Below are 109,915 nucleotides of genomic sequence, written 5' to 3' on the forward strand. Positions count from 1 at the left end.
GTGTGGTTCCGGCCGCTGGCGGCGTCGGATTGGCCGCCTCGGTCGCCGGCGCCGCCGGCGTTGCGGCAGGCACCCCAGGCGTTTGCGTGGCCGCGGCAGGCGGAGTGCCGGTCGTGGCGGGCGCCGTTGCCGGCGCAGCCGGCGGCCGCGAGGTCAGCGCCGCGACGGATTCGCCTTCGCCGATCGTGGCCTGCCCGCCAGCCGGACCGGGATCGGTCTCCTTGCCCTCGGGTGTCAGGCGCTGCGTGAACTTGGTCGTGTCGGCTGGCTCGCTGGCGCTGGCGGGAGCCGGCGCGGCTGCCGTCTCGGTCGCCGGCTTGACCTGCGCCGGCTTGGCCGGAGCAGGCTTGACCAGCGGCTCGGTCGAGACCGTCTTATTACCGCTGCCGCCAAGGCCGAAAAGCGAGCCGAACGCATTCTTGTTCAGCCAGATGCCGTAGCCGCCGCCGGCCAGCACCAGCAGCGCGATGACGGCGGCGATCAGGCCGCCATAGCCGCGCTTGCGCGGCCGCGGCTGGGGCCGCAGACGCTGGAAGGTATCGGCCGCCGGTTGCTCGTCATTGGCAAAAACGTCGGTGCCGTCATCGGAATCGGCAGCGTCCATGCTGGCAAAGCCGACATCGTCCTCGCGCGGCGACGGCATCGGCGGCGTCGGCGCCTTCTGCCAGGCTGGCTCCGCCTTTGGCGCAGCCTGCCAACTTGGCTCCGTCCTTGCCGTGCTCTGCCATGCCGGCTCGGCTCTTGCAGGGTTTTGCGGCGCGGGTTCCGTCCTTGGCGTGCTTTGCCAGCCCGGTTCCGTCCTGGCGGGCCCGGGTGCCGGCTTGAACGGTTCGGATTTGAACGGATCCGGCTTGACGGGCTCTGGCGCCGCCGGCTGGCGGGCATGGCTCGGCTGGTTCTTGTTGCGGTCGATGGAGGAGAAAATATGCTCCAGCTCCGCCAGCGGATCCTCGGCCGGAACGCGTTTGACATATTCGCGCTCGACGCTGGAAATGGCATCTTCCAGCGAGCGCTTCTGCTTGCTGACGACATCGGGCGTCAGCGGCGGGGAATAGTCGGCGAGCTTCTTCGCCAGCACCGTGCGGGCGCCGTCGTATATCTGCTTGCGCAGCTCGAACGAAGGATCGCTCTTCTTGTCGAGCTGCTTTTTCAGAACACTAACGAAATCTGCCATGCGTCAGGTGACCTGCATTCTTTCCCGCCCGGCCGCAAATCAGCCGCGGCGCCGGGAAGGGCTGTGAAACTAGTCTTGAAACGGATCGGTCACAAGTATTGTGTCCTCCCGCTCGGGGCTGGTGGAGAGCAGCGCCACCGGGGCGCCGATCAGCTCCTCGATATAGCGGACATATTTGACGGCCTGCGCCGGCAAATCGTTCCAGCTCCTGGCGCCGGCCGTGGTTTCCTTCCAGCCTTCGAGCGTCTCGTAGACGGGCTCGACCCGCGCTTGCGCGCCCTGGCTGGCCGGCAGGTAATCGATCGTCTCGCCATCGAGCCTGTAGCCGGTGCAGACCTTGATCTCGTCCATCCCGTCGAGCACGTCGAGCTTGGTCAGCGCGATGCCTTTGATGCCGTTGACGGCGACCGCCTGCCGCACCAGCACGGCGTCGAACCAGCCGCAACGCCGCTTGCGGCCGGTGACGACGCCGAATTCGTGGCCGCGCGTGCCGAGGAACTCGCCGATCTCGTTCTTCTGCTCGGTCGGGAACGGCCCTTCGCCGACCCGCGTCGTATAGGCTTTGGTGATGCCGAGCACATAGCCGATGACGCCTGGGCCCACGCCCGAACCTGCAGCCGCCTGTCCAGCCACGGTATTGGACGAGGTGACGAAGGGATAGGTGCCGTGATCGATGTCGAGCAGCGTGCCTTGCGCGCCCTCGAACAGGATGCGTTCGCCGCCGCGACGTTTGTCGTCGAGCACTTTCCAGACCCGATCCATGTAAGGCAGGATCTCGCCGGCCACCGAGGTCAATTCCTGCATGATCGCCTCATGCGTCACTTCCGCATGGCCGAGCCCGCGGCGCAGCGCATTGTGGTGCGTCAGCAGCCTGTCGACCTTGAGGGGAAGCGTTTCCAAATCCGCCAAATCCATTACCCGCACCGCGCGCCGGCCCACCTTGTCCTCATAGGCGGGGCCGATGCCGCGGCGGGTCGTGCCAATCTTGGTTCCGGAATTCGAGGCGGCGTCTTCGCGATACCCGTCCAGCTCCCGGTGCAGCGACAGGATAAGCGCGGTGTTTTCGGCTATTTTCAGGCGCTCGGGCGTGACCTCTACACCCTGTTCCTCGAGCTTCTTGACCTCGGCGACGAAGGCATGCGGATCGAACACCACGCCATTGCCGATGATCGAAAGCTTGCCTTCGCGCACCACGCCTGAAGGCAGCAGCGACAGCTTGTAGACCTTGCCGTCGACGACCAGCGTATGGCCGGCATTATGGCCGCCCTGGAAGCGCACGACCACGTCGGCCCGTTCCGACAGCCAGTCGACGATCTTGCCCTTGCCTTCGTCGCCCCATTGCGAGCCGACGACCACCACATTGGCCATGTTCTTTTCCCTTGAAACGCCGCGCGGGCGGCCTGAAACGACAGGCCTCTATAGCGTCAAGCGCCGACCGGCGCGACCCTTTCTTTGCCGTCGAAATCCTGGAGCATGATTCCGAACGGAAGGACCGCGTAAGCGAAAAATGGGAACCGGTTTTCGCAACGGACCATGCTCCAACCAAGAGTTGGACCAGGATGGCGGTTCAACGAACGTCATCCTGATCCAGGCATAACAAAATCCGGCTTTCGCATCATTTACTTGCCGCCGCCGCCGCATTAGGCCGACCAGAACCCTCGAACATCCTGCAGGGCCGGATCTTCCATGCACCGAGCCGCCTATCTGTTCCTTCTGTCCACCATGCTCTTGTGGGGTGGCAACTCCGTGGCTGGCAAGCTGGCCGTCGGCCACGTCTCGCCCATGACATTGGTCTTCCTGCGCTGGGTGATGGCGGTGCTGATCCTGCTGCCGATCGGCTGGCGGCCGCTGCGCGAGGATTGGCCGCAGGCGCGCAAGCACTGGCGGTTGCTTGCCGGCCTCGGCGCCTGCGGTTTCACATTCTTCAACGTCATCTTCTACACCGCGCTCAACTACACGACCGCGATCAACGTTTCGATCGAGCAGGCAGCCATCCCGATCGTCATCATCCTTTCCAATTTCGTGCTGTTTCGCCTGCGTGTGCGCCCTCTGCAGATCGTCGGCGTCGTGCTCACTATCGTCGGCGTCGCGCTGACCGCAAGCCATGGCGACCTCGGCCAGCTGCTGAAGCTCGGCCTCAACTTCGGCGATGCCATCATGCTCGTCGCCGTGCTTTGCTACAGCCTCTATTCGGTCGGGCTGCGCCTCAAGCCTCAAATCCGCTGGCAGAGCCTGATGCTGGCGCTGTCGATCGCCGCCCTGCTGATCTCCGTGCCCTTCTTTCTCTGGGAGGTCGCATCTGGCCGCGTCGTCGTGCCGGACGCGCGTGGATGGGCGCTCACGCTCTACACGGCGCTTGGCGCCTCGGTCGTCTCGCAGGTCCTCTACATCAAGGGCAACGAGCTGATCGGCGCCAACCGCGCCGGCCTGTTCATCAATCTGGTGCCGATCTTCGGCACGCTGCTTTCGGTGCTGATCGTCGGCGAGCAGTTTCAACTCTATCAGGGGCTCGCGCTCGCGCTGGTGCTCGGCGGCATCGGGCTCGCCGAATACAGCGGCAGCCGGACGGTTACCGCCGCCCGGGCCAAGGCACGCGAGCAGGCTGATTGAGCTTGATCAGAACGCCTTCGGGAGACCTGCTTGCTTCAGAATAGCATTTGCCGTGTGGCGGGACTTTATGGCGCGATCCACGGTAACCTTTCGCCCGGAAATCGGATTGAGCCAAATTTCATGGTCGCCTTTACCCGAACGGAGAAATTGCCAACCGGCTGCGACGGGAGCCTTTTCGTTAACGGTGCGAAATTATTCACCGCGGACAACTCGACATTTGAAAATGATTCTAGTCACTTTATGCCGAAATTAATTAAAAAATCTTATAAATCAGTTAAATCGCAGCTGACGAAAGTTAATATCTAGGCGGCGACCGTTTGGTGACTCCGGGCAATCAACTCGATCTCGAACGGATCTTCGTGCTCGTCGCCGAGCAGATCAGGAACTAAAACCGCCAGCTTGTTCTGAAGCAGCTCTATCGTGTCGGCCTCTGTTGCGAGTCCGATCCCTTCACGTGACGAGGCTACCCAAACTTTCGCGTCGTCGTCCCAGAACGCGTCGACTACAATCTTCATGGCGAACTCCTTGACCACCATAGTATCGCATCAGATCGCAAACAGAAAGGCGCGGAACCGGCCCGCGCCTTTGGTGCCGATCTTCGGCACGCTGCTTTCGGTGCTGATCGTCGGCGAGCAGTTTCAACTCTATCAGGGGCTCGCGCTCGCGCTGGTGCTCGGCGGCATCGGGCTCGCCGAATACAGCGACAGCAAAGCAGCGCTGCAGATGCAATGACCTTTTTCGCGGCGTACGCCAGGCTGCCATCGGCAACGGCTATCCTATTAAGGATATTGATATTTTCGACATATGTGAGCCGGCGATGCGATTGACTCTCCCAACTTTCAGCGGACAGATATCGCGGCCGGGCTGCTGTTTTCATCAGAGAGGGAACTATGAATCTCCGCATGTTTTTGGCGCTGATCGCCGCCCTTGTCGGCCTCGCGGCCTTTTCCGCACCGGCGTCGGCGGCCACCCTCGCCCACACCCGACGTCGCTGAACGTCCGCAGCGGTCCGGGTGCGCATTGTGCCAGGATCGCAACCTTGCCGGCCGGCCAGAGGGTCGAGCTCTACCATTGCCAGGACAGCTGGTGCTCGATTGGCGCGGCCGGTATCCACGGTTGGGCAAGCTCGGGCTACCTTGAGCGTTCCCACGTGGTGCGGCCGGTCATCGTGCAGCCGCAAATCGTCATCCTTCCGCCGCATTATCGTCCGCACAGGCCGCATCGGCCGCACAAGCCGCAGCGGCCGCGCCCCCCGAAGCCTCACAAGCCGCAATGCAAGATCGCGCCCGGCTTCCCCTGCAAGTGAGGTCGATCAAGGCCTGACAAAATTGAAACGCCCCGCTGCTGTCGCAGGCGGGACGTTTCAGATTTCAATCGGCCGGCACGCTCACTCGCCGCCGACGTCGAAGCGCAGCCGCTTGGCCGAGTCGATCGATTTGTGCGCCCGCACCTGCTCCAGCACTTTTTCCGGGAATGGCGCGTCGAGATAAAGCAGCGCGATCGCATCGCCGCCCGGCCGATTGCGGCCGAGCTGGAAGTTGGCGATGTTGACGCCGTTCTCGCCGCACACGGTGCCGAGCAGGCCGATGATTCCGGGCGCGTCGGCATTGGTCGTGTAGAGCATGTGCTGGCCCACCTCGGCGTCGAGATTGATACCCTTGATCTGGATGAAGCGCGGCTTGCCGTCGGAAAAGCAGGTGCCGGCGATCGAGCGCGTCCTGTGCTCGGTCTTGACGGTGAGCTTGATATAGCCGTCGAACACGCCCGATTTGTCGCGCTTCACCTCGGCGACGATGATGCCCCGCTCCTTCACCATGATCGGCGCCGACACCATGTTGACGTCCGACACCTGCGGCCGGATCAGGCCGGCAAGGGCGGCGCTCACCAAGGCGCGCGTGTTCATCGACGCGGTCGAGCCGTCGAACAGGATCTCGACCTCCTTGATCGGATCCTCGGTGACCTGGCCGACAAAGGCGCCGAGCACTTCGGCGAGCTTGACGAAGGGTTTCAGTCGCGGCGCCTCCTCGGCGGTGATCGAAGGCATGTTGATCGCGTTGGAGACCGCGCCCTTGATCAGATAGTCGCTCATCTGCTCGGCGACATGCAGCGCGACATTCTCCTGCGCCTCCGTGGTCGAGGCGCCGAGATGCGGGGTGGCCACGACATTCTCCATGCCGAACAGCGGATTGTTCTCCGCCGGCTCGGCCTCGAACACATCAACACCGGCGCCCGCCACCTTGCCGCTTTTGAGCGCCGCGACCAGGTCGGCCTCGACGACCAGCCCGCCGCGCGCGCAATTGATGATGCGCACGCCGTCCTTCATCTTGGCGATCGCCGCCGCATCGATAATGTTGCGCGTCTTGTCGGTCAGCGGCGTGTGCAGCGTGATGAAGTCGGCACGGGCGAAGAGCTCGTCGAGTTCGACCTTCTGGACGCCGAGCTCCTCGGCGCGGCTGTCCGACAGGAACGGGTCGAAGGCAATCACATGCATCTTCAGCCCAACGCCGCGTGTGGCGACGATCGAGCCGATATTGCCGCAGCCGATCACGCCCAGCGTCTTGCTGGTGATCTCGATACCCATGAAGCGGTTCTTTTCCCACTTTCCGGCGTGCGTCGAGGCATTGGCTTCCGGTATCTGCCGCGCCAGCGCGAAGATCATGGCGACCGCATGCTCGGCCGTGGTGATCGAGTTGCCGAAGGGCGTGTTCATCACGATGATACCCTTGCGGCTGGCAGCCGGGATATCGACATTGTCGACGCCGATACCGGCGCGGCCGACGACCTTGAGCTTCGTCGCGGCATTGATCAGCTTCTCGGTGACCTTGGTCGCCGAGCGGATAGCGAGACCGTCATACCGATCGATCACCTCGAGCAGTTTTTCCTTGTCCTTGCCGAGATCGGGCAAGTAGTCGACATCGATGCCGCGATCCTTGAAGATCTGCACGGCGGTGGTGGAAAGCTTATCCGAAACGAGAACGCGGGGCGCCATTGCGGCCTCCTTGAGGGGGGATTGAGTGTCGGAAAATGGTGGCTGCCGGGAGCCGCCACGAATTTCAGGCCGCGGCCTTGAGCGACGCCTTCTGCGTGGCGAAGGCCCAGTCGAGCCACGGCAGCAACGCTTCGAGATCGGCGGTCTCGACGGTGGCGCCGCACCAGATGCGCAGGCCGGGCGGCGCATCGCGATAGGAGCCGATGTCGTAGGCGATGCCTTCCCTGTCGAGCAAAGACACGATGCCTTTGGCGAAGGCCGCCTGCCCGTCGGCATCGAGCGCCGTCACGTCAGGATCGGTGAAGGAGAGACACACGGACGTGTTCGAGCGCGTCGCCGGATCGACGGCGAGGTGGCCGAGCCACGGAGACTTGTCGGCGAACCGGTCGAGCACCGCGGCATTGGCGTCCGCGCGGGCAATCAGCGCCTCGAGCCCACCGATCGACGTCGCCCAGTGGAGCGCATCGAGATAATCCTCGACGCACAGCATCGACGGCGTGTTGATGGTTTCGCCCTTGAAGATGCCCTCGATCAGCTTGCCGCCCGAGGTCAGGCGGAAGATTTTCGGCAGCGGCCAGGCCGGCTTGTAGGTCTCCAGCCGGGCGACGGCGCGCGGGCTTAGGATCAGCATGCCGTGCGCGCCCTCGCCGCCCAGCACCTTCTGCCAGGAGAAGGTGACGACATCGAGCTTTTCGAAATCGAGCCGCTGGGCGAAAGCGGCCGACGTCGCGTCGCAAATGGTCAGGCCCTTGCGGTTCGTGGGAATGAAATCGCCGTTCGCCACGCGCACGCCCGAGGTCGTGCCGTTCCAGGTGAAGACCACGTCGCGGTCGAAATCGACCTGCGTCAGGTCTGGCAGCTTGCCGTAACCGGCCTCGAACTTGCGCGCGTCGGCAAGCTTGAGCTGCTTGACGACATCCGTGACCCAGCCGGAGCCGAAGCTTTCCCAGGCGACCATGTCGACGCCGCGCTCGCCGAGCAGCGACCACAGCGCCATCTCGACCGCGCCGGTGTCCGACGCCGGCACGATGCCGATGCGATAGTCCGCGGGAACCTTGAGTATTTCGCGCGTCAGCTCGATCGCCTGCTCGAGCTTGCTCTTGCCGATCTTGGCGCGATGGGAGCGCCCGAGCGCGGCCTTCGACAGCGCCTCGACCGACCAGCCGGGGCGTTTCGCGCAGGGACCTGAGGAGAAATTGGGGTTCGCCGGACGGAGTCCGGGCTTGGTAGGTGTCGTCATCGTGGTCTATCCTTCCAGATAGTGGCCCCTCGTTGGGGAGGGGTGGCCCACGGACGGCGATATGCGCTCACGCCCTCGGCGTCAAGAGCAAAATTTTTGTCGCTGGCGGGATATTCGCTCCGACTGGTGCGAGATCCGAAATGAAAACGGCGGGCCTTCAGGACCCGCCGTCGAAACCTCTCCGCCTGCGTGGCTCACCAGAGATCGTAACGCAGCCCAAGCTTGACCTGATGGTTGCTGATGCCTTTGTGGATAGGGAAGGAATTCAGGCTTGCGGCCGTAACATATTCAGCATCGGGCGCGGAGAAATACTGATAGCCAAGATCGATCAGAACGTTCTTCGAGACCTGGTAGGCAAGACCCGCGTTCAATGTATATGCCAAGGAATATTTTGTTTTGCTGCTGCGCAGAGAGAAGTCATCGCTTGCATCGCCGTTGTCGGTAAAATAGTTCGCCGAAAGGCTGTATCTGCTTTGAACGATGCCGATGCCTGCGCCAATATAGGGCGTGACGCCGACATATGTTCCAAGGTCGACATAGCCGTTCAATATGCCTGAGATGGCATAGTTCTTGAGGCTTCCGTCTCCTACTGTCGCCGTTGCCGGCGCTACCACGGCGGCTGAATCATCATAGCTGAAGCTGGCTTTGTTGCCGGGCAGGTAGCCGAGGTTGAGATCGGCGCGGAGATAGTCGTTGAAATGATAGCCGAAGCCGACGCTCGCGAAATAGGCGTCCTCGCTCTCACTGAAGCTTTCGCTGGCGATCGCTGACGGGAAGGTGAAATCCCCGTTGTCGAAGCTCTTTTCCGGCAGATAGGAGACATCGCCACGCAGGTACCAGCCCGAGCCGACCTCGACCGGCTGGTAGTCCGGCGCCTGGTCGGCATAGATCGGCGGATCGTAGTCGGCCGCGAGCGCCGGTGTCATCGGCAACAGGATGGCGGCGGCAAGCGCTGACGCGATACGCGATCTGGATATCATGGTCCCCGGCTCCCGAGATTGGCGCCAGCCGCGAACGCGGGCGCCGTTTTCAAGAGGCCATTGTTAACCATAGTGGTTAAGTGCCGGTTAAGGATAACCCTCCGTTACCGAATTGATTTTGATCGTATTTTACGGATGGCGCAGAAAGCGAAAGCCGCCCGGCTGATGCCGGGCGGCTGACGAATTTCGGGGATACTGGAAGCGATTTACTTGGTGTAGATCGGTTCCGGCTCCGGCTGGTAAGGCTCTGGCGGCGGAGCGCAATCGGACTGACCGCCGAACTGGTAGCGGAGACCGCCACGCACTTCGTGCACGTTGATGCCACGATCGTAGCCCGGACCGACATTGCTGTCCGAAGCATAGTCGAACATCTTGCCGCCGTTGATGTGGCTGTATCGGTAGCCGACATCAAGCTTGACGCGGTCGGTCAGGCAGTAGGAAGCGCCGGCCATGAGGGCATAGGCGAAGCGCCAGCCCTTGCCGCCTCGATGGAAGAAGTCGCCGTCCAGGTCGCTGTTGTGCAGCGTATCCCACTTGACCCAGGCGCCGCCGATGCCCGCGCCGACATAAGGGGTAACGCCATGCCAGGTGCCGATGTCGACATAGGCGTTGGCCAGCAGAAGCAGCGCCGAATAGGACGATGTGTCGGAAGAAACGCAAGCCACCTGCGGAGCGGGGCCGCAAAAGCCGTTGGTCGAGCCATGGAACTTCGAGCCAAACATATAGTCGCCCGTCAGATCCGTGCGGAAGTGGTCGTCGATCTGGTAACCGATACCGGCGCCAGCGGAGAAGGCGCCCTTCAGGCTACCGGTGGCGAAGCTGCCCTGGATCTGGGGCGGCGCGGCGCTGTAGGTGGTATAGTCGCCACCGCCAAAGCGTGACCAGTGATAGTCAATATCGCCACGGATGTACCAGCCGCCGACGCTCACAGGCTGCGCTTCCACAACGGGCGGCGGCGCCTCTTCGACCGGCTGCGGAAGGTCGGCCGCGATTGCGTGGCCGGCAAACCCCGCAAACAGCCCGGCAAGCAATGCCATTCTCGCTGTATTGAACATTCTGTCACCCCTAAGAAGCCTCGGGACGACATCGCCCGAAGATGATTGACCTCGGGTTTGGATAATGAATTGCAAAGGTTAAAAGCCGTTTAACCGTACCGATTAACCACGAATCTATACAATCTTAGCTAGAAGCCAGGTGCGACACCTCGCTGGAGCGCAAACGGAAAGCCCGCCGAAAAGGCGGGCTCGCATGTCGCGGATGGCTGCTACCGCTCAGGCGGCGCTGCGGGTTTCCTGGATGATGCCGACGATGTCGTTGACGACCGCCTCGACCAGTTGCGGGTCGTCGCCCTCGGCCATGACGCGGATGAGCGGTTCGGTGCCCGAGGGCCGGATAACAAGGCGGCCGGACTTGCCGAGCCGGTTGCGCCCTTCTTCGATCGCCGCCTTGACCGGCGCCTCCTCCAGCGGCTTGCCGCCGGAGATGCGGACATTCTTCAAGAGCTGCGGCACCGGCTCGAACTTCTTCGACAGTTCGCTGACCGGGCGGTTCTGCCGCTTGATGCAGGCCAGCACCTGCAGCGCCGAGACCAGGCCGTCGCCGGTGGTCGAGAAATCGGAAAGCACGATATGGCCGGACTGCTCGCCGCCGACATTCAAGCCGTGCGCGCGCATATGCTCGACGACATAACGGTCGCCGACCTTGGTGCGGTGCAGCTGCAGCTTCATGTCGCCGAGGAAACGCTCGAGGCCGAGATTGGACATCACGGTGGAGACGACGCCGCCGCCAGCCAGCCGTCCGCTCTGGTGCCAGGATTCCGCTATCAGCGCCATGATCTGGTCGCCGTCGACGATCGCCCCGTTTTCGTCGACGATGACGACGCGGTCGGCGTCGCCGTCGAGCGCGATGCCGATATCGGCGCGCACTTCGTGCACCTTCTTCTGCAGGCCGGCCGGATGGGTCGAGCCGCATTCCTTGTTGATGTTGAAGCCGTTCGGCTCGACATTAATTGCCACCACCTCGGCGCCGAGTTCCCACAGCGCCTCGGGCGCCACCTTGTAGGAGGCGCCGTTCGCGCAATCGACGACGATCCTCAGGCCCGAAAGCGACATCGAGCGCGGCAGCGTACGCTTGGCGAATTCGATATAGCGGTCATGCACGCCGTCGACGCGCTTGGCGCGGCCGAGCCCGTCGGAATCGGCGAGCGCCAGCTCGATGTCCTTGTCGAGCATGCCCTCGATGCGCTCCTCGATCTCATCGGAGAGCTTGTAGCCGTCAGGCCCGAACAGCTTGATGCCGTTGTCGTAATAAGGATTGTGCGAGGCCGAGATCATCACGCCGATGTCGGCGCGCAGCGAGCGCACCAGCATCGCGACGGCCGGCGTCGGTATAGGTCCGAGCAGGAAGACGTCCATGCCGGCGGCGCACAGGCCAGCCACCATGGCATTTTCGATCATGTAGCCGGAAAGCCGCGTGTCCTTGCCGAGCACGACGCGGTGACGATGATTGCCGCGCTGGAAGGAAAGCCCGGCGGCCATGCCGACGCGCATGGCGATCTCGGCCGTCATCGGAAATTTGTTGGCGCGTCCGCGGATACCGTCCGTGCCGAAATACTGACCTGCCATATCCCTTACAGTCCCCGTCGGTTTTTCAGCCGCCCGTAATGCCACAATTGGGCCGCATCCGATCATCAAATTTCGTGATTGTATATTACCAATCCTTAGAAAATCATTGTCGCAGGCGGTGCAAGTGATTCGATGGCCTATCCACCACCTTTGACTTTGCGGCGCTAGACCTGCCCGTGCCAGGCTTTTCGGTGCCTTATCCGCCGGCAAAGCTTGGCTGCTGGCGAATCCGCAAGCAATTCATCACCTTGTCGGGAGCAACACACTTTGTGAGGACATCAGCGTTGGAAGCATCTGGCGCAACCGCACATTGAGAGCTATTGATTTGGCATAGGGACACTTATTGGCGGCATCAAGGGAGAAAACGCCATGCTTATTCATAGACTTGCAGCTTTGACGGGGATCGCCGTCGCAACCTTGTTCCTGGCGGCGCCGGCCAACGCGCTGACCATGGCCGAGTGCAGCACCAAGTATAACGCGGCCAAGGACGCAGGAACGCTCGCCGGCCAGACTTGGAACCAGTTCCGCAAGGCGCAGTGCGGCAGCGACGCCTCCGCCGCGACCGACACCAAGGCGGCAACCGATACCAAGGCGGCGACCGACACCAAGGCCGCCGACACCAAGCCTGCCAAGAAGGCAAAGGCGGCCGCCGCTGCCGACGACACCGCCAAGGGCCTGAGCTCCAAGGAATGCAGCGCCAAGTACCAGGCTGCAAAATCCGGCGGCACGCTCAACGGCATGAAGTGGAATGACTTCCGCAAGGCCGAGTGCGGCCCCGGCGCAACCGCCGCGGCCGCCACCGCGCCGGCCGCCGACACCAAGCCTGCCAAGACGACGAAGACCTCGACCGCGGCGGCTGCCGACGGCGGCAAAGGTCTGAGCATGGCTGAATGCAGCACCAAGTACCAGGCTGCGAAGACGGCAAACACGCTCAAGGGTATGAAGTGGAACGACTTCCGCAAGGCCGAGTGCGGCGCCAGTGCCGCCGACGACGACACCGTGCCGGCCCCGACGGAAGCGACCTACACCAGCGAGCCTGAGAAGCCGACGGCGGTCGCGCCGAAGGGCGTGAGCTTCCCGAAGGCGATCTCGCCGAAATTCGCCACCGAGACCCCGGCCAAGGGCCGCATGCACACCTGCCTCGAGCAGTACTACGCCAACAAGGATGCCAACACGCTGAACGGCCTGAAGTGGATCCAGAAGGGCGGCGGCTTCTACAGCCTCTGCAATGCCAAGCTGAAGAGCTGATTTCGCTTAGTCTCTTTCCAGAAAAAGGCCCGCGCATCGCAAGATGCGCGGGTTTTTTGTTGGGGTTCGAAGCCATGTCCACACTGCACGGAGGCGCCAGCGGCGACGCTGCCAATCTCTTTCACGTGGGGAAATGTCCGGTCCACCCTCCGCAACTGCAGCGCTGCAGCTGCGGAGGACGGGCAGGAACAGAGGGGGAGCGAAGGAACGCTACTTTGCGGTCGTCATTCTAGGGCGGAGCAAGGAGCGGAGCGACGCGCGCAGACCCTAGAATCCATGCCGTGACGTTAAGGCGTTGCAGCGGTTACAGAATTCAGCGCCGTTGCGCCCCCCGGCAGGAGTCACGGCATGGATACTCGGGTCAAGCCCGAGTATGACGAAGAGAGGTCGGCGGGACAGCGCCTCCCTTGCCCTGCCCGTCCTCCGCAGCAGCTGCGGAGGGTGGACCGGGTATCTCCCCACGTGAAAGAGATTGGCTATCGCTCCGGCTTTCGCCAACCACCACCTGCAGGCTTGGTCCCCCAAACCAAAACGCCGCGGTTCGATCCGCGGCGTTTCACTTGTAGAGATGCCAGTCCTCAGCCCTGCGGCTGCGGCTCCATGCCGCCTTCGGGCTCAGGGCCCTTCTTGCGGCGGCCGCCGGACTTCGGCACCGCCGAGCCACGGCTGGGCGGGGTATCGTCGCCAAGATCGCGAGCGGGCTTCTGCCCGGCGATCAGCTGCTTGATCTCCTCGCCGGACAGCGTCTCGTATTCGAGCAGCCCCTCGGCGAGCGCGATCCATTCCTTCTTCTTCTTGGTCAGGATGGTCCTTGCCGTCGAATAGGCCTCGTCGATCAGCCGCCGCACTTCCGCGTCGATGATCTGCGCCGTCTCTTCCGAGATGTTTTGCGTACGGGCCACCGAATGGCCAAGGAAGACCTCTTCCTGGTTGTCGCCATAGGCAACATGGCCGAGCTTGTCGGAGAAGCCCCAGCGCGTGACCATGGCGCGCGCCAGCTTGGTCGCCTGCTCGATGTCGGAGGAGGCGCCCGACGTGATGTTCTCCTTGCCGAACTTGAACTCCTCGGCGACGCGGCCGCCCATCATGATCGCGAGCCGCGAGATCATGTATTTGTAGCTCATCGAATAGCGGTCGCCTTCGGGCAGCTGCATGACCATGCCGAGCGCGCGGCCGCGCGGAATGATGGTGGCCTTGTGCAGCGGATCGGCCGACGGCACGTTGAGCGCCAGGATGGCGTGGCCGGCCTCGTGATAGGCGGTCAGCTCCTTCTCGGCCTGGGTCATGGCCGACGAGCGGCGCTCCGCGCCCATCATGATCTTGTCCTTGGCGTCCTCGAACTCAGCCATGGTGACGAGGCGCTTGTTGCGGCGCGCCGCCATGAGCGCGGATTCGTTGACGAGGTTCATCAGGTCGGCGCCGGAGAAGCCCGGCGTGCCCCGGGCGACGACCTTGAGGTCGACATTGGGGGCCAGCGGCACATTGCGCACATGCACCTTGAGGATCTTCTCGCGGCCGACGATGTCGGGATTCGGCACCACCACCTGGCGGTCGAAACGGCCCGGACGCAACAGCGCGGGATCGAGCACGTCGGGGCGGTTGGTGGCGGCGATCAGGATGATGCTTTCGTTGGACTCGAAGCCGTCCATCTCGACCAGCAACTGGTTCAGCGTCTGCTCGCGCTCGTCATTGCCGCCGCCGAGGCCGGCGCCGCGATGGCGGCCGACGGCGTCGATTTCATCGATGAAGATGATGCAAGGCGCGTTCTTCTTGGCCTGGTCGAACATGTCGCGCACACGGGATGCGCCGACGCCGACGAACATCTCGACGAAGTCCGAACCCGAAATGGTGAAGAACGGCACGTTGGCTTCGCCGGCGACCGAACGGGCAAGCAGCGTCTTGCCGGTTCCCGGGGGGCCGACGAGCAGCACGCCGCGCGGGATCTTGCCGCCCAGGCGCTGGAACTTCTGCGGATCGCGCAGGAATTCGACGATCTCCTCTAGGTCTTCCTTGGCCTCGTCGACGCCGGCGACGTCCTGGAAGGTGACGCGGCCATGCGCCTCGGTCAGGAGCTTGGCCTTCGACTTGCCGAAGCCCATCGCGCGGCCCGAACCGGATTGCATCTGGCGCATGAAGAATATCCATACGCCGAGGATCAGGATCATCGGCAGCCACGAGATCAGATAGCCGAACAGCGAATTGGAGCCGTCGGTTTCAGGCTTGGCGGTGATGGTGACGTTCTTGTCCTGCAGCCTGGAGACCAGCGACGGATCGCCGGGCGAATAGGTCTGGAAGCCGTTGGCGTTGTCCGTGTAGGTGCCGAAGATGCGGGCGCCGGCGATGGTCACGGTCTTGACCCGGCCGGAGCCGACATCCTGCAGGAACTGCGAATAGGCAATCTCGCTGGTAGCGCCGCGGGTCTGCGGCGTCTGGAAAAGGTTGAACAAGGCTATGAGCAGGACCGCTATGATCGCCCAAAGCGCGAGGTTGCGATAATTCGGATTCATCTATTGTCCCGTTGGGGTCCGCGTACGGACCCGCGATGGTGGAGAAGCTAGGCCTAACATAGGGAGAGCGCCCCCCCTTGCCAAGCAGAACAGCACGTATCGGTTAAGCTTTCGCCCACCCTCGACCGACATCATGGCCGCGGAATGGCGACGCCGGCAGCGGCGGCGCGCCGACAAGCACCGCAACGGCAGCCGCGGGCTCGAGGTCGAAGGACGGCAGGAAGCGCTGGAAAGGGGCCACCACCGGAACGATCGAGACCGATTGCAGGCTGGCATTACCGCCAGCAAAATCAAGGCATTCGCCTCCGGCCCACAGCGAGGGCTCCGCGGCAAGTGCTGCGCGTGAAAGGCTTGCTGGGATATCCTCGCTCAAAAATGCTCGCTTGGCGGCGGCGGACCCCAGCGGCGCGATCACCAAGTCGCCCGGCCTGTCGTTCAAAGTGATGCGTCCGTGCAAAGTGATGCGTCGCCGGTTGTCCCAAAGCCCGTTGTCAACCGGTGGAGCGGGAGCGGGCAGGGTGCGGTTCTCACGGCGAAGGAAAATCCCGGTCTTGCGCGCGTCCACCACCGTCCGCGACAATGTGGCACGAAGCGGCGCGGACCGCAGGCGGGAAAACAGCGCGGCGCAACGCGCCTCATCGGCCAGAAACGACACCCCGCCGACGGTGGCCAGCAGAATGCGCAGCGCATAGACGGCGGCCCGGTCGTCCTCATGCCCTGCAAAATCGCGATCGAGGCGGATGAGACCCGGAACCGGCCTGCTGGCACAGGCGTCGATCAAGAGAGCTGCGCGATGACCAACGCCCTCGCGTTCGCCGACCGCCTGGCCGGCCCGTGCCAGCGCTTCCGCAATGCGCTGTTCGCCCTCGCCCTGCGCGAGTGCGGCACGCACGCGCGGCCGCTCGAAGCGGGCGTCGACATTGGTCGGGTCCTCGATCCAGCCGATGTGGCGACGCCGCAGCATCGCGCGCAGTGCCGCGCGCCGGATGCCGAGCAGCGGCCGGACGATCCATGTCCGCCAGTCATGAAGCGTGGCGGGCGCCATGCCGGCGAGACCGCGACCTTCCGCGTCGCGTGCCTGCCGCATCAGCACCGTCTCCGCCTGGTCGTCGGCGGTATGGCCGGTCAGGATCAGCTTGATACCTTCGGCTTCGGCTGCCGTCGCAAGCAAATTGTAGCGCGCCTCGCGCGCTGCGGCCGGCAACCCGCTCGCAGGCTTGTCGCCGCTCCAGGCGAGGATGCGATGCGCAATGCCGCGCTCGGCGCAGAAGCCGGCAACGAGCCGCGCCTCGGTGGCCGAGTCCGGCCTCAGGCCATGATCGACCGTCACCGCGAGCAGCCTGGCGGCCGATGCGGTCCGGTCGAGGTGATCTTTGAGGAGGAGGAGAAGGGCGGTCGAGTCGCTGCCGCCGGACACGGCTGCAACGGCGCCGGTCGAAAAGTCTAGGTCGGAGAAAAGGCTGTTAGAAAGGTCAGGTTTGGTATCGAGCGTCAGCACGACGCCAGCGCCTTCTCCTGCTTGATGCGCTCCTTGAGCGCGCCGGAGACATCGGGATAGCGCTTGCCGATTTCGTTGAAAGTGGCGCAGGCGACATCGTTCTGCTTCAGGCCGACCAGCGAAACGCCGAGCTTGAGCAGCATGTCGGGCGCCTTCTTGGCCTTCGGATACTCCTTACTGGCGGCGAGAAAGACTTCGGCCGCGTCACGGTATTTCTGCTCACCGAGCAGCGACTCGCCCAGCCAGTAATGCGCGTCCGCCGCCTTGGCGTCCTTGGGGAAGCGGGAAATATGATCGCGAAAACCCTGCTCGGCGGTCGGATAATCGCCCGACAGGATGAACTGGTAGGAGTTGCGGTAGAGCTCGTCAGGATCGTTGGTCGACGGCAGGGCCGCGACTTCGGTGCCGCCGGACTTGCCCTTCTTGGCCGGTGTTTCGGCGGAAGGCGCGTTTGCCGTGGCCGTGGGAGCTTCAGCCGGCGCGCTGGCCTGCGGTCCGGTCTCGGCATTGACCACATTGCCGTTCTTGTCGACGGTGATGGTGCCGAAATTCTTCGGCGGCGCGCCGGTGATCAGCTTGCCGGGATCGCCGGTCTGCGATTCCACGATGACGTCGCCGACACTCTTGCCGCCGCCATCTTGCGCGCCGGTGTCGGCCGGCGCCTGCGTCGCCGGGGCCTGGGCAACGCTGTTATCGGTTCCGGTGCCGCCGGTGCCGGATTGACCTGCACCGGCATTGCCGAGATTGGCGTTGCCGACGTCGGTGTTGCCGTTCAGAGGCGCGGCCTCCGATTTCTTCTGCCCGGCCGGCTTGGCGCCGCCTTGGGTACCGCCCTCGAGCTGCTGGAAGCGGAACTCGTTGTCTTCCTGCTGCTTGCGCATCTGCTCCTGCATCTGCAGAATCTGGAAATTGAGCTCCTCGATCTTGCCGTTCATCTGGCGAAGCTGGTCTTCCAGGCCGGTCATGCCGGCGCCGTCCTGTTGCGCGATCTGCGCCGGTTCCGGCTTCTTCTTGTCGCCAAAGATGCCGAGCGTCGGCAGATGGAAGCTGAATCCACTGTCGGAAGCCTGCCCGGCGCTGTCGGCCGAAGCGGCAAGGCTTGGGAGGCTTGATACGAGCAGCAGCGCAAGCGTGCCGCTCAGGACCGTTCTGAAATGCATTCTGTCTCTCGCGGTGGAATGTGTTGGCCTGATGCGCCTTTCCAAATCAAAACAGTGGGAGGAAGCGCCCTCGCGCTCATAGCAGGACGCGAGACTTCGGCCAAATTTTGTTTCGGTTTTGTTGCATGTGAAAAAGGCGGCCCTGCGGCCGCCTTTCATTTCCAACTGTTGTATTTTTGCCGCCTGCAGCGTCGCGCCCGAACGGACGCCGCGGCGTCCGGTTCTTAGGAACCAGCGCCCGACAGCGTGGTGACGGCGCGACGGTTCTGCGACCAGCAGGAGATGTCGTCGCAGACCGCGACCGGACGTTCCTTGCCGTAGGAAATGGTTTTCAGGCGGCTGCCGGAGACGCCCTTAGAAACCAGGAAGTCGCGGGTGGCGGCGGCGCGGCGGGCGCCGAGCGCCAGATTGTACTCACGCGTACCGCGCTCATCGGCATGGCCTTCGATGACGATCGCGTATTGGCGGTACTGGTTCAGCCACTGCGCCTGGCGCCCCAGCGTGGTCTGCGCATCGGCGCGGATCGACGCGGAATCGGTGTCGAAGAAGATGCGGTCGCCGATATTGACGGTGAAGTCCTGCGCGGAGCCCGGCGTAGCGGCGCCGGCGCCGTTGAGGCCGAGATCGGCCGCGCTGTTCGGGGTCTTCTTCGAGGCGCAGCCGGTGATGGCGAGCGCTGCCACCAGGGCGATCATCGCCGGATTTCGGGTAAGTGCTGCGATACGGCGCATGCCGCCTCTCCTTCGCATTCGAGTGATTTCGTTGATCACCCAGTAACCACGTTTGGGTTAACCGGCATTCAAGAAACACGGTTAATGATTGGTTTCGAGCCGCCGTCCGCGGCCGTTTTTGCCCGTCTCACATTGCGTGCGGACCGTAGGCGGAAATGCGGCCAAAACATGAAAAAACGGGGAATTGGGGAACTGATGAACTGGAGAATTGGAGAAAGAGGTCACTTGAGCGACCCTCTGAGATTCACCAGCATTCCGTAGATCTGGTTGTAGGATTGTAACCACTCGTCAAGCTATGTCTTCGAGATGTACTCGAGATCGAACGCGTAGGAGATCCATGTCTCGACTTCGCTGCACGACCCCATAGCCATTGAAATGAAACGAGCGAATTCAGCTTTGGAATGAGGCTGCTTGGCAAAGCCCTCAGCCAAATTAGCGCAGATGGCCTTGCTGGAGCGACGCAACTGATCGGCTAGCGCGTATTGTTCGATCTTCGGAAAGGCCAGCGTGGCTTTGTGAATTTCAAGAGAAACTACATAGGCCCGCTTATAGACCTCCAGCTCCCTTGCACGTCCAACGAAGCGTCCCTGCCTCTCCATTTCTTCAATTCCCCAATTCTCCAGTTCTTCAATTCCCCAGTTCCTGCTACTCGAGAAGCGGCGACCACGCCGGATCCGACGCATAGTTCGCGGTCGGAATCTGCTGCTCGTTGCGGCCGGTGAGATCGACCGAGACCAGCTTGGGTCCGCCGGAAGAGTCGCGGAAGAACATCAGCACGCGACCGTTCGGCGCCCAGGTCGGGCCCTCTTGCTGGAAGCCGGAGGATAGGATGCGCTCGCCCGAGCCGTCGGTCTTCATGACGCCGATCTGGAACTCGCCGCCGCTCTGCTTGGTGAAGGCGATCAAATCGCCGCGCGGCGACCAGACCGGCGTCGAATAGACGCCGTCGCCGAAGGAGATGCGGTGCGGGTTCGAGCCGTCCCCGCCCATGACGTAGATCTGTGAGCGGCCGCTGCCTCCGCCACGGTCGGAGGTGAAGACGACCTGCGAGCCGTCCGGCGAATAGGACGGCGAGGTGTCGATGGCGGTCGAATCGGTGAGCCGTGTCGTCGAACGGCTTCTCAGGTCCATGGCGAAGATGTTGGAGTTGCCGTCGTCGCGCAGCAGGCTCATGATCACCTTCTGGCCGTCCGGCGAAAAGCGCGGCGCGAACGTCATGCCGGGGAAGTTGCCCACCAGCTCGCGCTGTCCGGTTTCGATCTGCAGCAGATAGACCTTCGGCTGTCCGCTCTCATAGGACATGTAGGTGATTTCCTGCCGATTCGGCGAAAACCGGGGCGTCAGCACGATCGCGCGGCCGTCGGACAGATAGCGCACATTGGCGCCGTCCTGGTCCATGATGGCCAGCCGCTTCTTGCGCGCGTTCTTGGCGCCGGATTCGTCGACGAAGACGACGCGGGTATCGAAATAACCCTTCTCGCCGGTGATGCGCTCATAGATGGCATCGGCGATGATATGGGCGACGCGCCGCGTGTTGGCGTCGTTGGCGAAGAACTGCTCGCCGGCCATCTGCTGGCCCGCGAACGTATCCCACAGCCGGTACTGGGCGCGGATGCGGCCGTCGGCTTCCTTGCCGACGCTGCCGGTGACCAGCGCCTGCGCATTGATCACCTTCCAGTCGTCGAAGCGCGGCGTGGCGTCGGGACCGGAAATCTTTTCGATGAAAGCGCTCTTGTCGATCGGCGCGAACAGGCCGGAGCGCTTCAGGTCGGCCGTCACGATCTCGGTGATCTGGGCGCCCAGCGCATCGTTTGATTGGAAATCCGTGATGGCGATCGGCAGCGGTTCGACATTGCCCTTGTTGACGTTGATCTCGACGAGAGCCCATGCCGGCGCGGCGGCGCCGACCATGGAACCCAGCGCTATTGTCGCGACCATCAGGAGCGGCTTGAGGATGAATTTCATGTCTTCTCGCTTCTTCTCTTCGCTGATTTTTGCGGAGGGCAGGCCTTAGAGGCCAAGCATTTCCCTCGGATCGAAAGTGACCTTTATCTGTCCCCAGATGTCCTGCTTTCCGGCGGGAACCTGCAGGCCGGCCATGTTGCATTTCTGAATAGCGCGCACCGCGCTTTCGTCGACCTGGCGGTTTCCGCTCGATTTTTCGACGACCGGCCGACCGTCCAGCTTGCCCGAAGCGTCGAGGTTGAACGAGATCACGGCTATCAGGTCGTCCGTGGCCTCCATGCCCGAGGGAAAGGTCCAACACCCTGCAAGCTGATCCCTCAGGGCCCCTTCCTCGGATTTCGACAGCTTCTGGCCCTGATCCTTTTCGCCGCCGAGCGAGGCCTGCTGGGTCGAGCGCTTGGCGCCGCCGCCGGACGGCTTCTGCTTGTCGAGCAGCGCGGAAATCTCGTCGGCGTTGAACTGCTTATCATCCGACTTCGGCTTGGAAGAGGCTTCCTTGACCGGCTTGTCGGCGTCCTTGCGATCCGGCGCCTTGGCGCTCTCGGCCTGGGCCGGCTGTGGCTTCGGCCGCGATTCCGGCGCGGGAGCGGAGTCTGGAAGCTTCGCCTCGTCAGTCGGCTGATCCTGGGAAATTGCCTGGGCGACGGCGTCCGGCTTCACCTCTTCCTTCGGGATAGCGGCGGTCGTGTCTTTAGGCAGGGTCGGCGTCGGTTCCTTGGCCGGCGTCGGCTTGGGGTCCGTCTGTTTGACCGGCTCGGGCTTGACCTCTTCCTTCGGCGTCGGGGTCGGCGCGACCTCCGTCGCAGGGATGGGCTTGGGCTTTTCCTGTGGCTTCGGCACGTCCTCGACCGCCGGCTTCTCCTTCGGTGTCGGCGCGGGCGGCGGCGCCGCCGTCTTTTCGACCGGCTTCGGCTTGGCTTCGTCGGTCACCGGCTTGTCGGTGTCGACGGTGTTTTCGCCGACCTTCTGGGCGTTGGGCACGACATCCGGCCGCTTGGTGGGCAGCGGCGCGGGCTTCTCATGCATCACCGACTTCTTGTCGCCCTGCAGCGTCTGCGGCACGGCTTCCATCGGCACGATGTCGACCGCCACCGACTCCACGTCGGCGGCCGGCATGGCCGGCGGCGACGACAGCGTGAACAGCCCTAAGGCCAACGCCACCGTATGCAAGATCACCGATGAGGTGAGGCCGGTCCGCATTTGGCGTCTACTGATCCTGTTCCTGCAGCGAGACCAGGCCGATATTCTTGTAGCCGGCCGCTGAAATGCGGGCCATGACCTTCATCGCCGTACCGTAATCGGTCAATTTGTCGCCGCGGATGAAGATACGCTCGTCATAGCCGGTCTTGGAAATCGCCTGCAGCTTGGCCACCAGTTCGTCGATCGGGATTTCGGTTTCCTGCAGATAGATCTGGCCGGCGGCGTTGATCGACACGGTGATCGGCTGCGTGTCGACATTCATCGCCTTGGCCTGCGTGTCCGGCAGGTCGATCGGCACGCCGACGGTGAGCAACGGCGCCGCGACCATGAAGATGATCAACAGCACCAGCATCACGTCGACCATCGGCGTGACGTTGATTTCCGATATCAGGGCATGGTGGCGGCCACGCCGCCTGTGGCCGCGTCCGCCTCGACCCATGCCACCTGCGCCTGCAGACATCCCCATGATCGTTCCTCAGGCCTTCTGCGCTACTTTTTCATCGATTTGGCGCGAGAGTATGGCGGAGAACTCATCCGCGAACCCTTCCATGCGCATGCCGAGTTTGTTCGCGTCCGATGACAGTTTGTTGTAGGCGATGACGGCCGGAATAGCCGCGAGCAGGCCGATCGCGGTCGCCAGCAGCGCCTCGGCGATGCCGGGCGCCACCACCGAAAGGCTGGTGTTCTTCGACGCGGCGATCGCCTGGAACGACGTCATGATGCCGATGACGGTGCCGAACAGGCCGATGAAGGGCGCGGCCGAGCCGGTGGTGGCGAGGAAGCCGAGGCGTCCCTCCAGCTTCTCCATCTCGCGTGTCAGCGCCAGGTCCATCGCCTTGTCGATGCGCGTCTGCAGCGCCAGCGCCGATTTCGCACCCTTCTCGAAACTCTTCTTCCACTCGCGCATGGCGGCAACGAAGATCGCCCCCATGCCCGTGGTCTTGCGGTCGGCGAGCGTCCGGTAGAGATCCTCCAGCGACTGCCCCGACCAGAAAATCTGCTCGAAGCGGTTGAGCGCCAGCCGCATGCGGCCATAGGCGACAAGCTTGTCGATGATGATCGCCCAGGTCCAGATCGAGGCGCAGAGCAGGCCGATCATGACCAGCTTGACCACCCAGCCGGCCTGCATGAACAAGGCCCAGATCGACAGATGCGCGCCCGGGTCGGCGAGTGCGATGTTTTCCATGACTTACGTCCTTAAGAATTTTCCGGGCATCGCTGGCGGCTGGCCCATGGGCATCCCTTTGGTCCGATCGCGCGAAGCGTGAAGCTTGCGGGACAAGCCCCGAATGCACCGTTCCGCGGCCTTTTCGAGGCAAATATTGGTGAAAGGAAGGCGCGCGAATTGCGCCAATCTTCGCCAATTCCTTCATGAACCGTTATGGTTAAGGATGGGTTAGGACGTAAGGCGCGGCGCATTGCCGCGCTTGGCCGGCCCGGCCCGGCGATTGGATCCGCCTGGTTGATGCCTTCGAGATGGTAGGTTCAGGCCCTTGCCTTCGGCATAAAAGCCGCGATCCACTCTTTCGGGAAGCGTTTTGGCCGGCCGCTTTCGCCGACGATCGCCGCTTCGACCTTGGCTTCGACCAGCACATCGCCGCCGCGCTTCAATTGCTGACCCATGAAGATGCGGGCGCCGGAAATGTCGTCGGTGCGGGTGTCGATGGTGAGGATATCGTCCATGCGCGCCGGCGAACGGAAGTCGATCTCCATGCGCCGCACCACCCAGACAATGCGCTCGCCATGCTTGCCGTCCAAAAGTTCGGTGTGATGGACGCCGGCCAATCTCAGATAGTCGGAGCGGCCGCGTTCGAGGAACTCGAGATAGCGGGCGTGATAGACGACGCCGGAAAAATCGGTGTCGGCATAGTAGACCCTGGCCATCAGCCGGTGGCCGAAATCCGTCAGGGCTCCGGAAAGCCCGGCGCTGAGCGCCGCCGATTCACCATGATCGTCCATCGCGCTTTCCTTTTCTGGCCTGAACGGGCACCTAAAGCGGGCCGGGCTTCAGGTTTTTCCGTGCGTGTCATTGACCCAAAACCGCTCCACACTTTTGGGCGACACGCAAAGCCGCGCGGGAACGGGATGGCACTCTTGGGCACGATGATCAAGACCCTGGTGGCGGCGCTGCTTGCGCTTGGCTCGCTGGCATTGCCGGTCGAGGCGGCGACGTTCTCCATGAAACGCGGCCTCAATCTCGACCAGTGGGTCACATGGCCGAGCGAGGACAAATGGGGCGACCGCCGGGCGATCCTGCCTTATCCGGAGTGGCGCAAATTCCTCAAGGATGACGACCTCAAGGCGCTCAAGGATGCGGGCCTGGACTTCCTGCGCATGCCGGTCGATCCCTCGCCCTTTCTTTCGGACCAGACGACGGCTCTCCGCGACGACCTCTATGCCAGCGTCCTGGACTCGGTACGCATGATCAACCGCGCCGGTCTGAAGGTGATCGTCGACCTGCATCTGATCCCTGCCGGCGGCAATCGTAAGATCGGCATGAGCGAGGTGATGGATAGCCCCGTGACGTTCGACGCCTATGTCGAAATCGTGCGCGAGATGGCGAAGACGATCGCCGGGCAAGACCCGCAGCTCGTCGCGCTGGAACTGATGAACGAACCGATCGTCGATTGCGACGAGAACGGCACCAATCTCTGGCCCGAGCGGCAGATGCAGTTGTTCGCGGCCGCGCGCGCTTCCGCCACCAGGCTGACGCTTGTGCTCACCGGCGGCTGCTACTCGAACGCGGCCTCGTTGGCGAGGGTCGACCCGAAAGCGGTTCCCGACGACAACATCATCTGGGCCTTCCATTCCTACGATCCGTTCCTTTTGACCCATCAGGGCGCGACCTGGGCCGGCGATTTCATCCAATATGTCACCGGCCTGCCCTACCCGCTGACGGCCATTCCGAAGACGCAGTTGGACATGACGCTGGACACGATTCGCGACCGGATCAGGGCCGAGGCGCCCTGGGCGCGGCAAAGCGGCCTGCTCGGCTATCTCGACGCGCAGGTGGCGGCGATGGACAGCCCCGAGAAGCTGATCGGCGTGATGGATCAACCGTTCAAGACCGTCGACGCCTGGGCGAAGGCAAATGGCGTCAAGCCGCGCGATATCACGCTTGGCGAATTCGGCATGATCCGCAAGGAATACGGCAACGGCTTTGTCATGCCGGCCGGATACCGCGCGGCTTATGTGCGCGATATGATCGCCCGCGCCGAGGCGCATGGCTTTTCCTGGTCGGTGTGGAGCTATGGCGGCGCCTTCGGCATCGTCGATGCGTTCGACGGCGAGAAGGCCGAGCCGGACGTGATGGATATGATCAGGTCGCTTCGGCAAGGCAGCGAACCGAGGCCTCACCTGAATACCGACACGCCTTAAAGCGCGTCGCGATGAAACGGATTCAGTCGACGCGCTTTAAGTCTTTGTTTTGATGCATGTCGTTATCCCAAAACCGCTGCGCACTTTTGGGCGACATGCATTAGCCGAGATCGATCTGCAGGATCTCCGGCCGCACCCCGAAACGCACCGGGATGATGCTGAAGCCGAGCCCGCCGGAAACGATCAGGTTGCGGTCGTTTTCCACGACATGGCCATAGGCGAAGCGGTTGCCATAGTCCGAAGGCACCACTGGCGAATAGCCAAACAGTCGTACCTGCCCGCCATGCGTGTGCCCAGACAAGGTCAACGAAACCCGCCAGGGCACTTTTGGAAAAATGTCGGGCTCATGGGCGAGCAGGATGATCGGCTCGCTTCCTTGGATCTTGGCCAAGGTGCCGGGGAGATCGTCGAAGCCCTGGAAGCTGTCGCGTCCCTTGGCCTTGTTCGGCAGCAGCGCCAGCTGATCGGCGAGCCCGGCGATCCAGAGACCATGCCCGTCCTTTTCCAGCCGCACGACGTCGTTTTCCAGCACCGGAATGCCGACATGCTCGAGCGCCTTGCGCGACTGGGTCGGGCCGGCCTCCGCGCGCTGCGCAAGAAAATCCGTCCACCAGTCGTGATTGCCGAGGATCGAGAACACGCCGAGCGGCGCCTTCAGCCCCGACAGCGCCTCGGCCCATTCCGCCACGCGAACCCAGCCCGTCACCAGCTTGGTGCCGGCGGTGTAGTCACCCAGCAGGACGATGACGTCAGGCTCCAGCGCATTGGCTTCCGCGGCAAGTGCTGCGATCCGTTCCGGCGTCATCCAGGGCCGGCAGGCGTGGATGTCGGCAAGCGCCACGACGCGGAGCTTGAGCCCGGCTGGCCAATGCGGCGGCGTCAGCGTGTAGCGCTTCACATGGGTCAGCAGCATCGGCTCGATGCCGACCGCATAGGCCCCAAGCGACACAAGCGAGAAGGCCGAGCCGCCGATAAGGCGCAGAAAGCCACGTCTGGTGATCATGGATCGGCCCAAGCCCCTTGGGATTGCATCCGGTAAGCCTGCCTTAAAGACGGCAAATGCGCCCTCAGCTGGGCCGAGGCACGCAGATTCTGCGCAGACGGGCCGTTGCGCGGCCAAACGGCGAACAAATCTGCGTTACTCTTCCTGGAACAGGCTGATCTGCTGCTGGGCGATATCCTTCGGCGGGTCGAGCCCGAGATGGCGCCAGGCATTGGCGGTCAGCACGCGGCCGCGCGGCGTGCGCTGGATGAAGCCCTGCTGGATAAGATACGGCTCGATGATGTCCTCGATCGCGTCGCGCGGCTCGGAGAGCCCGGCCGCGATCGTCTCGATGCCGACCGGTCCGCCGCCGAAATTGCGCGCGATCATCGACAGATAGCGGCGGTCGAGCGCGTCGAGGCCGAGCGCGTCCACCTCCAGCCTGGTCAGCGCCTCGTCGGCGATCCTCTTGTCGACATGACCGTCCCCGGCAACGGAAGCAAAATCGCGCACCCGGCGGAGCAGCCTGCCGGCAATGCGCGGCGTGCCGCGGGCGCGCCGAGCTATCTCCAGCGCGCCGTCGTCGCCGAGCGGCATCGAGAGGATGCGGGCACCGCGCCGCACGATCTGCTCCAACTCCTCGACCGTATAGAAATTGAGCCGGACCGGAATGCCGAAACGGTCGCGCAGCGGATTGGTCAACAGCCCGAGCCGGGTCGTCGCCGCGACGAGGGTAAACCGGGCAAGGTCGATCTTGACGGAGCGCGCAGCCGGCCCCTCGCCGATGATCAGATCAAGCTGGAAATCCTCCATCGCCGGATAGAGGATTTCCTCGACCGCCGGATTGAGGCGGTGGATCTCGTCGATGAACAGGACGTCGCGCTCCTCGAGGTTGGTGAGCAGCGCCGCGAGATCGCCGGCCTTGGCTATGACCGGGCCGGAAGTGGAGCGGAAATTGACTCCGAGCTCGCGCGCCATGATCTGCGCCAGCGTCGTCTTGCCGAGCCCTGGCGGGCCGACGAACAGGACATGGTCGAGCGCTTCGCCGCGCCCCCTGGCGGCATCGACGAAGACCTTGAGATTGGCGCGCACCGCCGCCTGGCCGACGAACTCGTCGAGCGACTGCGGCCGCAACGTCTGGTCGGCATCCTCGCCGCGCTTGTCCGGGGCAATGAGGCGGGGCGAAAGGTTCATGCCAGCAGCTCCATGCCCGCGATTGATTTAGCGGCACGCTGATCGAACGTAACCGTATACGAACAACCCAGATTTCGATTGTGCTCCGCAATCAATGCATCGCCAAAATCGACCTGTGGCGAGCTTGACCGTTCGAGCGCCACAACAATGGCATCGAAATCTTCGAACATGAGCGTCTTGATTTTGAGCAATCTTTGGATTGCCGCCTGCACCTGCTCCTTCGGCAGCCTGTAACGCGAGATAAGCGACCAGCTGAATTCGACTAACACCACCAGGCTGACAAACCCGAGTTTGTCTTCATTGAGGCTCTCGCCAAAGGCAAGGGCCTTTGTCCGCTGTTCAGCATCGTCGTTCAGCACCATTCGAAGCAGGACGTTCGTGTCGATGCCGACCGATGTCACGCGCCGCCCTCTCGTCCATCGCTCGACTTGTCTCCTGCCACGTGCCTGCCCACGGCATCTCGAACAGCAGCATCAATTTCTTCCAGAGAAGCAGGACCGCCGGGAGGATCTCCCAGAAAACCGGCGAGGTCAGCGAAATCGAGATTGCGCGGTGTTCCAACGAGATAGCCATCCACGACCGTCCAAGCAATCATATCTCCGGCCTTTAGCGACAGCGCATCCCGCACGTCTTTGGGAATGGTAAGCTGTCCCTTCGAGGTTAGATTGGCATACGCAGTCATTTTCCTACTTTCTAAGAAATTTCCTACTTTTTATATGGTAGTCGGAAATTTTATTTCCAGCAATCATCTCACCGCGCCAGTTCCTTCAGCCCGAAACGTATCAGCTTGGAGGCGTCCGCGCCTTCGCCTGCCGATTTCAGCGCGGCCGCAACGGCGTTCGCGGCGATGTCGCGCGAATAGCCGAGATTGACCAGGGCGGAGACGGCATCGGTGATGGGCGCTGCGGCGACGCCTTCGCCGAGTTCCTGCTTGAGGCCGATCGTGCCGGTGGCCGCGCCCGCATAGGCTGGCGCCTTGGTGCGCAATTCGGTGACGATGCGCTCGGCCACCTTCTTGCCGACGCCGGGTGCACGGGAAACCATGGCGATGTCGCGCAGCGCGATTGCGTTGGCGAGATCGGCCGGCGCCAGCGTCGACAGCACCGCCAGCGCCACTTTGGCGCCGACGCCCTGCACATTGCTCATCAACAGCCGAAACCACTCGCGTTCCAGCCCGGTCTGGAAGCCGTAGAGCCGGATCATGTCCTCGCGCACATAGGTCTCGATGAACAACATCACCGCCTCGCCGGGCGACGGCAGCGATGCCAGCGTGCGCGTCGAGCAATGAGCGACATAGCCGACGCCATGCACGTCGACGACACAGGTGTCCTCGTCGATCTCGTCCAGCGTGCCCTTGAGCTTGCCGATCATGTTCTGGCCTTCATGGATGCGTTTCCGGAGAGATCATTTCGAGTTTGGGGAAGTAGCTGCGATAGCGAGCTGCGTCGCGTGTCAAGAGACGGTGTCCGGCAATGGCGGCATGGGCGCCAATGAAAAAATCCGGCAAGGTACGCTCTCGAACGCCGCCGGCCCGGCGATATTGAGAGTGCGCGACACCGGCCAGGAATGCAGCCTCCAAAGGCAAGGACTCACGATCGATCTCCAGCATGTCGGTCGCTCTTTTGAGCTGTGCCTCCGTGGCGATCAGCGGCGCCAGTTCGGCCCAGATGACCGGGTTGACGACCAATGCACCTTCACGGCGGCAGGAAGCGATGGCGTTTGCCGACCATTGCGTCGAAGGCCCGCTTGGCCCCCAGACGTCGATCAGCACTTTCGTGTCAATCAACGTCGAGCTGTTCACGCGGCCCCCGCAGCCAGTCGACATACTCGTCGGCACTCATGCCATTAAGATCCAGGGTTCCCGCCATGCTGGCCAGAGTTTTCCTGAACTTGTGAGACGCCTCTTCCTCGGAGAGATTTTCGTTGACGGCGACAAGCCGCGCACCCTCGTCGGTCGCCAGGAATTCGACCTCGGAGCCCGGACCGATACCCAGATGATCCCTGATTTGCTTCGGGATTGTGACTTGTCCCTTGGTGGTCACACGCATGGTAATACCTCCAAGGTATTACTTACTGTACAAATGAGAACAAGTCAAGAACAAGCTATCCCGCGACCGCCATCCGGTAGGCGACGCTCTGACGGTGATGCGCGTGGCATATGGCGATGGCCAAGGCATCGGCGGCATCGTCGGTGTCGAAGACCGCCTTCGGCATCAGCACCTTCACCATCATATGGATCTGCTTCTTCTCGCCGTGGCCGACGCCGATCACCGCTTTCTTGACGGCGTTGGGAGCGTATTCGGCGACCATCAGCCCGGCGCGCGCCGGAACCAGCATGGCAATGCCGCGCGCCTGGCCGAGTTTCAGCGTCGCCGTCGCATCCTTGTTCACGAAAGTCTGCTCGACCGCCGCTTCGCGCGGCATGGCCTGATGCAGGACTTCGGCCAGCCCGTCATGCAGTTGGCAGAGCCGCGTCGCCAGCGGCGCCTTGTCGTCCGAACGCACGGTGCCGGACGCGACGAAGCGCAGCGAATTTCCGAGGCTTTCGACAATGCCCCAGCCGGTGCGCCTCAAGCCCGGATCGATGCCGATGATGCGAATCACTTCCCCCATGCGCCAAGTCTAGCCGTGGCGGCAAGCGATGCCAGCAAAATGTGAACAAACCAGAAACAATTGCGATCTAAGAGCGCCCCGAAAATCCCATCGGCAGGCGTTCGCGGGGCGGCATGTCCAATCTCGGACCTAATGCATGTCGCCCAAAAAGTGCGCAGCGGTTTTGGGGGAACGACATGCATCGAACAAAGACTTAAAGCGCGTCGACTGAGGCCCGTTTCAGCGCGACGCGCTTTAGTTCGTCATGCGACGGACGGTTTTCGACAGCCGCGTAAGAAATGCCGGTCTGGACGATGCGACCAGCTTCCATGCCAGGACTGCATTCCCCATGCGCCGCGGGAGGATTCCGATGCAAAGGAACCAGGTCGCCAGAGCAGCCCGCCGCCGCCAGGATGCGTTCATTTCCAGACTGGCGGCGGCGCCCGCTCTTGCCAGCCCCAGCCGGGAATCGGTTGCAACCGGATGCTGGGGCTCGTCGACACAGAGCGAAGCCAGTCGTTCTTCCAGATGAACCGGATCGTGAAGGCCGGCATCCTGCGGCACTGCCAGACCGATCTCGGCCGCCCGGCCGGACAAAGCTTCAAGGCGCCGGAAATCATGCTGCACCCGCCAACGCGCCCGCTCGGCAAGCTTTTCGGCAAAGACCGAATGGTTGGAGCCGTGGATGCGGTAGGCGCCAAGGCAGGTGTCGATGGATTTCACCTCTCCGTGAAGTGGCGCGAGCGTCGCGAGATAGCCATCGGCGCCTTGCCGGAAATCGCTTTCCGGCACGGGCATTATCGTTTCCAGCGTCTCACGGTCAAACGCCAACCCGCTTGTCACCGTCGTATGGTAGCGCCCCTTGCGCAACAATTCCGGGACGACGTCCCCAGAGTCGAACGGTTGTTCCGGAGGTGGAAAAACATCCTTGATATGCTGGTCCTCATCGACGAGGTGCAATCTGAATTGCGCCTGCGCGACAGCCGCATCCCACTCGCCCAGGACCTCGGAGATGGCGTTCGGGTAGAGATAATCGTCGGCGTCGAGGAAAAGAATGATCTCCCCGGTACTCGCCTCGAACCCGGTATTGAATGCGGCGGCATGGCCGCCATTCCTGCGCCTCAAGCACGGGCGGATTTTGTCGCCGTAGGATTCGATGACGGCCACCGACGCATCGGTCGATGCGTCGTCGACGACCACGACCTCGACATTCCGATGGTCCTGTTCCAGCGCGCTGTCGATGGCGCGTCCTAGAAACTGTTCGTAGTTAAAATTGGGGATGATGATCGATACCGGGATGCGGTCCAATGGCGAATGCACGGATCAAGCCTCGCGATTTGTTTTGGTCACAATGACGGGGATTTGTTTGCAAAACCGGGGACGACCCGGTCGCGGCGGACGGCTTCCCCGGCAATTAGGGTTTCATCGCTTCAAGGCAAGGGTGCGATTCTTTTCGCGAAGGCCGGCATGGCCTTCAATGCGGCTACCGCAATATCGAAGAGCGAACGGGTCGCAGCGCTCGGCCTGCGGCCAAATCACGGCTCGCCAATCACGCTCGATTGAGGGGAAGCCGGTTCCCGCTACTGCGCGACGCTATCGCGGCGTTTGTTGCAAACGCGGTTTCAGCCGCGAGCGAAAGCCGTATTCAAGAGGCTGATCTGGTCCGAAACCGGATTGGCCCTGCGGCTGGACGTGCGCGTGTCGTTGGCGACGCCGCCGTAGATTTCTTCGTCCATGCGCCGCACCAGCGCCTGCAGACGCAGCGAGTGCGTCACAAGTTCCAGAAAATCCTTGGGCAGCTCGTTCCAGCCAAGCGCTTCGTCATGCGCGGAGGCGGTGTCGAGACGCACCTTGGATTTCTCCGAAGCCACCTGGTCGCGCGTCATCTCCCCGGAATTGGCCGCCCGCTGCAGCAAAAGCCAGGAGGCGACCTGCATCAGTCGGGTGGTCAGCCGCATCGATTCGGCCGCATAGAGCGTCGCCGCCGTGCGCGACAGCTTCTTGGCCTCGAGCCTGCCCTTGCCATCGAGATATTCGGCGGCCTGTTCGACCAGCCCCATGCCTTCCTGGTAGAGCGGCTTGAAGGATTGGGAGAAAACCCGGCGTTCCGCCAGCTTGATGGTTTTCGCGCTGCCCTTCGAAGGCTCGTTCATCGATACGCCCCTGCACTGCCGCAAGCCGATTCGGCTATCCTTGCCGAGGTGGCTCGCACCCTAAATGACTGAGGCTTGAAAATGCGCTTCGATGCCCATGAAGGCAAGCGCATGTTTAACAAACGGTTAACGCCGATCCTGTTCCAGCCAGCCGCCGGCGGACAAAAAAAGAGCCGCGGATAAGGCGGCTCTCAGGAGTTTAACAGGGAGGCGTCAAACAAAGTGGCTCCAACCACTCGGTAAGAATCCAGCAAAACTGGATGTGGATAGTAAACGCCTGTAAAGCTTAATGAACCCTTAACGCGGCGCCGATTTTTTAACCGAACGCGCGTTCATGTGCCGGAACAGGACAGCCGGTCCCTCTCTCAAGATCATCCGACCGGATTTTCCGAACGCCGGTCGCGGCGCCGAAACATGCCGGCTGCTGCCGCGACATCGTTCAGAAACATAGGCCTCGCAAAACGCCGCTCCCTCCCAGGGGCCGACGCAAACTCGCGCCGCCGCAAATCAACAAAGATATCCAGGAGCAAACCATGGATTGGTATTCGATCGTCAAATTCCTCCACATCGTTTCGGCCGTCTTGTGGGTCGGCGGCGGCTTCGTGCTGTTCCTGCTCGGTGTGCTGGCCGAGCGCGCCGGCAACATCGAGGACAAGCTCCAGGCGATACGCGCCAGCGGGCAGCTCGGCGGCAAGTTCTTCGCGCCGATGTCGATGCTGACGCTGCTCTTCGGCCTCATCATGTGCGGCTTCTGGGTCGGCTTTACCGAGCTGTGGATCGTCATCGGCCTCGTCGGCTATGCCACGACCTTCTCGATCGGCATGTTGATCTTCAAGCCGACCGGCGAGCGCATGGGCGTCATGATCGCCAAGGAAGGCGTGACGCCCGCCGCTCTCGCCATCGGCCAGCGCATGATGAACTGGGCGCGCCTCGACTATGCGGTGATGCTGGTGATCATCGCCGACATGGTGCTGAAGCCCACCTTGCATGACATCGGCATTCTTGCCGGCATGGCGATGGTGGTTGCCCTGGGCGCCGCGCTCGCCTTCGGCGGCAGCCGCCAGCTGATGCCGAGCGCCGCTTGACGTCGAAAGCCTCTGACATTGAAAGATGGGCGGCCATTGGCCGCCCGCTTTTATATCAGGCCGGCAATGCCATCCCAAAGCAGCTTGACGGCGACCACCGCAACGGTGGCGTAGGTGAACGGATAGAATATCTCCGGCCGCATGCGGCGCACCAGCCAGGCGCCGGCAATCGTGGAGAGCGGCGCCAGCGGCATCAGCACCGCCGACGCCGTCAGGTTGGTGGCGTCGAACTGGCCAAGCGCGAAATAGGGGACAAGCTTCAGCGCGTTGGTGGCGGCAAAGAAGATCGCCGCCGTTCCCGAAAGCACTTTCGGGTCGAGCCGGATCGGCAGCGCATAGACCTGGAAGGGCGGGCCGCCGACATGGGCGACGAAGCTGGTGAAGCCGGCGACCGTGCCCCAGAAGGCGGCGGCAATGCGGTTCGGCTCCGCCGCATGGTCGGCGCCATGGCGGAACTGCAGGTAGACCCAGCGCAGCACGAAGACCAGCGCGACGGCGCCGACGATCAGCCGCACCATCTCCTCGGTGACCAAAGCCGCGGTCAGCCAGCCGAGCCCAATGCCGATCACGGCGCCTGGCATCATGTCGACCAGCATCCTGCGGTCGTAGACGCCCCACCAGGTCCACACCGAAACGACGTCCATCAGGCACAGGATCGGCAGCAGGATGGCGGCCGCCTGAACCGGCGGCATGGTCAGCGCCATCAACGGCACGCCGACGAAGCCGACGGCGCCACCGAAGCCGCCTTTCGACAGGCCGACAAGGATCACCGCCGGAATGGCGGCGGCGTAGAACCACGGATCGTTGAGCAGGCCTGACATCGGCAAAGGAAGCTTGAAGAAGGCGGGAATTCAGCCATAGCGCAGAATGCCGCTACGGGGATAGTCATTAATGCCGGCGTCCGCTATTGCCGGCCCGACATCGACGACCGGCCGCACTGCAAAGCTTCTTCAGCGCTTCTATGAGCGCCTTGGCTTCAAGGCCAGCCACAGCGGCTACAAGGTGGAACTCTAGCCAAGGGTCAGCGGCGGCGAGTTACCGACGTGCCTGGACCAGCAGGAACATCGGCCGCTCGAGCTCTTCGGCCAGTTCCGGCCTGGCGGCGATCTGCTCGTCAGTCGGGCGGAATTCCTCGACATGCCCGATGGTGAATCCGGCCTGGATCAGCAGATTGAGCGTGGTGCCGATAGTGCGATGATGCTTCACCACGCCTTTGGTGAACCAGTCGGTCGTGCGCGGTCCCTCGACCAGATACCGGTCGACCGGCCACGTCTTCCCGCCCGCGGCATCGACCGACCAGCCTGGATTGGTTGGAGCCATGTAGATAGGATGTTCGGTCGAGAAGACGAAAATGCCGCCGGGAACCAGGGCTTGGTGGACGGTCGCGAACAGGCGCGCGACATCGCTGACATAATGCAAGGCGAGCGAGCTGTAGGCGAGGTTGAAACGCCCTTTGGGCAAGCTGAGCTCATCGAGGTTTGCGCGCTCATAGACGATCGCGTCGCCGGCGCCTTCGGCGCAGGCCCGCGCGAGCATCTTTTCAGACAGGTCGAGACCGAGAACCTCCCTTGCGCCGTGCGCCCGCGCCCAACGGCAGAACCAGCCGAACCCGCAGCCGAGATCGACGATGCTCGAACCGTCGACATCCGGCAGCATGGCGCGCAGCGCCGGCCATTCGGGCGCACCGTCAAGGCCCTCAACTGAACGGCCAAGATTGCTATATCCTTCGAAGAAATCGGACCGGTCGTAGATATTTTGCGCCATGTATCTGCTCTGTTTTTGTCGGCATATCTAGCGAACTTCTCCTTGGCTTCCAACGCCACCCGCAAAACCGGATGGCTGGCGCAAGCCTTGGCAGCGGTTAAGCATTTTGACTGTGGCTCCGTACGTCCGCTGTTCAAGCCGGGCGCTTTGCTCTATGCCGCAATGCAACCATCTTCGCCCGGCATAGGCGAAACCGGGATCGAAGGCCAATGAACGAAGCAACCTCGCCCAACCGCTGCCGCATCGTGCTGATCGCGCCGCCGCTTGTACCGGCCGAGCATATCTGCGCGGCATTCGAGGGTGGCGATATCGCCTCGCTGATCCTGCCCGACAACGGCATGGACGATGCCTCCTTCCAGGCCTTCGCCGAACGGATCGTGCCGATCGCGCAGACTTCGGGCATCGCCGTCATCATCGCTGGCGACAGCCGCATCGCCGGGCGCGTCCAGGCTGACGGCATCCATGTCGAGGTGAAACCCCGGGAACTGGCCGAGACGATGGAGCGCCTGGCCGGCAAGATGATGGTCGGCGTCGGCGGCGCCAAGACGCGCGACGAGGCGCTGGAGCTCGGCGAAGCGCGGCCCGATTACATGTTCTTCGGCCGCTTCGGCTACGACAACAAGCCGGAGCCGCATCACCGCAACCTCGCTCTCGGCGAATGGTGGGCGGAAATGATTTCGATCCCCTGCATCGTCATGGCCGGTTCCGAGCTTGCGTCCGTGGAGACGGTGGCCGCGACCGGCGCCGAGTTCGTGGCGCTTTCCAGCGCCGTGTTTGCCGACGGGCGCGACCCGCGGGCGGCGATCGCCGCCGCCAACGCACTGCTCGATGAAACCGCGCCGCGTTTTGAGGACTGACGTGCGCCTGGCTGTGCTTCCTCTGGCTGTGCTGGCCGGCTTGATCGCCGAAGTGGCGATTGCGGCAGAAACCATCCCGCTGCCGCAGCCCCGGCCGGACACGAGCGCGCCGGACAAGAGCGCTCCCGATACAAGCAATTCAAATGCTGGCAAGCCAGATGCCGGCAAGCCGGATGTTGGCAAGCCCGCTGCCGCGCATATCGACAAGCCGATCCAAAACACCTTGCCGCAACCGGCCACCATGACGCCGCCATCGGCCGACACGGTCAATCCCGACCGCTTCGGCGCCAAGCAGCCGGACGCCGCCTATGGCGCTTTCCAGCGCGGGCTCTACAAGACCGCCTACAACCTTGCCATGGAGCGCGCCAAGAATGGCGATCCGGCGGCCGAGACGCTCGTGGCCGAAATCCTGTCGCGCGGGCTGGGAGTGCCGCTTAATCCGGCTGAGGCGGGCAAGTGGTATGCGCTGGCCGCCGAACAGGGCGTGCCGGAGGCGCAGTTCCAATACGCGCTGATGCTGATCGACGGGCGCTATGTGAAGAAGGATGAAAAGGCTGCCTTCGCGCTCATGCAGGCCTCGGCCGAGGCCGGCAACCGGCTGGCCCAGTTCAACTTCGCGCAGTTGCTCGTCCAGCAGGATCCGGGCGATGGCGGCCTTGCAAAGGCCGCCGTCTACTACGAGCGCGCGGCCGCCACCGGCCTTGCCGACGCGCAATATGCGGTGGCGCAGCTCTATGCCAATGGCGTCGGCGGCAAGCCGCATGACGACGCCCAGGCGCGCTTCCTCCTGGCGCAGGCCGCGAGACAGAACTACGACACCGCGCAGATCGACCTCGCCGCCTGGATGATCGAGGGACGTGGCGGCGGGCGTGACCTGAAATCGGGCTTTGCCTGGATGAAGCGCGCCGCGGAAGGCGGCAATGTCGCCGCCCAGAACCGCCTCGCCAAGCTCTATATGGGCGGCATCGGCACCGACCCGGATCTGATCCTCGCCGGCGCCTGGTATATCGTCGCCCGCCGCGCCGGACTGATCGACCCGCGGATGGACGATTTCTTGCAGGGCCTCGACGACGACCAGACCAAGCAGGCGCTGCAGAAGGCAAATCGCCTGCCGTAGCAGGCGACACCATGGCGGCACTGTCTTGACCACTCCCTTGCCTCCCCAGGCAATTTGTGGTCTTGGAGGCGCCAAAGCGCGACCCGCGCCAGAAAAATCTCATTCGGATCAGTTCATCATGGCCAAGATCAGTGGCAACGAAATCCGTCCCGGCTATGTCATCGAGCATGATGGCGGGCTGTGGGTGGCGGTCAAGACCAACACCGTCAAGCCCGGCAAGGGCGGCGCCTACAACCAGGTCGAGTTGAAGAACCTGATCAACGGCACCAAGCTCAACGAACGCTTCCGCTCGGCCGAGACCGTCGAGCAGATCCGGCTCGACCTGAAGGACTTCTCCTTTCTCTACGAACAGGGCGAGGCGCTGGTGTTCATGGACACCGAAAGCTACGAGCAGCTCGAGCTCGCGAAGGACTTCGTCGGCGAGCGCGCCGCCTTCCTGCAGGACGGCATGATGGTGACCGTGCAGCTTTATGAGGAACGGCCGATCGGCATTTCGCTGCCCGACCAGGTGACGCTGGCCATCACCGAAGCCGACCCGGTGGTGAGGGGCCAGACGGCGGCTTCCTCCTACAAGCCGGCGATGCTGGAAAACGGCATCCGCGTGCTGGTGCCACCCTTCATCTCGGCCGGCGAGCGCATCATCGTCGACACCAACGAAATCACCTACGTGCGCCGCGCAGACTAACCGGCCAAAAAGCAGGAAGAAAAGATGGCGCGTTCCGCTCTCCTCAACGTCATGGTCCAGGCCGCGATGAAGGCCGGCCGCTCGCTGTCGCGCGACTTCGGCGAGGTGCAGAACCTGCAGGTCTCGATGAAGGGACCGGGCGACTATGTCAGCCAGGCCGACCGCAAGGCGGAAGAGATCGTCTTTGCCGAGCTTTCGAAGGCGCGGCCGGGTTACGCCTTTCTGATGGAAGAGCGCGGCGCGGTCGAAGGCGAGGATGCTCAGCACCGCTGGCTCGTCGACCCGCTCGACGGCACCACCAATTTCCTGCACGGCATCCCGATCTTCTCGGTGTCGATCGCGCTCGAGCGCCAGGGCCAGATCGTCGCCGGCGTCGTCTACAATCCGGCGATGGACGAGCTCTACACCGCCGAACGAGGCGGCGGCGCCTTCATGAACGACCGCCGGCTGCGCGTTGCCGGCCGCTCCAAGCTGACCGATGCCGTGATCAGCTGCGGCGTGCCGCATCTCGGCCGCGGCCAGCATGGCAATTTCCTGATCGAGCTGCGCAATGTCATGGCCGAAGTCTCCGGCGTTCGCCGCCTCGGCTCAGCCGCGCTCGACCTTGCCTATGTCGCGGCCGGACGCGTGGACGGGTTCTGGGAAACCGGCCTGTCGTCCTGGGACATCGCCGCCGGCACCCTGCTGGTTCGCGAAGCCGGCGGCTTCGTCTCCGACATGGATGGCGGACAGGGCATGCTCGACAATGGCGAAGTCGTCGCCGGCAACGAGCTGATCCAGCGCGCTTTGCTCAAGACCGTGAAGAAGCCGCTGTCCTCTCGTTGACACGCAAGCCGCATTGACTGCGCGGCGCGCCGATGCGCCCCCGGCGCATATCCAAGTGCCGCAGCCTCCTTTGCGCGTCGAAAGGACGCGCGGCGCCGTAGTCGCAAAACCGCAACCGAATCTTGAAATACTGACCTGCAACAGCCCAGATAGGGTAGCAGGACCATTTGATGAACGACACGCGGCCAGATACCCAGCTTGAAATCCCCTTCGTGGGGCGCTGGCACTATTCGCGCGCCGAAATGATTGCCGACGGGATCGTCCACGCGGTAGGCATCGTCCTGGCGATCGCCGCCGGCTCGACTTTCCTGGCGCTCGCAGCGTTCCACTCCGGCCCGGGCGAGTATGTCGCCGCGGTGTTCTACGTCGTCTCGCTGCTCACCGTGCTTTCGGTGTCGCTGGCCTATAATCTGTGGCCGGTGTCGTGGCCGGCGAAATGGATCCTGCGCCGCTTCGATCATGCCGCGATCTATCTCCTGATCGCCGCCACCTACACGCCCTTCCTTGCGCAGCTCCACAACTCGCCGCTGGCGCTGGCCATGATCGTCGTCGTGTGGAGCGCGGCTGCGGCCGGCATCGCCATCAAGATGTTCCTGCCCGGCCGTTACGACCGACTGGCCATCGTCTTCTATCTCGCCATCGGCTGGAGCGGCGTGGTGCTGGCCGGACCGCTGGTCGAGACGCTGCCGACGACCTCGGTGGCGCTGCTTATCGCCGGCGGCATCGTCTATTCCTGTGGCGTCATCTTCTTCGCCTGGAAGGGCCTGCGCTTCCACAATGCCGTCTGGCACGGCTTCGTCGTCACCGGCGCCGGCCTGCATCTGGCAGCCATGGTCGACTGCCTGGTCGTCAACCGGTTCTGAAGCCCGATGCATGTCGCCCAAAAAGTGCGCAGCGGTTTTTGGGAGAATGACATGCATCGAAACAAAGGCTTAAAGCGCGTTGGCGCGACGCGCTTTAAGCGGGCTATATTGCCAAGCGCCATTCAATTTGGTCACAATTCCGTTTAGAGTCGCGGCAATTCTGCGGCGGTGGCATCGGAAACGGGGCACGGATGGCTTTTCTCAGATCCTTCGGCAGGCGATCGGACGTCCTGGTCTATGATCCGCACAAGCTGTCGAGCCCGCAGGTGTTCCTGCTCACCATGATGATCTTCCTGATCATCGTCGCTTTCATCGCCGCCATCCTCACCCGCCAGATCTCGACCGCCTTCTCCAGCAATCCAGGCCTCAACGGATTGATCGTCGGCGTGCTGGCAGTCGGCATCCTGCTTGCCTTCACGCAGGTGGGGCGGCTGTTCCGCGAGGTGCGCTGGGTCAATTCCTTCCGAGCCGGCTCCGAAACCACCGAGCCGGTCCTGCTGGCGCCGATGAAGGCGATGATCGGCCGTTCGTCCTCGATGGCCTTCTCGACCTCCTCGATGCGCACGATGCTCGATTCCATCGCCACCCGCCTCGACGAAAGCCGCGACACCTCGCGCTATCTGGTCGGCCTCCTGGTGTTCCTCGGCCTGCTCGGTACCTTCTGGGGCCTGCTCAACACCATCGCCTCGATCCGCGAGACGATCGAGGCGCTGGACCCGGGCACCGGCGATGCCGCCGCCGTGCTCGACGCGCTGAAGCAGGGCCTGTCGGCGCCGCTCGCCGGCATGGGCACCGCCTTCTCGTCCTCTTTATTCGGCCTTTCCGGCTCGCTGGTCCTCGGCTTCCTCGACCTGCAGGCCGGCCGCGCCCAGACCCGCTTCTACACGGAGCTCGAAAACTGGCTCTCATCGGTCACCGATCTGTCGTCCGACATCGTCGTCTCCGACACGTCGAAGACCGTCGATTCCTCCGAGGACATCCGCCTGCTGTCCGAGCGGCTGCGCAGCCTGCAGGAGAATGGCGGCGGCTCCAATCCGCGCGTCGCCACCGCCATGGCCAATCTTGCCGACGGCATCTCGGGCCTGGTGAAGAACATGCGCTCCGAACAGCAGATCATGCGCGACTGGGTCGAGGCTCAGTCCGACGAGCAGAAGGCGATGCGCAACACGCTGGAAAAGATCGCCGACGCGCTGAAGAAGCAAGGGGTCCACTGACGTGGCGCTGGCAAGACGGCGCGCCGACCGCCGCATCGACTATTGGCCGGGTTTCGTCGACGCGCTGTCGACGCTCCTTCTGGCGATCATGTTCCTGCTCACCGTCTTCGTGCTGGCGCAGTTCCTGCTCAGCCGCGAGATCTCCGGCAAGGACACGGTGCTGAACCGCCTCAACTCGCAGATCAACGAACTGACCCAACTTTTGGCGCTCGAGCGGTCGACCTCGCAGGACAAGGAAGATTCGCTCGCCAACCTGCAGGCGTCGCTGTCGGCGGCGCAAGCCGAAAAGAGCCGGCTCGAACAATTGCTGGCGCAGGGCGCCGGCGCCGGCGACGCGGCCAACAAGCGCGCCGCCGAACTGTCCGGCGAGCTCGGCAACCAGCGCCAGATCAGCCAGCAGGCACTGAGCCAGGTCGAGATCCTCAACCAGCAGATCGCAGCGCTTCGCAAGCAGATCGGCGCGCTCGAGGATGCGCTCAACGTCTCCGAGCAGCGCGACCACGACTCCAACACCAAGATCGCCGATCTCGGCCGCCGCCTGAACGTCGCATTGGCGCAGCGTGTCCAGGAACTCAACCGCTACCGCTCCGACTTCTTCGGCCGCCTGCGCGAGATCCTCGCCGACCGCGAGAACATCCGCATCGTCGGCGACCGCTTCGTCTTCCAGTCGGAGGTGTTGTTCCCGACCGGTTCCGACGAGATCAACGATGCCGGCAAGGTCGAGATGAAGAAGCTCGCCGACGCCATCATCGAACTGCAGAAGGAAATCCCGCCGGAGATCAGCTGGGTGCTGCGCGTCGACGGCCATACCGACAACAAGCCGCTGTCCGGCACCGGCCGCTATCGCGACAATTGGGAACTGTCAACGGCGCGTTCGACCTCGGTGGTGAAGTTCCTGATCGAGAACGGCGTGCCGGCCAACCGCCTTGTCGCCGCCGGCTTCGGCGAGTTCCAGCCGCTCGACCCTGCCGACACCGACGAAGCGCGCGGCAAGAACCGCCGCATTGAGCTCAAACTCACCGAACGTTGATTTAAAAGCACACCTCCCGAAAGTGGGAACCGGCTTCGGGACAAAGACATGCGCAGAATCAAGTACCTAAAGCGCATGGAGCGAACCTGAAAGATCGCGACGCGCTTTAAGATCACGCGAAGTCACGCGAAATTGTTTGCCGGCTCAACTCTAGGGCGCAAAAGCGGGGCGGCAAGGCCTGAAAACATTATCTTTTTTTAATTACACATCGCAAATTGACGCTCCTAACTTGCCAAGCAGGGCCGGGGACCGCCGGCGATGCTTCCCATCGCGACGCGACGGAACTGGACGGCCCCGGAAGGTCGGAAGGCTGGCGGCGCGACCGCTTCCTTCCCTGGTAGGAGGATGCGCCGCTATGCGCGCTTCAACATCTCTCAAGACTGTAACTCTCGCTGCGGTCCTGATCGCCGCCCCGCTCGCTGGCGCCTATGCCGCGGGACACCGCAAGGGGGTCCTCGACGCAAGCGACCCGACCGATATGACCGGGCCGCGCGTGACCAGCCTGATCGAGCAGGTCCAGGGTGTGAACCAGGGCATCACCGACGCCCGGGAAGCGAACAACATCTCGGCCTCGGAGGCGCGGCAACTGCATATGCGCGCCGCGCATATCAGCCAGGCCGCCGAGCATGTCGCCGCTTCGGACCATGGCAGGATCCCCGCCGCGCAATACCATGACCTGTTGCGGAGGCTCGACAATGTCGACCAGAGGCTGAGGAACGACACCGGCAGCGGCTTCATGATGGGCGACGGCTCCGACGGCGGGAATTATCCGAACGGCTGACCTTAAGGGACTACCTGGCGCCCGCGGGACCTGGCTCCGAGGGCGTCCTTTTGGCTCAAAGGCCGAGCAGGAGCGCGACGATGGCGAGCGCCGCCGGCACCGTCTGGATGAGGAGGATCTTGCGGCCGACGGTCGCCGCGCCGTAGAGGCCGGCAACAGTGACGCAGAGCAGGAAGAACATCTTGATCTGGAAACCGCCCGCGCCAAGATAGAGCCCCCAGATCAGGCCCGCGGCGAGAAAGCCGTTGTACAGCCCCTGGTTGGCGGCAAGCACTTTCGAGGCGCTGGCAAATTCCGGCGTCAGCTTGAACGCCTTGTGGCCGCGCGGCGTGTCCCACAGCGCCATCTCCAGATAGACGATATAGCAATGGATCAGCGCCACCAGCCCGACCAGGATATTGCCGATCATTGTCCCCTCCAGAAGTTTGTTCGCGGCATTGATCACGCAGCAGCAGCACATGGCAAGACGGCTGATCCGATCCCGGCCGATCAGGGTTGCCAAGCTCGATGCCTTGGTATCTTTTCGCGCCAGCCAACTCGCAGCCAGGTATATCCCATGTCCTTTCAAAAACTCGACGAACTCGGCCACAAGCTCGAAGCGCTGGAACATGCCTTAGCCATCCTCGGCGCCGACGAGGCGACGCAAATGGCGGTCGGCGGCGGCGAGAAGCGCGCCGAGGCGATGTCCTCGCTTGCCGGCATGCTGCACCGCCAGGCCACGGCGCCGGAGATCGGCGACTGGATCGCCGCCGCCGAAGCCGAGCCGCTGAGTGAGGAGCAGCGGGCGGCGGTGCGGGAATTGCGCCGGCAATTCACCAACCTCACCTGCCTGCCGGTCGAATTCGTCGAGCGGCAGACGGTGGCGCGCATGCGTTCCGAGCAGCTCTGGCGCGACCTGCGCGCCAAGAACGACTGGGCGGGCTTCCTGCCGGCGCTGGAAGGCGTCGTCGCCCTGGTGCGCGAGGAAGCCGCCTTGCGCGCCGACGTGCTTGGCCTTGCCCCCTATGACGCGCTGATGGAGCAGTACGACCCAGGCAACCGCGCCGCCGACATCACGCCCGTGTTCGCCGAGCTGAAGGCCTTTCTCAAGGACTTCCTGCCGCGCGCGCTGGCTGTGCAGGACGCGCGGCTGGCCAAGCATCCGCTGAAGCCGCTCTCCGGCAGCTATGCCATCGACAGGCAGCGCGAGCTCGGCCTTGCCATGATGGCGTCCGTCGGCTTCGACCTCACGCATGGTTCGCTGTCGGTGTCGCACCATCCCTTCTGCGGCGGCGTGCCGACCGATGTTCGCATCACCACCCGCTACAAGACCTCCGATTTCCTGTCGGCGCTGATGGGCGTGCTGCACGAGACCGGCCATGCGCTCTACGAGCAGAACCTGCCGAAAGCCTGGTCGCACTGGCCGCTCGGCAGGGCGCGCGGCATGGCCGTGCATGAGAGCCAGAGCCTGTTCGTCGAAAAGCAGATCGGCCGCAATCCGGCCTTCTGGCGTTGGGCGCTGCCGGTGGTCGAAAAACATCTCGGCGAAGCCTGGTCGCTCGACGACATCCTGCCGCATGTCCACCATGTCGAGCGCGGCCTGATCCGCGTCGACGCCGACGAGGTTACCTACCCGCTGCATATCATCCTGCGCTACGAGCTCGAACAGGAGCTCGTATCCGGCAGGCTGGAGGTCGCCGACCTGCCCGAGGCATGGGACGCCAAGATGCGCGACTATCTCGGCCTCGCGACCATCGACAACCCGGCCGACGGACCGATGCAGGACGTGCATTGGCCGGGCGCCGCTTTCGGCTATTTCCCTTCCTACACGCTGGGCGCCATGATGGCGGCGCAGCAATGGGCGGCCTTGACCAGGGAGCACCCGTCCGCCGACGAGGATCTCGCCAAGGGCGATTTCAGCGTCATGAACGGATGGCGGCGTGACAGGATCTGGTCGCGGGGTTCGCACTGGTCGACGCCCGAACTGCTGGAGCGCGCCACCGGCGAGAAGCTCAACGCCGCTTATTTCACCGAGCACCTGCAAAGGCGGTACGGCAACTGACGCGTCCATCGACGGTTGCGAGCCAGACGCGCAAAACATGCTCGGCCGGGGCTTTACTTTGGCGGGAAAGACTCTGACAAAGAACCTCTTTGCGTCAACGGGCTTGGATTGTTGGTGGGTAGCAGTCTTCGCGGAGGCAGGTCTTTGCGCTGCCTCTTGCTCTTTTTGGTCTTGTTGGCCGGCCTGGTCTCGCGAGCTGGCGCGGATGAGATCGTCCGCAAGGGCCCTGCGCCGGACTGGATCAAGACGGTCGATATCCCGTCGGCCGATCCGGCGCGCGCCGACCGGATCAAGAACGGCATTTCATGGCTGCTGGCGGACGAGCAGATCATCCATCGCGATCACGGCTACGACGACTATTCGCGCTCGGTCTACAGAATAGTCGACCGCCCCGGCCTGGAGCGGGGCGCCGGCATCGACCTGCAGTTCGATCCCTCGCGCCACAGGGTCACGCTCAATCATCTGCGCATCATCCGCGACGGCCAGGTGCTGGACCGGTTGGCCGACGTCAAATTCGACATTTTCTGGCAGGAGAAGGACGCCGAAAAAGGCGTCTATGACGGCTGGCTGACCGCTCACGTCAACATCGACGACGTGCGTGTCGGCGATATCGTCGACTATGGCGAGACTTATGAGACCACGCCGCTCATCGGCAAGGATCTGTTCTTCGATACTTTCTCGACCGAATGGGACGAGCCGGTCGGGTTGATCCGCACCAGCGTTATCTGGCCGGCCGCGCAGCCATTGGCGATCAAGCCGCGCGGCACCGGGGTCAAACCCGTCGTCACCGCCTCAGGATCGGACACTGTCTATCTCTGGGAGATCGCCAATCCGAAGCCGATCAAGGTCGAGGAGAACCTGCCGGCGGAGTTTCCCCCATGGGGCTCGATCGACGTCTCCTCGACCGCCAGCTGGCAGAGCGTGGTCGATGCCGTCCAGCCTTATTACAAGCCGGCGACCACCTTTCCCGCCGCTTTCGCGGCCAAGCTGGACGAGATCGCGGCGAAGCATCCGCAGCCCGAGGATCGCCTGATCCAGGCGATGCGTCTCGTCCAGGACGAGATCCGCTATGTCAGCCTCTCGATGGGTTCCGGCTCCTACATTCCGCGCGATCCGGCGACGGTCATCCAGAGCGGCTTCGGCGATTGCAAGGACAAGGCTCTGCTGCTGGCTTCGGCGCTTCAGCGGCTGGGTATCCCGGCGCAGGTGGCGCTGGCCGACCTCGACAAGGGGCGGGCGCTGGACCAGCGTCTGCCGGCAATACGCGCTTTCGACCATGCCATCGTCAAGGCAACGATCGGCACAAAGACCTATTGGCTCGACGCCACCAATTACCTGCAGGGCGGCGATGCCGGCGACTTCTGGCAACCGGACTACGGCTTTGCCCTGCCGCTGTTCGGCAACGGCCAACTGGAGAAGATGCCCAGTCCGCAGCTGACCGGCCCGTCGATCAAGGTCGCCGAGGACTTTTCCTTTCCCGACCAGCCCGGCGGCCATCTGACGCTGGCGGTGTTTTCGACCTATGAGGGCGCCGAAGCCGACGACATGCGCAGCAGCCTCGCCAGCCGGTCGCTGAGCGACCTGTCGGACTCCTACCTGAAATATTACAGCAAGCGTTATCCTGGCATCCAGAGCGCGGCCAAGCTCGAGATCTTCGACAATCGCGACGGCAACATCATCAATGTGCGGGAGAGCTACCAATTGCCGGCGCAGGCGCTGGCCGCCAACGACCTCGCCAAGAATTTTCCGATCAGGGCGGCCGATCTCGGCACCGACCTGCCGACACCGACCATGGTGGACCGCGTCGGTCCGATCGCGCTGGGAGCGCCGGTCTATCGCAGCCACGCCATAACGGTAAGCAATCTGAAGGCAAGGTTTTCCGGCGAGGAGATGAAGAATGTCACGACGCCCTATCTCTCGCTGAAATCGTCGTGGAACAACACGCCGACCACCTTCGAGGTCAAGTGGGACTTCCACACACTGGCGAGTGAGGTTCCGGCCAAGGCGATCGGCGACTATTTGAAGTCGGTCAAGGACGTCGGCGACAACACCGACTGGTCCTTCAACTTTGCCTATCAGGATGCGCCCGAAGATCCAGCGCCCGTCGCCGCCCCCGACAGATCCAAACAGCAGGTCATTGGCGGGTTGCTGCTGGTCTCGGTTTTTGTAGGCATCCCGCTTTTCATGGCCTTCCGGCGCTGGTAGCCGCGCGGCGCGATGCTTGCCCGCGAAGGGCGCTCGAGCCCCCGCGATACCGTCATTCCGCAGCGCCCTTGAAAGCGCTGGCGCCGGTTTCGAACTGCAGCTTGGCGAGCCGCGCGTAAATACCGCCCTTGGCGACCAGGCTCTGATGCGTGCCTTCCTCTCCGATGCGGCCGCCTTCCATGACGAGGATGCGGTCGGCTTTGAGCACCGTCGCCAGCCGGTGCGCGATGACGATGGTGGTGCGGCCGCGCATCAGCCTCTCAAGCGCCGTCTGCACCAGCGTCTCGCTCTCGGCATCGAGCGCCGAGGTCGCTTCGTCGAGCAAAAGGATCGGCGCGTCGCGCAGGATGGCGCGGGCAATCGCGATGCGCTGGCGCTGGCCGCCCGACAGCGTCACGCCGCGCTCGCCGACCTGGCTGTCGTAGCCCTTGTCGAGCCTGGCGATGAACTCGTCGGCAAGGGCCGCCTTGGCCGCGGCCTCGATGTCGGCATCGCTGGCGCCTCGCCTGCCGAAGCCGATATTGTCGCGGACGCTGGCGGCGAAGATGGTGACGTCCTGCGGCACGATCGCGATGCGTTGGCGGACGGCGGCCGGATCAGCCTCGCGCACGTCGACGCCGTCGATGACGATGCGGCCGCTCTCGGGATCGTAGAAGCGCAGGATCAGCGAGAAGACGGTGCTTTTTCCCGCGCCCGAGGGCCCGACGATCGCCACCGTCTCGCCGGGCTTCACCTGGAAGCTGAGGCCATGCACGGCGGCTCGATCCGGCCGCGCCGGATAGGAGAAGGAAACGTCGTCGAAGCTGATCGCGCCCCTGGCCGTGGCCGGCAAGGGAAGCGGATCGACCGGTGGCCGGATCGCCGGCGTCTCGGCCAGGATCTCCGTCAGCCGCTCTGCGGCGCCCGCAGCCTGCGACAGCTCGCTCCACACCTCCGACAGCGCGCCGAGCGCGCCGGCGGCAAACACCGAGTAGAGCAGGAACTGGCTGAGCGTGCCGGCCGACAGGGTGCCGGCAAGCACGTCGCGCGAGCCGAACCACAGCACCGCCACCACCGAGGAAAAGATCATGAAGATGGCGAAGAAGGTGAGGAAGGAGCGTGCGAACACCGAGGCCCGCGCCGCCTCAAAAGCGGCGTCGACGGCGCCTGCGAAGCGGCCGGTGACCAGCTTCTCGTTGGTGAAGGCCTGCAGCGTGCGCACCGCGCCGATCTGCTCGCTGGCATAGGCGGTGGCTTCGGCAAGCGTATCCTGCGCCATGCGCGACTTGCGCCGCACCGAGCGGCCGAAGGCGACCAGCGGCAGCACGATCAACGGGATGGCCGCGATCACCAGGCCCGAAAGCTTGGGGCTGGTGACGATCATCATCGCCACCGCGCCGAGGCCGAGGATGACATTGCGCAGCGCGACCGAGGCGGTGGCGCCGACCGCCGACTTCACCTGAGTGGTGTCGGCGGCAAGCCTCGACACGATCTCGCCCGAATGCGAGCGATCGAAAAACGCCGGCGACAGTGTCGTGACATGGGAAAAAACGTCGCGGCGTATGTCGGCGACGACCCGTTCGCCGAGCGTGATGACGAAATAGTAGCGGCTGGCCGAGGCCGCCGCCAGCAAAGCCGCCATCAGAACAAGCGCCGCGAAATACTCCGCGATGAAGGTGGAGCCCGCAGCCTGGAAACCGTGATCGATCATGCGCCGCACGGCCATCGGCAAGGCGAGCGTCGTCACTGCCGCCACGATCAGCGAGATGATGGCGCCGATGGCGAGCTTCCGGTAGCACGTAACGTAGGGGAAAAGGCTTCTGAGCGGCCGGACCGAGCGCCTGCGCTCGTCTCCACTGACACCGATATCCGCCATGAGCGTTTCCTCTGGCCGCCAGCTGGTCATGCGCTTCAATATGCGCCTGCCACGGCCTTGTGATTCAATTCCGGCTGATGTATAGGCTCGCCGACCGATTTAGAAGCCGTGGCTTTTCATTAGCTGCGGCTTCGAGTTTTAAAAAGGGGCGCATCGACGCAGGCCATAGGCCCGTCACCGGCGCCGGCAAGCCAGGAACACGACAATGAAGGCCGATATCCATCCCGATTACCACACCATCAAGGTCGTCATGACCGATGGCACCGAGTACCAGACCCGTTCGACCTGGGGCAAGGAAGGCGATACGATGAACCTCGACATCGACCCGACCACGCATCCGGCCTGGACCGGCGGTCACCAGACCCTGCTCGACCGCGGCGGCCGCCTGTCGAAGTTCAAGAAGCGTTTTGAGGGTTTCGGCCTCTAAGCCTGCATCCGCTTTGTCGCAGATCAAAAACCCGCCTCGATGCGGGTTTTTTGTTGGCCGCAAATTTCTTCTCCCCGTAAACGGGGAGAAGGTGCCCGAAGGGCGGATGAGGGGCAGCGCCAGCCTCCACGATTGGCTAAAGAATTCAGTGACAGTGCACCTTTTAAGGCGCCTAATATCATAGGCTTGCGCCGCCCCCTCACCTGCCTGCCGGCATCCTCTCCCCGCATAGTGACGGGAAGAGGGTGCTCTGGCCGGCGATTTCGTCAAGCCCCCTATTCGCCCACCAACTCCCTCAGCGCCATAGCCTTGTAGGCCGCGACCAGCCTGTCGCCCTCTTCGCGATCGACGGAGATCGCCAGCCGCATGGCGGCCTCGCCCATCTGCCAGACCAGGAACGCGATCGTCTCCAGCTCGACTGGATCAGCGGCCGGCCGCAGCCGCTTGAGCACCGCGACCAAGAATTCGGCATTGGCCCGGCTGTCGGCCAGCTCGAGTTCGCGCAGCGCCTTGTCGGCCTGCGTGCCCGACCAGATGTCGCGCATCACCGGCTCGGCCAGGAACAGCCGGTAATAGATGTCGACCAGCTCCGAAAACGCCTGCTTCAATCCTTCGGCATCGCCGACATCCTTCAGTGCCTCCGAGATGCAGGCCTGGCTTTCGGCGGTGTAGCGTTCGGCCAGCGCCCAGACGATCGCCCGCTTGTCCGGGAAGAACTGATAGAGCGAGCCGATCGACACCTCTGCCCGCTCCGCCACCTCGCCCATGCGCATGGCATCGCTGCCTTGCTCGGCAATCAGCGCCGAGGCCGCCGCAAGCATGCGCTCGACCCGCTCGCGGCTGCGCTGCTGGCTCGGCGACCGGCGCGGCGAAGCGACGGCGGCCTGGTCCGGCTTCGCGGTGACTTTTTCATCCATGGCTGTCTCCGGGCGATTTTTCGAAATCTGGCTTGACTCCAAAAATACGAGGGTTTATCACGTTTTGCAAATGTGAGGGTTTATCACATTTAGAAATCAACCCAGAACCCGACACCTGGAGTAACTGAGATGATGAAACTTCTTCCCACCCTCACCTTCATCGCAGCCATTGGCGCGGGCGTCGTTGGCGGCGTGTTCTTCGCCTTTTCCAATTTCGTCATGGCGGCGCTTGCCCGGCTGCCCGTACCAAGCGGCATCGCGGCCATGAACTCGATCAGCATTACGGTGATCACGCCGACCTTCATGACGGCGCTGTTCGGCACCGGCCTCATCTGCCTGGTGCTCATCGCTGCAGCTCTCTTCGGCTGGAGCCAGTCAGGTTCCTACTGGCTGCTTGCCGGCGCCGTGATCTATTTCGTCGGCAACCCGATCGTGACCATGGTCTTCAACGTCCCGCTAAACGATGCGCTGGCCGCCGTCGATCCGGCAAGCGCCAATGGCGCCGCCGTGTGGACGAACTATCTGAGCGAATGGGTGATGTGGAACCATGTGCGCACCATCACCGCCATCGTGGCGATGGCCTGCTTCATCATGGCACTGATTTGAAAGGCGCTTCGCACGCGAAGCTGCGTTCGGATTCAGGGCAGAGCCTCGCCTGAATATCAACGCAGCTAGGCGGGGTCCTTTGTATGGCCCTTGCGATCGGCATGGCCGAGGTCGCGCTCCGGATCGATGACGTCGCGCACCAGTTGCTTGAGCCTTGCCGCGTCCGGAAAGCCGCCATCGCGCTTGCGGTCCCAGACAAGCACGTCGTTGCAGGCAATGGTGAAGATGCCACCGGTGCCCGGCACCAGCGTCACCTCGCCGAGATCGGTGCCGAAGGTCGAGAGCAGTTCCTGCGCCATCCAGCCTGCACGCAACAGCCACAGGCATTGCGTGCAGTAGGTGATGCGGATGGTCGGAAGCGGCTTCTCGTTCATGCCGGATTGAGTCCTGATCTCATCTCAGGCCGGTCAGGCCGCGCTGAGCTTGGCCATGGTCTCGTCGTCGACCTCGAAATTGGCGTAGACGCTCTGCACGTCGTCGTCATCCTCGAGTGTGGCGACCAGCTTCATCAGCGACTGCGCCCGCTCTTCGTCGACCGGGACGTTGTTCTGCGGCTGCCAGATCGGCTTCACCGACTCCGCTTCGCCGAGCGCGGCTTCCAGCGATTTCGACACGTCGCCGAGGTTTTCGAAGCTGCAATAGATGGTGTGGCCATCCTCGTCCGACTCGACGTCGTCGGCGCCGGCCTCGATCGCGGCTTCCATGACCTTGTCGGCGCTGCCGGCCGAGGCCGGGTAGTAGATTTCGCCGGCGCGGTTCCACATGAAGGACACCGAGCCGGTTTCGCCGAGCGCACCGCCGGCCTTGGTGAAGGCGGCCCGCACATTGGAGGCCGAGCGGTTGCGGTTGTCGGTCAGCGCCTCGACGATCAGCGCCACGCCGCCGGGGCCGTAGCCCTCGTAGCGCACCGCTTCGTAGCTCTCGGCATCGCCCATCGACGCCTTGTTGATGGCGCGCTGGATGTTGTCCTTCGGCATCGACACCGCCTTGGCGTTCTGCACAGCGAGGCGCAGGCGCGGGTTCATCGATACATCGGGCGTCCCGCTCTTGGCGGCGACGGTGATTTCGCGCGCCAGCTTGGAAAACATTTTCGACCGCACCGCGTCCTGGCGGCCCTTGCGGTGCATGATGTTCTTAAATTGCGAATGGCCAGCCATGGCACCCCTGTCGTGTTCGGCTAGAGCATTACGGAGGACGTGGGACCACCTCGCCATCCGCAAATGCTCGAATTCAATTTCAGAACGTCCCGGGCATGCCTGCGAAGGCACGCGGCGCTCTTTATCGGAATGGCCGGCTTATAGATAAATCGGCTCAATTCGTCCAGCCGCGCCGTCGCATCGGCGCCGAAGAGGATCGTTCATCCTTCCAGATCGGACTTCAGCCGGTCGAGGATGCTGATCGCGTGGCCGGCATATTGGCTGATCCAGCGATCGTGGATCTGCCTGATCGGCAAGGCATTGAGATGGTTCCAGCGCTCACGCCCCTCGCGCTTCGCAATCACCAGGTCGGCCTCCTCCAGCACCTTCAGATGCATCATCACGGTGCAGCGGTCCATGTCCGGGAAGGACTCGCACAGCGCGCCGGTGGTCTGGGGCTGGTCCTTCAGGCGATCCAGCAGTTCGCGCCGACGCGGATGCGCCAAGGCCTTGAAAACATGGTCGTCCGCGGTTTGGCTTGACATGTTATGTTTATATAACATATTGTTTGGGCTAGCAAGGAAGGAGCTGTGGATATGTCCTTTGGATTCAAGATTTCCGGACGCATCGGCAAACCCGTTGCCGAGGTCTTCGACGCGGTAACCAATCCGACGAAGCTCAGCGGCTATTTCACGACCATCGGCGGCGCCTCGGCGCCGCTGGTCGCGGGCACGACCGTCACGTGGTGGAAGATGGTGCCTGTCGAGGTCGACGAGGTGACCAAGGACAAGCGCATCGTGCTGCGCTGGGACGCGACCGATGCACAGGGCAAGCCCGCCTACAAGACCCGTATCGAGATGAATTTCGAGCCGCTGGAGGATGGCGGCACCTTCGTCACCATCGAAGAGACAGGCTGGCAAGAAGGCGAGGTCGGCCTGAAGAAATCCTACCTCAACTGCGAGGGCTGGTCGCAGATGCTTGCCTGCATGAAGGCCTATCTCGAATACGGCATCAACCTGCGCGACGGCTATTACCGCAGCGAATTGCGCGGCGAGCCGGCCAATGAGAGCAACATCTGAGCCCCAATATCAAGCTGTGGAGGTCGCCCGATGCCGAAAGCAACGCCGTTCCTGATGTTTGAGGGAAAGGCCGAGGAGGCCATGACCCTCTATTGCGCAACCATCCCGGAGAGCGATGTCATCGACATCACGCGTTACGGCTCGGGCGAGGACGGGCCGGAAGGAATGCTCAAGCTGGCGCGCGCCTCGATCGGCGGCGTCGAGGTCAGGATCTACAACAGTCCAGTGCACCACGCCTTCACCTTCACGCCGTCCTTCTCGTTCTTCGTCGACTGCTCTTCCGGACCGGAACTGGAGCGGATCGTCGACGTTCTTTCCAAGGACGGCGGCTTCCTGATGCCGCTTGGCAATTACGGCTTCAGCCAGCGTTTCGCCTGGCTCAACGACCGCTTCGGCGTTTCCTGGCAGATCAACCTGCCGTGACCCATTTCCAGGAGGATTCCCGTGGAACTTAAACAAGCCCCGACGGCCGAGACTGCCATGCTGATCCGGCGGCCTGTCGCCGACGTTTTCGAGGCGATCGTCGATCCAGGCGTCACCACGAAATTCTGGTTCACGCATTCAACCGGTCGGCTGGATGGCGGCAAGCCGGTCGAATGGGAGTGGCGCATGTATGGCGTCTCGACCAAGGTCGAGGTCAGCGAGATGTTTCCCAACGAAAGGATCGTCATGCAGTGGAGCGACCCGCCGACCACGGTGGTCTGGACCTTCACCAAGATGCCCGGCGATACGACCTTCCTCGAAGTCCGCAATTTCGGCTTCGCCGGCTCCGGCGACGAGCAGGTCAATCAGGCGGTGGAATCCACGGGCGGCTTCTCGCTGGTGCTGGCCGGAGCCAAGGCATGGCTGGAACAGGGCCTGACGCTCGGCCTGATCGGCGACCGTCACCCGAAGGGCATTTCAGCTTAGCGGCGCGCTGGTGCCGCCGCGACCTAGTGCCCGCCGCCCGATCCCTGCTTCTTGCGATGCCGCGCCAGCATGTTGAGGCTCTCCACCAGAGCGGAAAAACCCATGGCGGCGTAGATGTAGCCCTTGGGCACGTGGTAGCCCATGCCGTCGGCGATCAGCGTCATGCCGATCATCAGCAGGAAGCCCAGCGCCAGCATGACGATGCTGGGGTTCCTGGCGATGAAATTGGCGAGCGGCGTCGCCGCCAGCATCATCGCGCTCACCGCCACGATCACCGCGATATACATGATGGCGATCTCGTCGGTCATGCCGACGGCAGTGATGATGGAATCGATCGAGAAGACCAGGTCGAGCAAAAGGATCTGGAAGATCGCGCCGGCAAGGCTCATCTGCAGCGTGCCGCCGACCATCGTGTCCTGATGGTCCTGCGGGTCGACCGTATGGTGGATTTCCTTGGTTGCCTTCCAGACCAGGAACAGGCCGCCGGCTATCAGGATCAGGTCGCGCCAGGAAAAGCCGTGGCCGAGGGCGGTGAACACTGGCGCCGTCAGCTGCACGATGATCGAGATCGTGGCGAGCAGGATGAGGCGCATGATCAGTGCCGCCGAGATGCCCAGCCGGCGCGCGCGGGCGCGCTGCGCTTCCGGCAGCTTGTTGGTCAGGATCGAGATGAAGATCAGATTGTCGATGCCGAGCACGATCTCGAGCACCACCAGGGTCAAAAGGGCTACCCATGCGGTCGGATCGGAAACAAAGGCAAAGTGCGGCGCCAGGAACTCGATGAGCTGCATGAAGGTCGTCCCCTCTACGATCCAAAGAAATTCCAGGAAAAGTGTGCGACGGTTTTCCGTCCGGAATTTCGTAAAAACAAATAGTTAGAGCGGTTCGGCGGTTTCATGAAAACGCCGAGCCGCTCTGTGCAGTTTTCGCGGGTTTCGTCGCCAGTTAGGTACTGACCTCGCTCATATCAATGTCACGACCAGAAGGACGGCGCCGTTTCCTCGAGCCGCGGCCCGCGACGAAACGGCGCGATCTTCTCGGCCAGCCCGGTGCGGTCTGAGATAGTGACGCCGACGCCGCACAAGGTCGCCGGTCCGTTCGCCGCTTCGAAGCGGCCCTTCGGCACCTTCGACAGGAAGCGGTTGAGCGGCTCTTCCTTGTCCATGCCGAGCGAGGAATCATAGTCGCCGCACATGCCGGCATCCGAAATATAGGCGGTGCCGCCATTGAGAATCTGATGGTCGGCGGTCGGCTGATGCGTGTGCGTGCCGACCACGAGGCTGGCGCGGCCATCGACGAAATGCGCGAAGCACATTTTCTCCGAGGTTGCCTCGGCATGGAAATCGACGACGGCCGCATCGGCCTGCTCGCCAAGCGGACAAGCGGCCAGCTCCCGCTCGCCGGCCTGGAACGGATCGTCGAGCTCGGGATGCATGAAGACGCGGCCCATGATGTTGGCGACCAGCACGCGCGCGCCGTTGCGGGCAATGTAGACGCCCGAACCACGTCCCGGCGTGCCCTTGGGAAAATTCGAAGGCCGCAGGAAGCGCTCCTCGCGCGGCGCGAAGATCAGCGCGTCGCGCTGGTCCCAGACATGGTTGCCGGTGGTGACGACGTCCGCGCCCGCCGCGATCGTCTCGCGAAAGATCTCTTCGGTGATGCCGAAGCCGCCGGCGGCATTCTCGCCATTGACGATGACGAAGTCGAGCTTGAAGTCGGAAATCAGCCCGGGCAGCTGCTCCCAAACCGCCGTGCGTCCCGTCTTGCCAACCATGTCGCCGAGGAAGAGAAGTCTCATGCGGCGCTGCGTGTTCCGAGGGCCCGCGATACCGTTTCCGGCTCCTCGGCGATGACGCGCAAATAGGCCTGCGCTGCTTGATCCGGCTCGGTCCTGCCTTGCTCCCAGTCTCTAAGCGTGCCGAGCGGAATGAGGTAGCGGCCGGAAAACTCTTCCTGAGTAAGATGCAAGGCACGACGGATGACTTTGACGCGCGTAACAGGTGTCAGCCGGTCTACGCTCACGGGAGGATTGTCGGCATCAGCCACAGCGCCAGCCTCGGCCTCGGCATCGCTCATGGCGCGCAACCGATCCCAGTCGGTTTCAGATTCGTGCTTCGTCATATGCTTTCTGCTCATGGCGTGTCGCCTTCCTGGCGGAGATCAGTCTTATTCGGTCGCCACGCTCGGTGTAAACTACTGTCAGCACCACGCCATTGACGATACCTATGCCGACGAATCGCTCTTCCTCATAAACCATGGAGCGGTCGACGTAGTGCAGCGCGTGAATGTCATCGAACAGGCGCCTGGCATCGGAAAATGCCACGCCATGCTTTGCAACATTACCGGCTGCTTTCTCATCGTCCCATTCGAATTCAAGCATGCCAGACCTACTGGAATTCAGTAGTATCGGCCGGATAGGCACGCGCGTCAAGCGATGAACCGGCGCAACCCACCGGTCCGGCTCTAACGCCGCCCGAAGGTGCCGCGCTGTTGATGCGGCTGCCCCGCGCTTGCGACGCGAACAGGTGAAGGCGTCATCGGCGGCGCGTTGCGTCCGCGCAGCCAGAAGAACCAGATGTAGAACACGGTGAACCCGCCGGTAACGGCAAGCAGCAGCAGCCCGCCGCTCCAGCCTTTCATGGCAGCGGTATCGAGGTTCGATGGATCGGCGGGGTCGTAGTAGAATTCCACCTTGTCGCCTTTGGACGCTTTGTAGAGACCGATGTCCTTACCCTTGCCGGACCATGTCATCGGCGCGTCGTTGGCGACATAGGCGACGGCGACATCGATGCCGTCCGTTATGAGACCGTTCGCATGCGTTTCGCTGTAGGAACTGACATCCGTTACGGTGGCGACCGTCTGATGCCAGGCGATCTGGTGATGCAGGGACGTTGCGATGATGTGCAGTGCCATCGCAAACAGCGTCACCGCGATCAGGACGAAAGGCATCAGCATATAGCGCGCAAGGACAAACACCATGACCACCGTGGGCTCGGACTATATTGCAGGAATGTTATCCGACGTGTCTTTGAAACGCGTTAAGCGGATCGCGATGGTTCAAATGCATGTTGCCCAAAGTGGGCGGCGGTTCTGGGGGAACCAACAGGCATCAAACAAGGACGTAAAGCGCGTCGACTGAACCCGTTTCAGCGCGACGCGCTTTTAAGCGATATCGAAGCGGCGCAACCCGCTCTCGGTCAGTATTTCCGCAATGATGACATCATGGTCTTCGTTCGGCACCAGCGGCACTTCCTGGCAGTCGAAGGCGATGCCGATCAGTCTCGGCGTGATGCCTTTGTCGGCAAGCCTGGCGATCGCCCGGTCGTAATAGCCGGCGCCATAGCCGATGCGGTGGCCGCGGGCATCGAAGGCGGCAAGCGGCACCAGCATGAGCGTTGGGTCGAGCACTTCCGCCTCGGGATGCGGGCCGACCGTGCCGAACCCCATTTCGACCATCGGCGCGCCCCGCACCAGTTCGCGAAAGACGATCGTGGTCTTGTCGAGGATTGCCGGCAGGCAGAGCCTGGCGCCCTTCTCGCGCAATGCGAACATCAGCGGCCGCACATCGACCTCCGAGCGCATCGGCCAGAAGCCCGAGACGATCCGGCCAGGCTCGAAGTCGATTTTCTCCTTCGCGGTCTCGGCCATTTCGAGCGCGATCTCGACACGCCAGAATTCGTCGAGCGCATCGCGGCGCGCCAGCGCATCCTTGCGAAGCTGTTTTTTCAGGTCTTTTGAAGAGGTCATGCTGCGACGCTAGAAAAGGTCAGGGTTCAACGGCATTGCAGTAACGACGTTTTCTAGCGCAAGTCTCCCAAAATCGGGAGAGTGACGATCCACACAACCGGTGGAGAGGTCGATCCCGGGTGCCTACAAAGTAGGTGGGCGCCGTGTGAGAAAACCCACGGGTCTTCCCAGGGACAGCTCCCTAAGGATCGATAAGGCCCCGGGGAAAAGTGTCTCCTGCCGGGAAGCGCAGACCGCCGAGAGCAAATATAGGCCGATGGTTAGCCGAGCGCCAGTGAAAGGGCACGGCGCACAGCGTTATTCGTACCCTCGACATCTCGGCCTTGCGCGCTCCGGGCGGCCTCCTTACGGTCGCCGCAAAACGGCCAGGAGAAAAAATGCGTTTCGAAGGCACCGCGGCCTATGTCGCCGACAAGGATCTTATGGTCGCGGTCAACGCCGCGATCGCGCTGGAGCGACCCTTGCTGGTCAAGGGCGAACCCGGCACCGGCAAGACCGAGCTCGCCCGCCAGGTGGCGGCGGCACTCGGGCTGGATTTCATCGAATGGAACGTCAAGTCCACCACGAAAGCGCAGCAGGGCCTTTACGAGTATGACGCGGTCTCGCGGCTGCGCGACAGCCAGCTCGGCGACGAGCGCTTCAACGACATCGCTAATTACATCAAGCGCGGCAAGCTGTGGGATGCTTTCGCGGCGGGCAAGAAGGTCGTGCTCCTGATCGACGAGATCGACAAGGCCGACATCGAGTTCCCGAACGACCTCCTGCAGGAGCTCGACCGGATGGAGTTCTTCGTCTACGAGACCGGCGAAACGATCCGCGCCGAATTCAGGCCGATCGTCATCGTCACCTCGAACAATGAGAAGGAATTGCCCGACGCCTTCCTGCGCCGCTGCTTCTTCCACTATATCCGCTTCCCCGACATCGACACGCTGCACCGGATCGTCGAGGTGCACTATCCCGGCATCAAGCAAAGCCTGGTGCGGGCAGCACTGACCCAGTTCTACGAGATCCGCGACGTGCCGGGCCTGAAGAAGAAGCCGTCGACCTCCGAGGCGCTCGACTGGATCCGCCTCTTGGTCGCCGACGACATCACGCCTGACGATTTGCGCGCCGACGCCAAGAACATGCTGCCCAAGCTGCACGGTGCGCTGCTGAAGAACGAGCAGGACGTGCATTTGTTCGAGCGGCTGGCCTTCATGGCCAGACGGCAGGGCTAGGTCCGCAGCAATAGCGCTTTCCCGTCTGTGGACCGTTGCCGGTAAGCGGCCTCTGCCGCAGCTTCCGGTCAACCCGTTGGAGGAAAAATGTCCGAGATCACCATCCGCCCGCTCGCGCAGTCCGACCACGCTGACTGGCGCCGCCTGTGGACCGACTATCTGACCTTCTACGAGACGAAGCTGCCGGAAGAGGTCTACACGATCACCTGGAAGCGGCTGTTCACAGCCGGCGAGTTCGAGCCAAAGGGTTTCATTGCCACGCTCGACGGCAAGGCTGTCGGCCTCACCCACTACCTCTACCACCGCTCCGGCTGGTCCGAAAAAAACAACTGCTACCTGCAGGACCTGTTCGCCGACCCTGAGGTGCGCGGCAAAGGCGTGGGCGCGGCGCTGATCAAGGCCGTGCAGGATGAAGCAGGCAAGATCGGGGTGAAAAACGTATACTGGATGACGCACGAGACCAACGCCGCCGCGCGCCGGCTCTACGATCATGTCGCGCGCCGCACGGGCTTCATCGAGTACGATCTGCTGTAATCATGATCAGCAGTTGAAATGGTCGGGGTTGCGCAATATATTGCGCATATACGAGAAGTGCGATGCCGCTGATAGAAGCCAATACGCGCAAGATTGTTGCGAGGCTCCTGCACGAAGGTTGGTCGAATGTCGGCGGCGGCAAGCATGAAAAGTATGAGCATCCGGAAAGGCCGGAAGTCATGATCATCGAGCCCCGTCATCACGAACAGTCTCCGGGCGTAGCGCGCTCGATCGCTCGACTTGCCGGATGGATTTGAGGACGATCCACATGACGCATTATGTCGGAATACTCGACGGAGCCGACGATGTCTGGGGCGTGCGGGTGCCTGATCTTCCCGGCTGCCACGGCGGCGGGGCAAATCCCGAGGAAGCGATCGCCGACGCGACGTCGGCCATGCGTGAATGGGCTGCAGCCCGGATAGCAAAGCAACTGCCGATGCCCGCCCCTCGCACAATGACGCAATTGCTGCGCTCGGGCGAGATCGACAGCACCGCCGGCGAATCCGCGGTGATGATCCCCGTGCTGATCGATTCAGGAAGACCTGTCCGAGCCAATCTGTCCCTCGATGCGGGTCTGTTGGCAGCAATAGATGAAGAAGCCGGCCGTCGCGGCCTTACCCGCTCCGCGTTCATTGCAAGCGCGGCACGCGAGAAGATCGAAGGGCACCGATAGCAATCCAGCTATGTTCATCCCCTTCTTCCTCGAACTGAAGGCCGCGCGGGTTCCCGTATCGCTGCGGGAATATCTGTCGCTGCTGGAAGGCTTGGAAGCCGGGCTCGTCGACTATGACGTCGAGGGTTTTTACTACCTCGCCCGCGCCGCCCTGGTGAAGGACGAGCGCCACATCGACCGCTTCGACCAGGTGTTCGCGCATGTTTTCAAGGGCATCGAGGCGCTTGGCGGCCCGGATGCCGTCGATGTCGCCAACATTCCCGAGGAATGGCTGCGCCGGCTTGCCGAAAAGCACTTGACCGACGAAGAGAAAAAGCTGGTCGAGGCTCTTGGCGGCTTCGACAAGCTGATGGAGACCTTGAAGAAGCGGCTGGAGGAACAGAAGGGCCGGCATCAGGGCGGCTCGAAATGGATCGGCACCGGCGGCACCTCGCCCTTCGGCGCCTATGGCTATAACCCGGAAGGCGTGCGCATCGGGCAAGCTGAAAACCGGCATCGCCGCGCGATAAAAGTCTGGGACAAGCGCGAGTTCAAGAACTTCGACGATACCGTCGAACTCGGCACGCGCAACATCAAGGTGGCGCTGAAGCGGCTGCGGCGCTGGGTGCGCGAAGGCGCCGAGGAAGAGTTCGATCTGCCGGGCACCATCCACGCCACCGCCGAGCACGGCTATCTCGACGTGAAAACCCGGCCCGAACGGCGCAACGCGGTAAAACTTCTGATGTTCTTCGACGTCGGCGGATCGATGGACGACCATATCCGCGGCGTCGAGGAACTGTTCTCGGCCGCGCGCGCCGAGTTCCGGCAGCTCGAATATTTCTACTTCCACAACTGCCTCTACGAGCGCGTCTGGAAGGACAATCGCCGCCGGCTCGCCGAGACGATCCCGACCTTCGACCTCATCCACAAATACGGGCCCGACTACAAGGTGATCGTCGTCGGCGATGCCTCGATGAGCCCTTACGAGATCGCGCACGCCGGCGGCTCGGTCGAGCACTGGAATCCCGAGGCCGGCAGCGTCTGGCTGACGCGCTTGTTGCAGCAATGGCCGAATGCGATCTGGCTCAACCCTGAAAGCCAGAAGAGCTGGAGTTACACCCATTCGATCCAGTTGATCGGCGAGATATTCGGCGGCCGCATGTTCCCGCTGACATTGGCCGGGCTGGAAGCGGCGACCAGGCAACTTTCTCGGAAACATTGATCTGCTGGCTGGGAGACCGGGATTCAGGCGAGGCCGGCCTGACCTGAATATGGCCGTAACAAATGCCTATGTTTGTGCGAATATGGATTGCAAGCAACAACGAGCCGCCAAGGCCGAGGAGATTTTATGGACACCCACGCCTATCCCGTCACCCGCACCGACGCCGAATGGCGCGCCCGGCTGACGCCGGAGCAGTATGCCGTGATGCGCAACCACGGCACAGAGCGTCCCGGCAGCTGCGCCCTGCTCTATGAGAAGCGCGCCGGCACTTTCTTTTGCGTCGGCTGCGACCAGCCGCTGTTCGAATCCAAGCTGAAGTTCGAGAGCGGCACCGGCTGGCCGAGCTTCAACGATCCGCTTCCCGGCTCGGTCGAAAACACGGTCGACCGCAGCTACGGCATGGTCCGCACCGAATGCCATTGCTCGCGCTGTGGCAGCCATCTCGGCCATGTCTTCGAGGACGGCCCGCCGCCGACCGGCCTGCGCTATTGCATCAACGGCGTTGCGCTGCGCTTCGAGCCCTTGGCCTGACCCATCCCGCATGACTTCGCAAGGGGCGGCCTCGGCCGCCCTTTTTCATGCGGGCTCAGAACATGATGCCGAAAAGTGCGAAGCGGTTTTCGGGGCGACATCATGCTCTATCTCTTTGATTTAGGCGATGGCCGTCGCGATCAGCCAGAGCGCCGAGCCCAGCATCATCAGTTGCGCCTTGAGACCGCCTGTCTTCTCGGCCGTCCGCCAGACGGCAATCGTCAGGAAGATGCTGTAGGGCACCGGCAGGAAATGTAGCGCCAGCACCAGCCAGAGCGGCAGCTTCAGTCCAAGCAGGATCAGCGCCAGCACCGAAGAGGCGATGCTCAAGATTGTCCCGACCAGCAGCATGTCGCGCCAGAACAGCCGGTCGACCGGAGCCTTCCCCAGCCAGCGCGCGCGGAAGAAGCCGCTTTCATGGCCGCCATCTCCAGGAGAAGGGCTGTCCATCAATCTGGCCTCACAAAACCGGATGCCAAGGTCTCGGAACCGTCGGCGAAACCGCAAAATCGGATGCCGAGGGTGCAGAAATCGGCCGCGAAAACGTGTACCATCACAGACCTGTGATCCACATCGCATTCTGTCTTTTGCATGGCAGACACGGAGGATTCGGAATGGCCGATCACGTCTACAATGTTCTTTTTCTCTGCAACGCCAACTCGGCCCGCTCGATCCTGGGCGAAGCCATTCTCAACCGCATCGGTGCCGGCCGCTTCAAGGCTTATTCCGCCGGCGCGAACCCCAAGGGCACCGTCAACCCCCACGCGCTGCAACTGCTGGAAAGCCTGAACTACGACACATCCTTCGCCCGCTCGAAAGGCTGGGACGAATTTTCCGGACCGGATGCGCCGGAGATGAATTTCGTTTTCACCCTCTGCGACAGCGCGGCGAACGAAAGCTGCCCGGTCTGGCCCGGCCATCCGATGACGGCACTTTGGGCGGTGCCGGATCCTTCCAAGGCCGGCGGCAAAGACGCCGAACAGCATTTCGCCTTCGCTGACGCCTACCGCATGGTGAGCAATCGCATCGGCCTGTTCACGAACCTGCCGATACACACGCTCGATCGAATGGCGCTCCAGCAGCATCTCGAAGACATCGGTCGCGACCAGTCGCGCACGAACTGAATGCCACTCCCCCGCGTGGGCGAAGCCATCGAGTTTTACGGCCGGGCTTCCCCCAGCACGGCGAAAACGGCTTCTTCGAAGCGCGAACATTCCGTCACCAGCCAGTCGGCCATGGCCGGCCAGTTGTCCTCGGCAAAGCAGTTGACCCGCCATTGCGAATTGATGCCGAGATTCTGCGCGCTCTGTTCCGGCCTGAGCCTCAGCCTTGCCTCGATCGCCGGCTGAAACGGCCTTAGCCGCGTCCAGACGTCCGTGGCGCCAAGCTTCTCGTTGCGGCCGAAGAAGACGCCGACGACGTTCTCGCTGGGCGCGACATACATGGAAAGCACCAGGCCGTATTCGGGCATTCCGCGCTGCCAGAACCAAGGCCCGCGTCGTGCCAGCCTTGGCCTTTCCTCCGGATGCCGCTCGGCGAACAGCGCCCAGAAGCCGCGCTGGCGGAACTCCGACGCGCGACGGCCGCCGAAGTCGAATTCGCTCATGGCCGGCCTCCGGCCATGAGGCTTACGCCATGCCGAGAGCGGCCTTGTAGAGGTCCAGGATGGATTCCTCTTCCTGGCGCTCGGCCTGGTCCTTCTTGCGCAGCCGCACGATGGTGCGGATCGCCTTGGTGTCGAAACCGGTGCCCTTGGCTTCGCCATAGACATCCTTGATGTCGTCGGAGATCGTCTTCTTCTCTTCCTCGAGCCGCTCGATGCGCTCGATGATGGTGCGCAGCTGGCCGGCGGCTACAGTCTGGCTGGTCTCGGTGATTTCGTCGGCCATTTTTCTCTCCGCGTCTTCTGAAGCCATGGCGATTCCCGCCACGGCAAATTGGAGGGGGTTCCCTGCCCGAGCGGGCGCGGCGGGTCAAGACACTTATCGAACGGTTGTGGACGGCTGCTGCCAGCCGCCCATCCAACATCCCGATCCAGCCATCATTTGAAGGCGATCAGCAGATCCTTCGCATCGATCTGGTCGCCGGCCTTGACCAGCACCTCGGCGATCTCGCCGTCGCGCTCGGCATGCAGCGCGGTCTCCATCTTCATCGCTTCGATCGAGAGCAGCACATCGCCCGCCTTGACCGCCTGGCCTGATGCCACGGCAAGCGCCGACACCACCCCCGGCATCGGTGCGCCGACATGCGCCTCATTGCCGGGCTCGGCCTTGCGGCGCGCCTTGGCCGCCGAAGCGCCATGCGCCCTGTCCGGCACCTTGACGCGGCGCGGCTGGCCGTTGAGCTCGAAGAAGACGGTGACCATGCCCTTGTCGTCGACATCTCCAAACGCCTGGCAGCGAACCACCAGGGTCTTGCCCTTCTCTATGTCGAGGAAGATCTCGTCTTCCGACTTCATGCCGTAGAAGTAGGTCGGCGTCGGCAGCACGCTCACCGGCCCGTATGTCTCCTGCGCGGCGGCGAAGTCGGTGAACACCTTCGGATACATCAGCCACGATGCGAATTCGTACTCCGAGAGCTTGCGATCGAGCTTGCCCTCGATGTCCTTGCGGCTCGCCTTGAGGTCGGCTGCTTTCAGCAGCGAGCCCGGCCGCACGGTGATCGGCTTGTCGCCCTTCAACGCCTTCTTCTGCAGCGTCGCCGGCCAGCCGCCGGGCGACTGGCCAAGGTCACCGCGCAGCATCGACACGACCGAGTCCGGGAAGGCGATGTCCTTGGCCGGGTTCTCGACATCGGCGACGGTCAGATCCTGGCTGACCATCATCAGCGCCATGTCGCCGACCACCTTGGATGACGGCGTCACCTTGACGATGTCGCCGAACATCAAATTGACGTCGTGATAGGCCTGCGCGACCTCGTGCCAGCGCGTCTCGAGGCCGAGCGAGCGCGCCTGCTCCTTGAGATTGGTGAACTGGCCGCCCGGCATTTCATGCAGGTAGACTTCCGAGGCCGGTCCCTTGAGATCGCTCTCGAAGGCGGCGTACTGGTTGCGCACCGCTTCCCAATAGAAGGAAATGCGGCGGATCCATTGCGGGTCGAGACCGGGGTCGCGCTCGGTGCCCTTCAGCGCCTCGACGATCGAGCCGAGGCAGGGCTGCGAGGTGTTGCCGGAGAAGGAATCCATTGCCGCATCGATGGCATCGGCGCCGCTTTCGACCGCCGCCAGCACCGTCGCCGCCGACAGGCCCGACGTGTCGTGCGTATGGAAGTGGATCGGCAGGTCGGTCGCCTCGCGCAGCGCCTTGAACAGCACGCGCGCCGCACTCGGCTTCAGCAGCCCGGCCATGTCCTTCACGGCGATGATATGCGCCCCGGCGCCCTCCAACTCCTTGGCGAGCCCGACATAATATTTGAGGTCGTATTTGGCCCGCGCCAGATCGAGGATGTCGCCGGTGTAGCACATTGCCGCTTCGACCAGCTTGCCCTCGGCGCCGACCGCGTCCATGGCGACGCGCATGTTCTCGACCCAGTTCAGGCAGTCGAAGACGCGGAACAGATCGACGCCGCCGCTGGCCGCCTGGCGGACGAAATGCTGGACGACATTGTCGGGATAATTGGTGTAGCCGACGCCGTTGGCGCCGCGCAGCAGCATCTGCAGCAGAAGATTGGGCGCCGCCTCGCGCACTTTGCTCAGCCGCTCCCAAGGGTCCTCGGTGAGGAAACGCATGGCGACGTCGAAGGTGGCGCCGCCCCAGCATTCCAGCGACAGGAGCTGCGGCAGCGCGCGTGCATAGGTGCCGGCGATGCTGACAATGTCATGCGTGCGCATGCGCGTGGCGAGCAGCGACTGGTGGCCGTCGCGCATCGTCGTGTCGGTGACCAGCACCTGGCGCTGCTCCCGCATCCAGGCCGCGAATTTCTCGGGACCCAGCGCGTCGAGCCTCTGCTTGCTGCCCTCGGGAATATGCCCGTTGAGGTAAGGCACGACGGGAGCCGCCGCATTCGCCTTCGGCATTGGCCGGCCGCGTGTCTCGGGGTGCCCGTTGACGCTCACATCGGCCAGATAGTTGAGCAGCTTGGTGGCGCGATCCTGCCGCTTCACCTGCTCGAACAGCTCCGGCGTCGTGTCGATGAATCTGGTTGTGTAGGAATTATCGGCGAAGCGCGGATGATTGATGATCGCTTCGAGGAAGGTGAGGTTGGTCGCCACGCCACGGATGCGGAACTCGCGCAGCGCCCGGTTCATGCGCGAAATCGCCTCGCCGGGCGTCGGCGCCCAGGCTGTCACCTTTTCGAGCAGCGGATCGTAGAAGCGGGTGATGACCGCGCCCGAATAGGCAGTGCCGCCGTCAAGCCGGATGCCGAAGCCGGCGGCCTCGCGATAAGCGGTGATCCGGCCATAGTCCGGGATGAAATTGTGCTCCGGATCCTCGGTGGTGATGCGGCACTGGAGCGCGTGGCCGTTGAGCCTGATGTCCTTCTGCGCCGGCACGCCCGATTGCTTCGTGCCGATGGCGAAGCCGTCGAGGATATGGATCTGCGCCTTGACGATGTCGATGCCGGTCACCTGCTCGGTAACGGTGTGTTCGACCTGGATGCGCGGATTGACCTCGATGAAGTAGAACTTGCCGGTGTCTGCGTCCTGCAGGAATTCGACCGTGCCGGCGCCGATATAGCTCGTCTCGCGCGCGATCTTGAGCGCATAGCCGCAAAGCTCCTGGCGCAGCTCCTCGCCGAGATACGGCGCCGGCGCGCGCTCCACGACCTTCTGGTTGCGGCGCTGGATCGAGCAGTCGCGCTCGAACAGATGCACCGCGTTGCGGTGCGTGTCGCCGAGCACCTGGACCTCGACATGGCGGGCGCGCTCGATCAGCTTTTCGAGATAGACCTCGTCCTTGCCGAAGGCCGCCTTGGCCTCGCGCTTGCCTTCCATCACCTCGCGCGCGAGGTCAGCCTCGGCGCGGATGGCGCGCATGCCGCGGCCGCCGCCGCCCCACGAGGCCTTGAGCATCACCGGGTAGCCTATTTGCGCGGCGAGCTTCTTCACCGCATCCATGTCGTCCGGCAGCGGATCGGTTGCCGGCACCACCGGCACGCCGACCTCGATCGCCAGGTTGCGCGCGGCGACCTTGTTGCCCAGCCTGCGCATCGTTTCCGGCTTCGGGCCGATGAAGGTGATGCCGGCCTCGGCGCAGGCCTCGGCGAATTCAGGGCTTTCCGAGAGCAGGCCGTAGCCCGGATGGATGGCGTCGGCGCCCGACAGCCTGGCGACACGGATCACCTCCTCGATCGACAGGTAGCTCTCGATCGGCCCCATATCTTTGCCGAGATGCGGACCGCGCCCGACCTGATAGCTCTCGTCGGCCTTGAACCGGTGCAGCGAATATTTATCCTCCTCCGCCCAGATCGCCACGGTTTTGAGGCCAAGCTCGTTGGCCGCGCGAAACACGCGGATGGCGATTTCTGACCGGTTGGCGACGAGGATCTTCGTGATTGCCAAGGACTGGGCTCCAGCAGCGAAAGGGACGTTGAACCGGCGCAATGATTAGCGTGAAAATGCTGCAGTGCAAACGAATTTGCGCGACAGCTAAAACGATTTAAATCGCTCGTTTGCGCCAAAGCGACAAGATTCGGTCTTCATGGCATGGAGGTCCGCTGCTCGGACCTCTGTTAGGCAAGCGCCGGCCCCACCTGTCCATCCAAACGAAAATGCCCGGCGCAAGCGCCGGGCATCCGTTCAAAGTCGGCTTGAGTTTGCCGGCTTATTTCTCGAAGTAGCTATACTTGCCGTCGTCGCCCTTCTTCCATTCGTAGATGACGTAGTCCGGACGGGTGATGTCGCCCTTGGCGTCATAGCCGATGTCGCCGATGGCCGTCTTCCAGGTGTTGGCCCGGATGGTCTCAGCGACCTTCTGTGCGTCGTCGGCCGAGCCGGTCTTGGTGATGGCCTGGGCGATGATCTGCACAGCGGCGTAGGAGTAGAGCGTGTAGGCTTCCGGCTCGAAGCCCGCGGCGCGGAACTTCTCCACGACTTCCTTGGCGGCCGGATTCTTGCGCGGATCCGGAGCGAAGGTGTTGAGCGTACCGGCGACGGCGTCGCCGGCGATCGAGGCCAGTTCGTTGGAGACGATGCCGTCGCCCGAGAACAGCGGTGCCTTCAGGCCCTGGTCGGCCGACTGACGGATGATCAGGCCGGCCTCGGTGTGCAGGCCGCCCCAGTAGATGAGCGTGACCCCGTTTTCCTTCATTTTGGCGATGAGGGCGGAGAAGTCCTTGTCGCCGACATTGACGCCTTCATACATCACTTCCGTGATGCCGTTGGCGTTCAGATTCTTCTTGGTCTCGTCAGCGAGGCCCTGGCCGTAAGGCGTCTTGTCATGGATGATGGCGATCTTGGCGTCCTTGAAGTTCTTGGCGATATAGTCGCCCGCCACCTTGCCCTGCTGGTCGTCGCGACCGCAGGTACGGAAGGTGTTCCACATGCCGCGCTCGGTGAACTTCGGATTGGTCGCGGCAGGCGTGATTTCGAGGATGCCGTTTTCCTGGTAGACTTCCGAGGCCGGGATCGAGACGCCGGAGTTGAAGTGGCCGTCGACAAACTTGACGCCGTCGGCGACGAACTTGTTGGCGACCGAGATACCCTGCTTGGGATCGGAGACGTCGTCGCCGATCTCGAGCTTGAGCTGCTGGCCATTGACACCGCCCGCCGCGTTGATGTCGGCGATCGCCTGTTCCGCGCCCTTCTGCAACTGTGCGCCGAACGCGGCGTTCGGGCCGGTGATCGGACCGGCGACGCCGATCAGGATGTCAGCGGCCCACGCGCTGCCGCTGAACGCGACGAACGCGGTCAGCGCAACGGCGGACAAGAGTGATTTTTTCATTGAAACGCTCCCATTTACGGAGTGGGCGTGGATGATACTTTCATGCGATGCCCACCCTTATCGCAGAAAGCATAGAATGCCGATTTTCAGGCACTTGTCACGCCGATTCATCCCCGAAACGGCGTAATGGTGAACGTCAACCTTTCGGCTTCCAGCTCAATAAGGAAGCTCTTTCGTAGAGCCAATTATACTGCGTGACCATTTGGTTGGTGCGCGTGTATTGATAGCCGAGGAAGCCGAATATCATCAGCACGATGGTGTCGACGATATAGTAGTGCAGCGAGAACATCGTGCCCAGGAACAAGGCATGATGGATAAACCTTATGCCGATGCCCAGGCCCAGCATGTAAAGGAACAGGCGGACGTGGCTACCCCAGGTCTGGGCCACGGCTTTGCCGGTCATCCAAGCGGCCCCGCCGCCGAGCAGGCCGGTGACGAACAGGAACTGCCAGATCGAGGCTTCTTCGTAGAGAACGCCTTGCATGATGAAGAACTCCTCTTAGTGATGTCCGCCCTCGAGATAGGCGGCGCGCACTTCCGGATTGGCGAGCAGTTCCTTGCCGGTGCCGCTCATCGTCACATTGCCGTTGACCATGACATAGCCGCGCGTGGCGAGCTTGAGCGCGCCGAAGGCGTTCTGCTCGACCAGGAACACGGTCAGCCCTTGCGCGCGGTTCAGTTCGCGGATGGCGTCGAAGATCTGCTTGACGATCAGCGGCGCGAGACCGAGCGACGGCTCATCGAGCAGAAGCAGCTTTGGCCGCGCCATCAGCGCGCGCCCGATCGACAGCATCTGCTGCTCACCGCCCGACAGCGTGCCGCCGCGCTGGGCGACGCGCTCCTTCAGCCGCGGAAACAGCGCGAATACCTTCTCGACGTCCTCGTCATAGTGCTTGAGGTTGTCGAGGCTGGCGCCCATCTGCAGGTTTTCCATCACCGTCATGCGCGGAAAGATTCGGCGTCCTTCCGGCGACTGGGCGATGCGCATCCGAGCGATCTCATGCGTCGGCATCTGGGTGATGTCGGTGCCGGCGAAAGTGATCGTGCCGGTGCGGGCGCGCGGCGCGCCGAAAATGGTCATCATCAATGTCGACTTGCCGGCGCCGTTGGCGCCGATAAGCGCCACGATCTCACCCTGGTTGACGCTGACGTTGACGCCGTTTAACGCCCGGATGTTGCCGTAATAGGTCTCGACGCCCTTGATGTCGAGCAGGTTTGCGCCGGCCATTATTTACGCCCTCCACGCGTCGCGGGCTTGGCCGCCACTTCCTTCGCCAGCGCCTTCGCCTGGCCGATCCAGTCCTCGCGCGCGATGCGTCCGTCAAAGGCGAGATAGGCCTCCGCGGCTTCGACGTCGGCCTTCTTCCAGGCGGCGATCTGGTCGAAATGGAAGATGCCGTGCTCGTTCAACTTCCTCTCATTGACCGGGCCGATGCCCTTGATGCGGATCAGGCTATCCGCCTTGCCGCCGCGCGGCGCGTCGAGGCGATTGGAGATGCCCTCGGCTTTCGCCGGCGCCCTGCCGGTTGCCTTCTTTGCCACCGGCTTGCTTTTCGCGGCAGCCAACTTTGTCGCTGGCACCGCAACCGGCTTGCTGGCTACCGATGCGGCGCGCGCGTCGACCTGCGCCGCTTTGGAAGCGCCTTTCGACACCGTGACCCGCTCGCCCTCATCCGCATGTTCGACGGAATCGGAAACCGGCCCCGCCATCATCGAAGCGGAATTGCCGGGGCCATGCGCGGAATCGGGGCCCGTATCGAGCTGCTCGATGACATCTTCGTCGCCGACTTCGGTCAGCACCGTCTCGACCTCCTCGTCGTCGACGCCGAGATAGGCGGCGATGACGCGCGGATCCGTCCTGACCGACTGCGGGTTGCCGTCGGAGATCTTGCGGCCGTATTCGAGCACCACGACATGGTCGGATATCTGCATCACCACCGACATGTCATGCTCGATGAGCAGGATCGAGGTACCGGTGCTCTTGATGCCCATCAACAGCTCGTTGAGCGCCGCCGATTCCTTCGGATTGAGGCCGGCGGCCGGTTCGTCGAGGCACAGAAGTTCCGGCTCCGTGCACATGGCGCGCGCGATTTCCAGCCGCCGCTGCGCGCCATAGGGCAGGTCGCCGGCCGGATCGTCGGCACGCTCGACGAGGTCGGCCTTCCTCAGCCAGTGCCTGGCGAGCTCGATCGATTCAGCCGAGGCCTGGCGGTAGCTCGGGAAGCCGAACAGGCCGAGGAAGGTATAGCCCGAGGCCTTCATCAGCTTGTTGTGCTGCGCGACCAAAAGGTTCTCCAGCAGCGTCATACCCGAGAACAGGCGGATGTTCTGGAAGGTGCGCGCCACGTTGGCGCGCGCCGGGATCTCGTGGTTGGGCAGGCGTTCGAGCAGATGGGTCGCGCCGTCACGTTTGTTGAGCGTGATCATGCCCTCGGTAGGCTTGTAGAAGCCGGTGATGCAGTTGAACACGGTCGTCTTGCCGGCGCCGTTCGGCCCGATCAGCGCGGTGATCTCGCCGCGCCTGGCCTGGAACGACAGGTCACCGATAGCGACCAGGCCACCGAACTTCATCGACAGATGCTCGACCTGCAGGATGAAATCGCTCGAGGAAGGGGTCGCGCTCATCAGCCGTGGCCCTCCTTGGTGAAGGAGCCCGAGACCGCTCGTCGTTCCTTGAGGAAGGCTGTCGGCTCCCGGCTGCCGACGAAGCCCCGCGGCTTCCACAGCATGACGATGACCATGGCCATCCCGAAGAGCAGCATCCGGTAGAGTTCAGGGGTGAAATCGGGACCGAGGCCGGGGATGATTGTGACGTCACCCCATTTCATTCCGGTTTTGAGAAAATCCAGCTCTCGCAGGATTTCGGTTCCGCCGATCATCACCATCGCCGCGATGGCAATGCCGGCGAGTGAACCCATGCCGCCGAGCACTACGATGGCAAGGACGATTGCCGATTCCAGGAAGACGAAGGATTCGGGGCTGACGAAGCCTTGCCGAGCGGCGAAGAAGGCACCGGCAAAGCCACCGAACATGGCGCCGGTGGCAAACGCCGTCAGCTTGGTGGTGGTGGTGTTGATGCCGAGCGAGCGGCAGGCGATCTCGTCCTCACGCAGCGCCTCCCAGGCGCGGCCGACCGGCAGGCGACGAAGCCTGATGGTTACAAAGGCGGTCAGAAGACAGAGTCCAACAATAAGATAATAGAGGAAGATCTTGTAGTAAGCGCCCGACTGGGCAATGCCCAGCACTTTGCTGATGTAATTCGGGTCGGAGACGTTGAATGACATGATGCCGAAAAAGCTGACCTTCGGGATGCCCGAGACACCCGCCGAGCCGTTGGTGACGTCGCGCCAGTTTATCAGCACGAGACGGATGATCTCGCCGAAGGCCAGGGTAACGATCGCCAGATAGTCGCCGCGCAGCCTGAGCACCGGGAAGCCGAGCATCACGCCCCAGAAGGCGGCCATGCAGCCGGCGGCCGGCAACAGGATCCAGAATGACAGGCCGAAATGCGTGCCGAGCAACGCGTAGGCATAGGCGCCGACGGCGTAGAAGGCGACGTAGCCGAGATCGAGCAGGCCGGCCAGACCGACGACGATGTTGAGCCCCCAGGCCAGCATCACATAGATCAGGATCTGGATGCCGAAATTGTCGACCAGAAGCAACGACCCTTGGAAACCGGCCGTCCATGACCGGTGCAACGCCGCGACAACCAGCACGACAACAACTGGATAGAGCAGCAATGCGGCGATACCCAATACGGAAGAGTGGGCTCCAATGAACCTGCGGAAGTAAAACAGCAGTGAGGCCAAAGCGTAGATTATGGCCAGCCCCCGCAGGAACCGGGCAAAATCGGCAAGGAACGGTCCCAGCAGACCGTCAAGCGAGTCGGTCAAATTCAAAAGCAACACAGCGGCTGCTATGACAACGGCGGCAATGAAATACGGAAGCCTGAAGAAGCGCGTCGCCAGGTTGCCCGCGCCGACTTTGGCGACTTTTCGACGCGCCATGAACGGCACGGCATAAGCGAGGTAGAGGAACCGGCCGACGGCGGTGCCTATCACCACAAGGGCAAGCAAGCCCCAGCGCTGCACGAGGATGAGCTCGTTGCTGATGTTCTGGTCGGTCCTGAGACCGATGAACAGCACGAACAGGCCAAGCGAGATGGCGCCGGCATAGAGCGCCTCACGAAAAGCGCGCTGGATGGGAGTAGCGACGGTGTCGCGCTCCGAAGACACGGTAGCGGCCATGAGGATCAGACCTTTTCGACTTCAGGCCGGCCCAGGATGCCGGAGGGAAGGAAGATCAGCACGATCGCCAGGATCGAGAAGGCGGCGACGTCCTTGTAGTCGATCGAGAAATAGGCCGACCACATGCTCTCGATGAAGCCGATCAAGAGCCCGCCGAGCACGGCGCCGGGCAGCGAGCCGATGCCGCCCAGCACTGCCGCCGTGAAGGCCTTCACGCCCGGCACGAAGCCGTCCGAGAACACCACGACGCCGTAATACATCAGGAACAGCGTGCCGGCGACCGCGGCAAGTGCTGCGCCCATGATGAAGGTGATGGAGATGGTGCGGTCGACATCGATGCCGAGCAGCGCGGCCATCTTGCGGTCCTGCTCGCAGGCACGCTGGGCGCGGCCAAGCGCCGTTCTGTTGACGAGGTACCAGAAGACCGCCAGCAGTGCCGCCGTCACAAGCACGATGATGATCTGCTTCAGCGAGATGCTGATGCCGTCGATCGTGTAGACCTGGCTGACCATCGGCGGGATCGGCTTGTTGCGCGGCCCTTGCGTGACCTGCACGAAGTTGGAGAGCGCGATCGACATGCCGATGGCGGTGATCAGCGGTGCCAGCCGGAACGAGCCGCGCAGCGGCCGGTAGGCCACCTTCTCGATCGTCCAGTTGTAGAGGCTGGTAAGAAGCATCGCCACGATCATCATGATCAGAAGCGCCACCACCACCGGCACCGAATAGAACAACGCGCCGAGCATCAGGAAGACGATGAGCGCGGTGAAGGCGCCAACCATGAAAATGTCGCCATGGGCGAAATTGATCATGCCGATGATGCCGTAGACCATCGTATAGCCGATCGCGATCAGGCCATAGATCGATCCCAACGTCAGCCCGTTTATAAGCTGCTGGACGAAGTACTGCATATTTATGCGGCTCCCCTGGAATGTCGCCTTTGCGGACGCATTCCTTTTCGTATTTCCCCTAGTCGTAAAGTTTCGAGCCCGGATTGCAACGTGATTTTTCAATCGCCTTGCGTGGTTTGGAAGCACGCCGCCCGATTGCCCGTTTTTTCGCACCCGACCCCTGGACTATCCGGGACCCTACCATTGGCACAACGCAATGTCTTTGACGATTCAACCCCATGACGAGCCTCCTGTCGAAGGAATCGGCGTCAAAATAAGTTGATGAGAAGAATCCTTGCATGAATCGAGGCACTTCGTTTTGGGCGCCGCGCATTCCCCAGGGTCAGCATTCTGCCGCGTATGACGGCTATGTGACGGCGAGGCGCCTTTGGTGGGGAGTAGCCTCGCCGAAATAGAAAGCCTTGAAGCGAAGTCTCAGTAAGCAGAGCCTCCTTCTCCGCTGAGACTGTGCTTCTCAGTCCCTTTGAGCGGTGGATTGAAGACGCTCACCAGCACCATGTCGCTGGCGCTGTCGGCGCGCAGGAAATGATCGTCATGGGCATCGAGCACATAGATCGTTCCCGGTTCGACGCGGTGGACGGCGCCGGTCATGTCCTCGACCTCGCCGCTGCCCGAAATGCAGTAGCAGGCCTCCAGATGCCTCCGGTATTGCAGTCGCGACTCGCTGCCCGCGCGCACCACCGTGTGACACACCGTAAAGCCCATCCCGTCGCGTTGTGTCAGCAGCCGATGGCTGGTGCCATTGCCCCAGTCGACGAAGAAGTCAGTTTTTTCTACATCTGCCAATTGTCTGGTGAACATTGTCGCCTTTCCACGAAAGTAGGTTTGCGAAGCGCGGCGCTTCGAGGTCGGCGGCAGAGATCGACTTTTTATCATTCCCGGTTAGATTTGTGCCGCGGTCCGGATCAATGACGCAGGTTGAACCGTGCATCAAATGATGGATTTTGGCTTGATCTGTTAGAGAATTTTACAAATGGAATATCTGCCGCTGAATGCGATCCGGGCCTTTGAGGCGACCGCCCGCCACTTGAGCTTCTCAGCGGCCGCCGAAGAGCTGCATGTTACCCACCCCGCCATCAGCCACCAGATCAGGCGGTTGGAGGAATGGCTTGGCTTGGCCCTGTTTTATCGCGATGCGCGCAAGGTCCGTTTGACCGAGGCCGGGCTGGCGCTGCAGGCATCCGCGGGCGCGGCGCTGGCGGAACTCGACGCCACCTGTCGGCGCATTCGCAGAAGCGCCGGCCTGCAGTCGCTGTCGGTGGGCTGCATTCCCTCCATTGCCAGCCGCTGGCTGGTGCCCCGCCTGTCGGACTTTACCGCTCGCCATCCGGAGATCGCGATCCGCGTCGCCTATGCGAAGGCCGAGGACCGGCTCGACGATGACGACATCCTTATCACCCTCGGCGCGGATCCATCTCCGAGGGTTACCAGCCTCAAGCTGTTTTCCCGCATAAGCCGGCCGGCTTGCAGTCCGCACTATCTGGCGCGCAGGGGCCGGCTGGATACGCCGGCGCGGATCGCAACGGCGGACCTGCTGCATGATGAGACGCGCCAGGGCTGGCAGGAATGGTTCGCAAAAGCGGGGATCGCAAAGACTGACATCGGCAACGGGCCGGTCTTTGCCGATTTCAACATCCTGGCGACGGCTGTCATCGCCGGCCACGGCGTTGCCCTTTGCCCGATCGAGGTCTTTCGCGAGGAACTCAGGCGCGGCGACCTTGTCGTCGTCTCCGATATTTCGACCGATGACGACAAGGGCTATTTTTTGACGCTGTCGGCCCAGCCTTCGGCGGCCGAAATCAAATTCGCCGACTGGTTCCGCGATCAGGTGTCGGCGAAAGCGGAGGCCGACGCCTGAGAGCAATCCCAGGACAAGTGCGGTTCTGTGGGACGCTGAGCCGGGCATGCCGGCCGATCGTATCAGGTGACGATGAATCCATGCGCGAACGGATCGCGGTCGTCGATGAAGATGGTGTTCAAGCCGGTCATGCGCGCCCAGCCGCCGATCGAAGGAATGATCGCCGGCTTGCCCGCGACGCTGACCTCTTTCTCGACCCGGCCCTTGAACAGCGAGCCGATGATCGATTCATGCACGAAGCTGTCGCCGGGTTTGAGCTTGCCCTTGGCGTGGAGCTGCGCCATCCGGGCCGAGGTGCCCGTGCCGCAAGGGCTGCGGTCGATCGCCTTGTCGCCATAGAACACGGCATTGCGGGCATCGGCCTCGGCATGCCGGGGCTTGCCGGTCCACAGCATGTGCGACAACCGGTTGATGCCGGGATTCTCCGGATGCACGAAGGAATATTTGTCGTTGAGGCGCTGCCGCACCACCGGGCTCCAGGCGATGAGGTCGCCCGCCGAGTGATCGGCCATGTCCCGGAAATTCTTCTGCGGCTCGACGATGGCGTAGAAATTGCCGCCATAGGCGACATCCACGCTGATTTCGCCGAGCACCGGGCATTCGACCGTCAGGCCTTCGGCATAAAGGAAGGACGGCACGTTGGTGATGCGCACTTCCTCGACATATTCGCCGGCTTGTTTGTATTCGGCGATGACCAGGCCGGCCGGCGTGTCGAGCCTGAGCACGCCCGGCGTCTTCGGCTTCACCAGCCCATGCTCGATGGCCATCGTCACAGTGCCGATCGTGCCATGGCCGCACATCGGCAGGCAGCCTGACGTCTCGATGAACAGGATCGCGATATCGCAATCCGCGCGCGTCGGCGGATACAGGATCGAGCCCGACATCACGTCATGGCCGCGCGGCTCGAACATCAGCCCGGTGCGGATCCAGTCATATTCGGCGAGGAAATGCGCCCGCCGCTCCATCATTGTCGAGCCTTCGAGCAGCGGCCCGCCGCCGGCGACAAGACGCACCGGATTGCCGCAGGTGTGGCCGTCGATGCAGAAGAAGGATTTCTTGGCCATGATGCTTCCCGAAAATATCAGAACCGTTGCGGACGGAAAGGGGTGAGATCGAGCGGCGGAGCCTGCCCGAGAACGAGATCGCAGATCAAGCGGCCGGTCGCCGCCGCCTGGGTCAGGCCGAGATGACCGTGGCCGAAAGCATAGTAGACATTCGGCGCTCGCGCCGCGCCGATGACGGGCAGCGAATCCGGCAGCGAGGGGCGATAGCCCATCCATTCGCGGCCGCCCGACGGATCGAGCCCGGGCAGGAAGCGTTTCGCCTTCTCCAGCATCGCCTTCGATCGGGCGAAGTTAGGCGGCCGCTCGATGCCGCCGAGCTCGACGGCGCCACCGACGCGCAGGCCTGTGTCCAGCGGCGTGATGACGAAGCCATGTCCGGAAAAGATCAGCTGCCGCTTCACGTCGAAGGCCGATACCGGCAGCGTCGTGTTGTAGCCACGCTCGGTTTCGAGCGGGATGCGGTCGCCGAGATTTTTTGCCAGAAGATGCGACCAGGCCCCCGCGGCGATCAGAAGTTTCCTTGCCGTCCGCCTGGTACCGTCGGCCAGAACAATCGTGGCGCCGTTTGCGCCTGCTTCTATGCGTTCGACTCGTGCATGCTCGAAACGGGCGCCAAGCTTTTCCGCATTGGCCCAGACCGCCTTGCCGAGCAGCTTGGGATCGGCGACCGTCTTCCAGCCCGGCACGAAGGTGCCCTTGACGAAGCGCGGCGCCAGACCCGGCTGCAGCGCCGCCATCTCATCGCCCTCGACATGGCGGAAGCCGATGCCGAAGCGCTGACGCTCCGCCCAGCCCGGCAGCGAGGCACTGAACTCCGCCTCGCTTTCATAGAATTCCAGCGAACCATCCTCGCGCAGCATCGACCGCGTGCCGGAGCGGTCGAGCAAGGCCATCCACTCGGCCTCGGCAAGCCTCATCATGCCGGCCTGCGTTGCGAGGCTCGCCTCATAGTGCCTCGCCGCGCCCGCCCGCCAGAAGCGGAATAGCCATGGCAGGAGTTTCGGCAGATAGGCCGGCGGGATGGCCAACGGCCCGAGCGGATCGGCGAGCCATTTCGGCAACTGCCGGATCATCCCCTTATGCGCCAGCGGCAGCACGTCGGAGAAAGCGAAGGCGGCGGCATTGCCGGAGCTCGTCTCCTCGCAGATGCCGGTGCGGTCGAAGACGGTGACGCTGCGCCCCGCCTCGCAGAGCAAGGCCGCAGCGCAGATACCGATGATGCCGCCACCGATGATGGCGATATCTTCCCCCTCTCCCCGTTTACGGGCAGAAGGTGCCCCAGTGGCGAAGCGTCGTTCCGCTTCCGGGGAGTTGGAATTTCCTGGCACGTCGGTGCTGTCCTTTATTCGGCTGCCACCATCTTCTCCGCCGATCGAGGAGAACTCTGGAGCGACGGCAGCTTCGGGCGCACCGCCAGCGCATCCCGGATGATCTTCTCCACTGCCTTGCGGCGTTCGCCCGACAGCGGCTGGCGCGGCATGCGCACGCGGTCATTGGTACCAATCGCCAGCACTTCGGCAAGCTTGATGTTTTGGACCAGATAGGTGGACACATCGAGGTCGAGCAACGGCCGGAACCAGCGATAGATCGCCAGCGCCTCCTCGCGGCGGCCCTGCTTCATCAATTGGTAGATGGCGACCGTCTCGCGCGGGAAGGCGGTGACCAGGCCGGCCACCCAGCCGATGGCGCCGACCGACAGCGCCTCGAAGGCGAGGTTGTCGACGCCGGTGAAGAGGTCGTAGCGGTCGCCGAACCGGTTGATGATCTCGGTCGAGCGGCGGATGTCGTCGGAAGATTCCTTGATGGCGACGAAGCGCTCGTCCGAGGCGAGCTCCTCCATCAGGTCGACGGTGACGTCGACGCGATAGGCAAGTCGGTTGGAATAGATCATCACCGGCAGGTCGCCCGCCTCGGCCACCGCGCGAAGCGCCGCGACCGTCTCTTCGGGATTGGTGTGGTAGATCGGGCTCGGCACCACCATCAGGCCGTCGGCGCCTTCCTTGGCGGCGCGCCGCGCGATGCTCGCCGCCTCTCGCGTGCCGGGCTCGTTGACGGTAAGCAGCACCGGCTTCTTGCCGGCGACTTTCTGGGCCGTCTTCAGCACCTCGATCTTCTCGTCATACGACAGCATCGGGCCCTCGCCGAGCGATCCGCAGACGATGATGCCGTCGCAGCCGGCCTCCATCTGCAGCCCGTAGCAACGCTCCATCTCGGCATGGTCGAGGCGGTCGTCGGCGGTGAATTTGGTCGTGACGGCGGGGAAAACTCCGGTCCACATGGCTATCGCTCCTCTGATATATCATACGTATATCTGTTAAAGCATTGGCCTGTCAATGCTGAATCCATTATGATATATGAAGAATATATCAGGAGCCTGCCGTTGATCTCCCCACTGATATCCATCGAGACGAACGCGACCTTCGAACCCGCGGCGACCAAGGCCTATCGCGCGCTGGAGCACATGATCGTCACGCTCGAGCTGGCGCCGTCGAGCTTCATCACCGAAGGCGCGTTGATCGAGCGGCTGGGTCTCGGGCGCACCCCCGTGCGTGAAGCGATCCAGCGGCTGGCCTGGGAGGGACTTCTCGACATAAGACCCCGCGCGGGCATCGCGGTCGCGCCGCTTCACGCCGGCGACTGGCTGCGGGTGCTGGATGCACGGCGCGGCATCGAGGTGGTGCTCGCCCGCTCGGCCGCCCGCTTCGTTACCCGCGAAGCCGCCGACCTGTTCCACGAGGCGGCTTTGGCCATGCAGAAGGCGGTGATCTCGGGCAACGTCCTTGCCTTCATCCAGGCCGACAAGGCGCTCGACGATGCGCTGGCCATCGCCGCCGACAACCCGTTCGCGGCGCGGGTGGCCGCCCCCTTGCAGACGCACAGCCGCCGCTTCTGGTTCCGCTACAAGGCCGACACCGGCCTCGCCGAATCGGCCGAGCATCACGTCGCGCTGATCCGCTCGATCCTCGATGGCGACGAAGAAGGCGCCGCCAAGGACGCCAAGAAGCTAATGGCGCTGCTGCGCGGCCACGCCGAAGTGGCCGCTACGCGCTGAGCGGTTCAGCGTTCTGCTCGGGGCGGTTCAGCCGCCCGGCTGTCCGACCGCGGTGGCCCGCGTGTCTTCCCATCCGTCGCCCGCCGCCAGGATGCAGCTTTGGCCCTTAACGTCGGTCATCAGGATGGTCCAGGTTCCGCCAGGCGACACAAACACCTCGAAGATGGCGACTTGTCCGGCCACACCGTAGCCCAGCCGCTTCTCCCCGAATGCGTCTGCCAGCCTCGCGACCAGATGGTCATGGCCGCCGCAGATCACTTGCGCCCGCGCGGGCAGTGACGACAGCGCCATTAGGGCGGTGGTCGCCAGCATCATCCATCGATACGAAAAAAAACGTGCCATGGAGGCACCTCCTTCGCCTTCGCGTTCCGGCAAGGGAGGCACATTCGGCCGCCTCAGTGTGCCGGAAGGCTCCAGGCCGGATTGGACGTCTTCATCGCGTCGCTCCTTCTGGTTTCCGGTCTGTCTCAGGGAGATTATGACTCCCTGGATTCGATATGGTGAAGCTTCGCTGCGCAAACAAGCGGTGCCGCGGAAAGCGCCTTGGTGCAATTCGGTGCTCGACCGCGGGAGCCGTGGCGGCGCTCGGCCGAGCTCCGTCGTAATTCAGGCGCCCGGCATCGCCGCGGTGATCGTCGGGCTGTCCCAGCCCTCGCCGACGGACAAAACGCAGCTCTGTCCCTTGGTGTCCGAGGCCAGCACGGTCCAGCTGCCCTGATCCGAGACGAAGATCTCGAGCACGACGTTCGGATTGATCAGGCCGCGCCCGGCCTCGCTTTCGTGGAACTTGTCGCCAAGCGCCTTGATGATGTCGGCGCGCGCCGCGCATTGCGCGGCCGCATTCGCCGGCGCGGCTCCACCGGTCATCGCCGCCGCCACCAACATTGTCGCCATAAGAAATCGTGTCACCTGACACCTCCTCGCGCCAGACGAGAACCCCGGCTGCCACCGGCGCTGTTGGATTGGCCTGCACGCTAGGCAGGAATACAGCCTAAGGCGGATGGTGGTCTGTTGGTTCCATCACACGGCGACGGAATCATTAGAATGTGCGGATGCACCCTCAGCGTGCCGCGTCTGGATTGCGGACCTATAGTTGCATTGTACGATGACACGGACCAGCAAAACCACAGGGCTGAGCGCCGCGTCCGCGAGGTGGATGACCCCATGGCGTTCCTTTGGCGCCCACAAAATAAGGAAAGCGCGGTTTGCGCCGCGCTTTCCTCAATGTTGGTTCATAGGATCTGTCCGGTCAGTTCATCGTCGGGATGACGAACTCGGCACCGTCCTTGATGCCGGACGGCCAGCGCGAGGTGACCGTCTTGGTCTTGGTGTAGAAGCGGAATGCGTCCGGGCCGTGCTGGTTGAGGTCGCCGAAGGACGACGCCTTCCAGCCGCCGAAGGTATAGTAGGCGATCGGCACCGGGATCGGCACGTTGACGCCGACCATGCCGACCTGAACGCGGCTGGCAAAGTCGCGCGCGGCGTCGCCGTCGCGGGTGAAGATGGCGACGCCATTGCCCATCTCGTGATCGTTGGCGAGCTTGATGGCATCCTCGTAGCGCGGCGCGCGCACCACCGACAGCACCGGCCCGAAGATCTCTTCCTTGTAGATGCGCATGTCGGCCGTCACATTGTCGAACAGGCAGCCGCCCATATAGTAGCCGTTCTCATAGCCCTGCATCGTGAAGCCGCGGCCGTCGACGACGAGCTTGGCGCCTTCCTTGACACCGATATCGACATAGCCCTTGACGCGCTCCAGCGCTTGGCTGGTCACCAGCGGGCCGAAATCGGCGGAAGAATCCGTCGACGGACCGACCTTCAGGCTTTCGACGCGCGGCACCAGCTTTTCCATCAGCCGGTTGGCGGTGTCGTTGCCGACCGGCACGGCCACAGAGATCGCCATGCAGCGCTCGCCGGCCGAGCCGTAGCCGGCGCCGATCAACGCGTCGACCGTTTGGTCGAGATCAGCGTCGGGCATGATGATCATGTGGTTCTTGGCGCCGCCGAAGCACTGCACGCGTTTTCCCGCTGCGGTGCCGCGCGAATAGATGTAGTGGGCGATCGGCGTCGAGCCGACAAAGCCGATGGCTTTGATGTCGGGATCGTCGAGGATGGCGTCGACGACATCCTTGTCGCCGTTGACGACATTGAGGATGCCGGCCGGCAGGCCGGCCTCGATGAACAGTTCGGCAATGCGCATCGGCACGCCAGGGTCACGCTCCGAAGGCTTCAGGATGAAGGCGTTGCCGCAGGCAATCGCCGGCGCGATCTTCCAAAGCGGAATCATCGCCGGGAAATTGAACGGCGTGATGCCGGCGACGACGCCGAGCGGCTGGCGCATCGAATAGACGTCGATGCCGGGGCCGGCACCGTCGGTGAACTCGCCCTTCATCATATGCGGCGCGCCGATGCAGACCTCGACCACTTCGAGGCCGCGCTGGATGTCGCCCTTGGCGTCGGCGATGGTCTTGCCATGTTCGCGCGCCAGAATCTCGGCCAGTTCGTCATAGTCGCGGGCGACCAGTTCGAGGAATTTCATCAGCACGCGTACGCGGCGCTGCGGATTGGTGGCCGCCCATTTGGGCTGCGCCGCCTTGGCGTTCTCGACCGCGGCGCGCAGTTCCGCCTGCGAGGCCAAAGCCACCGTGCCGCGCACGGTGCCATCCATCGGCTGCATCACATCCTGCTTGCGGCCGCTGGTGCCGGCGACACGCTTGCCGCCGATGAAATGACCGTATTCGATCATGGCTTCTCTCCCTGTCTTGGTGATGAGGCATTGTCCGCCTTTGCGGCGGCGATGGCAACGCGAGCCAGATCGCAACCGTTGTGCGGAAAATAGACAACGGCGATGGGGTGTGCATTAATTGCCGCAAATGACAGGATATGTCTGTCGTGAAGGATTTCTCAGGTTGAGTTTTGTCACACCGAAGGAACGCGGCTTTGACCGCCGTCACCAAGATCATCCCCCATGAACTGGGATGACGTCCGCATCTTTCTCGCCGTGGCGCGCGCCGGGCAGATCCTCGGCGCTGCGAAACGCCTGGAGCTCAACCATGCGACCGTCTCGCGCCGTATCGCCGCGCTCGAGGAGGCGTTGAGGACAAAGCTCTTCCGCCGCCTGACCACGGGCAGCGAATTGACGCCGGCCGGCGAGCGCTTCCTCGACATAGCCGAGCGTATGGAGGGCGACATGATCGCCGCGCGCGCGACCATTGCGGGCGAGGGCGACGATGTCTCGGGCACGGTGCGCATCGGCGCGCCCGACGGCTTCGGCGTCGCTTTCCTGGCAAAGCGGCTCGGCGAGCTGACCGCGCTGCATCGCGAGCTCACCATTCAGCTGGTGCCGGTGCCGCGCTCCTTCTCGCTGTCGCGGCGCGAAGCCGATATCGCGATCACCGTCGAGCGGCCGACCGAAGGCCGGCTGGTGGCGGGCAAGCTGGTCGACTACACGCTCGGCCTGTTCGCATCGCGCGCCTATGCCGAAGCCAACGGCCTGCCGAAAGCACCGGCCGAGCTCGGCCGGCACACGCTGATCGGCTATGTGCCGGACCTCATCGTCAGCCCCTCGCTCGACTATGCCGCCGAATTCAGCCCTGAATGGCGCACCAGCTTCGCCATCTCCTCGGCGCTCGGCCAGGCCGAAGCGGTGCGCTCGGGCGCCGGCATCGGCATCCTGCACACTTTCGTCGCCCGCTCGATGCCGGAGCTTGTGCCCGTCGATATCGTCGCGCCGATCCGCCGCGCCTACTGGCTGGTCTATCATGAATCGGTAAGACCGCTGCGCCGCGTCCAGCTCGTCGCCAACTTCATCACCAGGGCGGTGGAGCGGGAACGCGGTCTTTTTGCCTAATCCGCGTCGAAATCTTATCACAGGCAGTTGGTCGTTTCCGCCTTGCCTCCGCCACAAATTCGGCGAGTGTGGCAGCCGCGCGCTTGCCATGCCATGACAGAGCGCCAGGGGGACAATCTTTCGGATCACCGGCGGAAACATGCGAGCCGTTCTTGCCATTCTGCCGCTGCTTTTCCTGTCGGGCTGCGCCAATCCCTGGACGAAGGTTCCGGAAGCACAGCTGCCGAAGCCGGTCCGCTATTCCATGTCGCGGCCCTCGCCTTTCGTCATCGGCAATTATTGCGGCCCGGGCACGCGCACCGGCAATCTGTCGGCAAGGCCGGTCGACCGTCTCGATGCCGCCTGCCAGGTCCACGACGCGTGCTACATTGCCCGGCGCAATCATTGCGACTGCGACGGCGCGCTCGTCGCCTCCGCGAGGAAGATTCGCGACGACAGGACGGCACCGCGCAAAATGCGCAGCGAGGCCGAATTGCTGATCGCCACCTTCGCGCTTCCCGTCTGTAGGATCTTTCCGCAAGGCTTCCTGCCGCCGCGCGACCCTGCCGAGCTCAAGGCCATGAACGGTGCGGCCGGATGAGCGTCGGGTCCGCCGTCGGCAAAGCGTTGTTTGGACTGGTGCTGGTGGCGCTGGCCGGTTGCGCCGGCATGCCGGGACATTCGGCCTGCGCCTTCTTTCCGGGTGACGATGCCTGCGGCCGCCTGCCCGTCTCGGCCGACAGCAGCGGCGCTGAGATCGCCACGGCGCACTATTTCGCGAGCGACAGCGCTTATGAGAAGCAGTTCCAGGCGCTGCTCGCCCAAAGCCGCATCGATGCGCTCGACCGCGCCAACGGCACCGGCCGCTTCGGCCGCGACTGGCGCGATGTCCATGACAGCGGCTTCCACGCAACCTATCAGGCGCTGCAGAAGCTGGCGAAACCGCTCGACGACACTGAGCTTGCGCCGACGCAAGGCAGACCGGGCGAAGGCCGTTTCACCGGGCATTGGCGCATGTCGCGGCAGACCCTTTATCTCGATGCCGCCGCGCGGCCCTCGGCGCCCAAGACCTTCAGCTTCTCCGGTCTGCAGGCGCGCTCGGTCGAGATCGTGTTGCGACAAGCAGGGCAACAGCCTGTCGACGTCGGCGGCACCTGTGACGGCCCGCTCGCGATCCGCGCCTCGGGCAGATCCACCACCGTCGCCACGGCCTCGCCATTCCATCTCAGCCTGCCGGCCGCCGAAACCTCGGTCAGCCTGTTTCCCGACGAGGCGCTCAGCCGCTGCGATTTGCGCATCGGTTCGACCCTGGCGCCGGCCGGCGCGCCGCTGACCTTGCTGCGCGAAGAGATTGCCGACCCCTGGATCGCGAGGCTCGACAGCCGCTACGACCGCTGCCCGGTGCCCGATCCGGCGGGGCTAGAGGAACTCGACCGCGTCTTCTACGCCGGCCGCTGGCTGTCGCAGACCTGTGCGCTGCCGCTCGGGTCACCGACCCTGCTGCGCAAGTCGCGCGACGGTTTCAACGCCAAGGTCGAAGCCCTGCTCGGCGAGACGCTGCCGGACGGCGCCTTCGACAAGGCCGACCCCGAGCTGCGGCTCGATTTCTCCAACGCCCCGAAGCTCAGGCTGATCTATCTGTCGTCGCTGGAGTTCAAGGCGGATTTCTCCGGCCGCATCATGGAGCGGCTGATCCGCCATCACGCGGCACAGGGCACCAAAGTGCGTATCCTGGTGACCGACGTCCTGGAGCGGGAGAAGGACGACGCCATGCTGCACCGGCTGGCATCCGAGTTCCCCAATGTCGAATTGCAGGAATATCGCTGGCAGGCCGATCACGGCGCGCCATTCGACGAGCAGATCTCACAGCTGCACAAGACCCACCACATCAAGATGCTGGCGACGCTGGCCGAGGAGCCTGGCCGCTCGCGCGTCATCATCGGCGGCCGCAACATCCATGACGGTTTTCTCTTCCACAAGCCGGTCGACCTGACCCACTATCCGGACCTGGAACAATACGGCAAGACCGACGGCTTCTCGCTGAACTACTATTCCAACTGGAGCGACTTCGACATCGAGATCGCCGACCAGGCGACCGTCGAGACGCTGGCCGCGCATCTGTCCACCATTTGGCTGCGCGACGCCGACACCAACCTGTCGCGGCCGTTTTCCATTCCCGCGCGGTCGGTCGGCGGCCCTCCGCACGGCGTCGCGCGGCATTTCATTTCCGTGCCTTACGAGGACGGACATGCGCTGGAGGCCTATTTCGTCGAGCTGATCGACACCGCCGAGCACCATATCCAGATCGTCAATCCCTACCTCAACCTGACACCCGATATTGCGCGGGCCTTCGACCGGGCGCTGGCCAGGGGCGTGAAGATCGACGTCGTCGGCCGCATCGATCTCAAGGGCGATATCGGCGGCCGGTTCCTCACCGCGCTCAACAAGCTGTTCGTGGAAAGATACGGCGACCGCATCGACATCCGCGAGTTCAAGGCGCCGGATGTCGTGCTGCATTCCAAGATCATGATGATCGACGAAAAGCTGGTCGCCATCTCCTCGGTCAACCTCAACAACCGCAGCTTCTTCCATGACTCGGAGAACGGCATGGTCGTGCTCGACCCGGCCTTCTATCGCCGCATGAAGCCGGTCTATGACGATTACCTCGCCCATTCGCGCCCGGTCGCCACCAATGTCACGATCGGCTGGGCCTACCGGCTGCTGTTCAGCGACACCGTGATTCGGCAGGCGTTCTGACGCGATTCCGCTGAAAGCGCTGAACCGCTTAGGCAGGTTTCAAGTACCGCTCCGGGCTGATATCCCGCGCGTTGATCTCCGGCACCCGGTTCGACATGATGTCGGCCAGCACCTTGGCCGAGCCGCAGGCCATGGTCCAGCCGAGCGTGCCGTGGCCCGTATTGAGGTAAAGATTGGCAACCTCGCTTAGCCCGATCAAGGGCGGTCCGTCCGGCGTCATTGGCCGCAGGCCGCACCAGAAGCTCGCCGCCTTGAGATCGCCGCCGCCGGGGAAGAGATCGCCGACCGAATGCTCGAGCGTGCGGCGGCGCGATTCGTGCAGGCGAAGATCATAGCCTGAAATCTCCGCGGTGCCGCCGACGCGGATGCGGTCGCCGAGCCTGGTGATCGCCACCTTGTAGGTCTCGTCCATGACGGTCGACACCGGCGCCGCATCGGCATTGCCGACCGGCACGGTGATCGAATACCCCTTGACCGGATAGACCGGAATTGGCCGCCCCAACTCGCGCATGAATTGCGCCGAATAGCTCCCCATCGCCATCACGAAGGCGTCGGCGGATTTCCATCCGCTATCCGTAAGCACATTGGTCAGTCGATTGCGGTTCCTGACGATGCGCCGGATGGTCGAGCCGTATTCGAAGGTCACGCCGCGCGCCACGCAGAGTTCGGCGAGCCTGTCGGTGAACATCTTGCAGTCGCCGGTCTCGTCGCCGGGAAGCCTGAGGCCGCCGACGAATTTTTCGCGCACCGCCGCAAGAGCCGGCTCGGCCGCGATGCAGCCGTCACGGTCGAGGATTTCGTAAGGCACGCCGTATTTCTTCAGCACCTCGACGTCGCCGCCGGTACCGTCGAGCTGCTTCTGTTTGCGAAAGAGCTGCAGCGTGCCCTTGGTCCGTTCGTCGTAAGTGATGCCGGTCGCCTCGCGCAGCGCCTTCAGCGTGTCGCGGCTGTATTCGGCAAGCGGCACCATGCGCGACTTGTTGAGCGCATAGCGCTCGGCCGTGCAGTTGCGCAGCATCTTGATGAGCCATGTCCACATATTCGGGTCGAAGGCAGGCCGCACGACGAGCGGGCCGTATTTCATCAACAGCCATTTGACGGCTTTGACCGGGATGCCGGGCCCGGCCCAGGGCGAGGCATAGCCCGGCGATACTTCGCCGGCATTGGCGAAGCTGGTTTCGAGCGCCGGCCCGGGCTGGCGATCGTATACGGTCACTTCGTGGCCGGCCTCGGCGAGGAAGTAGGCGGTGGTGACCCCGATCACGCCGCCGCCCAGTACCAGGACTTTCATTTAATGCTCCCTCAAAGGCCGACCATGCCGCGGAAGGCATGGACATCCTGTCTGCCGGATTTTGCAGCACCCGCCAAGTGGTGCCTTACCCGCCGATGTAGCTGCGGTGAAAGCGCGCGCCCAGGCTGGTCAATATCTCGTAGCCGATGGTGCCGGCGTGGCCGGCTGCGTCGTCGACGCTTTGCGACGGACCGATGAGCTCGACGAGGTCGCCTTCGCTGAGCCTGCCGGCCGCAAGCGCCGAAATGTCGAGGATGATCGAGTCCATCGACACGCGCCCGATGAAAGGCAACCGCACGCCCTCGAACCAGGCGGCCGAAGCGGCGCGCCGGTGCCAGCCGTCGCCATAGCCCAGCGAGATGGTCGCCAGTCTAAGCACCTCGTCCGCATGGTGGGTGTGGCCATAGCCGATGCCGGCGCCGGCGCTGACCTGCCGCGTCTGCGCCACCTTGGCTTCGAGCCGTATCACCGGCAGCATCGGGTTGGGTTCGTTGGGCGTCGGATTGACGCCGTGCAATGCGGCTCCCGGGCGGGCCAGGTCATAGTGATAGGCCGGTCCGAGAAAGATGCCGGACGAGTTGGCTAAAGAGGCGGGTGCTGCGGGCAGCATCTTGCGCAGCCGTTCGAATTCGCCCCGTTGCGCCTCGTTCGCCGCCTGCTGCGGCTCGTCGGCGCGGGCGAGGTGGCTCATCACGAAGCGGATGTCGATGCCATCGAAGGCGCCCGCCTCGCCCACGACCGCCTCGACTTCCGCCGGCGCCATGCCGAGCCTGGCCATGCCGCTGTCGACCTGGATGGCGGCAGGCAGGCTCCGGCCCATGCCGCGCGCGGTCTCGGCCCATGCCTTCAACTGCATGGCACTGTTGATGACCGGACAAAGTCCGGCCGCCACGGCTTCCGGTTCCGAGCCGGGCGGCAAACCGTTCAGCACGAAGATGTCCGGCCCTGGGCCGATCACCTTGCGCAGCGCGACGCCCTCGCCGGGCAGCGCGACGAAGAAGATGTCGCAGCCCTCTTTCGCGAGTGCTGCCGCCACCTGAGCGGCGCCAAGCCCATAGCCGTCGGCCTTGAGCACGCCGGCGCAGCGGACGCCATTTAGCCGCGTCTTCAGCCGGCGGTAGTTTTCCCGGATGGCGCCGAGGTCGATCGTCAGGATCGCGCCGGCGGCCGCCTTACTCACTGTCGGACCGCCGCTTGCATCATGTGCCGGAAACCCGCGTCCGGTGTCGTCGTTCATGGCGACCCCTGCTCATTGCATCGGCAATCAATACGTCCATGGAGCCGCCGCGACAACCGGGACGGTAGTCATCAGCGAGCCAGGTGCTGGAACGCCGCGACAACCTGCTCGTAGACCGTGCGCTTGAACGGCACGATCAGCTCCGGCAGATCCCGCATCGGCCGCCAGGCCCATTGATCGAACTCGGCCTTGTGGCCGCCTGGCGGCGGATTGATCTCGATCTCGCTTTCGTCGCCCTCGAAGCGGTAGGCGAACCATTTCTGCGTCTGGCCGCGATAACGGCCCTTGAAGGCGACCCCGACCAGATGCGGCGGCAGGTCGTAGTTGATCCAGTGCGGCGCCTCGGCAACCAGCGACACGCTGCGCATGCCGGTTTCCTCGTAGAGCTCGCGCCCGGCGGCCTCGATCGGCTCTTCGCCTTTGTCGATACCGCCCTGCGGCATCTGCCAAAGCTGCGTCGTGCCGGCAAACTCGCTGTCCGGTTCGGCGATGCGGTGCCCGACCCAGACCAGGCCTTTCTTGTTGAGGATCATCAGCCCGACGCAGGGACGATAAGGCAGCGTTTCAGGATCGATCTTCTTGACCATTGGTCAGCTTTCCAGCCGTCTTTGAGAATGGATTTCGGGCGAGGCGGGTAGGGTTATCCCTTTTGCGGATCGATGGCCACCGCCGAGATCGGCACGATCTCGATGCCGCGCTTCTTCGCCTCGGCAATCCACGATGTCACCGTGTCGACGGTGATGTCGAAGGCCGAACCGATGCCGACAGCGCTGCCCTTGGCCCGTGCCGTCGCTTCCAGGCTGTCCAGCTTCTTCAGGATTTCGCCGCGATCCTGCACGGCATCGATCGCCATGTCGCCGGCGACGAACGGCACGCCGTCTTTCAGCGCAAGGTCGGGCGCCAGGCTCCGCACGGACGAACCATCGTCGATATAGGCAAGCCCCCGCTTGCCGAGCTCGGCCATGAACGGTTCCATCACCGATGGGTCGGCCGAGAAGCGCGCGCCCATATAGTTCATGACCCCGGTATAGTTGGTCGTGCGTGACAACGCCCAGTGCAGGCTCTTCAGGTTCTCGTCCGGGCTGGCCGAGACCGTCAACGTGTTGCGGCCGGGATTGACGTTCGGATAATCGAACGGCTCGAGCGGCACTTGCATGACGATCTCATGCCCGCTCTGCCGTGCCGCCTGCATCCAGCGGCCGATGCTGTTGCCTTGCGGCGCGAACGCCAGCGTCACTTCGGCCGGCAGCCTGGCGATCGCCGCTTGCGTGCCGGTCTGCGAGACGGCGAGCCCGCCGATGACGATCGCCACGCGCGCGCCGCGCGCGCCCGACCACGGCCGCGCATAGACGTCGAACGGCCGCCTTCCATCGGCGGAGCGCATCGGCAGCGGACCGGTGTCGCTGGCCTCGACCAGCGCCCTGTCAGGGATGTGGGCGACCTTGAGGTTCTGGCCGAGCGTCGACGGATCGCGAATGACGATCGCCGCTTTCGGCGGGCCGTCGCCTTCCTCGGTCTGGACGTGGATGATCTGCGGGCCGCCGCTCTTCATCGGCGTTCCGGCCTGCGGCGCGGCCGCTGCAACCGGGGTCGGCGCGGGCGCCGGTGCGGGCGCTGAGGGAGCGGCCGTGACCTTCGGCGTCGAAACGGCCACTTCCTCCGGCTTCCGGAACGGTTTCTCACGCAACGCAATGGCACCGGAGACGCCGATCACGGCAAGCACCGCCAGCACGGCGACAAGCGAGCCGGTGCCGATGCCGCGCGGGGCAGGCCGCTTGGGCTGGAGCGACTGTCCAAGCGGGCGTTCGATGTCCTTGCGGGTGTCAGCCAAGTTGTGTTCCCAGCACGCCACTTAAGTGAATGTCACGTTCTATGTGAATCTTGCGCAAACTTCGCAGTCGCTGGCGCTATATCCCCAGATGCGTGGCGCGCCCTAGACGACGCCGTCCCCGAATCAAACTGCCGGAACCTCACGGTCCCGGCAGCATTGCATTGCTTCTGTCAGCCGGCCAGAGGTCCGGCCGTACCGCCTTTACTGGTTCAGCACGGCCTTGTCCGGGTTCGGCGGGAACGACGGGTCGGTCTTTTCGCCGCGCAGCAGCTGCTCGGCATAGATCAGCTGCAGATCGTCCTTCGGATCCGGCGGCACATAGGCAGCCGAGCCCGAGCCGGTTTTGCTCTCGTCGGCGCCCTTGATGTGGCCCTTGAGGTCGGATTCGCCGCGGGTCAGGTCACGGCCCTGCAGGTCCGGCGGCAGCGGCTGGTCGACCTTGATGTCGGGCGTGATGCCCTTGCCCTGGATCGACTTGCCGGACGGCGTGTAATAGAGCGCCGTGGTCAGCCTGAGCGCGCCGTTCTCGCCGAGCGGGATGATGGTCTGCACCGAGCCCTTGCCGAAGGACTGCGTGCCGACCACCGTGACGCGGCGCAGGTCCTGCAGCGCGCCGGCGACGATCTCGGACGCGCTGGCCGAACCGCCATTGACCAGCACGATCATCGGCTTGCCGTTGATGTCGTCGACCTGCTTCGGCTTGGCGTCGAAGCGGGTGACGTCCTTCGGGTCGCGGCCGCGGGTCGAAACGATCTCGCCGCGCTTGAGGAAGGCGTCCGACACGCTCACCGCCTGGTCGAGCAGGCCGCCCGGATTGAGGCGCAGATCGAGGACGTAGCCCTTCAGCTTGTCGTTCGGCACCTGCTTCTTGATGGTCTCGATGGCGTTCTCGAGATCGTCATAGGTCTTTTCGGTGAAGGAGGTGATCTTCATGTAGCCGATGTCGTTCTCGACCCGGTACTTCACCGCCTTGACCTTGATGATGTCGCGCACCACCGTCACCTCGATCGGCTTGTCGGCGCCCTGGCGCAGGATGGTGAGCTTGATCGGCGTGTTGACCGGCCCGCGCATCTTCTCGACCGCGTCGTTGAGGGTGAGGCCACGCACCTCTTCGCCGTCGATCTTGGCGATGTAGTCGCCGGCTAGCACGCCCGCCTTGGCGGCCGGAGTGTCGTCGATCGGCGTGATCACCTTGACGAGATCGTTCTCCATGGTGACCTCGATGCCGAGGCCGCCGAACTCGCCCTTGGTCTGCACGCGCATGTCCTGCGCCTGCTCGGCATTCATGTAGGAGGAGTGCGGGTCAAGCGATGCCAGCATGCCGTTGATGGCGTTCTCGACTAGCGACTTGTCGTCCGGCGGCGTCACATAATTGGCGCGCACGCGCTCGAAGATGTCGCCGAAGATCGCCAACTGCTTGTAGGTTTCCGAACCCGCAGCGTTCGCCGCCGAACCCGGTGCGCCGTAGACCAGGCTCATTGCCGATGCGCCCATCAGTGCGCCGGCAAAAAGAAGCGACAGTTTCCGCATCATTTCACGTCCTTCCAGAAAATCGATCCGCCCACCATGGGGCCGGATCGACGGGTTTTCCATCCTTGCGGAACTCGACATAGAGTTCCGACGTCGAATTTTCATTCCGCGAAGCCGAGGTGCTTGCCACCCGGGCCTCTCCCATCGCGCCGATCGGCTCTCCTGCGAGCACCGACTGTCCGGTCGCGACGCTGATTCTGCTCATCCCCGCCAGGACGACATGATACCCGTCACCCGCATTGAGGATCAAGAGTTGACCATAGGAGCGAAACGGCCCCGCATAAAGCACGTTTCCATCCGCCGGCGCGGTGACGATGGCTCCCGATTGTGTCGCAACCATGTCGCCCTGCATCGCCGCGCCATTGCCGTCGTCGGTGCCGAAACGCCGTTTGATCCTGCCGATGACCGGCAGCGCGATCTGACCTTGCAATGCCGAAAACGGAGCCGACCCCGTGAGACGATTGGCCTCCGGCACCGGCGGCGCGGCCAGCTCGGTCGTCGAGGCCGTGGTGTCGCTGTCGGTCGATTTCCGCTCGCCCGCCTTGGCCTGGTCCTGCGCCTTGCGCGCCTTGTCGGCTTCGAGCGAGGCGATCAGGTCCTTGAGGCTGCTCGCCTTCGCCGCCAGTTGCTGCGATCGCTGCTGCTCGGCCGCGATCGCCGTTTGGGTATCGGCCTGCAGCTTTTTCTTGGCCTCGAGCAGCATGGTGAGCCGCTTCTTCTCCGCCGTCTGGTCCGTGACGGCGGTGGTAAGCCTGGCCCGTTCGGCCTCGATCGAGGCCGTCACCCGGGTCTGCTCCTTGAGATCGGCCATCAGCCGATCGGTCTGCTGGCGCAGTTCCGGCACCACCGCGCCAAGCAGGATGGCGCTGCGCACCGAAGACAGCGCATCCTCGGGCTTGACGAGGATCGCCGGCGGCGGATTGAGCCCCATGCGCTGCAGCGCGCCGAGCACTTCGGCCAGCACGTCGCGCCGCGCCATGAGCGAGGCACGCAGCTTCTTTTCCTCGGCTTTCAGTCCTTCAAGCTTGGCGCCGATGTCCTCGATGTCCTGGCCGAGCTTCTGTTCCGTCATCGCCGACTGGATGAGCGCGGCGGTGATCGAGGCATAATCCTTGCGGACCGAGGCGATGTCGGCGGCAAGCTTGGCCAGCCGCTCCGACGACAGCGTGATTTCCCTGGAAACCTGCTCGTATTCGGCGCGGCTCTGGTCGGGATCGGGCGCGAGGTCGAGCGAGTTTTCGGCCGCCCGGACCGGACCGAGCACGACCACGGCGGCGACAAGGGTCAAACCGCAACGGCTGCGCCAGGCGCGCATTCTCGAATTCCAGCCTTCAGACATCAGGCCTAGACTCTATCCGCCGCTTCGTTAACGAACCATCAACCATGTTGGAAGCGCCGCTCGGAGCAATTCCGTCCGGAATTGCGTGAAGAAGACAACAATGACCGTGATGTCGCGCCATTGAGGCGGAAATCCGGACAGCTACGTGTCTCCTAGTTCCCCGACACAGGGATTTTGGTTGCCGTTTGTCTAGGTGTAAGGTTTTTCCGTTCATTCCGTGAAATCAGCGCAAACGCCGGGATTGGTCGAAGCCGCCCCAACGTCGTCATTCTATGGCGGAGCAAGGAGCGAAGCGACGCGGCGCAGACCATAGAATGACGATCGCGATTGGCGTTTCGGCCAATCTCCAAGGCATGCCACCTGCTAACGCAAACAGAGCCGACCGGTCAAAATCCCTGTGCAGTGCCAATAAATTAGAGGCTTCGGCCTTGATTGCGCTGAATAACATCCTGGGCCGATGCGGCGCGGAATTCGCTCTCTTCAGCTCTAAGACCCGGCTCAAGCTGGCTTTTCAGCCGGTTCCACGCTTCGTGGCGGGTCTGCAAATCGCGGCGGATCAGTTGACTGCGGACTCGGACATGAAAGCTATTATCTGCCGCCATAGACCCATCCTCTGCTTTCGCCAAAATTGTGAAAAGCGTCGCAAATATTGTCAACATCTGCCACAGCTGGCCAAGGATTATTCCTGGCAACCGCCCTCGTGCAGGCGCCTCATCACGAACGATGGTAAGGATGCCCCGCCAGGATCGTGGCGATCCGGTAGAGCTGCTCGCCCAGCATCACACGCACCAGCTGGTGCGGCCAGGTCAGCGCGCCGAACGACAGCACCAGGTCTGCCTGCTCGCGTAAGGGTTTGTCATGACCGTCGGCGCCGCCGATGGCGACGACCAGCGCCTTGCGGCCGCTGTCGCGCAACTGGCCGATGCGGGCGGCCAGATCCTCCGAGGAGAGCGGCTTGCCGCGTTCGTCGAGCAGGACGAGAACGGTGCCGGACTGCAACTGCGCCTGCAGCTTGTGGGCTTCCTCGCGGCGGCGCTCATCGGCGCTCTGTCCGCGGCTCTCGGGGATTTCGACAATGCCGGCAAACTCCAGCCCGACCGCGGGCCCGCTCTTGGCGAAGCGCTCGAAATAGCGGTCGGCGAGTTCTCTCTCGGGGCCGGTCTTCATCCGGCCCACGGCATGAACGGTGATCTTCATCCTCGCCCCGGCGAGCTTGTCCTAACGCATACCGTGACGTTTCACGGCACGCCGATCAAGGCTCAGTGCAAGGTCTCTTCCTCGAGATCCGGCGCCTGCCACATCTTTTCGAGATTGTAGAATTCGCGGACTTCGGGGCGGAAGACGTGGACGATGATGTCGCCCGAATCGATCAGGACCCAGTCGGCGCCGGCCAGCCCCTCGACGCGCGCCGTGCCGAGGCCGGCATCCTTCAGCGCCTTGAGGAGGTGATCGGCGACAGCCGAGACATGACGGTGCGATCGGCCCGAGGCGATGACCATATAGTCGCCGAGGCTCGATTTTCCCTGGATGTCGATTGAGACGATGTTTTCGGCCTTGGAGTCTTCCAGACTGGCAAGGACTGTGTCGATGGCGAGGGACGCGGCGTCGTTTACGCTGATCCCCGCCGGCGAAGGCATGACGTCAGCCTTCTTCCGCAGTGCTGTTCTCAGTGTGTTTCCTTTCCCAACAAGAACAACCAAATCACCAGGCAAATCAGGTGACACCACTTAGATAGGCAGAGTTCCATTGCAGTTTCAAGACGCGGCCCCTCGCCCGTCGGTGCAGGCGGCCTGTGGAAGGGCCGCAAAAGGCGGGAACTGATCTCCGGCGCATAGGTTATCGGCACGCCGACCAACGGGATTCCCGCCATGCCTACCGACCCGCAAAGCGCATTTCTGACCATCCAGGCCGGACTTGCGCAACTCAGCACCTTGATCGTTTCCTATTCCTTCTCGGCCATCGGCGCCATCATCCTCCTGATTGTCGGCTATTTCGTCGCCGGGCTGGCCGAGCGCTCGATCTTCGCCGGCCTCGGCCATGTCCACGGCTTCGACGCGACCTTGCGTCACTTCTTCTCCAAGATCGTCCGCTACGCCATCCTGATCCTGGTCACCATCATGGTGCTCGGCCAGTTCGGGGTGCAGACCGCCTCCATCATCGCCGCTATCGGCGCCATCGGTCTCGCCATCGGACTGGCGCTGCAGGGCACGCTGCAGAACATCGCCGCCGGCATCATGCTTCTGGCGCTCAGGCCCTTCCGCATCGGCGAATATGTCGAGGTCGGCTCGATTGCCGGCACGATCGAGGAGATCGGCTTGTTTGCCACCAAGCTGCGCTCCCTCGACGGCGTCTATGTGCTGGCGCCCAATTCGACGCTGTGGAACCAACCGGTGCGCAACTTCACCCGCAACGGCGTGCGGCGTACCGACATCACCTTGAGCATCGGCTCGTGGAACGATATCGACCGCGCGCAAAAGACGCTGCTGGTCATCGCCGGTGCCGAAAAGCGCATCAAGCGCGAGCCGGCGCCGATCGCTTTCGTCGCCACTCTCGGCGACACCACGGTTTCGCTCACCTTGCGCTACTGGACTTCCGCCGCCGATTATTTCTCGACCCAGATCGATATGACCAAGCGCGCCAAGCAGGCTTTTGACAGCGAGGGCATCTCGATCCCGCTGCCGCCGCCGGAAGTGCCCGCGCCTGAGGCACGCAGGCAGTAAACCTGACCGGTTCTTCATCTGGCGGCTGTCGTCTCGTCCGGCGCGAAGGCGAGTTCCACGGGCAGAGGCGTCTGCGCGCTCATCGGCGCGAAGCTGCCGCTTGTTGGAGCTGGAGTCGGTCGCCGCGCCATGACGCGCCACAGCACGAACAGACAGAAGGCCGAAGCGATGAGGATGCCGACATAGATGAAGGTCGCGGTGCCGAAGACGGCGGAAAGCGCAGTGACGATGCCCGGCACGATGAAACCGGCCAGCGACCAGGCAAACAGCATAGAGCTCGACAGCGCCAGCATCTCATCCTTGGCGGCGCGGTCGGCGGCATGCGCGCTGGAGAGCGCGTAGATCGATTCCGACGCGCCGTCCCAGATCAGGTAGACCACCACCAGAATCATCAGCGCACCGCCGTCGAAGACGATGGCGAGCACGCTGGCAACCGTCGCGAGGGCTGCCGCGCCCGCCAGCACATAGCGCCGGTCGGTGCGGTCCGAGATCCAGCCGAGCGGGATCTGCAGGATCAGCGTGCCGACCGGCATGGCCGACAAAAGCAGCGCCACATCCGCCTGGCTGTAGCCCTTGGCGGTGGCGTGGATCGGCGCGAAGCCGGAAACGATCATCGACAGGCCGCCGACGGCCAGCATGCCGGCGACGCCGACCGGCGAGATCCGCCAGGCCCGGCGGAGCGCGACCGAAGCGGCCTGCGGCGCGGGCGGCTGAGCAAGCCGCGTCATGCCGACCGGCAAAATCGACAACGCGGTGAAGGCGATGCCGATCAGCGATGCGGCCGACGTATGGATGTCTACGACGGCGAGCGTCGCGTAACCGACGCCCAGCCCGGCGATATAGGCGACGTAGAACACCGCCATCACCCGGCCGCGTATCGAATTCGGCAGGGCATCGTTCAGCCAGCTCTGCGCGACGATGAACAGGCCGCAAATGGCAAAGCCGTAAAGCGCGCGTGCCGCGATCCATAGCAGCGGGATCGTCCCTGCGCCGATTGCCACGTTGGACAGCGCGATCAGCGCCGAAAGCACCATGAAGGCGCGCGCATGTCCGACCCGCTTGACGAGCGGCCCGGTCAGGATGCAGCCGGCCAGTCCACCGGCCGAAAGCCCGGTGACGATCAACCCGGCCCAGGTGGGATCGAAGCCGTCGGCGCCGAGGCGCACCGGGATATAGGCGAACATCAGCCCGTTGCCGATCGCAATCAGTGCCATCGACACGATGACGCTGGCAATGGCAATCAGCGGCGCCGATTGCGCGGCGCGGCCCGGATCGGTCACTGCTTGATTCTGCTTCAGCATGCTCGCAGCTTGGCTTGCCGGCCGGCCAAAAGCCGCCTCAAAAGCGACATGGCGCGCCTTACCTTCCCCCCTTGTGGGGGAAGGTGGATCGGCGCGCCAGCGCCGAGACGGATGAGGGGTGATCCAGCGGAGTGAGACGTTGGCGTTCCCTGGAACACCCCTCATCCGGCAGCTTCGCAGCCACCTTCTCCCACAAGAGGCGCTCAGCTCGTCGCCGCCTTGCGGATCGCCGTGGACGACAGCGAGGAGCGCGGGCCGTGGATGAAGGTCCAGGCTGGCGCTTGCATGCGGGCAAGCAGCGGAGCGTCGCCCTCGTCGATGCGGGCATAGTCGAAGGTCTTGGCGACTACCGAAGACAGGAAGGAGAGCGTGGCGCCCGGGCGATCGATGACCGCGATCGGGAAGGTCAGCACGATCTCGCGCCAGCGCTGCCAGCGATGGAAGTCGCGTAAGCTGTCCGCACCCATGATCCACACGAAATCGACGCCCGGGTTGCGCGCCTTGACCAGCGCCAGCGTGTCGGCGGTGTAGCGCACGTGCCGCGCCGCCTCGAAGGCGGTGACCTTGATCCTGGGATTCCTGGCGATCTTTTCGGACCGCTCGATCCGCTCGGCGAGCGGCGCCAGTTCCCGCACGCTTTTCAGCGGATTGCCGGGCGTCACCATCCACCACAGCTGGTCGAGCGCGAGCCGTCTGAGCGCAATCTCGGCAACCAGCGCATGACCGCCATGCGGTGGATTGAACGAGCCGCCGAACAAGCCGACGGTCAGGCCCTTGGCGGCATACGGCATGCGGAGATAGCGGGCGGGGACGGCAGGCTCGAGCTGGGAAAGCATGGTGCTAGGCGCCCCCCTCTGTGGGCAAAAAACGTCAAGGCCTCACCTGTCCCGATCCGCGCACGCGGTATTTGAACGAGGTGAGCTGCTCGACGCCGACCGGTCCGCGCGCATGCATCTTGCCGGTGGCGATGCCGATCTCGGCGCCCATGCCGAATTCGCCGCCATCGGCGAACTGCGTCGAGGCGTTGTGCAGGAGGATCGCCGAATCGATCTCGTTGAAGAAGCGCTCGACCGCCCTCGCGTCCTCGGCGATGATCGCCTCGGTGTGGTGCGAGGAAAACGTCTCGACATGCTCGATCGCGCCGGCGACGCCGTCGACCAGCCTCACCGCGATGATGGCGTCGAGATATTCCGTCACCCAGTCGGCATCGGTCGCCGGGCTGGCGTCGGCGAAAGCTTTCATCACCTCGGCGTCGGCATGGATCTCACAGCCGGCGGCGCGCAGCGCCTTCAGGATCGGCACCAGATGCGTCGAGGCGACCGCGCGGTCAACCAGCAACGTCTCGGCCGCGCCGCAGACGCCGGTGCGCCGCATCTTGGCGTTGACGGCGATGTTGACCGCCATGTCGAGCTTTGCCGAGCGGTCGACATAGAGATGGCAGATGCCTTCGAGATGCGCGAAAACCGGCACCCGCGCCTCGGTCTGCACGCGCCCGACCAGGCTCTTGCCGCCGCGCGGAATGATGACGTCGAGATTGCCGCCGAGCCCTTTCAGCATCTCGCCGACGGCGGCGCGATCGGTGGTCGGCACCAGCTGGATGGCGTCTTGCGGCAGGCTGGCCGCCTTCAGCCCTTCGATCATGCAGGCATGGATCACTGACGACGAATTGATCGAATCGGAGCCACCGCGCAGGATCACCGGATTGCCCGCCTTGAGACAAAGCGCGCCTGCGTCCGCCGTCACGTTGGGGCGGCTTTCATAGATCACGCCGATGACGCCGAGCGGCGTGCGCACGCGCTCGATATTGAGGCCGTTCGGCCGGTCCCACTCGGCAATCACGTCGCCGACCGGATCCTTGAGCGCGGCGATCTCGCTTATGCCGTCGGCCATCGCCGTGATCCGCGAGGGGTTGAGCTTCAGGCGGTCCATGAAAGAGCCAGACAAGCCGGCTTCCCTGCCATTCGACATGTCGATGGCGTTGGCTTCGAGGATGGCTTGCTCGTTGCGCAGGATGGCATCGGCCATGGCGACCAAAGCGTCGTTCTTGGCTTTTGTGGAAGCGACGGCTAACGGTCGCGCGGCGGCGCGGGCACGACGGCCGATATCGGCCATCAGCGCCACGGTGTCTTCGCCGGATTTTTCATGCAGCTTCAGCATGGTTCATCCTCCGCTCCAGAGCGTTTCAGCGTTTCACGGAAACGCCGAACCGCTCTATCTCCTTGTTTTGACGCAATTCCGGACGGAAAACCGTTTCACACTTTTCCTGGAATTGCTCTAGCCGTCGGCCAATACTTGGTCGCCGGCAACGCTTACCACAAGGTCGTCGCGATGGATCATCGCCGAACGCGCCTCGTAGCCGAGCACATTTTCGATCTCGGCCGTCTTCAGGCCCGCGATCCTTACGGCATCGGCGGCATCATAGGCAACAAGGCCACGCGCGATCTCTCGGCCTTCGGGCGACAGGATCGCCACCGTGTCGCCGCGCGCAAAATTGCCGCTGACCAGCTTGACGCCGGCCGGTAGCAGCGACTTGCCCGACTTCAGCGCGCCGATGGCGCCCGCATCGACGGTGAGCCGGCCGGCCGGCTCGAGCTGTCCGGCGATCCAGGTCTTGTAGCCTTTCACCGGATTGGCGCTTGGTTTGAAGAACGTCGCGCGCTCGCCGCGCTCGATCGCCATCAGCGGCGACAGCCTTGTGCCCGACGTGATGATCATCGCGGTGCCGGCGGCGTTGGCGATCTTGCCGGCATCGAGCTTCGTGCGCATGCCGCCGCGCGACAGCTCTGAAGCCGCCGCGCCCGCCATCGCCTCGATGTCGGGCGTGATGCGGTCGACCACCGAGATGAATTTCGCTCCCGGATCCTTCGCCGGAGGCGCCGTATAGAGTCCGTCGATGTCGGACAGCAGCACAAGCAGATCCGCGCCCATCATGGTGGCGACACGCGCCGCCAGCCGGTCATTGTCGCCATAGCGGATTTCGGAGGTCGCCACGGTGTCGTTCTCGTTGATGACCGGCACCGCCTTCATCTTGAGCAGCGTCGAGATGGTCGCGCGCGCATTGAGGTAGCGGCGGCGTTCTTCAGTATCGCCAAGGGTCAAAAGGATCTGGCCCGACTTCAGCCCGTCCTTGCCGAGCGCGTCCGACCAGGCGCCGGCGAGCGCGATCTGGCCGACGGCCGCAGCCGCCTGGCTTTCCTCGAGCTTCAGCGCCCGCTTGCCGAGGCCGAGAATGGTGCGGCCAAGCGCAATGGCGCCGGACGACACGACCAGGATTTCAGCGCCACCCTCGGCAAGCACTGCGATATCCTCGGCCAGCGAAGCCAGCCAGTCGCGCTTCAGCCCGCTGGTCCGGTCGACAAGCAGCGCCGAGCCTATCTTGACGGTGATGCGCCGGTATTTCTTCAGCGACTGCATAGCTATTGCCAGCGTGTATCGACGGGTGCCGCGACCTTGTCGCGCGCCTCGGCCACCACCATTATCAGCGCCCGCAGCACCGCTTCGACGCCCTCACCGGTGACAGCCGACAACAGCATCGGCGCGCGGCCGGCGGCGCGTTTCAGCGAAGCGGCCTTCTTCTTGCGCTCATCGGCATCGAGAATGTCGACCTGGCTGAGCGCCACGATCTCAACCTTGTCGGTCAGTCCGTTGCCATAAGCATCCAATTCGGCACGTACGGTCTTGTAGGCCTTGCCCGGGTTTTCCTCCTGCGCCGAGACCAGGTGCAGGAGCACGCGCGTACGCTCGACATGGCCGAGAAAGCGGTCGCCGATGCCGACACCCTCATGCGCGCCTTCGATGAGGCCCGGAATGTCGGCGATGACGAATTCGCGCGCGTCGATGCGGGCGACACCGAGGCCGGGATGCAGCGTGGTGAACGGATAGTCGGCGATCTTCGGCTTGGCCGCGGTCACCGCCGCCAGGAAAGTCGACTTGCCGGCATTGGGCAGGCCGACCAGCCCGGCGTCGGCGATCAGCTTGAGCCGCAGCCAGACGTTCATCTCTTCGCCGGGCAGGCCGGGATTGGCGCGGCGCGGCGCCTGGTTGGTCGAAGTCTTGAAATGCTGGTTGCCGAAACCGCCATTGCCGCCCTTCGCCAGGAGGAAGCGCTGGCCAACCACGGTCAGGTCGCAGATCAGCGTCTCATTGTCTTCCTCGAAGACCTGGGTTCCGGCTGGCACCTTCAGCGTCACGTCAGCACCCTTGGCGCCGGTCATGTTGCGGCCCATGCCGTGCGTGCCGGTCTTGGCCTTGAAATGCTGCTGGTAGCGATAGTCGATCAGCGTGTTCAGACCATTGACGGCTTCCAGCCAGACATCGCCGCCGCGACCGCCGTCGCCGCCGTCCGGGCCGCCGAACTCGATGAACTTTTCGCGCCGGAACGACACTGATCCGGCACCGCCGTCGCCGGAACGTATATAAACCTTGGCTTGATCGAGGAATTTCATCGGCGTTTCGGGTTTCTGCTGATGGCCTTGAGAGATTGCTCTAAAGCATGTTGAGATTCAGGTCAGGCCGAGCCGAAAATGGCGGGTTCCGAGAACCGGAGCGGAGCGTACTTAAGTACGTGAGCACCGGCCTACGCCGGCCATAGCCTTAATTTTGCTGCCCCGCCACTCATATGTGCTTCGGCCGGCGAAGGCCGGAAGCGCAGGAAACCGGCATTTGCAGGCCGGCATCACCTGAATATCGACATGCCTTAAACCAAGGCGGGGCCAAGGGCGAGCGCGATTTGCGACTAAAGCGCCGGATGCCCTTTTGCCGGGGACGCGGTAGCACTGGCGCGGGCGCGATGGGAGGGGCGTGGGTATGAAGATCGTTTCCTACAACATCCGGTACGGCATCGGCCTCGACGGCAAATACGATGTCGGCCGCATCGCCGACGCCGTACGCAGCGCCGATGTGATCGCGCTGCAGGAGGTGACCCGCAACAATCCGAGGAATGGCGGTCGCGACATGGTCGCCGAGATCGGCGAGGCGCTGCCCGACTATTTTGCCGCCTATGGCAGCAATTTCGAGGTCAATATCGGCTCGCGCCTGGAGAACGGCCGCGCCATCTCGACCAGTTTCCAGCTTGGCAACATGGTGCTGTCGAAGACGCCCATTCATTTGTCGCGCAATCTCCTTTTGCCGCGCAGCCGCAGCCTCGAGACGATGAACTTCCAGCGCGGCGCGCTCGAAGCGCTGATCGAGACGCCGCTCGGCTTCATCCGCTTCTATTCCACCCATCTCGACCACCGCAGCCCGGTCGAGCGCCAGAACCAGATCCGTTTCCTGCGCCAGCGCCTGCTCAACTACACGCTGGAAGGCGGCGGCCTGTCCGGCATTCCCGAAATCGGCCTGCCGGACCTGCCCTATCCGGAAGCCTTCATCGTCATGGGCGACTTCAACATGTTGCCGGGCTCGCTCGAATATGTCGAACTCGCCGGCCGTTCCGACCATGAGTTCGGCATGCCGCTGACCGCCGATCTCGCCGTCGATATCGCCCAGCGTCTTGCCGTCGCCGATCTGGTCACCTGGGTCGATCCCGACCGCCCCGAAAACAAAAGCCGCTACAAATGCATCGACTATATCTTCACCAGCGCCTCGCTCGCCGGATCGCTGAAGCGCCTGTGGGTCGACCGCCAGGCGGTCGGCTCCGACCACCTTCCGCTCTGGGCCGAACTGAGCTGAGCGGCTTTCGAGAACCGACGCCTAGGCGTGTCGCTATTCAGGTCAAGCCGGCCTCACCTGAATTTCAACATGTCTAAAGCGCGTCGCGATGAAACGGATTCAGGCGACGCGCTTTAAGTCTTTGTTTTGATGCATGTCGTTGTCCCAAAACCGCTGCGCACTTTTGGGCGACATGCATTAGAAATGGACCCAGTTGCGCAGGCTGGTCCACGTCTTCCTATCGAGGCGGTAGCGCTCGACCGGCACCTGGCCGGCGACGATCGAGTTCAGCATGCCCTGGCCGGCATACTGGAAGCCGCATTTGTGGATGACGCGGCGCGAAGCCGGGTTGATCACCCTGGTCGAGGCATGCAGCACTTGGATCGAGGTCTTCTGGAACGCAAGGTCGACCAGCGCGTGGGCCGCCTCGGTGGCATAGCCGCGCTTCCAGTAAGGCTCGCCGATCCAGTAGCCGAGCTCCAGCCCGCGATCGGTGGTGTTGAGACCGGCGCAGCCGACGAAGGTTTCCGTGCCGGCCAGGGTAAGTGCGAAGACGATGCCGGAACGCCGTGACGAGGCCATGGCGAGAAACGCCCGTGCCTCGGCTTCGCCGTAGGGATGCGGCATGCGGGCCAGCATCTCGGCGACGTGACGGTTGTCGGCAAGCTCGACCAGTTGTGTGATATCCCGTGCATGGGGAGCTCGCAAGATCAGTCGCTCGGTGGTCAGCACCGGGCAGTCTATCGCGTAACTTTCGTCGTCTGTCGCTTCCGCTTCGGCAACCATTTCAAAGTCCTCCAGGCAAAAGAAAAATAAAAAAGGAGAGATGGGAACCCATCTCTCCTGATCCTTTTCCTGGCTTGGCCAGACACCGGTCCCGAGATGGGCGCCGGTGTTATGGTGCGGAACCGGCTACTCCGCTGCTTTGGTAATCGGGTTCACCGATACGTAGGTTCGGCCGTTGGCTTTCTTGTTGAAGGTGACCGCGCCGGCTTCGAGCGCGAAAAGGGTGTGGTCTGTGCCCATGCCGACGTTGACGCCGGGATGCCATGTCGTGCCGCGTTGGCGGATGATGATGTTGCCGGCAAGCACGGCTTCGCCGCCGAACTTCTTCACGCCGAGACGCTTGGAATGCGAGTCGCGACCGTTGCGCGACGAGCCGCCAGCTTTCTTGTGTGCCATCTAACTAACTCCGATACGCCCTCGAGGGCGTTTGAATGGTCTTATGAACGCGTTCGCGTTCCGTTTCAAGTCCGACCCGGCGATCGTTTCGCCGGAAATTCTTACTTCTTCGCCAGTTCCTTGGCCTGCTCGCGCCAGTCCTTGATCTGGTCGGCGCTGAACGGCATGTGCTCGTCGATCTTGGCGACGTCCTTGTCGGTGAGCTTGGCGAGCTGCGCGAAGGTGACGATGCCCTGCTCGGCAAGGTCCTTGGCCGCGACCGGGCCGATGCCCTTGATGACCGTCAGGTCGTCCGGCTCGCCCTTGGGCGCGTTGAACAGCGGCGCGGCCTTTGCCTCTTCGCCGGCCTCTGCCTTGGTTTCCTTCTTGGCCTTCGGCTCCTTCGGAGCAGTCTCGGCCTTCGCCTCGGCGGCGACTTCTGCCTTTGCCTCTGCCTTGGCTTCCGGCTTCGCAGCGGCCTTCTTCGCCGGCTTGGCGCCACCCAGCAGGATCTCGGCGATCCTGACGGTGGTCAGCAACTGGCGGTGGCCGATCTTGCGGCGCGAATTCTGGCGGCGGCGCTTCTTGAAAGCGATGACGGTGCGGTTCTTGCCCTGCTCGACGACTTCCGCCGTGACCAGAGCGCCATCGACGAATGGTGCGCCGAAGGTGACATTCTCGCCCTCGCCATGCGCGAGCACATTGCCGATCTCGACGATATCGCCGACCTTGGCTTCGACTTTCTCGATCTTCAGAAGATCGTTGGCGGCGACGCGATACTGCTTGCCGCCCGTTTTAATGACTGCGAACATTTTTTTGCCTTTCGCTGTTCGGTCGGCCTTGATGAACCGCGTCAGGGCGGTTCGGCCGTCTTTTTGTCAGTCTGCGGGTTCGAAAAACAAGCGGCGCGGAAGAGACTCCACGCCGAATGCGGGCTGTCCCTAACCGAAGGTTGCGTTGGAGTCAAGGCAAGCTGCCGTTGCGGAGACTGTCATTGGCACGCCGGGCTAGTCAGGACAACACGGCGGTCCGGAATGTCGGAAGGCGGGCCGCTCGCCAGCCTTAGGCGACTGCGTTGCCATGGCTTTTCGAAGAAGCCGGAAATCGGGCGAATAGGGCCTTGTAAGTACTGCGCCCAGCCGTTATCTAGTGCGCCGCGCCGGCAACGGCCGACCATGACCTCGCGGAGAGGTGGCAGAGTGGTCGAATGCACCGCACTCGAAATGCGGCATACTCGCAAGGGTATCGGGGGTTCGAATCCCTCCCTCTCCGCCAGTCAAGCCCCGAAAAGCCCAGATTTCTGCGGTTCTTGCTTAGGCAGTCTCTCCTTTCCCACCAGTTTTCCCACCAGTACGGTCAAACGCAGCTGTCGCGCACGTCATTCCTCACCACATGAAGCGCGTCAGCCACTCGCTCTAACTCTGACAACTTGAAGAGGCGCCGCCCCGCTCCCGTTTGACAAACAACGTTTGGCTCGCTGCCGGAGCGCGGGTCCGCCTTTGCGCCCGCATAGCCCATGCGCAAGGCAATTTCGGACATCGATACGCCTCTGCATGTTACTCCGAACCCGCTGGCATGCCTGTTTTATGCGATTGCCCCAAATCGGTCCGGGAGTTTGACTAAGCATTCTCCTCGCCCCGGTTTCGCACGGAGCAAGACATCGTTGGGCGACGCGCCACGTCCCGGGTCCATCGCGATCCGTGGACCAGCCAGACCGGCGCCGGCCGACCCCGCCCCTCGGGCTCGCCCGCCGCACGCTCGGAAACCTTTATATCCCGCACCGGCAAAGCGGCGGTCATTTTCAACTTTCTGACAAACCAGGCAAACGAAACAAGGCTAATCCTCCTCCCGGAAGCCAAGCGTTAGGGCGTTCGAAAGCGGCCACCGCCCAGCATTGGCCTTCGCTAGCGAATTTAGCCGTCAGGACTACATGCTATCAGCGGCCACGACCGCGTACTTCGGTACCCCGAGCGTTGACGCACCATTGACATTCGGCGCAAGCATCACGACATATACAGTGCGATGCACATCATTGTGCCAACGAGCTAAAGGCGGCCCAACAGACGTTCCGAGCCCTCGGGTTCTAAAGTCTCTTCGGGCCGCCTAACCCTTCGCTTCTCGGGCGCCTTCTTCGGCGGCCCGATGTATTTTTGACGGTCCTTGACGAATTTCAGGTAGACGCCGAACACTCGATAATTAAGTGCTGTCCAAGACTTTGTCGTCAGCTTGTTTGGCATCGATGGGCGCTTACGTGTAATACTGTGCTTGGGGTCAAGCAGGTCGATCATCGCGTGTACAACGACACCATATTGCAGTAATTGCTGGCGCTCGGTCGTGTGCTCGGTCCGCGAGAGGAACGTTGCCAGCGGCATGATCCACCGCTTGATATGCTCGTTCGCCTCGAAGGCAGCCACAAACGCGACGAAGGTCTTCATTCCCGTCTCAGTGCGGAAAGTCTCGCCGACGGCACGCTGAAAGACCCTCGCTACGATCCGGACGCGGCGCCCCTCTAGACAATCGAAGAAGTTCTGGAGGCGCAGGCCGCGCTCGTCCTTGGCCATTGCGACTGACATGCCTTCCTGACGGATAACTTCAACTTGCGCCCAGAAGCAGCCAAATAGGTAGAGAAGGCTCGCGAGATCGTGGTTTTCGAGGCAGCGGTCGTCGGGTATCACGCCGTGGATCGCTTTGAAGTCATCTTCGGCAAGCGAGCGCAGCTTGCCGACAAGCTCGTCGGCAGCCTTCAGCAGCGGATCGAGGTGCCGGTCGACGAATTGTTCGGCCGTATCCAATTTATCTTTTCGTTTGCGCCATTCCTGGTAAGCGATGTCGAGGATCTTCACCGTCGAACCGCCGCCAAGGGCCGCCACGAAAAGTTGTCCCCACCCGGCATCTACCATTAACTGCCCCGCCTCAGTGCGCAGCAAAGCATATACTTCGTGGTGCGGCAAACCTCTACTCTATTGGCGCTAAAACCCTCACTCGATAGGGATGCGTCGCGCGGCCACGACCCGCGCAATTCCCGAGCGGGCGGATCGCCGAAGGTGGGCCGAACCATCAGAGTTTCCGATTGGGCCGAAATGAGGACCCTCAGTTGACGCTTCTGGGCGCGAGGAACGGCCGACAATAGATTTCCGCAACAGGTCGAACTCGGTCGCTCTGCGGAGTTGGGTGGCCTATGTGCTAGGCCGGCTTCCCTCTCCGGGCCGGGTTGGATTTGCTTAGGTCGAGATACCGGCCCTTGATTACCGGCGAGGTAAAAAATGCGCTTGCGGGGTCAATAGCCGCGCCAAAACGCCTCGATGTCGAAATGGGCGCCGAGACCTCTCTCTTCTGATACCTAGCCGGATCGTTCTTTGTCTTAGCCATCAGTTTTCTTTAAGAACTTTCTCGATCTCCCGCTTCGTCATACGCGCTTTACATAAGGCGGTCTTGCGCCTCGCCGCGCCACCTGGCGCTGTAGAGGTAAACTCCGTACCGCCAGCCATGTTCACGACAAACTGCCTTACAGTTCCGTTTTCGTTCTTAACCCACACTTTGTTAACAGGGTCTTGTATCGGCCGCCAGTCCAAACAATCTTCGACGGCTGCAAGCGCGTTTGCCACAGCGAGGGCAGACGGAAAGCGATCTTTCGGGTCGGGCTCAAGGCACCTCGTAATGACCCGACGCAACCTCGCGGGGACATGTTCCCCAAAGACTGTTCTATCTGGAAATGTTCCAGCGAGGATGTCTGCACCCAAAGCGCGCCGATCTATGTTGCCTGCCGCGTCTTCAAATTTCCGGAACTGACGATAGAACTCGCCGTTGCCGTTGAGCATTCGATAGAGCGTCAAACCAATTTGATAGATGTCGAAGCGGAGGTCGTAAGGGGGACCTCCAACGGCCTCCGGAGGCGCCATGCGTAGATAGAGGCCACTTGGCGCAGCGAGACCTAGCTGCATTTGCTTTGCTAACCCAAAATCGGATAGCAGCGCCTCGCCTCGGTTCGAGAGCAGGACATTATCTGGCTTGATATCGAAATGTATCAGCCCTTTAGAGTGTATGTTGTGCAGCCCAGAGAGAAGCTGGCATCCAAGGCGCACCACCTCTCTGACCGTGAAATGCCCCTTCGCCATCAAGCCCTTAACCGAACCTTTGGCGTAAAACGGCATCGCAATATAGATGTTCTCCGCATCCTCACACGCATAGTGAATTTGCACTACATTCTGGTGTGCGGTGGCATAGAGGTGCTTGGCCTCATCGAAGAACTCTACCGGGTTATTCAGATCGGCCTTCCTGATCGTCTTCATTACGATGTCGGCGCCAAGCTGAGTGTCATGAACCAGGTGAGTTTTTGAGTTGCGGCCGTCCGCCCCAATCTCACGTATCTCCGCAAAGTTGACTTCAGCGCGTTTGTACGGCCTAAGCATTCACCGCTCCTTTTGCGCAAAAAATCGCCTCACGCGCAGCTTTGTCCATATTGCCCCAATTCTCGATGTCCGGTGTCACTTCGCCGTCGAAGATCGGCTTGAGTGCCGACCTATCCATGCCTAATCGCGAGGCTATGGAAGAGATGTGGCCAATGTAGTATGCCTCGAGATCGCTGCTGGCGAAGGCCTCCTTAATCACCCCCTCTATTTCGATGCGCGCAATGGACGGACTTTGCGCCGAAGGTTCCGTTGCACGAATTCCAGCGCGGGCTACTTTATATTCCCGCAAAATATCGAGCAGATTGCTTCTAACGTATTTCAAGGCCTCAGGTGTTTCGAATGCCGATGGAATAATGATTTGCTCTACGTTGACCACGGCGTCGTCGGTAGAGTTATAAATAGCAAAAGTGACCGCGTTTGGTGCCGCGCGTATACCTATCGTAATTGTCATGATGTCTCAGCCCTCTCCAACGACTTTCTCTCTCGTTCTCGCTGACCAAGCAAGCCCCGTAACGCTAATTTAGCAACGGGAACAACAGAAGAATTTTGCTTCCTTTCAAACAGGTCCGGGGCCGTCACTCGATCGAGACACCTGCGAGATTTGAGCAGCCTATGCCGGCCAGACCAGTTGCGATTGCGCCCGTCGGCCGGTACGTATCGAACGATTGTTCTAGGAGGGGCTAAATGGCTGGGAGCAACGGCAACGGCGATCTGGCATTTACGGCGGAATTGTTCAAGGCGGCGGATAAGCTGCGCGGGAACCTGGAGCCGTCGGAATACAAGCACGTCGCGCTTGGCCTGATCTTCCTGAAATACATTTCAGACGCTTTCGAGGGGCTACACGCCAAGCTCGCGGCGGACGAATATGCCGATCCGGAAGACCCGGAGGAGTATCTGGCCGAGAGCGTGTTCTGGGTGCCGAAGGAAGCCCGCTGGTCGTTCCTGCAAGGCAGCGCCAAACGCCCGGAAATCGGCAAGCTGATCGACGAGGCGATGGAGGCGATCGAAAAAGCCCCCTCAAACGAAGGGCTGAAGGGCGTCCTGCCGAAGAACTATGCCCGCCCGACGCTGAACAAGACGATGCTCGGCGAACTGATCGACCTGTTCTCCAACATCGGCATGCATGACGGCACCGACAAGGCGAAGGACCTGCTTGGGCGGGTCTATGAGTATTTCCTGTCCGGCTTTGCCAGTTCGGAAGGCAAGCGCGGCGGCGAGTTCTTCACGCCCCGTTCTGTCGTGCGCACCCTGGTCGAACTGCTGGAGCCCTATAAGGGCCGCGTCTACGATCCGTGCTGCGGCTCCGGCGGCATGTTCGTGCAGTCGG

At 63.1% G+C, this 109,915-nt stretch carries 116 protein-coding genes, 1 tRNA gene, 1 other RNA gene and 3 pseudogenes (1 of these 121 cut by a window edge); 40 read left to right on the forward strand and 81 right to left on the reverse strand.

Annotation, left to right across the window (positions count from 1 at the left end; translation table 11 throughout):
* Both RFM68_RS10895 and RFM68_RS10900 read right to left on the reverse strand, forming a co-directional pair.
* Positions 1–1,174 (reverse strand): annotated as a pseudogene (locus RFM68_RS10895) (hypothetical protein); the annotation flags it as partial.
* A 69-nt stretch (positions 1,175–1,243) separates the two neighbouring features.
* On the reverse strand, positions 1,244–2,542 hold the full coding sequence (locus RFM68_RS10900) for an adenylosuccinate synthase (RefSeq protein WP_320232828.1): 1,299 nt from the start codon (positions 2,540–2,542) through the stop codon (positions 1,244–1,246).
* A gap of 318 nt (positions 2,543–2,860) precedes the next feature.
* On the opposite strand from RFM68_RS10900, the gene RFM68_RS10905 reads away from it, so the two are divergent.
* Positions 2,861–3,784, forward strand: a complete 924-nt coding sequence (locus RFM68_RS10905; RefSeq protein WP_320232830.1) for a DMT family transporter — start codon at positions 2,861–2,863, stop codon at positions 3,782–3,784.
* A gap of 6 nt (positions 3,785–3,790) precedes the next feature.
* Here the strand turns inward: RFM68_RS10905 and RFM68_RS10910 are convergent.
* A pseudogene (locus tag RFM68_RS10910) lies at positions 3,791–3,984 on the reverse strand (type II toxin-antitoxin system HicA family toxin).
* Between the two features lie 102 nt (positions 3,985–4,086).
* Positions 4,087–4,299 (reverse strand): DUF1902 domain-containing protein, encoded by a 213-nt coding sequence (locus RFM68_RS10915; RefSeq protein WP_320232832.1) that lies wholly within the window; start codon positions 4,297–4,299, stop codon positions 4,087–4,089.
* Positions 4,300–4,369: 70 nt separating this feature from the next.
* Here RFM68_RS10915 and RFM68_RS10920 point away from each other — a divergent pair.
* Positions 4,370–4,516: pseudogene (locus RFM68_RS10920) on the forward strand (EamA family transporter); the annotation flags it as partial.
* A 307-nt stretch (positions 4,517–4,823) separates the two neighbouring features.
* A complete protein-coding gene (locus tag RFM68_RS10925; RefSeq protein WP_320232834.1) occupies positions 4,824–5,090 on the forward strand; it encodes an SH3 domain-containing protein in 267 nt (88 codons plus the stop codon).
* 81 nt (positions 5,091–5,171) lie between these two features.
* Here the strand turns inward: RFM68_RS10925 and serA are convergent, their stop codons facing one another.
* The 5 genes from serA to glmM form a co-directional block, all read right to left on the reverse strand.
* Positions 5,172–6,773, reverse strand: coding sequence for a phosphoglycerate dehydrogenase (serA, locus tag RFM68_RS10930; protein WP_320232835.1), 1,602 nt, complete (start codon positions 6,771–6,773; stop codon positions 5,172–5,174).
* Between the two features lie 64 nt (positions 6,774–6,837).
* A complete protein-coding gene (locus tag RFM68_RS10935) occupies positions 6,838–8,013 on the reverse strand; it encodes a phosphoserine transaminase (protein WP_320232837.1) in 1,176 nt (391 codons plus the stop codon).
* A gap of 194 nt (positions 8,014–8,207) precedes the next feature.
* Entirely contained in the window at positions 8,208–8,993 is a 786-nt protein-coding gene (locus RFM68_RS10940; protein ID WP_320232839.1) for an outer membrane protein, read from the reverse strand.
* Positions 8,994–9,199: 206 nt separating this feature from the next.
* Positions 9,200–10,048, reverse strand: a complete 849-nt coding sequence (locus tag RFM68_RS10945; protein ID WP_320232841.1) for an outer membrane protein — start codon at positions 10,046–10,048, stop codon at positions 9,200–9,202.
* Between the two features lie 216 nt (positions 10,049–10,264).
* Positions 10,265–11,617 carry a phosphoglucosamine mutase gene (gene glmM / locus RFM68_RS10950; RefSeq protein WP_320232842.1) on the reverse strand — a complete coding sequence of 451 codons (1,353 nt, stop codon included), beginning with the start codon at positions 11,615–11,617 and terminating at the stop codon, positions 10,265–10,267.
* Between the two features lie 369 nt (positions 11,618–11,986).
* Between glmM and RFM68_RS10955 the strand changes: the two genes are divergently transcribed.
* Positions 11,987–12,865 carry a hypothetical protein gene (locus RFM68_RS10955; protein ID WP_320232843.1) on the forward strand — a complete coding sequence of 293 codons (879 nt, stop codon included), beginning with the start codon at positions 11,987–11,989 and terminating at the stop codon, positions 12,863–12,865.
* A 578-nt stretch (positions 12,866–13,443) separates the two neighbouring features.
* Here RFM68_RS10955 and ftsH read toward each other — a convergent pair.
* From ftsH to ybgC, 10 genes are all read right to left on the reverse strand, one after another.
* Entirely contained in the window at positions 13,444–15,372 is a 1,929-nt protein-coding gene (gene ftsH / locus RFM68_RS10960) for an ATP-dependent zinc metalloprotease FtsH (protein WP_320232844.1), read from the reverse strand.
* Positions 15,373–15,475: 103 nt separating this feature from the next.
* Positions 15,476–16,870 (reverse strand): tRNA lysidine(34) synthetase TilS, encoded by a 1,395-nt coding sequence (gene tilS, locus RFM68_RS10965; protein ID WP_320232846.1) that lies wholly within the window; start codon positions 16,868–16,870, stop codon positions 15,476–15,478.
* A complete protein-coding gene (ybgF, locus tag RFM68_RS10970; protein ID WP_320232848.1) occupies positions 16,864–18,030 on the reverse strand; it encodes a tol-pal system protein YbgF in 1,167 nt (388 codons plus the stop codon). The genes tilS and ybgF overlap by 7 nt, the downstream gene beginning before the upstream one ends.
* A 224-nt stretch (positions 18,031–18,254) precedes the next feature.
* Positions 18,255–18,761, reverse strand: coding sequence for a peptidoglycan-associated lipoprotein Pal (pal, locus tag RFM68_RS10975; RefSeq protein ID WP_320232850.1), 507 nt, complete (start codon positions 18,759–18,761; stop codon positions 18,255–18,257).
* A gap of 293 nt (positions 18,762–19,054) precedes the next feature.
* Positions 19,055–19,360 (reverse strand): four helix bundle protein, encoded by a 306-nt coding sequence (locus RFM68_RS10980; protein WP_320232852.1) that lies wholly within the window; start codon positions 19,358–19,360, stop codon positions 19,055–19,057.
* 46 nt (positions 19,361–19,406) lie between these two features.
* Positions 19,407–20,699, reverse strand: coding sequence for a Tol-Pal system beta propeller repeat protein TolB (gene tolB / locus RFM68_RS10985; RefSeq protein ID WP_320233251.1), 1,293 nt, complete (start codon positions 20,697–20,699; stop codon positions 19,407–19,409).
* A 72-nt stretch (positions 20,700–20,771) separates the two neighbouring features.
* Positions 20,772–21,926, reverse strand: coding sequence for a cell envelope integrity protein TolA (gene tolA, locus RFM68_RS10990; RefSeq protein ID WP_320232853.1), 1,155 nt, complete (start codon positions 21,924–21,926; stop codon positions 20,772–20,774).
* 7 nt (positions 21,927–21,933) lie between these two features.
* Positions 21,934–22,392 (reverse strand): protein TolR, encoded by a 459-nt coding sequence (tolR, locus tag RFM68_RS10995; RefSeq protein ID WP_320232855.1) that lies wholly within the window; start codon positions 22,390–22,392, stop codon positions 21,934–21,936.
* Between the two features lie 9 nt (positions 22,393–22,401).
* The gene (tolQ, locus tag RFM68_RS11000) at positions 22,402–23,112 is read right to left on the reverse strand and encodes a protein TolQ (RefSeq protein ID WP_320232857.1); all 711 of its coding nucleotides are present in this window, start codon (positions 23,110–23,112) and stop codon (positions 22,402–22,404) included.
* Positions 23,113–23,411: 299 nt separating this feature from the next.
* Positions 23,412–23,885 (reverse strand): tol-pal system-associated acyl-CoA thioesterase, encoded by a 474-nt coding sequence (ybgC, locus tag RFM68_RS11005; RefSeq protein WP_320232859.1) that lies wholly within the window; start codon positions 23,883–23,885, stop codon positions 23,412–23,414.
* A gap of 126 nt (positions 23,886–24,011) precedes the next feature.
* Between ybgC and RFM68_RS11010 the strand changes: the two genes are divergently transcribed.
* The gene (locus RFM68_RS11010) at positions 24,012–25,304 is read left to right on the forward strand and encodes a glycoside hydrolase family 5 protein (RefSeq protein ID WP_320232861.1); all 1,293 of its coding nucleotides are present in this window, start codon (positions 24,012–24,014) and stop codon (positions 25,302–25,304) included.
* 100 nt (positions 25,305–25,404) lie between these two features.
* Here RFM68_RS11010 and RFM68_RS11015 read toward each other — a convergent pair whose 3' ends face one another.
* From RFM68_RS11015 to rcdA, 10 genes are all read right to left on the reverse strand, one after another.
* Entirely contained in the window at positions 25,405–26,307 is a 903-nt protein-coding gene (locus RFM68_RS11015; RefSeq protein ID WP_320232863.1) for a metallophosphoesterase, read from the reverse strand.
* Between the two features lie 135 nt (positions 26,308–26,442).
* Positions 26,443–27,480, reverse strand: coding sequence for a Holliday junction branch migration DNA helicase RuvB (gene ruvB, locus RFM68_RS11020; RefSeq protein WP_320232864.1), 1,038 nt, complete (start codon positions 27,478–27,480; stop codon positions 26,443–26,445).
* Positions 27,477–27,881, reverse strand: coding sequence for a type II toxin-antitoxin system VapC family toxin (locus tag RFM68_RS11025; protein ID WP_320232866.1), 405 nt, complete (start codon positions 27,879–27,881; stop codon positions 27,477–27,479). Before RFM68_RS11025 ends, ruvB begins: the two co-directional genes overlap by 4 nt.
* The gene (locus RFM68_RS11030) at positions 27,878–28,162 is read right to left on the reverse strand and encodes an AbrB/MazE/SpoVT family DNA-binding domain-containing protein (protein ID WP_320232868.1); all 285 of its coding nucleotides are present in this window, start codon (positions 28,160–28,162) and stop codon (positions 27,878–27,880) included. The genes RFM68_RS11025 and RFM68_RS11030 overlap by 4 nt, the downstream gene beginning before the upstream one ends.
* 68 nt (positions 28,163–28,230) lie before the next feature.
* Positions 28,231–28,851 (reverse strand): Holliday junction branch migration protein RuvA, encoded by a 621-nt coding sequence (ruvA, locus tag RFM68_RS11035; protein ID WP_320232870.1) that lies wholly within the window; start codon positions 28,849–28,851, stop codon positions 28,231–28,233.
* Between the two features lie 10 nt (positions 28,852–28,861).
* Positions 28,862–29,281, reverse strand: a complete 420-nt coding sequence (locus tag RFM68_RS11040; protein WP_320232872.1) for a type II toxin-antitoxin system VapC family toxin — start codon at positions 29,279–29,281, stop codon at positions 28,862–28,864.
* On the reverse strand, positions 29,259–29,528 hold the full coding sequence (locus RFM68_RS11045; RefSeq protein WP_320232874.1) for an AbrB/MazE/SpoVT family DNA-binding domain-containing protein: 270 nt from the start codon (positions 29,526–29,528) through the stop codon (positions 29,259–29,261). Before RFM68_RS11045 ends, RFM68_RS11040 begins: the two co-directional genes overlap by 23 nt.
* Before the next feature lie 55 nt (positions 29,529–29,583).
* Complete coding sequence (gene ruvC / locus RFM68_RS11050) at positions 29,584–30,093, reverse strand: crossover junction endodeoxyribonuclease RuvC (RefSeq protein WP_320232876.1); 510 nt, start codon at positions 30,091–30,093, stop codon at positions 29,584–29,586.
* 234 nt (positions 30,094–30,327) lie between these two features.
* A complete protein-coding gene (locus RFM68_RS11055; RefSeq protein WP_320232878.1) occupies positions 30,328–31,392 on the reverse strand; it encodes a glycosyltransferase family 2 protein in 1,065 nt (354 codons plus the stop codon).
* A 302-nt stretch (positions 31,393–31,694) separates the two neighbouring features.
* Positions 31,695–32,225, reverse strand: coding sequence for a protease adaptor protein RcdA (gene rcdA / locus RFM68_RS11060; RefSeq protein WP_320232880.1), 531 nt, complete (start codon positions 32,223–32,225; stop codon positions 31,695–31,697).
* A 533-nt stretch (positions 32,226–32,758) separates the two neighbouring features.
* Between rcdA and RFM68_RS11065 the strand changes: the two genes are divergently transcribed.
* Positions 32,759–33,310 carry a DUF2269 family protein gene (locus tag RFM68_RS11065; RefSeq protein ID WP_320232882.1) on the forward strand — a complete coding sequence of 184 codons (552 nt, stop codon included), beginning with the start codon at positions 32,759–32,761 and terminating at the stop codon, positions 33,308–33,310.
* Positions 33,311–33,360: 50 nt separating this feature from the next.
* Here RFM68_RS11065 and RFM68_RS11070 read toward each other — a convergent pair whose 3' ends face one another.
* Positions 33,361–34,131 (reverse strand): sulfite exporter TauE/SafE family protein, encoded by a 771-nt coding sequence (locus tag RFM68_RS11070; RefSeq protein ID WP_320232883.1) that lies wholly within the window; start codon positions 34,129–34,131, stop codon positions 33,361–33,363.
* A 70-nt stretch (positions 34,132–34,201) separates the two neighbouring features.
* On the opposite strand from RFM68_RS11070, the gene RFM68_RS11075 reads away from it, so the two are divergent.
* Complete coding sequence (locus tag RFM68_RS11075; protein WP_320232886.1) at positions 34,202–34,324, forward strand: hypothetical protein; 123 nt, start codon at positions 34,202–34,204, stop codon at positions 34,322–34,324.
* 21 nt (positions 34,325–34,345) lie between these two features.
* Here the strand turns inward: RFM68_RS11075 and RFM68_RS11080 are convergent, their stop codons facing one another.
* Complete coding sequence (locus RFM68_RS11080; protein WP_320232887.1) at positions 34,346–35,074, reverse strand: class I SAM-dependent methyltransferase; 729 nt, start codon at positions 35,072–35,074, stop codon at positions 34,346–34,348.
* Positions 35,075–35,116: 42 nt separating this feature from the next.
* Between RFM68_RS11080 and RFM68_RS11085 the strand changes: the two genes are divergently transcribed.
* From RFM68_RS11085 to RFM68_RS11125, 9 genes are all read left to right on the forward strand, one after another.
* Positions 35,117–35,287 (forward strand): hypothetical protein, encoded by a 171-nt coding sequence (locus RFM68_RS11085; protein ID WP_320232889.1) that lies wholly within the window; start codon positions 35,117–35,119, stop codon positions 35,285–35,287.
* A complete protein-coding gene (locus RFM68_RS11090; protein WP_320232891.1) occupies positions 35,284–35,931 on the forward strand; it encodes a thiamine phosphate synthase in 648 nt (215 codons plus the stop codon). The genes RFM68_RS11085 and RFM68_RS11090 overlap by 4 nt, the downstream gene beginning before the upstream one ends.
* Positions 35,903–37,048 (forward strand): tetratricopeptide repeat protein, encoded by a 1,146-nt coding sequence (locus RFM68_RS11095; protein ID WP_320232893.1) that lies wholly within the window; start codon positions 35,903–35,905, stop codon positions 37,046–37,048. The genes RFM68_RS11090 and RFM68_RS11095 overlap by 29 nt, the downstream gene beginning before the upstream one ends.
* Positions 37,049–37,166: 118 nt before the next feature.
* Positions 37,167–37,733, forward strand: coding sequence for an elongation factor P (gene efp / locus RFM68_RS11100; protein ID WP_320232895.1), 567 nt, complete (start codon positions 37,167–37,169; stop codon positions 37,731–37,733).
* A 24-nt stretch (positions 37,734–37,757) separates the two neighbouring features.
* A complete protein-coding gene (locus RFM68_RS11105; RefSeq protein WP_320232896.1) occupies positions 37,758–38,558 on the forward strand; it encodes an inositol monophosphatase family protein in 801 nt (266 codons plus the stop codon).
* 170 nt (positions 38,559–38,728) lie between these two features.
* Entirely contained in the window at positions 38,729–39,421 is a 693-nt protein-coding gene (trhA, locus tag RFM68_RS11110) for a PAQR family membrane homeostasis protein TrhA (RefSeq protein WP_320232897.1), read from the forward strand.
* 191 nt (positions 39,422–39,612) lie between these two features.
* On the forward strand, positions 39,613–40,635 hold the full coding sequence (locus RFM68_RS11115; protein ID WP_320232899.1) for a MotA/TolQ/ExbB proton channel family protein: 1,023 nt from the start codon (positions 39,613–39,615) through the stop codon (positions 40,633–40,635).
* Between the two features lies 1 nt (position 40,636).
* On the forward strand, positions 40,637–41,665 hold the full coding sequence (locus RFM68_RS11120; RefSeq protein ID WP_320232901.1) for a peptidoglycan -binding protein: 1,029 nt from the start codon (positions 40,637–40,639) through the stop codon (positions 41,663–41,665).
* 355 nt (positions 41,666–42,020) lie between these two features.
* Positions 42,021–42,446 carry a hypothetical protein gene (locus RFM68_RS11125; RefSeq protein WP_320232903.1) on the forward strand — a complete coding sequence of 142 codons (426 nt, stop codon included), beginning with the start codon at positions 42,021–42,023 and terminating at the stop codon, positions 42,444–42,446.
* 55 nt (positions 42,447–42,501) lie between these two features.
* Here the strand turns inward: RFM68_RS11125 and RFM68_RS11130 are convergent, their stop codons facing one another.
* Positions 42,502–42,855 (reverse strand): DUF1304 domain-containing protein, encoded by a 354-nt coding sequence (locus tag RFM68_RS11130; protein ID WP_320232904.1) that lies wholly within the window; start codon positions 42,853–42,855, stop codon positions 42,502–42,504.
* A 147-nt stretch (positions 42,856–43,002) separates the two neighbouring features.
* Here RFM68_RS11130 and RFM68_RS11135 point away from each other — a divergent pair, with 147 nt between their 5' ends.
* Positions 43,003–44,487, forward strand: a complete 1,485-nt coding sequence (locus RFM68_RS11135) for a carboxypeptidase M32 (RefSeq protein ID WP_320232905.1) — start codon at positions 43,003–43,005, stop codon at positions 44,485–44,487.
* 156 nt (positions 44,488–44,643) lie between these two features.
* Positions 44,644–46,692, forward strand: coding sequence for a DUF3857 domain-containing transglutaminase family protein (locus tag RFM68_RS11140; protein ID WP_320232908.1), 2,049 nt, complete (start codon positions 44,644–44,646; stop codon positions 46,690–46,692).
* Between the two features lie 52 nt (positions 46,693–46,744).
* Here RFM68_RS11140 and RFM68_RS11145 read toward each other — a convergent pair whose 3' ends face one another.
* A complete protein-coding gene (locus RFM68_RS11145; RefSeq protein ID WP_320232910.1) occupies positions 46,745–48,547 on the reverse strand; it encodes an ABC transporter transmembrane domain-containing protein in 1,803 nt (600 codons plus the stop codon).
* Positions 48,548–48,752: 205 nt separating this feature from the next.
* On the opposite strand from RFM68_RS11145, the gene rpmE reads away from it, so the two are divergent.
* Entirely contained in the window at positions 48,753–48,974 is a 222-nt protein-coding gene (rpmE, locus tag RFM68_RS11150; protein ID WP_320232912.1) for a 50S ribosomal protein L31, read from the forward strand.
* Between the two features lie 275 nt (positions 48,975–49,249).
* Here the strand turns inward: rpmE and RFM68_RS11155 are convergent, their stop codons facing one another.
* The gene (locus tag RFM68_RS11155) at positions 49,250–49,891 is read right to left on the reverse strand and encodes a TetR/AcrR family transcriptional regulator (protein ID WP_320232914.1); all 642 of its coding nucleotides are present in this window, start codon (positions 49,889–49,891) and stop codon (positions 49,250–49,252) included.
* 129 nt (positions 49,892–50,020) lie between these two features.
* Here RFM68_RS11155 and RFM68_RS11160 point away from each other — a divergent pair, with 129 nt between their 5' ends.
* Positions 50,021–50,497: an anthrone oxygenase family protein gene (locus RFM68_RS11160; protein WP_320232916.1), complete on the forward strand. Its 477-nt coding sequence runs from the start codon at positions 50,021–50,023 to the stop codon at positions 50,495–50,497.
* A gap of 65 nt (positions 50,498–50,562) precedes the next feature.
* Here RFM68_RS11160 and RFM68_RS11165 read toward each other — a convergent pair whose 3' ends face one another.
* The 3 genes from RFM68_RS11165 to RFM68_RS11175 all read right to left on the reverse strand — a co-directional run bounded on the left by RFM68_RS11165 (position 50,563) and on the right by RFM68_RS11175 (position 52,178).
* The gene (locus tag RFM68_RS11165; protein ID WP_320232918.1) at positions 50,563–50,871 is read right to left on the reverse strand and encodes an Rdx family protein; all 309 of its coding nucleotides are present in this window, start codon (positions 50,869–50,871) and stop codon (positions 50,563–50,565) included.
* A gap of 33 nt (positions 50,872–50,904) precedes the next feature.
* Positions 50,905–51,654, reverse strand: a complete 750-nt coding sequence (locus tag RFM68_RS11170) for a YebC/PmpR family DNA-binding transcriptional regulator (RefSeq protein WP_320232920.1) — start codon at positions 51,652–51,654, stop codon at positions 50,905–50,907.
* A gap of 200 nt (positions 51,655–51,854) precedes the next feature.
* Positions 51,855–52,178 (reverse strand): ArsR/SmtB family transcription factor, encoded by a 324-nt coding sequence (locus RFM68_RS11175; protein WP_320232921.1) that lies wholly within the window; start codon positions 52,176–52,178, stop codon positions 51,855–51,857.
* A 51-nt stretch (positions 52,179–52,229) separates the two neighbouring features.
* Here RFM68_RS11175 and RFM68_RS11180 point away from each other — a divergent pair, with 51 nt between their 5' ends.
* The 3 genes from RFM68_RS11180 to RFM68_RS11190 are packed head-to-tail and all read left to right on the forward strand — an operon-like array spanning position 52,230 to position 53,621.
* Positions 52,230–52,712, forward strand: coding sequence for an SRPBCC domain-containing protein (locus RFM68_RS11180; RefSeq protein WP_320232923.1), 483 nt, complete (start codon positions 52,230–52,232; stop codon positions 52,710–52,712).
* A gap of 30 nt (positions 52,713–52,742) precedes the next feature.
* On the forward strand, positions 52,743–53,135 hold the full coding sequence (locus RFM68_RS11185) for a VOC family protein (RefSeq protein WP_320232925.1): 393 nt from the start codon (positions 52,743–52,745) through the stop codon (positions 53,133–53,135).
* Positions 53,136–53,192: 57 nt separating this feature from the next.
* Entirely contained in the window at positions 53,193–53,621 is a 429-nt protein-coding gene (locus tag RFM68_RS11190; RefSeq protein WP_430694845.1) for an SRPBCC family protein, read from the forward strand.
* Between the two features lie 23 nt (positions 53,622–53,644).
* Here the strand turns inward: RFM68_RS11190 and RFM68_RS11195 are convergent, their stop codons facing one another.
* The 5 genes from RFM68_RS11195 to RFM68_RS11215 all read right to left on the reverse strand — a co-directional run bounded on the left by RFM68_RS11195 (position 53,645) and on the right by RFM68_RS11215 (position 56,600).
* Positions 53,645–54,412: a TerC family protein gene (locus RFM68_RS11195; protein WP_320232929.1), complete on the reverse strand. Its 768-nt coding sequence runs from the start codon at positions 54,410–54,412 to the stop codon at positions 53,645–53,647.
* Between the two features lie 182 nt (positions 54,413–54,594).
* Entirely contained in the window at positions 54,595–55,419 is an 825-nt protein-coding gene (locus tag RFM68_RS11200) for a TIGR00282 family metallophosphoesterase (protein WP_320232931.1), read from the reverse strand.
* The gene (locus tag RFM68_RS11205) at positions 55,416–55,742 is read right to left on the reverse strand and encodes a helix-turn-helix domain-containing protein (protein WP_320232933.1); all 327 of its coding nucleotides are present in this window, start codon (positions 55,740–55,742) and stop codon (positions 55,416–55,418) included. Before RFM68_RS11205 ends, RFM68_RS11200 begins: the two co-directional genes overlap by 4 nt.
* The gene (locus RFM68_RS11210) at positions 55,723–56,001 is read right to left on the reverse strand and encodes a BrnT family toxin (RefSeq protein ID WP_320232935.1); all 279 of its coding nucleotides are present in this window, start codon (positions 55,999–56,001) and stop codon (positions 55,723–55,725) included. The genes RFM68_RS11205 and RFM68_RS11210 overlap by 20 nt, the downstream gene beginning before the upstream one ends.
* 83 nt (positions 56,002–56,084) lie before the next feature.
* Complete coding sequence (locus tag RFM68_RS11215) at positions 56,085–56,600, reverse strand: DUF3592 domain-containing protein (protein WP_320232937.1); 516 nt, start codon at positions 56,598–56,600, stop codon at positions 56,085–56,087.
* Between RFM68_RS11215 and RFM68_RS11220 the strand changes: the two genes are divergently transcribed.
* Entirely contained in the window at positions 56,599–56,760 is a 162-nt protein-coding gene (locus tag RFM68_RS11220) for a hypothetical protein (protein ID WP_320232939.1), read from the forward strand. The two genes, RFM68_RS11215 and RFM68_RS11220, sit on opposite strands and share 2 nt — an antisense overlap.
* 23 nt (positions 56,761–56,783) lie before the next feature.
* On the opposite strand, the gene RFM68_RS11225 is transcribed toward RFM68_RS11220, so the two are convergent.
* Together RFM68_RS11225 and ssrS are read right to left on the reverse strand one after the other, a co-directional pair.
* On the reverse strand, positions 56,784–57,368 hold the full coding sequence (locus RFM68_RS11225) for a 5-formyltetrahydrofolate cyclo-ligase (RefSeq protein WP_320232941.1): 585 nt from the start codon (positions 57,366–57,368) through the stop codon (positions 56,784–56,786).
* Between the two features lie 82 nt (positions 57,369–57,450).
* Positions 57,451–57,606, reverse strand: a non-coding RNA gene (gene ssrS / locus RFM68_RS11230) — 6S RNA.
* A 139-nt stretch (positions 57,607–57,745) separates the two neighbouring features.
* Between ssrS and RFM68_RS11235 the strand changes: the two genes are divergently transcribed.
* The 6 genes from RFM68_RS11235 to msrB all read left to right on the forward strand — a co-directional run bounded on the left by RFM68_RS11235 (position 57,746) and on the right by msrB (position 61,524).
* Complete coding sequence (locus RFM68_RS11235; RefSeq protein WP_320232943.1) at positions 57,746–58,585, forward strand: AAA family ATPase; 840 nt, start codon at positions 57,746–57,748, stop codon at positions 58,583–58,585.
* 87 nt (positions 58,586–58,672) lie between these two features.
* Entirely contained in the window at positions 58,673–59,119 is a 447-nt protein-coding gene (locus tag RFM68_RS11240; RefSeq protein ID WP_320232945.1) for a GNAT family N-acetyltransferase, read from the forward strand.
* Between the two features lie 62 nt (positions 59,120–59,181).
* A complete protein-coding gene (locus tag RFM68_RS11245) occupies positions 59,182–59,376 on the forward strand; it encodes a type II toxin-antitoxin system HicA family toxin (protein ID WP_320232947.1) in 195 nt (64 codons plus the stop codon).
* 11 nt (positions 59,377–59,387) lie between these two features.
* The gene (locus RFM68_RS11250; RefSeq protein ID WP_320232949.1) at positions 59,388–59,792 is read left to right on the forward strand and encodes a type II toxin-antitoxin system HicB family antitoxin; all 405 of its coding nucleotides are present in this window, start codon (positions 59,388–59,390) and stop codon (positions 59,790–59,792) included.
* A gap of 10 nt (positions 59,793–59,802) precedes the next feature.
* Complete coding sequence (locus RFM68_RS11255; protein WP_320232951.1) at positions 59,803–60,993, forward strand: vWA domain-containing protein; 1,191 nt, start codon at positions 59,803–59,805, stop codon at positions 60,991–60,993.
* Between the two features lie 126 nt (positions 60,994–61,119).
* Complete coding sequence (msrB, locus tag RFM68_RS11260) at positions 61,120–61,524, forward strand: peptide-methionine (R)-S-oxide reductase MsrB (protein ID WP_320232953.1); 405 nt, start codon at positions 61,120–61,122, stop codon at positions 61,522–61,524.
* Positions 61,525–61,644: 120 nt separating this feature from the next.
* On the opposite strand, the gene RFM68_RS11265 is transcribed toward msrB, so the two are convergent.
* Positions 61,645–61,974, reverse strand: coding sequence for a hypothetical protein (locus RFM68_RS11265; protein ID WP_320232955.1), 330 nt, complete (start codon positions 61,972–61,974; stop codon positions 61,645–61,647).
* A gap of 164 nt (positions 61,975–62,138) precedes the next feature.
* Here RFM68_RS11265 and RFM68_RS11270 point away from each other — a divergent pair, with 164 nt between their 5' ends.
* Positions 62,139–62,648 carry an arsenate reductase ArsC gene (locus RFM68_RS11270; RefSeq protein WP_320232957.1) on the forward strand — a complete coding sequence of 170 codons (510 nt, stop codon included), beginning with the start codon at positions 62,139–62,141 and terminating at the stop codon, positions 62,646–62,648.
* 35 nt (positions 62,649–62,683) lie between these two features.
* Here the strand turns inward: RFM68_RS11270 and RFM68_RS11275 are convergent, their stop codons facing one another.
* The 10 genes from RFM68_RS11275 to RFM68_RS11320 all read right to left on the reverse strand — a co-directional run bounded on the left by RFM68_RS11275 (position 62,684) and on the right by RFM68_RS11320 (position 74,361).
* Entirely contained in the window at positions 62,684–63,130 is a 447-nt protein-coding gene (locus RFM68_RS11275) for a hypothetical protein (RefSeq protein WP_320232959.1), read from the reverse strand.
* Between the two features lie 22 nt (positions 63,131–63,152).
* Positions 63,153–63,413 carry a DUF2312 domain-containing protein gene (locus RFM68_RS11280; RefSeq protein WP_320232961.1) on the reverse strand — a complete coding sequence of 87 codons (261 nt, stop codon included), beginning with the start codon at positions 63,411–63,413 and terminating at the stop codon, positions 63,153–63,155.
* A gap of 152 nt (positions 63,414–63,565) precedes the next feature.
* On the reverse strand, positions 63,566–67,024 hold the full coding sequence (gene pyc / locus RFM68_RS11285) for a pyruvate carboxylase (protein WP_320232963.1): 3,459 nt from the start codon (positions 67,022–67,024) through the stop codon (positions 63,566–63,568).
* 262 nt (positions 67,025–67,286) lie between these two features.
* Positions 67,287–68,405, reverse strand: coding sequence for a branched-chain amino acid ABC transporter substrate-binding protein (locus tag RFM68_RS11290; protein WP_320232965.1), 1,119 nt, complete (start codon positions 68,403–68,405; stop codon positions 67,287–67,289).
* Positions 68,406–68,541: 136 nt separating this feature from the next.
* Positions 68,542–68,889, reverse strand: coding sequence for a DUF6867 family protein (locus RFM68_RS11295; protein ID WP_320232967.1), 348 nt, complete (start codon positions 68,887–68,889; stop codon positions 68,542–68,544).
* A gap of 15 nt (positions 68,890–68,904) precedes the next feature.
* Positions 68,905–69,633, reverse strand: a complete 729-nt coding sequence (locus tag RFM68_RS11300) for an ABC transporter ATP-binding protein (protein ID WP_320232969.1) — start codon at positions 69,631–69,633, stop codon at positions 68,905–68,907.
* Positions 69,633–71,030: an ATP-binding cassette domain-containing protein gene (locus RFM68_RS11305; protein WP_320232971.1), complete on the reverse strand. Its 1,398-nt coding sequence runs from the start codon at positions 71,028–71,030 to the stop codon at positions 69,633–69,635. Before RFM68_RS11305 ends, RFM68_RS11300 begins: the two co-directional genes overlap by 1 nt.
* Entirely contained in the window at positions 71,030–72,652 is a 1,623-nt protein-coding gene (livM, locus tag RFM68_RS11310) for a high-affinity branched-chain amino acid ABC transporter permease LivM (RefSeq protein WP_320232973.1), read from the reverse strand. Before livM ends, RFM68_RS11305 begins: the two co-directional genes overlap by 1 nt.
* A 5-nt stretch (positions 72,653–72,657) precedes the next feature.
* A complete protein-coding gene (locus RFM68_RS11315; RefSeq protein WP_320232975.1) occupies positions 72,658–73,560 on the reverse strand; it encodes a branched-chain amino acid ABC transporter permease in 903 nt (300 codons plus the stop codon).
* A 414-nt stretch (positions 73,561–73,974) separates the two neighbouring features.
* Positions 73,975–74,361 carry an ectoine synthase gene (locus RFM68_RS11320; protein WP_320232977.1) on the reverse strand — a complete coding sequence of 129 codons (387 nt, stop codon included), beginning with the start codon at positions 74,359–74,361 and terminating at the stop codon, positions 73,975–73,977.
* A gap of 172 nt (positions 74,362–74,533) precedes the next feature.
* Between RFM68_RS11320 and RFM68_RS11325 the strand changes: the two genes are divergently transcribed.
* The gene (locus RFM68_RS11325; RefSeq protein WP_320232979.1) at positions 74,534–75,418 is read left to right on the forward strand and encodes a LysR substrate-binding domain-containing protein; all 885 of its coding nucleotides are present in this window, start codon (positions 74,534–74,536) and stop codon (positions 75,416–75,418) included.
* Positions 75,419–75,480: 62 nt separating this feature from the next.
* On the opposite strand, the gene RFM68_RS11330 is transcribed toward RFM68_RS11325, so the two are convergent.
* Genes RFM68_RS11330 through RFM68_RS11340 form a run of 3 tightly spaced genes read right to left on the reverse strand, consistent with a single transcriptional unit; the run spans position 75,481 to position 78,760 of the window.
* Complete coding sequence (locus RFM68_RS11330; protein WP_320232981.1) at positions 75,481–76,482, reverse strand: 4-hydroxyproline epimerase; 1,002 nt, start codon at positions 76,480–76,482, stop codon at positions 75,481–75,483.
* 17 nt (positions 76,483–76,499) lie between these two features.
* Complete coding sequence (locus RFM68_RS11335) at positions 76,500–77,810, reverse strand: NAD(P)/FAD-dependent oxidoreductase (protein ID WP_320232983.1); 1,311 nt, start codon at positions 77,808–77,810, stop codon at positions 76,500–76,502.
* A 14-nt stretch (positions 77,811–77,824) separates the two neighbouring features.
* Entirely contained in the window at positions 77,825–78,760 is a 936-nt protein-coding gene (locus RFM68_RS11340; protein WP_320232985.1) for a dihydrodipicolinate synthase family protein, read from the reverse strand.
* Between the two features lie 69 nt (positions 78,761–78,829).
* Here RFM68_RS11340 and RFM68_RS11345 point away from each other — a divergent pair, with 69 nt between their 5' ends.
* Positions 78,830–79,534 carry a GntR family transcriptional regulator gene (locus tag RFM68_RS11345; RefSeq protein WP_320232986.1) on the forward strand — a complete coding sequence of 235 codons (705 nt, stop codon included), beginning with the start codon at positions 78,830–78,832 and terminating at the stop codon, positions 79,532–79,534.
* A gap of 27 nt (positions 79,535–79,561) precedes the next feature.
* On the opposite strand, the gene RFM68_RS11350 is transcribed toward RFM68_RS11345, so the two are convergent.
* From RFM68_RS11350 to RFM68_RS11360, 3 genes are all read right to left on the reverse strand, one after another.
* Positions 79,562–79,876, reverse strand: coding sequence for a hypothetical protein (locus RFM68_RS11350; protein ID WP_320232987.1), 315 nt, complete (start codon positions 79,874–79,876; stop codon positions 79,562–79,564).
* A 264-nt stretch (positions 79,877–80,140) separates the two neighbouring features.
* Complete coding sequence (locus RFM68_RS11355) at positions 80,141–80,443, reverse strand: hypothetical protein (RefSeq protein ID WP_320232989.1); 303 nt, start codon at positions 80,441–80,443, stop codon at positions 80,141–80,143.
* 340 nt (positions 80,444–80,783) lie between these two features.
* Positions 80,784–82,280, reverse strand: coding sequence for a CoA-acylating methylmalonate-semialdehyde dehydrogenase (locus tag RFM68_RS11360; RefSeq protein WP_320232991.1), 1,497 nt, complete (start codon positions 82,278–82,280; stop codon positions 80,784–80,786).
* A 222-nt stretch (positions 82,281–82,502) separates the two neighbouring features.
* Here RFM68_RS11360 and RFM68_RS11365 point away from each other — a divergent pair, with 222 nt between their 5' ends.
* The 3 genes from RFM68_RS11365 to RFM68_RS11375 all read left to right on the forward strand — a co-directional run bounded on the left by RFM68_RS11365 (position 82,503) and on the right by RFM68_RS11375 (position 86,120).
* On the forward strand, positions 82,503–83,384 hold the full coding sequence (locus RFM68_RS11365; protein WP_320232993.1) for a LysR family transcriptional regulator: 882 nt from the start codon (positions 82,503–82,505) through the stop codon (positions 83,382–83,384).
* Positions 83,385–83,523: 139 nt separating this feature from the next.
* The gene (locus RFM68_RS11370; RefSeq protein ID WP_320232995.1) at positions 83,524–83,964 is read left to right on the forward strand and encodes a phospholipase A2 family protein; all 441 of its coding nucleotides are present in this window, start codon (positions 83,524–83,526) and stop codon (positions 83,962–83,964) included.
* Complete coding sequence (locus RFM68_RS11375; protein WP_320232997.1) at positions 83,961–86,120, forward strand: phospholipase D-like domain-containing protein; 2,160 nt, start codon at positions 83,961–83,963, stop codon at positions 86,118–86,120. Before RFM68_RS11370 ends, RFM68_RS11375 begins: the two co-directional genes overlap by 4 nt.
* 28 nt (positions 86,121–86,148) lie before the next feature.
* Here the strand turns inward: RFM68_RS11375 and RFM68_RS11380 are convergent, their stop codons facing one another.
* The 9 genes from RFM68_RS11380 to rsfS all read right to left on the reverse strand — a co-directional run bounded on the left by RFM68_RS11380 (position 86,149) and on the right by rsfS (position 94,985).
* Positions 86,149–87,411: a D-amino acid dehydrogenase gene (locus tag RFM68_RS11380; RefSeq protein ID WP_320232999.1), complete on the reverse strand. Its 1,263-nt coding sequence runs from the start codon at positions 87,409–87,411 to the stop codon at positions 86,149–86,151.
* An 85-nt stretch (positions 87,412–87,496) separates the two neighbouring features.
* Complete coding sequence (gene alr / locus RFM68_RS11385) at positions 87,497–88,648, reverse strand: alanine racemase (protein WP_320233001.1); 1,152 nt, start codon at positions 88,646–88,648, stop codon at positions 87,497–87,499.
* Between the two features lie 71 nt (positions 88,649–88,719).
* Positions 88,720–89,235: an RNA pyrophosphohydrolase gene (locus RFM68_RS11390; RefSeq protein ID WP_320233003.1), complete on the reverse strand. Its 516-nt coding sequence runs from the start codon at positions 89,233–89,235 to the stop codon at positions 88,720–88,722.
* A 53-nt stretch (positions 89,236–89,288) separates the two neighbouring features.
* On the reverse strand, positions 89,289–90,479 hold the full coding sequence (locus tag RFM68_RS11395) for a divergent polysaccharide deacetylase family protein (protein WP_320233005.1): 1,191 nt from the start codon (positions 90,477–90,479) through the stop codon (positions 89,289–89,291).
* Between the two features lie 201 nt (positions 90,480–90,680).
* Complete coding sequence (locus tag RFM68_RS11400; protein WP_320233007.1) at positions 90,681–92,012, reverse strand: S41 family peptidase; 1,332 nt, start codon at positions 92,010–92,012, stop codon at positions 90,681–90,683.
* 1 nt (position 92,013) lies between these two features.
* The gene (locus RFM68_RS11405) at positions 92,014–93,348 is read right to left on the reverse strand and encodes a murein hydrolase activator EnvC family protein (RefSeq protein WP_320233008.1); all 1,335 of its coding nucleotides are present in this window, start codon (positions 93,346–93,348) and stop codon (positions 92,014–92,016) included.
* A 413-nt stretch (positions 93,349–93,761) separates the two neighbouring features.
* Positions 93,762–93,950: a transcriptional regulator gene (locus tag RFM68_RS11410; protein WP_320233009.1), complete on the reverse strand. Its 189-nt coding sequence runs from the start codon at positions 93,948–93,950 to the stop codon at positions 93,762–93,764.
* Positions 93,951–94,062: 112 nt separating this feature from the next.
* Positions 94,063–94,545: a 23S rRNA (pseudouridine(1915)-N(3))-methyltransferase RlmH gene (gene rlmH / locus RFM68_RS11415; RefSeq protein WP_320233011.1), complete on the reverse strand. Its 483-nt coding sequence runs from the start codon at positions 94,543–94,545 to the stop codon at positions 94,063–94,065.
* A 62-nt stretch (positions 94,546–94,607) separates the two neighbouring features.
* Positions 94,608–94,985, reverse strand: coding sequence for a ribosome silencing factor (gene rsfS / locus RFM68_RS11420; protein WP_140832824.1), 378 nt, complete (start codon positions 94,983–94,985; stop codon positions 94,608–94,610).
* A 231-nt stretch (positions 94,986–95,216) separates the two neighbouring features.
* Between rsfS and RFM68_RS11425 the strand changes: the two genes are divergently transcribed.
* Positions 95,217–96,068 carry a mechanosensitive ion channel family protein gene (locus RFM68_RS11425; RefSeq protein WP_320233014.1) on the forward strand — a complete coding sequence of 284 codons (852 nt, stop codon included), beginning with the start codon at positions 95,217–95,219 and terminating at the stop codon, positions 96,066–96,068.
* Between the two features lie 14 nt (positions 96,069–96,082).
* On the opposite strand, the gene RFM68_RS11430 is transcribed toward RFM68_RS11425, so the two are convergent.
* The 5 genes from RFM68_RS11430 to obgE all read right to left on the reverse strand — a co-directional run bounded on the left by RFM68_RS11430 (position 96,083) and on the right by obgE (position 101,814).
* Positions 96,083–97,369, reverse strand: a complete 1,287-nt coding sequence (locus RFM68_RS11430; protein WP_320233016.1) for an MFS transporter — start codon at positions 97,367–97,369, stop codon at positions 96,083–96,085.
* Between the two features lie 203 nt (positions 97,370–97,572).
* The gene (locus RFM68_RS11435; protein ID WP_320233252.1) at positions 97,573–98,160 is read right to left on the reverse strand and encodes a nicotinate-nucleotide adenylyltransferase; all 588 of its coding nucleotides are present in this window, start codon (positions 98,158–98,160) and stop codon (positions 97,573–97,575) included.
* Positions 98,161–98,239: 79 nt separating this feature from the next.
* Positions 98,240–99,526: a glutamate-5-semialdehyde dehydrogenase gene (locus tag RFM68_RS11440; protein ID WP_320233018.1), complete on the reverse strand. Its 1,287-nt coding sequence runs from the start codon at positions 99,524–99,526 to the stop codon at positions 98,240–98,242.
* Between the two features lie 117 nt (positions 99,527–99,643).
* Entirely contained in the window at positions 99,644–100,783 is a 1,140-nt protein-coding gene (gene proB, locus RFM68_RS11445) for a glutamate 5-kinase (RefSeq protein ID WP_320233020.1), read from the reverse strand.
* A 2-nt stretch (positions 100,784–100,785) separates the two neighbouring features.
* The gene (gene obgE, locus RFM68_RS11450; protein WP_320233022.1) at positions 100,786–101,814 is read right to left on the reverse strand and encodes a GTPase ObgE; all 1,029 of its coding nucleotides are present in this window, start codon (positions 101,812–101,814) and stop codon (positions 100,786–100,788) included.
* A gap of 361 nt (positions 101,815–102,175) precedes the next feature.
* Between obgE and RFM68_RS11455 the strand changes: the two genes are divergently transcribed.
* Positions 102,176–103,039, forward strand: coding sequence for an endonuclease/exonuclease/phosphatase family protein (locus RFM68_RS11455; protein ID WP_320233024.1), 864 nt, complete (start codon positions 102,176–102,178; stop codon positions 103,037–103,039).
* 177 nt (positions 103,040–103,216) lie between these two features.
* On the opposite strand, the gene RFM68_RS11460 is transcribed toward RFM68_RS11455, so the two are convergent.
* From RFM68_RS11460 to RFM68_RS11470, 3 genes are all read right to left on the reverse strand, one after another.
* Positions 103,217–103,804, reverse strand: coding sequence for a GNAT family N-acetyltransferase (locus tag RFM68_RS11460; protein ID WP_320233026.1), 588 nt, complete (start codon positions 103,802–103,804; stop codon positions 103,217–103,219).
* Between the two features lie 126 nt (positions 103,805–103,930).
* Positions 103,931–104,200, reverse strand: coding sequence for a 50S ribosomal protein L27 (gene rpmA / locus RFM68_RS11465; RefSeq protein ID WP_320233028.1), 270 nt, complete (start codon positions 104,198–104,200; stop codon positions 103,931–103,933).
* Positions 104,201–104,301: 101 nt separating this feature from the next.
* The gene (locus RFM68_RS11470; protein ID WP_320233030.1) at positions 104,302–104,991 is read right to left on the reverse strand and encodes a 50S ribosomal protein L21; all 690 of its coding nucleotides are present in this window, start codon (positions 104,989–104,991) and stop codon (positions 104,302–104,304) included.
* Positions 104,992–105,364: 373 nt separating this feature from the next.
* Here RFM68_RS11470 and RFM68_RS11475 point away from each other — a divergent pair.
* A tRNA-Ser gene (locus RFM68_RS11475) sits at positions 105,365–105,454 on the forward strand.
* Positions 105,455–106,224: 770 nt separating this feature from the next.
* On the opposite strand, the gene RFM68_RS11480 is transcribed toward RFM68_RS11475, so the two are convergent.
* From RFM68_RS11480 to RFM68_RS11490, 3 genes are all read right to left on the reverse strand, one after another.
* On the reverse strand, positions 106,225–107,130 hold the full coding sequence (locus tag RFM68_RS11480; protein ID WP_320233032.1) for a hypothetical protein: 906 nt from the start codon (positions 107,128–107,130) through the stop codon (positions 106,225–106,227).
* A gap of 417 nt (positions 107,131–107,547) precedes the next feature.
* Positions 107,548–108,588, reverse strand: coding sequence for a serine/threonine-protein kinase (locus RFM68_RS11485; RefSeq protein ID WP_320233034.1), 1,041 nt, complete (start codon positions 108,586–108,588; stop codon positions 107,548–107,550).
* The gene (locus RFM68_RS11490) at positions 108,581–109,039 is read right to left on the reverse strand and encodes a hypothetical protein (protein ID WP_320233036.1); all 459 of its coding nucleotides are present in this window, start codon (positions 109,037–109,039) and stop codon (positions 108,581–108,583) included. Before RFM68_RS11490 ends, RFM68_RS11485 begins: the two co-directional genes overlap by 8 nt.
* A 233-nt stretch (positions 109,040–109,272) precedes the next feature.
* On the opposite strand from RFM68_RS11490, the gene RFM68_RS11495 reads away from it, so the two are divergent.
* Positions 109,273–109,915, forward strand: partial view of a class I SAM-dependent DNA methyltransferase gene (locus tag RFM68_RS11495; protein ID WP_320233038.1) — the beginning only. It continues 896 nt past the right edge of the window; 643 of the gene's 1,539 nt are visible here — the first part of the coding sequence; the start codon lies at positions 109,273–109,275; the stop codon falls past the right edge of the window.

It is taken from the genome of Mesorhizobium montanum (assembly GCF_033977145.1).
GTDB lineage: Bacteria > Pseudomonadota > Alphaproteobacteria > Rhizobiales > Rhizobiaceae > Mesorhizobium > Mesorhizobium montanum.

What these genes read in the sequence shown, in the direction of transcription:
- ruvC (WP_320232876.1), bottom strand. Translation starts at nt 30,093, where the DNA reads ATGGGGGAAGTGATTCGCATCATCGGCATCGATCCGGGCTTGAGGCGC.
- efp (WP_320232895.1), top strand. Translation starts at nt 37,167, where the DNA reads ATGGCCAAGATCAGTGGCAACGAAATCCGTCCCGGCTATGTCATCGAG.
- trhA (WP_320232897.1), top strand. Translation starts at nt 38,729, where the DNA reads ATGAACGACACGCGGCCAGATACCCAGCTTGAAATCCCCTTCGTGGGG.
- RFM68_RS11345 (WP_320232986.1), top strand. Translation starts at nt 78,830, where the DNA reads ATGATATATGAAGAATATATCAGGAGCCTGCCGTTGATCTCCCCACTG.
- RFM68_RS10915 (WP_320232832.1), bottom strand. Translation starts at nt 4,299, where the DNA reads ATGAAGATTGTAGTCGACGCGTTCTGGGACGACGACGCGAAAGTTTGG.
- RFM68_RS11390 (WP_320233003.1), bottom strand. Translation starts at nt 89,235, where the DNA reads ATGGTCAAGAAGATCGATCCTGAAACGCTGCCTTATCGTCCCTGCGTC.
- RFM68_RS11430 (WP_320233016.1), bottom strand. Translation starts at nt 97,369, where the DNA reads ATGCTGAAGCAGAATCAAGCAGTGACCGATCCGGGCCGCGCCGCGCAA.
- RFM68_RS11330 (WP_320232981.1), bottom strand. Translation starts at nt 76,482, where the DNA reads ATGGCCAAGAAATCCTTCTTCTGCATCGACGGCCACACCTGCGGCAAT.
- tolB (WP_320233251.1), bottom strand. Translation starts at nt 20,699, where the DNA reads ATGGTCGCGACAATAGCGCTGGGTTCCATGGTCGGCGCCGCCGCGCCG.
- tolR (WP_320232855.1), bottom strand. Translation starts at nt 22,392, where the DNA reads ATGGGGATGTCTGCAGGCGCAGGTGGCATGGGTCGAGGCGGACGCGGC.
- RFM68_RS11130 (WP_320232904.1), bottom strand. Translation starts at nt 42,855, where the DNA reads ATGATCGGCAATATCCTGGTCGGGCTGGTGGCGCTGATCCATTGCTAT.
- rlmH (WP_320233011.1), bottom strand. Translation starts at nt 94,545, where the DNA reads ATGAAGATCACCGTTCATGCCGTGGGCCGGATGAAGACCGGCCCCGAG.
- RFM68_RS11425 (WP_320233014.1), top strand. Translation starts at nt 95,217, where the DNA reads ATGCCTACCGACCCGCAAAGCGCATTTCTGACCATCCAGGCCGGACTT.
- obgE (WP_320233022.1), bottom strand. Translation starts at nt 101,814, where the DNA reads ATGAAATTCCTCGATCAAGCCAAGGTTTATATACGTTCCGGCGACGGC.
- RFM68_RS11165 (WP_320232918.1), bottom strand. Translation starts at nt 50,871, where the DNA reads ATGAACGAGAAGCCGCTTCCGACCATCCGCATCACCTACTGCACGCAA.
- ftsH (WP_320232844.1), bottom strand. Translation starts at nt 15,372, where the DNA reads ATGAATCCGAATTATCGCAACCTCGCGCTTTGGGCGATCATAGCGGTC.
- RFM68_RS10955 (WP_320232843.1), top strand. Translation starts at nt 11,987, where the DNA reads ATGCTTATTCATAGACTTGCAGCTTTGACGGGGATCGCCGTCGCAACC.
- RFM68_RS11400 (WP_320233007.1), bottom strand. Translation starts at nt 92,012, where the DNA reads ATGATGCGGAAACTGTCGCTTCTTTTTGCCGGCGCACTGATGGGCGCA.
- RFM68_RS11210 (WP_320232935.1), bottom strand. Translation starts at nt 56,001, where the DNA reads ATGCTTGAATTCGAATGGGACGATGAGAAAGCAGCCGGTAATGTTGCA.
- RFM68_RS11245 (WP_320232947.1), top strand. Translation starts at nt 59,182, where the DNA reads ATGCCGCTGATAGAAGCCAATACGCGCAAGATTGTTGCGAGGCTCCTG.
- RFM68_RS11455 (WP_320233024.1), top strand. Translation starts at nt 102,176, where the DNA reads ATGAAGATCGTTTCCTACAACATCCGGTACGGCATCGGCCTCGACGGC.
- RFM68_RS11360 (WP_320232991.1), bottom strand. Translation starts at nt 82,280, where the DNA reads ATGATCGAATACGGTCATTTCATCGGCGGCAAGCGTGTCGCCGGCACC.
- RFM68_RS11295 (WP_320232967.1), bottom strand. Translation starts at nt 68,889, where the DNA reads ATGCAAGGCGTTCTCTACGAAGAAGCCTCGATCTGGCAGTTCCTGTTC.
- livM (WP_320232973.1), bottom strand. Translation starts at nt 72,652, where the DNA reads ATGGCCGCTACCGTGTCTTCGGAGCGCGACACCGTCGCTACTCCCATC.
- RFM68_RS11010 (WP_320232861.1), top strand. Translation starts at nt 24,012, where the DNA reads ATGGCACTCTTGGGCACGATGATCAAGACCCTGGTGGCGGCGCTGCTT.
- RFM68_RS11250 (WP_320232949.1), top strand. Translation starts at nt 59,388, where the DNA reads ATGACGCATTATGTCGGAATACTCGACGGAGCCGACGATGTCTGGGGC.
- RFM68_RS11370 (WP_320232995.1), top strand. Translation starts at nt 83,524, where the DNA reads ATGCGAGCCGTTCTTGCCATTCTGCCGCTGCTTTTCCTGTCGGGCTGC.
- proB (WP_320233020.1), bottom strand. Translation starts at nt 100,783, where the DNA reads ATGCAGTCGCTGAAGAAATACCGGCGCATCACCGTCAAGATAGGCTCG.
- alr (WP_320233001.1), bottom strand. Translation starts at nt 88,648, where the DNA reads ATGAACGACGACACCGGACGCGGGTTTCCGGCACATGATGCAAGCGGC.
- RFM68_RS10945 (WP_320232841.1), bottom strand. Translation starts at nt 10,048, where the DNA reads ATGTTCAATACAGCGAGAATGGCATTGCTTGCCGGGCTGTTTGCGGGG.
- RFM68_RS11340 (WP_320232985.1), bottom strand. Translation starts at nt 78,760, where the DNA reads ATGTGGACCGGAGTTTTCCCCGCCGTCACGACCAAATTCACCGCCGAC.
- RFM68_RS10980 (WP_320232852.1), bottom strand. Translation starts at nt 19,360, where the DNA reads ATGGAGAGGCAGGGACGCTTCGTTGGACGTGCAAGGGAGCTGGAGGTC.
- RFM68_RS11470 (WP_320233030.1), bottom strand. Translation starts at nt 104,991, where the DNA reads ATGTTCGCAGTCATTAAAACGGGCGGCAAGCAGTATCGCGTCGCCGCC.
- RFM68_RS11095 (WP_320232893.1), top strand. Translation starts at nt 35,903, where the DNA reads ATGAAACCGCGCCGCGTTTTGAGGACTGACGTGCGCCTGGCTGTGCTT.
- RFM68_RS10935 (WP_320232837.1), bottom strand. Translation starts at nt 8,013, where the DNA reads ATGACGACACCTACCAAGCCCGGACTCCGTCCGGCGAACCCCAATTTC.
- RFM68_RS11485 (WP_320233034.1), bottom strand. Translation starts at nt 108,588, where the DNA reads ATGCTTAGGCCGTACAAACGCGCTGAAGTCAACTTTGCGGAGATACGT.
- RFM68_RS11220 (WP_320232939.1), top strand. Translation starts at nt 56,599, where the DNA reads ATGACCACCGTGGGCTCGGACTATATTGCAGGAATGTTATCCGACGTG.
- RFM68_RS11180 (WP_320232923.1), top strand. Translation starts at nt 52,230, where the DNA reads ATGTCCTTTGGATTCAAGATTTCCGGACGCATCGGCAAACCCGTTGCC.
- RFM68_RS11070 (WP_320232883.1), bottom strand. Translation starts at nt 34,131, where the DNA reads ATGTCAGGCCTGCTCAACGATCCGTGGTTCTACGCCGCCGCCATTCCG.
- RFM68_RS11240 (WP_320232945.1), top strand. Translation starts at nt 58,673, where the DNA reads ATGTCCGAGATCACCATCCGCCCGCTCGCGCAGTCCGACCACGCTGAC.
- RFM68_RS11410 (WP_320233009.1), bottom strand. Translation starts at nt 93,950, where the DNA reads ATGGCGGCAGATAATAGCTTTCATGTCCGAGTCCGCAGTCAACTGATC.
- RFM68_RS11300 (WP_320232969.1), bottom strand. Translation starts at nt 69,633, where the DNA reads ATGGCCGGCGCAAACCTGCTCGACATCAAGGGCGTCGAGACCTATTAC.
- RFM68_RS11175 (WP_320232921.1), bottom strand. Translation starts at nt 52,178, where the DNA reads ATGTCAAGCCAAACCGCGGACGACCATGTTTTCAAGGCCTTGGCGCAT.
- RFM68_RS11290 (WP_320232965.1), bottom strand. Translation starts at nt 68,405, where the DNA reads ATGAAAAAATCACTCTTGTCCGCCGTTGCGCTGACCGCGTTCGTCGCG.
- RFM68_RS11030 (WP_320232868.1), bottom strand. Translation starts at nt 28,162, where the DNA reads ATGACTGCGTATGCCAATCTAACCTCGAAGGGACAGCTTACCATTCCC.
- RFM68_RS11145 (WP_320232910.1), bottom strand. Translation starts at nt 48,547, where the DNA reads ATGGCGGATATCGGTGTCAGTGGAGACGAGCGCAGGCGCTCGGTCCGG.
- ybgC (WP_320232859.1), bottom strand. Translation starts at nt 23,885, where the DNA reads ATGGACGATCATGGTGAATCGGCGGCGCTCAGCGCCGGGCTTTCCGGA.
- RFM68_RS11155 (WP_320232914.1), bottom strand. Translation starts at nt 49,891, where the DNA reads ATGGATGAAAAAGTCACCGCGAAGCCGGACCAGGCCGCCGTCGCTTCG.
- RFM68_RS11365 (WP_320232993.1), top strand. Translation starts at nt 82,503, where the DNA reads ATGAACTGGGATGACGTCCGCATCTTTCTCGCCGTGGCGCGCGCCGGG.
- RFM68_RS11190 (WP_430694845.1), top strand. Translation starts at nt 53,193, where the DNA reads ATGCTGATCCGGCGGCCTGTCGCCGACGTTTTCGAGGCGATCGTCGAT.
- RFM68_RS11015 (WP_320232863.1), bottom strand. Translation starts at nt 26,307, where the DNA reads ATGATCACCAGACGTGGCTTTCTGCGCCTTATCGGCGGCTCGGCCTTC.
- RFM68_RS11135 (WP_320232905.1), top strand. Translation starts at nt 43,003, where the DNA reads ATGTCCTTTCAAAAACTCGACGAACTCGGCCACAAGCTCGAAGCGCTG.
- serA (WP_320232835.1), bottom strand. Translation starts at nt 6,773, where the DNA reads ATGGCGCCCCGCGTTCTCGTTTCGGATAAGCTTTCCACCACCGCCGTG.
- RFM68_RS11270 (WP_320232957.1), top strand. Translation starts at nt 62,139, where the DNA reads ATGGCCGATCACGTCTACAATGTTCTTTTTCTCTGCAACGCCAACTCG.
- RFM68_RS11185 (WP_320232925.1), top strand. Translation starts at nt 52,743, where the DNA reads ATGCCGAAAGCAACGCCGTTCCTGATGTTTGAGGGAAAGGCCGAGGAG.
- RFM68_RS11305 (WP_320232971.1), bottom strand. Translation starts at nt 71,030, where the DNA reads ATGAGCGCGACCCCTTCCTCGAGCGATTTCATCCTGCAGGTCGAGCAT.
- RFM68_RS11215 (WP_320232937.1), bottom strand. Translation starts at nt 56,600, where the DNA reads ATGGTGTTTGTCCTTGCGCGCTATATGCTGATGCCTTTCGTCCTGATC.
- RFM68_RS11065 (WP_320232882.1), top strand. Translation starts at nt 32,759, where the DNA reads ATGGATTGGTATTCGATCGTCAAATTCCTCCACATCGTTTCGGCCGTC.
- RFM68_RS11235 (WP_320232943.1), top strand. Translation starts at nt 57,746, where the DNA reads ATGCGTTTCGAAGGCACCGCGGCCTATGTCGCCGACAAGGATCTTATG.
- RFM68_RS11405 (WP_320233008.1), bottom strand. Translation starts at nt 93,348, where the DNA reads ATGTCTGAAGGCTGGAATTCGAGAATGCGCGCCTGGCGCAGCCGTTGC.
- RFM68_RS11375 (WP_320232997.1), top strand. Translation starts at nt 83,961, where the DNA reads ATGAGCGTCGGGTCCGCCGTCGGCAAAGCGTTGTTTGGACTGGTGCTG.
- RFM68_RS11125 (WP_320232903.1), top strand. Translation starts at nt 42,021, where the DNA reads ATGCGCGCTTCAACATCTCTCAAGACTGTAACTCTCGCTGCGGTCCTG.
- RFM68_RS11080 (WP_320232887.1), bottom strand. Translation starts at nt 35,074, where the DNA reads ATGGCGCAAAATATCTACGACCGGTCCGATTTCTTCGAAGGATATAGC.
- RFM68_RS10905 (WP_320232830.1), top strand. Translation starts at nt 2,861, where the DNA reads ATGCACCGAGCCGCCTATCTGTTCCTTCTGTCCACCATGCTCTTGTGG.
- pal (WP_320232850.1), bottom strand. Translation starts at nt 18,761, where the DNA reads ATGCGCCGTATCGCAGCACTTACCCGAAATCCGGCGATGATCGCCCTG.
- RFM68_RS11115 (WP_320232899.1), top strand. Translation starts at nt 39,613, where the DNA reads ATGGCTTTTCTCAGATCCTTCGGCAGGCGATCGGACGTCCTGGTCTAT.
- rsfS (WP_140832824.1), bottom strand. Translation starts at nt 94,985, where the DNA reads ATGCCTTCGCCGGCGGGGATCAGCGTAAACGACGCCGCGTCCCTCGCC.
- RFM68_RS11170 (WP_320232920.1), bottom strand. Translation starts at nt 51,654, where the DNA reads ATGGCTGGCCATTCGCAATTTAAGAACATCATGCACCGCAAGGGCCGC.
- RFM68_RS11325 (WP_320232979.1), top strand. Translation starts at nt 74,534, where the DNA reads ATGGAATATCTGCCGCTGAATGCGATCCGGGCCTTTGAGGCGACCGCC.
- RFM68_RS10900 (WP_320232828.1), bottom strand. Translation starts at nt 2,542, where the DNA reads ATGGCCAATGTGGTGGTCGTCGGCTCGCAATGGGGCGACGAAGGCAAG.
- tolA (WP_320232853.1), bottom strand. Translation starts at nt 21,926, where the DNA reads ATGCGGACCGGCCTCACCTCATCGGTGATCTTGCATACGGTGGCGTTG.
- RFM68_RS11380 (WP_320232999.1), bottom strand. Translation starts at nt 87,411, where the DNA reads ATGAAAGTCCTGGTACTGGGCGGCGGCGTGATCGGGGTCACCACCGCC.
- msrB (WP_320232953.1), top strand. Translation starts at nt 61,120, where the DNA reads ATGGACACCCACGCCTATCCCGTCACCCGCACCGACGCCGAATGGCGC.
- RFM68_RS11225 (WP_320232941.1), bottom strand. Translation starts at nt 57,368, where the DNA reads ATGACCTCTTCAAAAGACCTGAAAAAACAGCTTCGCAAGGATGCGCTG.
- RFM68_RS11205 (WP_320232933.1), bottom strand. Translation starts at nt 55,742, where the DNA reads ATGACGAAGCACGAATCTGAAACCGACTGGGATCGGTTGCGCGCCATG.
- RFM68_RS11160 (WP_320232916.1), top strand. Translation starts at nt 50,021, where the DNA reads ATGATGAAACTTCTTCCCACCCTCACCTTCATCGCAGCCATTGGCGCG.
- RFM68_RS11460 (WP_320233026.1), bottom strand. Translation starts at nt 103,804, where the DNA reads ATGGTTGCCGAAGCGGAAGCGACAGACGACGAAAGTTACGCGATAGAC.
- ruvA (WP_320232870.1), bottom strand. Translation starts at nt 28,851, where the DNA reads ATGATCGGCAAGCTCAAGGGCACGCTGGACGAGATCGACGAGGACACC.
- RFM68_RS11200 (WP_320232931.1), bottom strand. Translation starts at nt 55,419, where the DNA reads ATGAGACTTCTCTTCCTCGGCGACATGGTTGGCAAGACGGGACGCACG.
- RFM68_RS11435 (WP_320233252.1), bottom strand. Translation starts at nt 98,160, where the DNA reads ATGCCGTATGCCGCCAAGGGCCTGACCGTCGGCTTGTTCGGCGGCTCG.
- RFM68_RS11440 (WP_320233018.1), bottom strand. Translation starts at nt 99,526, where the DNA reads ATGCTGAAGCTGCATGAAAAATCCGGCGAAGACACCGTGGCGCTGATG.
- tolQ (WP_320232857.1), bottom strand. Translation starts at nt 23,112, where the DNA reads ATGGAAAACATCGCACTCGCCGACCCGGGCGCGCATCTGTCGATCTGG.
- RFM68_RS11490 (WP_320233036.1), bottom strand. Translation starts at nt 109,039, where the DNA reads ATGACAATTACGATAGGTATACGCGCGGCACCAAACGCGGTCACTTTT.
- RFM68_RS11265 (WP_320232955.1), bottom strand. Translation starts at nt 61,974, where the DNA reads ATGGACAGCCCTTCTCCTGGAGATGGCGGCCATGAAAGCGGCTTCTTC.
- RFM68_RS11315 (WP_320232975.1), bottom strand. Translation starts at nt 73,560, where the DNA reads ATGCAGTACTTCGTCCAGCAGCTTATAAACGGGCTGACGTTGGGATCG.
- RFM68_RS11255 (WP_320232951.1), top strand. Translation starts at nt 59,803, where the DNA reads ATGTTCATCCCCTTCTTCCTCGAACTGAAGGCCGCGCGGGTTCCCGTA.
- rcdA (WP_320232880.1), bottom strand. Translation starts at nt 32,225, where the DNA reads ATGAACGAGCCTTCGAAGGGCAGCGCGAAAACCATCAAGCTGGCGGAA.
- ybgF (WP_320232848.1), bottom strand. Translation starts at nt 18,030, where the DNA reads ATGCATTTCAGAACGGTCCTGAGCGGCACGCTTGCGCTGCTGCTCGTA.
- RFM68_RS11350 (WP_320232987.1), bottom strand. Translation starts at nt 79,876, where the DNA reads ATGGCACGTTTTTTTTCGTATCGATGGATGATGCTGGCGACCACCGCC.
- RFM68_RS11045 (WP_320232874.1), bottom strand. Translation starts at nt 29,528, where the DNA reads ATGCGTGTGACCACCAAGGGACAAGTCACAATCCCGAAGCAAATCAGG.
- RFM68_RS11105 (WP_320232896.1), top strand. Translation starts at nt 37,758, where the DNA reads ATGGCGCGTTCCGCTCTCCTCAACGTCATGGTCCAGGCCGCGATGAAG.
- RFM68_RS10940 (WP_320232839.1), bottom strand. Translation starts at nt 8,993, where the DNA reads ATGATATCCAGATCGCGTATCGCGTCAGCGCTTGCCGCCGCCATCCTG.
- RFM68_RS11280 (WP_320232961.1), bottom strand. Translation starts at nt 63,413, where the DNA reads ATGGCCGACGAAATCACCGAGACCAGCCAGACTGTAGCCGCCGGCCAG.
- RFM68_RS11075 (WP_320232886.1), top strand. Translation starts at nt 34,202, where the DNA reads ATGCCGGCGTCCGCTATTGCCGGCCCGACATCGACGACCGGCCGCACT.
- RFM68_RS11195 (WP_320232929.1), bottom strand. Translation starts at nt 54,412, where the DNA reads ATGCAGCTCATCGAGTTCCTGGCGCCGCACTTTGCCTTTGTTTCCGAT.
- RFM68_RS11090 (WP_320232891.1), top strand. Translation starts at nt 35,284, where the DNA reads ATGAACGAAGCAACCTCGCCCAACCGCTGCCGCATCGTGCTGATCGCG.
- RFM68_RS11275 (WP_320232959.1), bottom strand. Translation starts at nt 63,130, where the DNA reads ATGAGCGAATTCGACTTCGGCGGCCGTCGCGCGTCGGAGTTCCGCCAG.
- rpmA (WP_320233028.1), bottom strand. Translation starts at nt 104,200, where the DNA reads ATGGCACACAAGAAAGCTGGCGGCTCGTCGCGCAACGGTCGCGACTCG.
- glmM (WP_320232842.1), bottom strand. Translation starts at nt 11,617, where the DNA reads ATGGCAGGTCAGTATTTCGGCACGGACGGTATCCGCGGACGCGCCAAC.
- rpmE (WP_320232912.1), top strand. Translation starts at nt 48,753, where the DNA reads ATGAAGGCCGATATCCATCCCGATTACCACACCATCAAGGTCGTCATG.
- ruvB (WP_320232864.1), bottom strand. Translation starts at nt 27,480, where the DNA reads ATGAACCTTTCGCCCCGCCTCATTGCCCCGGACAAGCGCGGCGAGGAT.
- RFM68_RS11320 (WP_320232977.1), bottom strand. Translation starts at nt 74,361, where the DNA reads ATGTTCACCAGACAATTGGCAGATGTAGAAAAAACTGACTTCTTCGTC.